The 112,513-nt window shown below is 72.9% G+C and carries 106 protein-coding genes and 1 riboswitch; of the genes, 47 read left to right on the top strand and 59 right to left on the bottom strand.

Annotation, left to right across the window (positions count from 1 at the left end; translation table 11 throughout):
• Window positions 1-122: 122 nt before the first annotated feature.
• Window positions 123-1,721 (top strand): HNH endonuclease, encoded by a 1,599-nt coding sequence (locus ACXR8F_RS18190; protein WP_458802629.1) that lies wholly within the window; start codon window positions 123-125, stop codon window positions 1,719-1,721.
• A gap of 71 nt (window positions 1,722-1,792) precedes the next feature.
• Here the strand turns inward: ACXR8F_RS18190 and ACXR8F_RS18195 are convergent, their stop codons facing one another.
• From ACXR8F_RS18195 to ACXR8F_RS18210, 4 genes are read right to left on the bottom strand one after another with little or no spacing between them, the layout of a single operon-like run.
• Window positions 1,793-2,698, bottom strand: coding sequence for a phosphoribosylaminoimidazolesuccinocarboxamide synthase (locus ACXR8F_RS18195; protein ID WP_458802631.1), 906 nt, complete (start codon window positions 2,696-2,698; stop codon window positions 1,793-1,795).
• Window positions 2,699-2,754: 56 nt separating this feature from the next.
• Window positions 2,755-3,390 (bottom strand): RNA polymerase sigma factor, encoded by a 636-nt coding sequence (locus tag ACXR8F_RS18200; protein WP_458802633.1) that lies wholly within the window; start codon window positions 3,388-3,390, stop codon window positions 2,755-2,757.
• A 36-nt stretch (window positions 3,391-3,426) separates the two neighbouring features.
• A complete protein-coding gene (gene purD / locus ACXR8F_RS18205) occupies window positions 3,427-4,704 on the bottom strand; it encodes a phosphoribosylamine--glycine ligase (protein WP_458802635.1) in 1,278 nt (425 codons plus the stop codon).
• 10 nt (window positions 4,705-4,714) lie between these two features.
• Window positions 4,715-5,344 carry a GNAT family N-acetyltransferase gene (locus ACXR8F_RS18210; protein ID WP_458802637.1) on the bottom strand — a complete coding sequence of 210 codons (630 nt, stop codon included), beginning with the start codon at window positions 5,342-5,344 and terminating at the stop codon, window positions 4,715-4,717.
• Window positions 5,345-5,402: 58 nt separating this feature from the next.
• On the opposite strand from ACXR8F_RS18210, the gene ACXR8F_RS18215 reads away from it, so the two are divergent.
• From ACXR8F_RS18215 to ACXR8F_RS18225, 3 genes are all read left to right on the top strand, one after another.
• Window positions 5,403-7,757: a HelD family protein gene (locus ACXR8F_RS18215; protein WP_458802639.1), complete on the top strand. Its 2,355-nt coding sequence runs from the start codon at window positions 5,403-5,405 to the stop codon at window positions 7,755-7,757.
• 491 nt (window positions 7,758-8,248) lie between these two features.
• The gene (locus ACXR8F_RS18220; RefSeq protein WP_458802641.1) at window positions 8,249-8,560 is read left to right on the top strand and encodes a hypothetical protein; all 312 of its coding nucleotides are present in this window, start codon (window positions 8,249-8,251) and stop codon (window positions 8,558-8,560) included.
• Window positions 8,561-8,614: 54 nt separating this feature from the next.
• On the top strand, window positions 8,615-9,817 hold the full coding sequence (locus ACXR8F_RS18225; protein WP_458802642.1) for a M4 family metallopeptidase: 1,203 nt from the start codon (window positions 8,615-8,617) through the stop codon (window positions 9,815-9,817).
• An 84-nt stretch (window positions 9,818-9,901) separates the two neighbouring features.
• On the opposite strand, the gene lysS is transcribed toward ACXR8F_RS18225, so the two are convergent.
• The 7 genes from lysS to ACXR8F_RS18260 all read right to left on the bottom strand — a co-directional run bounded on the left by lysS (window position 9,902) and on the right by ACXR8F_RS18260 (window position 17,200).
• Window positions 9,902-11,683 (bottom strand): lysine--tRNA ligase, encoded by a 1,782-nt coding sequence (lysS, locus tag ACXR8F_RS18230; protein WP_458802644.1) that lies wholly within the window; start codon window positions 11,681-11,683, stop codon window positions 9,902-9,904.
• Window positions 11,684-11,742: 59 nt separating this feature from the next.
• Window positions 11,743-13,053 carry an adenylosuccinate synthase gene (locus ACXR8F_RS18235; RefSeq protein WP_045191269.1) on the bottom strand — a complete coding sequence of 437 codons (1,311 nt, stop codon included), beginning with the start codon at window positions 13,051-13,053 and terminating at the stop codon, window positions 11,743-11,745.
• 98 nt (window positions 13,054-13,151) lie between these two features.
• Complete coding sequence (locus ACXR8F_RS18240; protein WP_458802646.1) at window positions 13,152-13,955, bottom strand: Cof-type HAD-IIB family hydrolase; 804 nt, start codon at window positions 13,953-13,955, stop codon at window positions 13,152-13,154.
• Window positions 13,956-13,971: 16 nt separating this feature from the next.
• Entirely contained in the window at window positions 13,972-14,379 is a 408-nt protein-coding gene (locus tag ACXR8F_RS18245; protein ID WP_045191267.1) for a DUF3151 domain-containing protein, read from the bottom strand.
• Window positions 14,376-15,404, bottom strand: coding sequence for a class II fructose-bisphosphate aldolase (fbaA, locus tag ACXR8F_RS18250; RefSeq protein ID WP_458802648.1), 1,029 nt, complete (start codon window positions 15,402-15,404; stop codon window positions 14,376-14,378). Before fbaA ends, ACXR8F_RS18245 begins: the two co-directional genes overlap by 4 nt.
• Window positions 15,405-15,516: 112 nt before the next feature.
• Entirely contained in the window at window positions 15,517-16,134 is a 618-nt protein-coding gene (locus ACXR8F_RS18255; protein ID WP_458802650.1) for a hypothetical protein, read from the bottom strand.
• 229 nt (window positions 16,135-16,363) lie between these two features.
• Window positions 16,364-17,200, bottom strand: a complete 837-nt coding sequence (locus ACXR8F_RS18260; protein WP_045191263.1) for a hypothetical protein — start codon at window positions 17,198-17,200, stop codon at window positions 16,364-16,366.
• 34 nt (window positions 17,201-17,234) lie between these two features.
• Here ACXR8F_RS18260 and ACXR8F_RS18265 point away from each other — a divergent pair, with 34 nt between their 5' ends.
• Window positions 17,235-18,647, top strand: a complete 1,413-nt coding sequence (locus tag ACXR8F_RS18265) for an NAD(P)/FAD-dependent oxidoreductase (protein ID WP_458802652.1) — start codon at window positions 17,235-17,237, stop codon at window positions 18,645-18,647.
• A gap of 18 nt (window positions 18,648-18,665) precedes the next feature.
• Here the strand turns inward: ACXR8F_RS18265 and ACXR8F_RS18270 are convergent, their stop codons facing one another.
• Window positions 18,666-19,793, bottom strand: a complete 1,128-nt coding sequence (locus tag ACXR8F_RS18270) for a M24 family metallopeptidase (RefSeq protein ID WP_458802654.1) — start codon at window positions 19,791-19,793, stop codon at window positions 18,666-18,668.
• Window positions 19,794-19,874: 81 nt separating this feature from the next.
• Between ACXR8F_RS18270 and ACXR8F_RS18275 the strand changes: the two genes are divergently transcribed.
• The 4 genes from ACXR8F_RS18275 (at window position 19,875) to ACXR8F_RS18290 (ending at window position 24,279) form a co-directional block, all read left to right on the top strand.
• Entirely contained in the window at window positions 19,875-21,242 is a 1,368-nt protein-coding gene (locus ACXR8F_RS18275; protein ID WP_045191258.1) for a sensor histidine kinase, read from the top strand.
• On the top strand, window positions 21,239-21,979 hold the full coding sequence (locus ACXR8F_RS18280) for a response regulator (protein WP_458802656.1): 741 nt from the start codon (window positions 21,239-21,241) through the stop codon (window positions 21,977-21,979). The genes ACXR8F_RS18275 and ACXR8F_RS18280 overlap by 4 nt, the downstream gene beginning before the upstream one ends.
• Before the next feature lie 144 nt (window positions 21,980-22,123).
• A complete protein-coding gene (locus ACXR8F_RS18285) occupies window positions 22,124-23,017 on the top strand; it encodes an ABC transporter ATP-binding protein (protein ID WP_458802659.1) in 894 nt (297 codons plus the stop codon).
• Complete coding sequence (locus tag ACXR8F_RS18290) at window positions 23,014-24,279, top strand: ABC transporter permease (protein ID WP_458802661.1); 1,266 nt, start codon at window positions 23,014-23,016, stop codon at window positions 24,277-24,279. Before ACXR8F_RS18285 ends, ACXR8F_RS18290 begins: the two co-directional genes overlap by 4 nt.
• A 290-nt stretch (window positions 24,280-24,569) precedes the next feature.
• Here the strand turns inward: ACXR8F_RS18290 and ACXR8F_RS18295 are convergent, their stop codons facing one another.
• Window positions 24,570-25,727 (bottom strand): citrate/2-methylcitrate synthase, encoded by a 1,158-nt coding sequence (locus ACXR8F_RS18295; RefSeq protein ID WP_458802663.1) that lies wholly within the window; start codon window positions 25,725-25,727, stop codon window positions 24,570-24,572.
• A 56-nt stretch (window positions 25,728-25,783) separates the two neighbouring features.
• On the opposite strand from ACXR8F_RS18295, the gene ACXR8F_RS18300 reads away from it, so the two are divergent.
• Entirely contained in the window at window positions 25,784-27,013 is a 1,230-nt protein-coding gene (locus tag ACXR8F_RS18300) for a citrate/2-methylcitrate synthase (protein ID WP_458802664.1), read from the top strand.
• 16 nt (window positions 27,014-27,029) lie between these two features.
• On the opposite strand, the gene ACXR8F_RS18305 is transcribed toward ACXR8F_RS18300, so the two are convergent.
• Window positions 27,030-27,641 (bottom strand): TrmH family RNA methyltransferase, encoded by a 612-nt coding sequence (locus tag ACXR8F_RS18305; RefSeq protein ID WP_458802666.1) that lies wholly within the window; start codon window positions 27,639-27,641, stop codon window positions 27,030-27,032.
• A 141-nt stretch (window positions 27,642-27,782) separates the two neighbouring features.
• Here ACXR8F_RS18305 and ACXR8F_RS18310 point away from each other — a divergent pair, with 141 nt between their 5' ends.
• Together ACXR8F_RS18310 and ACXR8F_RS18315 are read left to right on the top strand one after the other, a co-directional pair.
• Window positions 27,783-28,508 (top strand): DedA family protein, encoded by a 726-nt coding sequence (locus ACXR8F_RS18310; protein ID WP_458802668.1) that lies wholly within the window; start codon window positions 27,783-27,785, stop codon window positions 28,506-28,508.
• Between the two features lie 92 nt (window positions 28,509-28,600).
• A complete protein-coding gene (locus ACXR8F_RS18315; RefSeq protein WP_458802670.1) occupies window positions 28,601-29,548 on the top strand; it encodes a TIGR03086 family metal-binding protein in 948 nt (315 codons plus the stop codon).
• A gap of 9 nt (window positions 29,549-29,557) precedes the next feature.
• Here ACXR8F_RS18315 and ACXR8F_RS18320 read toward each other — a convergent pair whose 3' ends face one another.
• Both ACXR8F_RS18320 and ACXR8F_RS18325 read right to left on the bottom strand, forming a co-directional pair.
• The gene (locus tag ACXR8F_RS18320) at window positions 29,558-30,673 is read right to left on the bottom strand and encodes a hypothetical protein (RefSeq protein WP_458802672.1); all 1,116 of its coding nucleotides are present in this window, start codon (window positions 30,671-30,673) and stop codon (window positions 29,558-29,560) included.
• 172 nt (window positions 30,674-30,845) lie between these two features.
• Entirely contained in the window at window positions 30,846-31,589 is a 744-nt protein-coding gene (locus ACXR8F_RS18325; protein ID WP_458802674.1) for a LemA family protein, read from the bottom strand.
• A gap of 131 nt (window positions 31,590-31,720) precedes the next feature.
• Here ACXR8F_RS18325 and ACXR8F_RS18330 point away from each other — a divergent pair, with 131 nt between their 5' ends.
• The gene (locus ACXR8F_RS18330; protein ID WP_045191248.1) at window positions 31,721-32,014 is read left to right on the top strand and encodes a DUF1905 domain-containing protein; all 294 of its coding nucleotides are present in this window, start codon (window positions 31,721-31,723) and stop codon (window positions 32,012-32,014) included.
• Complete coding sequence (locus tag ACXR8F_RS18335; RefSeq protein ID WP_458802676.1) at window positions 32,011-32,667, top strand: hypothetical protein; 657 nt, start codon at window positions 32,011-32,013, stop codon at window positions 32,665-32,667. Before ACXR8F_RS18330 ends, ACXR8F_RS18335 begins: the two co-directional genes overlap by 4 nt.
• On the opposite strand, the gene pyrE is transcribed toward ACXR8F_RS18335, so the two are convergent.
• Genes pyrE through ACXR8F_RS18355 form a run of 4 tightly spaced genes read right to left on the bottom strand, consistent with a single transcriptional unit; the run spans window position 32,631 to window position 37,679 of the window.
• The gene (gene pyrE, locus ACXR8F_RS18340) at window positions 32,631-33,203 is read right to left on the bottom strand and encodes an orotate phosphoribosyltransferase (protein WP_045191246.1); all 573 of its coding nucleotides are present in this window, start codon (window positions 33,201-33,203) and stop codon (window positions 32,631-32,633) included. The genes ACXR8F_RS18335 and pyrE overlap by 37 nt on opposite strands.
• Before the next feature lie 10 nt (window positions 33,204-33,213).
• Window positions 33,214-34,650: an alanine--tRNA ligase-related protein gene (locus ACXR8F_RS18345; protein ID WP_458802678.1), complete on the bottom strand. Its 1,437-nt coding sequence runs from the start codon at window positions 34,648-34,650 to the stop codon at window positions 33,214-33,216.
• Entirely contained in the window at window positions 34,647-36,833 is a 2,187-nt protein-coding gene (locus ACXR8F_RS18350) for a bifunctional lysylphosphatidylglycerol flippase/synthetase MprF (RefSeq protein WP_458802679.1), read from the bottom strand. The genes ACXR8F_RS18345 and ACXR8F_RS18350 overlap by 4 nt, the downstream gene beginning before the upstream one ends.
• A 42-nt stretch (window positions 36,834-36,875) precedes the next feature.
• Window positions 36,876-37,679, bottom strand: a complete 804-nt coding sequence (locus tag ACXR8F_RS18355; protein ID WP_458802681.1) for an SDR family NAD(P)-dependent oxidoreductase — start codon at window positions 37,677-37,679, stop codon at window positions 36,876-36,878.
• A gap of 52 nt (window positions 37,680-37,731) precedes the next feature.
• On the opposite strand from ACXR8F_RS18355, the gene ACXR8F_RS18360 reads away from it, so the two are divergent.
• Window positions 37,732-38,532 carry an exodeoxyribonuclease III gene (locus ACXR8F_RS18360; protein ID WP_458802683.1) on the top strand — a complete coding sequence of 267 codons (801 nt, stop codon included), beginning with the start codon at window positions 37,732-37,734 and terminating at the stop codon, window positions 38,530-38,532.
• Window positions 38,529-39,428 carry an alpha/beta fold hydrolase gene (locus ACXR8F_RS18365; protein WP_458802684.1) on the top strand — a complete coding sequence of 300 codons (900 nt, stop codon included), beginning with the start codon at window positions 38,529-38,531 and terminating at the stop codon, window positions 39,426-39,428. Before ACXR8F_RS18360 ends, ACXR8F_RS18365 begins: the two co-directional genes overlap by 4 nt.
• A 39-nt stretch (window positions 39,429-39,467) precedes the next feature.
• Here the strand turns inward: ACXR8F_RS18365 and ACXR8F_RS18370 are convergent, their stop codons facing one another.
• Window positions 39,468-41,213: an MFS transporter gene (locus ACXR8F_RS18370; RefSeq protein WP_458802686.1), complete on the bottom strand. Its 1,746-nt coding sequence runs from the start codon at window positions 41,211-41,213 to the stop codon at window positions 39,468-39,470.
• 4 nt (window positions 41,214-41,217) lie between these two features.
• The gene (locus ACXR8F_RS18375) at window positions 41,218-41,925 is read right to left on the bottom strand and encodes an LppX_LprAFG lipoprotein (RefSeq protein WP_458802688.1); all 708 of its coding nucleotides are present in this window, start codon (window positions 41,923-41,925) and stop codon (window positions 41,218-41,220) included.
• A 121-nt stretch (window positions 41,926-42,046) separates the two neighbouring features.
• Between ACXR8F_RS18375 and ACXR8F_RS18380 the strand changes: the two genes are divergently transcribed.
• Together ACXR8F_RS18380 and ACXR8F_RS18385 are read left to right on the top strand one after the other, a co-directional pair.
• Window positions 42,047-42,754: a hypothetical protein gene (locus ACXR8F_RS18380; RefSeq protein ID WP_458802690.1), complete on the top strand. Its 708-nt coding sequence runs from the start codon at window positions 42,047-42,049 to the stop codon at window positions 42,752-42,754.
• The gene (locus tag ACXR8F_RS18385) at window positions 42,751-43,350 is read left to right on the top strand and encodes an HAD family hydrolase (protein ID WP_458802692.1); all 600 of its coding nucleotides are present in this window, start codon (window positions 42,751-42,753) and stop codon (window positions 43,348-43,350) included. The genes ACXR8F_RS18380 and ACXR8F_RS18385 overlap by 4 nt, the downstream gene beginning before the upstream one ends.
• Here the strand turns inward: ACXR8F_RS18385 and clpB are convergent.
• Window positions 43,337-45,898 carry an ATP-dependent chaperone ClpB gene (gene clpB / locus ACXR8F_RS18390; RefSeq protein ID WP_458802694.1) on the bottom strand — a complete coding sequence of 854 codons (2,562 nt, stop codon included), beginning with the start codon at window positions 45,896-45,898 and terminating at the stop codon, window positions 43,337-43,339. The genes ACXR8F_RS18385 and clpB overlap by 14 nt on opposite strands.
• A gap of 143 nt (window positions 45,899-46,041) precedes the next feature.
• On the opposite strand from clpB, the gene ACXR8F_RS18395 reads away from it, so the two are divergent.
• Window positions 46,042-46,266: a hypothetical protein gene (locus ACXR8F_RS18395; protein ID WP_458802696.1), complete on the top strand. Its 225-nt coding sequence runs from the start codon at window positions 46,042-46,044 to the stop codon at window positions 46,264-46,266.
• 6 nt (window positions 46,267-46,272) lie between these two features.
• Here ACXR8F_RS18395 and ACXR8F_RS18400 read toward each other — a convergent pair whose 3' ends face one another.
• The 8 genes from ACXR8F_RS18400 to ACXR8F_RS18435 form a co-directional block, all read right to left on the bottom strand.
• A complete protein-coding gene (locus ACXR8F_RS18400) occupies window positions 46,273-49,347 on the bottom strand; it encodes an ATP-binding protein (RefSeq protein ID WP_458802698.1) in 3,075 nt (1,024 codons plus the stop codon).
• A 168-nt stretch (window positions 49,348-49,515) separates the two neighbouring features.
• Window positions 49,516-49,977, bottom strand: coding sequence for a heat shock protein transcriptional repressor HspR (locus ACXR8F_RS18405; protein WP_045191233.1), 462 nt, complete (start codon window positions 49,975-49,977; stop codon window positions 49,516-49,518).
• A 50-nt stretch (window positions 49,978-50,027) separates the two neighbouring features.
• Window positions 50,028-51,041, bottom strand: coding sequence for a DnaJ C-terminal domain-containing protein (locus tag ACXR8F_RS18410; protein ID WP_458802700.1), 1,014 nt, complete (start codon window positions 51,039-51,041; stop codon window positions 50,028-50,030).
• An 89-nt stretch (window positions 51,042-51,130) separates the two neighbouring features.
• Window positions 51,131-51,838, bottom strand: coding sequence for a nucleotide exchange factor GrpE (locus tag ACXR8F_RS18415; protein ID WP_458802702.1), 708 nt, complete (start codon window positions 51,836-51,838; stop codon window positions 51,131-51,133).
• Window positions 51,835-53,745 carry a molecular chaperone DnaK gene (gene dnaK / locus ACXR8F_RS18420; protein WP_045191230.1) on the bottom strand — a complete coding sequence of 637 codons (1,911 nt, stop codon included), beginning with the start codon at window positions 53,743-53,745 and terminating at the stop codon, window positions 51,835-51,837. Before dnaK ends, ACXR8F_RS18415 begins: the two co-directional genes overlap by 4 nt.
• Before the next feature lie 207 nt (window positions 53,746-53,952).
• Window positions 53,953-54,801, bottom strand: coding sequence for a hypothetical protein (locus tag ACXR8F_RS18425; protein ID WP_458802706.1), 849 nt, complete (start codon window positions 54,799-54,801; stop codon window positions 53,953-53,955).
• Entirely contained in the window at window positions 54,798-56,513 is a 1,716-nt protein-coding gene (locus ACXR8F_RS18430) for an alkaline phosphatase D family protein (RefSeq protein WP_458802708.1), read from the bottom strand. Before ACXR8F_RS18430 ends, ACXR8F_RS18425 begins: the two co-directional genes overlap by 4 nt.
• A 62-nt stretch (window positions 56,514-56,575) precedes the next feature.
• Window positions 56,576-57,322: a dienelactone hydrolase family protein gene (locus tag ACXR8F_RS18435; RefSeq protein WP_045191226.1), complete on the bottom strand. Its 747-nt coding sequence runs from the start codon at window positions 57,320-57,322 to the stop codon at window positions 56,576-56,578.
• A 62-nt stretch (window positions 57,323-57,384) separates the two neighbouring features.
• Here ACXR8F_RS18435 and ACXR8F_RS18440 point away from each other — a divergent pair, with 62 nt between their 5' ends.
• Genes ACXR8F_RS18440 through ACXR8F_RS18450 form a run of 3 tightly spaced genes read left to right on the top strand, consistent with a single transcriptional unit; the run spans window position 57,385 to window position 59,494 of the window.
• A complete protein-coding gene (locus ACXR8F_RS18440) occupies window positions 57,385-58,263 on the top strand; it encodes a phosphotransferase (protein ID WP_458802711.1) in 879 nt (292 codons plus the stop codon).
• A 10-nt stretch (window positions 58,264-58,273) separates the two neighbouring features.
• Entirely contained in the window at window positions 58,274-58,582 is a 309-nt protein-coding gene (locus tag ACXR8F_RS18445) for a TFIIB-type zinc ribbon-containing protein (RefSeq protein ID WP_458802713.1), read from the top strand.
• A 24-nt stretch (window positions 58,583-58,606) separates the two neighbouring features.
• Window positions 58,607-59,494, top strand: a complete 888-nt coding sequence (locus ACXR8F_RS18450; RefSeq protein WP_045191225.1) for a DUF3626 domain-containing protein — start codon at window positions 58,607-58,609, stop codon at window positions 59,492-59,494.
• Here the strand turns inward: ACXR8F_RS18450 and ACXR8F_RS18455 are convergent.
• Window positions 59,439-60,062: a hypothetical protein gene (locus ACXR8F_RS18455; protein ID WP_458802714.1), complete on the bottom strand. Its 624-nt coding sequence runs from the start codon at window positions 60,060-60,062 to the stop codon at window positions 59,439-59,441. The genes ACXR8F_RS18450 and ACXR8F_RS18455 overlap by 56 nt on opposite strands.
• Window positions 60,059-61,762, bottom strand: a complete 1,704-nt coding sequence (locus ACXR8F_RS18460) for an alpha/beta hydrolase (protein ID WP_458802715.1) — start codon at window positions 61,760-61,762, stop codon at window positions 60,059-60,061. Before ACXR8F_RS18460 ends, ACXR8F_RS18455 begins: the two co-directional genes overlap by 4 nt.
• Before the next feature lie 87 nt (window positions 61,763-61,849).
• On the opposite strand from ACXR8F_RS18460, the gene ACXR8F_RS18465 reads away from it, so the two are divergent.
• The 4 genes from ACXR8F_RS18465 to ACXR8F_RS18480 all read left to right on the top strand — a co-directional run bounded on the left by ACXR8F_RS18465 (window position 61,850) and on the right by ACXR8F_RS18480 (window position 65,047).
• The gene (locus ACXR8F_RS18465) at window positions 61,850-62,710 is read left to right on the top strand and encodes an alpha/beta fold hydrolase (RefSeq protein WP_458802716.1); all 861 of its coding nucleotides are present in this window, start codon (window positions 61,850-61,852) and stop codon (window positions 62,708-62,710) included.
• An 11-nt stretch (window positions 62,711-62,721) separates the two neighbouring features.
• On the top strand, window positions 62,722-63,441 hold the full coding sequence (locus ACXR8F_RS18470; RefSeq protein WP_458802718.1) for a DsbA family oxidoreductase: 720 nt from the start codon (window positions 62,722-62,724) through the stop codon (window positions 63,439-63,441).
• A gap of 83 nt (window positions 63,442-63,524) precedes the next feature.
• Window positions 63,525-64,214 (top strand): CAP domain-containing protein, encoded by a 690-nt coding sequence (locus ACXR8F_RS18475; RefSeq protein WP_458802720.1) that lies wholly within the window; start codon window positions 63,525-63,527, stop codon window positions 64,212-64,214.
• Window positions 64,215-64,234: 20 nt separating this feature from the next.
• Complete coding sequence (locus ACXR8F_RS18480; protein WP_458802722.1) at window positions 64,235-65,047, top strand: 2-phosphosulfolactate phosphatase; 813 nt, start codon at window positions 64,235-64,237, stop codon at window positions 65,045-65,047.
• Window positions 65,048-65,072: 25 nt separating this feature from the next.
• Here the strand turns inward: ACXR8F_RS18480 and ACXR8F_RS18485 are convergent, their stop codons facing one another.
• On the bottom strand, window positions 65,073-66,482 hold the full coding sequence (locus tag ACXR8F_RS18485) for an FAD-dependent oxidoreductase (protein ID WP_045191220.1): 1,410 nt from the start codon (window positions 66,480-66,482) through the stop codon (window positions 65,073-65,075).
• Window positions 66,483-66,632: 150 nt separating this feature from the next.
• Here ACXR8F_RS18485 and ACXR8F_RS18490 point away from each other — a divergent pair, with 150 nt between their 5' ends.
• Entirely contained in the window at window positions 66,633-67,988 is a 1,356-nt protein-coding gene (locus ACXR8F_RS18490) for an aspartate aminotransferase family protein (protein WP_458802723.1), read from the top strand.
• On the opposite strand, the gene ACXR8F_RS18495 is transcribed toward ACXR8F_RS18490, so the two are convergent.
• On the bottom strand, window positions 67,985-68,770 hold the full coding sequence (locus ACXR8F_RS18495; protein WP_458802725.1) for an SIR2 family NAD-dependent protein deacylase: 786 nt from the start codon (window positions 68,768-68,770) through the stop codon (window positions 67,985-67,987). The two genes, ACXR8F_RS18490 and ACXR8F_RS18495, sit on opposite strands and share 4 nt — an antisense overlap.
• Before the next feature lie 95 nt (window positions 68,771-68,865).
• On the opposite strand from ACXR8F_RS18495, the gene ACXR8F_RS18500 reads away from it, so the two are divergent.
• The 5 genes from ACXR8F_RS18500 to ACXR8F_RS18520 all read left to right on the top strand — a co-directional run bounded on the left by ACXR8F_RS18500 (window position 68,866) and on the right by ACXR8F_RS18520 (window position 74,192).
• Window positions 68,866-69,846: an L-lactate dehydrogenase gene (locus tag ACXR8F_RS18500; protein ID WP_458802727.1), complete on the top strand. Its 981-nt coding sequence runs from the start codon at window positions 68,866-68,868 to the stop codon at window positions 69,844-69,846.
• A gap of 42 nt (window positions 69,847-69,888) precedes the next feature.
• Window positions 69,889-70,641, top strand: coding sequence for a TetR/AcrR family transcriptional regulator (locus tag ACXR8F_RS18505; protein WP_458802730.1), 753 nt, complete (start codon window positions 69,889-69,891; stop codon window positions 70,639-70,641).
• Between the two features lie 9 nt (window positions 70,642-70,650).
• Complete coding sequence (locus ACXR8F_RS18510; RefSeq protein ID WP_458802733.1) at window positions 70,651-71,481, top strand: thioesterase family protein; 831 nt, start codon at window positions 70,651-70,653, stop codon at window positions 71,479-71,481.
• A gap of 167 nt (window positions 71,482-71,648) precedes the next feature.
• The gene (locus ACXR8F_RS18515; RefSeq protein WP_458802735.1) at window positions 71,649-73,211 is read left to right on the top strand and encodes a peptidoglycan-binding protein; all 1,563 of its coding nucleotides are present in this window, start codon (window positions 71,649-71,651) and stop codon (window positions 73,209-73,211) included.
• A gap of 54 nt (window positions 73,212-73,265) precedes the next feature.
• Window positions 73,266-74,192 (top strand): helix-turn-helix transcriptional regulator, encoded by a 927-nt coding sequence (locus ACXR8F_RS18520; RefSeq protein ID WP_458802736.1) that lies wholly within the window; start codon window positions 73,266-73,268, stop codon window positions 74,190-74,192.
• Between the two features lie 13 nt (window positions 74,193-74,205).
• Here ACXR8F_RS18520 and ACXR8F_RS18525 read toward each other — a convergent pair whose 3' ends face one another.
• From ACXR8F_RS18525 to ACXR8F_RS18535, 3 genes are all read right to left on the bottom strand, one after another.
• A complete protein-coding gene (locus ACXR8F_RS18525) occupies window positions 74,206-74,625 on the bottom strand; it encodes an OsmC family protein (RefSeq protein ID WP_458802738.1) in 420 nt (139 codons plus the stop codon).
• Window positions 74,626-74,698: 73 nt separating this feature from the next.
• Window positions 74,699-75,709, bottom strand: coding sequence for an LLM class flavin-dependent oxidoreductase (locus ACXR8F_RS18530; RefSeq protein WP_458802740.1), 1,011 nt, complete (start codon window positions 75,707-75,709; stop codon window positions 74,699-74,701).
• Between the two features lie 74 nt (window positions 75,710-75,783).
• Window positions 75,784-76,242 carry a hypothetical protein gene (locus ACXR8F_RS18535; protein ID WP_458802742.1) on the bottom strand — a complete coding sequence of 153 codons (459 nt, stop codon included), beginning with the start codon at window positions 76,240-76,242 and terminating at the stop codon, window positions 75,784-75,786.
• Between the two features lie 15 nt (window positions 76,243-76,257).
• On the opposite strand from ACXR8F_RS18535, the gene ACXR8F_RS18540 reads away from it, so the two are divergent.
• Entirely contained in the window at window positions 76,258-76,539 is a 282-nt protein-coding gene (locus ACXR8F_RS18540) for a hypothetical protein (protein WP_458802744.1), read from the top strand.
• A gap of 3 nt (window positions 76,540-76,542) precedes the next feature.
• Here ACXR8F_RS18540 and ACXR8F_RS18545 read toward each other — a convergent pair whose 3' ends face one another.
• From ACXR8F_RS18545 to ACXR8F_RS18575, 7 genes are all read right to left on the bottom strand, one after another.
• Window positions 76,543-77,757 (bottom strand): pyridoxal phosphate-dependent aminotransferase, encoded by a 1,215-nt coding sequence (locus ACXR8F_RS18545; protein ID WP_458802746.1) that lies wholly within the window; start codon window positions 77,755-77,757, stop codon window positions 76,543-76,545.
• Between the two features lie 104 nt (window positions 77,758-77,861).
• Complete coding sequence (locus tag ACXR8F_RS18550; RefSeq protein ID WP_458802748.1) at window positions 77,862-78,398, bottom strand: hypothetical protein; 537 nt, start codon at window positions 78,396-78,398, stop codon at window positions 77,862-77,864.
• A 79-nt stretch (window positions 78,399-78,477) separates the two neighbouring features.
• Complete coding sequence (gene mptB, locus ACXR8F_RS18555) at window positions 78,478-80,043, bottom strand: polyprenol phosphomannose-dependent alpha 1,6 mannosyltransferase MptB (protein WP_458802750.1); 1,566 nt, start codon at window positions 80,041-80,043, stop codon at window positions 78,478-78,480.
• Window positions 80,036-80,632 carry a histidine phosphatase family protein gene (locus ACXR8F_RS18560; RefSeq protein WP_045191206.1) on the bottom strand — a complete coding sequence of 199 codons (597 nt, stop codon included), beginning with the start codon at window positions 80,630-80,632 and terminating at the stop codon, window positions 80,036-80,038. The genes mptB and ACXR8F_RS18560 overlap by 8 nt, the downstream gene beginning before the upstream one ends.
• Window positions 80,633-80,634: 2 nt before the next feature.
• Window positions 80,635-81,162, bottom strand: coding sequence for a hypothetical protein (locus tag ACXR8F_RS18565; protein WP_458802752.1), 528 nt, complete (start codon window positions 81,160-81,162; stop codon window positions 80,635-80,637).
• Window positions 81,163-81,218: 56 nt separating this feature from the next.
• Window positions 81,219-83,567 carry an ATP-binding cassette domain-containing protein gene (locus ACXR8F_RS18570; protein WP_458802754.1) on the bottom strand — a complete coding sequence of 783 codons (2,349 nt, stop codon included), beginning with the start codon at window positions 83,565-83,567 and terminating at the stop codon, window positions 81,219-81,221.
• On the bottom strand, window positions 83,557-84,171 hold the full coding sequence (locus ACXR8F_RS18575) for an ECF transporter S component (protein ID WP_045191204.1): 615 nt from the start codon (window positions 84,169-84,171) through the stop codon (window positions 83,557-83,559). Before ACXR8F_RS18575 ends, ACXR8F_RS18570 begins: the two co-directional genes overlap by 11 nt.
• 85 nt (window positions 84,172-84,256) lie before the next feature.
• Window positions 84,257-84,373, bottom strand: a riboswitch (TPP riboswitch).
• 62 nt (window positions 84,374-84,435) lie between these two features.
• Here ACXR8F_RS18575 and ACXR8F_RS18580 point away from each other — a divergent pair.
• Entirely contained in the window at window positions 84,436-84,903 is a 468-nt protein-coding gene (locus tag ACXR8F_RS18580) for a DUF4235 domain-containing protein (protein WP_458802756.1), read from the top strand.
• A gap of 115 nt (window positions 84,904-85,018) precedes the next feature.
• On the top strand, window positions 85,019-85,561 hold the full coding sequence (locus ACXR8F_RS18585; protein WP_458802758.1) for a dsRBD fold-containing protein: 543 nt from the start codon (window positions 85,019-85,021) through the stop codon (window positions 85,559-85,561).
• A gap of 30 nt (window positions 85,562-85,591) precedes the next feature.
• On the opposite strand, the gene ACXR8F_RS18590 is transcribed toward ACXR8F_RS18585, so the two are convergent.
• Both ACXR8F_RS18590 and ACXR8F_RS18595 read right to left on the bottom strand, forming a co-directional pair.
• Entirely contained in the window at window positions 85,592-86,245 is a 654-nt protein-coding gene (locus ACXR8F_RS18590) for a response regulator transcription factor (RefSeq protein WP_045191303.1), read from the bottom strand.
• Window positions 86,246-86,277: 32 nt separating this feature from the next.
• Window positions 86,278-87,462, bottom strand: a complete 1,185-nt coding sequence (locus ACXR8F_RS18595; protein WP_458802760.1) for a sensor histidine kinase — start codon at window positions 87,460-87,462, stop codon at window positions 86,278-86,280.
• 158 nt (window positions 87,463-87,620) lie between these two features.
• Here ACXR8F_RS18595 and ACXR8F_RS18600 point away from each other — a divergent pair, with 158 nt between their 5' ends.
• Window positions 87,621-89,048 (top strand): MBL fold metallo-hydrolase RNA specificity domain-containing protein, encoded by a 1,428-nt coding sequence (locus ACXR8F_RS18600; protein ID WP_458802764.1) that lies wholly within the window; start codon window positions 87,621-87,623, stop codon window positions 89,046-89,048.
• 76 nt (window positions 89,049-89,124) lie between these two features.
• Window positions 89,125-89,334, top strand: coding sequence for a DUF1918 domain-containing protein (locus tag ACXR8F_RS18605; RefSeq protein ID WP_045191200.1), 210 nt, complete (start codon window positions 89,125-89,127; stop codon window positions 89,332-89,334).
• Here the strand turns inward: ACXR8F_RS18605 and hutI are convergent.
• From hutI to ACXR8F_RS18620, 3 genes are read right to left on the bottom strand one after another with little or no spacing between them, the layout of a single operon-like run.
• Window positions 89,331-90,533, bottom strand: coding sequence for an imidazolonepropionase (gene hutI, locus ACXR8F_RS18610; RefSeq protein ID WP_458802766.1), 1,203 nt, complete (start codon window positions 90,531-90,533; stop codon window positions 89,331-89,333). The genes ACXR8F_RS18605 and hutI overlap by 4 nt on opposite strands.
• Complete coding sequence (locus tag ACXR8F_RS18615) at window positions 90,530-91,864, bottom strand: formimidoylglutamate deiminase (RefSeq protein ID WP_045191198.1); 1,335 nt, start codon at window positions 91,862-91,864, stop codon at window positions 90,530-90,532. The genes hutI and ACXR8F_RS18615 overlap by 4 nt, the downstream gene beginning before the upstream one ends.
• Window positions 91,861-93,114, bottom strand: coding sequence for an allantoate amidohydrolase (locus tag ACXR8F_RS18620; protein ID WP_458802768.1), 1,254 nt, complete (start codon window positions 93,112-93,114; stop codon window positions 91,861-91,863). Before ACXR8F_RS18620 ends, ACXR8F_RS18615 begins: the two co-directional genes overlap by 4 nt.
• Window positions 93,115-93,149: 35 nt before the next feature.
• On the opposite strand from ACXR8F_RS18620, the gene ACXR8F_RS18625 reads away from it, so the two are divergent.
• Together ACXR8F_RS18625 and ACXR8F_RS18630 are read left to right on the top strand one after the other, a co-directional pair.
• Window positions 93,150-93,713: an aminoacyl-tRNA deacylase gene (locus ACXR8F_RS18625; RefSeq protein ID WP_458802770.1), complete on the top strand. Its 564-nt coding sequence runs from the start codon at window positions 93,150-93,152 to the stop codon at window positions 93,711-93,713.
• 4 nt (window positions 93,714-93,717) lie between these two features.
• Entirely contained in the window at window positions 93,718-94,122 is a 405-nt protein-coding gene (locus ACXR8F_RS18630; RefSeq protein WP_082080936.1) for a DUF3253 domain-containing protein, read from the top strand.
• Between the two features lie 40 nt (window positions 94,123-94,162).
• Here the strand turns inward: ACXR8F_RS18630 and hutU are convergent, their stop codons facing one another.
• Window positions 94,163-95,818, bottom strand: a complete 1,656-nt coding sequence (gene hutU / locus ACXR8F_RS18635) for a urocanate hydratase (protein WP_458802772.1) — start codon at window positions 95,816-95,818, stop codon at window positions 94,163-94,165.
• A 32-nt stretch (window positions 95,819-95,850) separates the two neighbouring features.
• Window positions 95,851-97,401, bottom strand: a complete 1,551-nt coding sequence (hutH, locus tag ACXR8F_RS18640; RefSeq protein WP_458802774.1) for a histidine ammonia-lyase — start codon at window positions 97,399-97,401, stop codon at window positions 95,851-95,853.
• A 100-nt stretch (window positions 97,402-97,501) separates the two neighbouring features.
• On the opposite strand from hutH, the gene ACXR8F_RS18645 reads away from it, so the two are divergent.
• The 5 genes from ACXR8F_RS18645 to ACXR8F_RS18665 all read left to right on the top strand — a co-directional run bounded on the left by ACXR8F_RS18645 (window position 97,502) and on the right by ACXR8F_RS18665 (window position 101,536).
• Window positions 97,502-98,281, top strand: a complete 780-nt coding sequence (locus tag ACXR8F_RS18645) for an IclR family transcriptional regulator (RefSeq protein ID WP_045191194.1) — start codon at window positions 97,502-97,504, stop codon at window positions 98,279-98,281.
• Between the two features lie 38 nt (window positions 98,282-98,319).
• Window positions 98,320-99,030 carry a Type 1 glutamine amidotransferase-like domain-containing protein gene (locus tag ACXR8F_RS18650; protein WP_458802776.1) on the top strand — a complete coding sequence of 237 codons (711 nt, stop codon included), beginning with the start codon at window positions 98,320-98,322 and terminating at the stop codon, window positions 99,028-99,030.
• A gap of 9 nt (window positions 99,031-99,039) precedes the next feature.
• Entirely contained in the window at window positions 99,040-100,017 is a 978-nt protein-coding gene (locus ACXR8F_RS18655) for an NAD(P)H-quinone oxidoreductase (protein WP_458802778.1), read from the top strand.
• A gap of 143 nt (window positions 100,018-100,160) precedes the next feature.
• The gene (locus ACXR8F_RS18660) at window positions 100,161-100,772 is read left to right on the top strand and encodes a hypothetical protein (RefSeq protein ID WP_045191191.1); all 612 of its coding nucleotides are present in this window, start codon (window positions 100,161-100,163) and stop codon (window positions 100,770-100,772) included.
• A 125-nt stretch (window positions 100,773-100,897) separates the two neighbouring features.
• Complete coding sequence (locus tag ACXR8F_RS18665) at window positions 100,898-101,536, top strand: bacterial proteasome activator family protein (protein ID WP_045191190.1); 639 nt, start codon at window positions 100,898-100,900, stop codon at window positions 101,534-101,536.
• A 27-nt stretch (window positions 101,537-101,563) separates the two neighbouring features.
• Here the strand turns inward: ACXR8F_RS18665 and ACXR8F_RS18670 are convergent, their stop codons facing one another.
• Together ACXR8F_RS18670 and ACXR8F_RS18675 are read right to left on the bottom strand one after the other, a co-directional pair.
• Window positions 101,564-102,247, bottom strand: a complete 684-nt coding sequence (locus tag ACXR8F_RS18670; protein WP_458802781.1) for a histidine phosphatase family protein — start codon at window positions 102,245-102,247, stop codon at window positions 101,564-101,566.
• Window positions 102,244-102,447: a hypothetical protein gene (locus ACXR8F_RS18675; RefSeq protein WP_045191188.1), complete on the bottom strand. Its 204-nt coding sequence runs from the start codon at window positions 102,445-102,447 to the stop codon at window positions 102,244-102,246. Before ACXR8F_RS18675 ends, ACXR8F_RS18670 begins: the two co-directional genes overlap by 4 nt.
• Window positions 102,448-102,550: 103 nt before the next feature.
• On the opposite strand from ACXR8F_RS18675, the gene ACXR8F_RS18680 reads away from it, so the two are divergent.
• Entirely contained in the window at window positions 102,551-104,188 is a 1,638-nt protein-coding gene (locus ACXR8F_RS18680) for a metallophosphoesterase family protein (protein WP_458802783.1), read from the top strand.
• Between the two features lie 3 nt (window positions 104,189-104,191).
• On the opposite strand, the gene ACXR8F_RS18685 is transcribed toward ACXR8F_RS18680, so the two are convergent.
• From ACXR8F_RS18685 to ACXR8F_RS18695, 3 genes are all read right to left on the bottom strand, one after another.
• A complete protein-coding gene (locus ACXR8F_RS18685; RefSeq protein WP_458802785.1) occupies window positions 104,192-105,991 on the bottom strand; it encodes an AMP-binding protein in 1,800 nt (599 codons plus the stop codon).
• Window positions 105,992-106,061: 70 nt separating this feature from the next.
• Entirely contained in the window at window positions 106,062-107,522 is a 1,461-nt protein-coding gene (locus ACXR8F_RS18690) for an MFS transporter (RefSeq protein WP_045191186.1), read from the bottom strand.
• Between the two features lie 56 nt (window positions 107,523-107,578).
• Window positions 107,579-108,271, bottom strand: a complete 693-nt coding sequence (locus ACXR8F_RS18695; RefSeq protein ID WP_458802787.1) for a PH domain-containing protein — start codon at window positions 108,269-108,271, stop codon at window positions 107,579-107,581.
• A 251-nt stretch (window positions 108,272-108,522) separates the two neighbouring features.
• Here ACXR8F_RS18695 and ACXR8F_RS18700 point away from each other — a divergent pair, with 251 nt between their 5' ends.
• Complete coding sequence (locus tag ACXR8F_RS18700) at window positions 108,523-109,602, top strand: SGNH/GDSL hydrolase family protein (RefSeq protein ID WP_458802788.1); 1,080 nt, start codon at window positions 108,523-108,525, stop codon at window positions 109,600-109,602.
• Between the two features lie 76 nt (window positions 109,603-109,678).
• Window positions 109,679-111,235, top strand: a complete 1,557-nt coding sequence (locus tag ACXR8F_RS18705) for a phytoene desaturase family protein (protein WP_458802790.1) — start codon at window positions 109,679-109,681, stop codon at window positions 111,233-111,235.
• Window positions 111,236-111,249: 14 nt separating this feature from the next.
• Here the strand turns inward: ACXR8F_RS18705 and ACXR8F_RS18710 are convergent, their stop codons facing one another.
• Both ACXR8F_RS18710 and ACXR8F_RS18715 read right to left on the bottom strand, forming a co-directional pair.
• The gene (locus tag ACXR8F_RS18710) at window positions 111,250-111,837 is read right to left on the bottom strand and encodes a DNA-3-methyladenine glycosylase I (RefSeq protein ID WP_458802791.1); all 588 of its coding nucleotides are present in this window, start codon (window positions 111,835-111,837) and stop codon (window positions 111,250-111,252) included.
• A gap of 10 nt (window positions 111,838-111,847) precedes the next feature.
• A complete protein-coding gene (locus ACXR8F_RS18715; RefSeq protein ID WP_045191182.1) occupies window positions 111,848-112,426 on the bottom strand; it encodes a GNAT family N-acetyltransferase in 579 nt (192 codons plus the stop codon).
• Window positions 112,427-112,513: the final 87 nt, after the last annotated feature.

A 112,513-nucleotide genomic window follows, 5' to 3' on the forward strand; every position in this document is an offset into this window, starting at 1 on the left:
CAGGACTGGTTGTCCGGGAACCACTCCAGCAGCTGCTGGTACGTCGACGGGTAGTCCACGCCCCGAACCGGATTCGCGGTCATCCACAGATTCTACTTCACCCAAGCAGATATGCAGAACACATGTTCGAGGAGCTGGCGAAGGCGGTGAGCGGGATCAGGGCGAGCTGCCCCGATGTCCCAGGCGCCCACGTGCTCGACGACGCCTCGACCATCACCGCGATCGACGAACTCGAGCGGCTCAAGGCCGCCTGCGCGGCCGCACAGGTGAGACTCACCGAGCGTTTCGTCGCGTCCCAGTCGGAAGCCGCCCAGCGGCTTCGTGCTGAGGCTCAGGCGTGCTCCGACGCCGGCGACTTCGACGGTTGGGTGCTGGCCCGTGACCGCGCTCGCTCGATGGAGCTGGGGACCGACCACTCCGGACACGACGGCGTCGGGCGAGACAAGGCACGTCGCTCCCGTACGACCCGGCGCATGATGCTCTCGCGCACGAGCGTCTCAGCACAGGTCGGTCTGGCCCGGCACGAGTCGCCCAACCGCGGGTCCCGCCTCGCGAGCGCGGCGGTGAGCCTCGTCAGGCACCTGCCGCGCACCCTCGAGGCGCTGTCTGCCGGGGCGCTCAACGAGCGTCGCGCCGAACTCGTCGTCCGGGCCACGAGCCATCTGCGGCCGGAGCTGCGTGCTCGTGTCGACGACGAGGTCGTCGGTGTCAACTTCCTACCGGACGATCCCAGGGCGGGCATCGGTGCGTGGGGCGATCGCGAGCTGGAGCGCCGGGTGCGCGCCTGCGCCGACCGACTCGATGCCGCTGCCGCCGTGGAGCGCTGCCGCATGGCGGAGTCGGAGCGGCGGGTGACGATCCGCCCCGTCCCCGACACGATGGCACTGGTCTCGGCAGTCCTTCCCGTCGCCCAGGCCGTGGCTGTTCATGCAGCCTTGAGCCGAGCAGCCTTGTCCGCAAAAGCCTCCGGCGACCAGCGCGGCAAGGGCCAGGTCATGGCCGACACGCTCGTCGAGCTCGTGACCGGCCAGAGCAGGGCTGACACCGTGCCCGTCGAGGTGCAGGTCGTCATCACCGACCGAGCACTGCTCGACGGCGACGCCACCGCCGCGCACGTCCCCGGCTACGGCGCTGTGCCCGCCGGTTGGGCCCGCGAGCTGTTGACGCGGCGCGCGCCGGGCGGCGGGGTTGCTGCGAGAGTGTGGGTGAGACGGCTCTTCACGCATCCGTCGACCGGCACCCTCGTGGCCATGGAGAGCAACCGGCGCCTGTTCCCGGCCGGCCTGCGTCGCTTCGTCGTCGCCCGTGACGGCGCCTGCCGCACTCCGTGGTGCGACGCGCCGGTCGCCCACGCCGACCACGTCGAGCCGCACGCAGAAGGCGGCCCCACCAGCGCCGGCAACGGCCAGGGCCTCTGCGTGCGCTGCAACATCGTCAAGGAGCAGCCGGGGTGGCGGTCCGTCGTGCTCAGTTGTGGACCGTTGGCACGCGAGGGCACCGGGCCCCCGGCGGCGGCTCAGCTGGGCGACGACGAACGAGCTCACACCGTGCAGATCATGACGCCGACGGGTCACGTCCACCTGTCGGTCCCCCCGCCCGTCCTGCCCGGCGCCGAGACCGCGGCGGGGCCGTCACACCGGGTCCTGCGGAGGCGCCGCGGCGTGCGGCTCGAGGTCTACGAGCGTGACGACGTCGAGGTCGAGTACGCCGAGGCCGGCTGACCGGGACGGAGCTCCAGGTCCAGCCGCGCCCCCCGGGCCTGGCCACACCCGAGCGGGGCGAGGCGTCCGGGTCAGAAGGTCTCTCCGGTCAGGCGCTCGTACGCGTCCACGTACTTCGCGCGGGTCTGCTCGACGATGCGAACGGGCAGCTCCGGCGGCGCCTCGCCGCTCTTGCGGTCCCAGCCCGACTCGGCCGACGTCAGCCAGTCACGCACGAACTGCTTGTCGTACGACGGTTGCGGGTGCCCCGGCTCCCACAGGTCGGCCGGCCAGAAGCGCGACGAGTCGGGCGTCAGCACCTCGTCGGCCAGCACCAGGCTCCCGGAGCCGTCGGGCGAGACGCCGAACTCCACCTTGGTGTCGGCGATGAGGATGCCGCGCTCGGAGGCGATCTCGTTGCCGCGCGCGAGGATGGCCCGCGTCAGCCGCGACACCTCTGCGGCCACGTCCGCGCCCACCTCCGCCTCGACCTCGGCCGGCGTCATCGGCAGGTCGTGCTCCCCCACCGGGGCCTTGGTCGTCGGCGTGAACACCGGCTCCGGCAGCTTCGAGCCGTCGACGAGCCCCTCGGGCAGCTCGACACCCGAGACCGAGCCCTTCTCGCGGTACTCCTCCAGGCCCCCACCGGTCAGGTAGGCGCGGGCGATGGCCTCGACCTTGAGCATGTCGAGCTTGCGCACCAGCACCGCGCGTCCGGCGACGGACTCGGGCACGTCTGTGGAGATCACATGGTTGGGCACGAGGTCGGAGAGCTGGTCGAACCACCACAGCGAGAGCCGCGTCAGCACGGCGCCCTTGTCGGGGATCTCGGGCGACATCATCCAGTCGTACGCCGAGAGCCGGTTCGAGGCGACCAGCAGCAGCTGGTCGGGCACGACCTCGCCGGCATCGTCGAGCGGCGCGTAGAGGTCACGCACCTTTCCGGAGTAGATGTGCTCGTAGCCCGGCAGGTCCAGCGGTAGGTCGGTCACGCGCACAGCCTGCCACCTGCTCAGGCGATCCGGCACAGGGCGTTCAGCGGGGAGGGGCAGGTTCATGACAGTGACTCCTTGAGGGCATCGGGAGAGATGAGGTCGGTGAGGCTCCGCCGAGCCCGGTGCAGGCGCGACTTGACGGTCCCTCCGGAGACGCCGAGCGCAGTGGCTGCCTCGGCGACACTGCAGCCCGACCAGACGACCAGCTCGACCGCCTCACGCTGCACGGCCGGGAGGCGGGCGAGGGCACGACGCACCTCGCTCATCTGCCGCTCGTCGTCGACGCGTGCGGCAGTGGGCGCGGCATGGTCGGCCGAGACCGCACCTCCGGCGTCGGCCTCGATGCGCCCGTGCAGCAGACGCAGACGGCGGGCCGAGCGCGCGACGTTCGCGCACTCCTGGCCGGCCATGACGAGCAGGACGGCGCGGGCCGTGTCGGCGCGCAGCGGGTCGACCGTGCCGTCACGAGCCCGCCGCCACACCGCGGTGAACGTCGCCTGCACGACGTCCTCCGCGGTCGCCCACGACGCGGTGCGCCTGAAGGCGAAGTTGTAGACGGCATCGCAGTGACGCCGGTAGAGCTGCGTCAGCGCTGCTCCGTCAGCGCCGTCGAGACGAGCCCACAGCTCCCTGTCGCCCAGCACCGGCGTCGACCCGGTGAGGGTTGGTTCTCGAGTCATGGTCTCGAAGCTCATGCCTGGAAGAGTCCGGCTCGGCCCCGAGGGTTCGCCTCAGCCGACGGTGATCTCGCCGCGCTCGGCGCGGAGCGCGATGTCTCTGCGGTGGTGGGAGCCGTCGAGCTCGATGACCGCCACCGCGTCGTAGGCCGCCTTCCTCGCCTTCGCGAGCGACCCTCCCACCGCGACGACGTCGAGCACCCGCCCGCCGGCCGACACCAGCGCACCCTCCTCGTCGAGACGCGTGCCGGCGTGGAGCACGACGACACCCGGCACCTCCGCCGCCGCGTCGAGACCCGTGATGGGGTCCCCGGTGCGCGGCGCCTCCGGATAGCCGGCCGACGCCACGACGACGACGACGGCGTGGTCGTCCGACCAGCGCAGTCGGCCGAAGTCGCCCAGGCCGCCCATGGCGGCCGCCAGGAGCAGCTGAGCGAACGGTGTCTCGAGCCGGGCGATGGACGCCTGCCCGTCGGGGTCGCCGAAGCGGGCGTTGAACTCGATGACCTTCGGTCCGCGCGACGTGAGCGCGAGGCCGACGTAGAGGGCGCCGACGAACGGCGTGCCGCGGCGGCGCATCTCGTCGATGGTCGGACGTGCCACCCGCGCGACGACCTCGTCGGCCAGCCCGTCGGGGGCCCAGTCGAGCGGCGAGTAGGCGCCCATGCCGCCGGTGTTGAGGCCCGCGTCGTCGTCGCCCACGCGCTTGAAGTCCTGCGCCGGCGAGAGGGCCACGACCGTCTCGCCGTCGCTGACGCAGAAGACCGAGACCTCGGGCCCGTCGAGGAACTCCTCGACGACGAGGCGCCCGCCGGGCTTGGCGAGGCACGCTCGGGCGTGCTCCAGCGCGACCTCGCGCGAGTCCGTCACGACGACACCCTTGCCCGCAGCGAGGCCGTCGTCCTTGACGACGTGCGGCGCTCCCAGCGCGTCGAGGGCCGCCTCGACCTCGTCCATCGTCGTGCACACGTGCGCGAGCGCGGTCGGCACGTCGGCGGCGGCCATGACCTCCTTGGCGAAGGACTTGCTGCCCTCGAGGCGCGCGGCCTCGGCGGAGGGGCCGAAGACGGCGAACCCGGCCGCACGGCATACGTCGGCAACCCCTGCGACGAGGGGTGCCTCGGGGCCCACGACGACGAGGTCGACCTCGTGCTCTCGGGCGACCGCCGCGACGGCCTCGCCGTCGAGGATGTCGACGGGCACGCAGAGAGCGGTCGCGTCGATGCCCGGGTTGCCGGGCGCGGCGATCACCGCGTCGACCTCGGGATCGGCCGCGACGGCCTTGACGATTGCGTGTTCACGGGCGCCGGAGCCGAGGACGAGGACCTTCACGGCGCCCAGCCTAGGGGCCGTCCAGCCGGGCCAGCAGCCCTGCCCGCACGCTGGGCCACTCGTCGACGAGGATCGAGTGGACGGCCGAGTCGCGCCACGACCCGTCGGCCCGTCGCACGTCGCGCCGGGTGATCCCCTCGAAGGTCGCGCCGAGCTTGAGGATCGCGGCGCGCGACCGCGTGTTGACCACGTCGGTCTGGATCTTCACCCGCCCGAACCCGCACGTGTCGAAGGCGTGCTCGAGCAGGAGCAGCTTGCTCTCGGGGTTGACCTGGGTGCCCCACCAGCGCGAGCCGTACATCGTCCAACCGAGGTGCACGTGCTCGCGGGCCGTGTCGACGTCGCCGAGCGAGCTCGTGCCGACGACCGTTCCCTCCGGACCGAGGTCCCCGTCGGCGACGAGCCTGATCGTGTATGCCGTCCGCCCCGCCTCCCGAGCCGCGACGTAGGCGCTCACGACCGCCTCCGTGTCGGTGACGCTCTCGTGCGCCCGCGACATCGCGTATCCCTCCTCGTAGCAACGCCGGTCGGCGAAGACCGGGAAGAGCCCGGAGGCGTCGGCGGGCGTCATCACGTCGAGCCGGACGAAGCGGCCGACGAGCGGCGCGCCGGTGGGCGGTATGCAGGCGGGTGCGGGCATGCGATGACAGTAGACTTGATGGTTCCCGCGCCGCCTAGGCGCCCCTCAGAGTCCTTGGATGTCAGTGAGCACTTCGAACGCATCGTCCCAGCGGAGCAGCGCGCCCGGATCGCGCGACGTCTCGCCGGTGTCGACCAAGAGCATCCCCGACGAGCTCGCGCGCGAGATCGCCGTCGAGCAGGCGCACGTCGACCGCGTGCACGAAGAGCTCGAGAAGGCCGGCCTGCGCGCCGACGTCGTCCAGGCCGAGGGCCTGGCCCGCAGCCAGTTCGGCCGGCAGGTCGAGATCGGCGACGCCGAGGGCGCCGGCCTGTTCGAGCGCGACGCCCTGATGTTCCACGCCGCCAAGCGACGGTCGGCCCTCGACACCCAGTACGAGGGCCTCGTCTTCGGGAGGCTCGACATCGACCACGCGATGCTGCGCGCGGCGAAGGCGACCGACGTGTCGGGCAACGGGCACGCGCGAGGGGCCTCCGGCACCGGCGTGTCCGGCGTGGCCGGCTCGGAGAGCAGCAGCGACGAGGACCGCGAGATCCGCTACATCGGACGACTCGGCGTGCGCGACGACGACTACGAGCCGCTCGTCATCGACTGGCGTGCACCCGCCGCGTCCCCCTTCTACCGCGCCACGCCGACCCAGCCGATGGGCGTGCTGCGCCGACGCGTGCTGCGCAGCCGCGGCACCACGGTCATCGGCATCGAGGACGACCTCATGGTCCCCGAGGCGCCCGACGACCTCGTCGTCGTGGGCGACGGCGCCCTCATGGCCGCGCTCACCCGCAGCCGTGGCGAGCGCATGCGTGACATCGTCGCGACCATCCAGGCGCACCAGGACGAGGCCATCCGCGCCAGCGCGCGCGGCGTCACCGAGATCACCGGCGGCCCCGGCACCGGAAAGACGGTCGTGGCCCTGCACCGGGCCGCCTACCTGCTCTACTCCGACCGGCGACGGTTCGAGTCGGGCGGCATCCTCGTCGTCGGCCCTTCCGGGGCCTACACGGCCTACATCGAGCGGGTGCTCCCCTCGCTCGGTGAGGAGAGCGTCGTCCTTCGCGCCCTCGGCGACGTGCTCGACGTCGTCGGCACCGAGCGGCTCGACCCGCCCGACGTCGCGCGCATCAAGGGCTCGACCCGCATCCGGGGCCTCCTCGGCGCGGCGGCGCGCGGCCGGGTCCCCGAGTCCCCCACGGAGTTCCGCGCGATGGTGGCCGGTCGTCCCGTGCGCCTCGAGGCCCGCGACCTCGACCGGGTGCGCTCGCAGGTGCTGCGCCAGCACCAGCGCAACACCGCGACCGCGGCTGCCCACGCTGCCCTCGGCGAGGCGGCCTGGTCGTCGCTCGGCATCACCGGCGACCGCGACGCCAAGGCCGAGTTCCTCGACAAGTGGGAGGACCACCTCGACGTCGAGTCGTTCATGGAGGCCTGGTGGCCCCAGGTCGACCCGCGCGAGGTGCTGCTCTGGCTCGGCGACCCCGAGCTCGTGCGTCGGCACGCCCGCGGCAGCCTGCGCGACGACGAGGTCGAGGCACTCGCCGCGTCGTTCCGCCACGCTCTCGAGGTCGGCTCCTGGTCGGTCGCCGACGTCGCCCTCGTCGACGACCTCGCCGCCCGCCTCGGCGCCGTGCAGGAGGCCCCGAAGGAGGAGCGCGGCTTCTACGAGATCGAGGAGCTCGACGACCTCAGCCAGTACGGCGTCACCGAGGTGCAGCCCGTGCGCAGCGCCGCCCGCGACGAGGGCGCGCCCGTCGTGCGCACCGAGCCGCGCGAGCGGTTGCTCGCCGGTCGCGTCGGCCGGCCCGAGGAGTACGCGCACGTGCTCGTCGACGAGGCCCAGGACCTCTCCCCCATGCAGTGGCGGATGATCGGACGGCGCGGCCGCTACGCGTCGTGGACCGTCGTCGGCGACGCCGCCCAGGCTTCCTGGCCCGACGCCGCCGAGGCCGCCGCGGCCCGCGAGGAGGCCTTCGGCACTCAGGGGCGCCAGTCGTTCCACATGGACACCAACTACCGCAACGCCCGCGAGATCTTCGACTACGCCGCCGAGGTCGTGCGCCGCGAGGTGCCCGACGCCGACATCCCGCAGGCGGTGCGCGAGACCGGGGTGCACCCGGTCGAGGCGCCGCTCGGAGCCGACCCGCTCGCGAGCGTCCGGGCCGCCGTCGACGCGCTGCTCGACCAGGTCGAGGGGGCCATCGCGGTCGTCACCCCGGCCCGGCACGCCGCGGCCCTGGCTCCGCTCGCCGAGCCCGAGGGTCGCGTCCAGGTCGTCGACCCGATGTCGACGAAGGGCCTCGAGTACGACGCGACCGTCGTCGTCGACCCGGCCGAGATCACCCGCGAGTCGCCCGGGGGCGTACGCGTCCTCTACGTCGCTCTGACGCGCGCGGCGCACCGGATGACGGTGCTTTCGTGACGCTCTGACGCGTCTTCGACGGACTTGGCGGCGATGCGCTGGATGCCCCTTTATGCGCACGTCGACATTAGGTAAAGACTTGTTCAAGGATTCAGTGAACCGTCGACTGCACCCTCCCCGAGGGGGAAGATTGGTTTCACCGCCAAGGCGTGCGAACCTACCCTCCCCGCCGTCTCCTCCCCCCTGAGACCCTTGGCGCATCGCGAAGTCCCGCCCCCCAATGTGGACGACGCACCGGGCGAGGGACGAGATGCAACCCCCCTGCATCCCGCCCCTCGCCCGCCCCATGTCCGGAGTCCCCGACACGGCCTTGTCGCGCCCCGCCGTCCTCGCTGGGAATTGTCTGGGAAATGACCTTCCCCTCGACAAAATGTCCTTCAAGCGATGGCAAACATTGCGCCTCCTGACTGGCGCGCACCCCGGTCACCGACAACTGTTGCGGCAGGTCATCCGACCGCCCTCGGGGGTACCTCGGTAGCCAGGAGAACGCCTTGAAGAAGAGCTTCATCACGACGGTCGCCACCGCTGCGATCGCCGCCACCGCCCTCGCGACCGTCGCCACGAGCGGCGCGCAGGCAGCCGGCCAGCAGGCCGGGTCCGGCAAAGTCGGCATCGAGCGAGCCATGGCCGCCGCTCGGGCCCACGGCAACGCCTTCGGTCTCGACAACGACCAGGCACTGCAGGGCAAGAGCGTAACGACCGACCGCGACGGCACCACCCACGCCCGCTTCGACCGCACGTTCAAGGGCCTGCCCGTCGTCGGTGGCGACGTCGTCGTCCACACCGACAAGGCCGGCGCCTGAAAGGGCGTCAACGCTGCGTCCAGCGCCGTGCGCGTCGCGTCCACCACCCCCCTCGTGACGGGCCAGGCAGCGGCCGCCACGGCCGCCCGCGACGCCGGCTTCACGGTGCGCACGTCGTCGCCCACGCTCGCCGTGTACGCGTACGGCCCGGCCCGCCTGGTGTGGAAGACCCAGGTCGACGGCGTCGGCGCCCACCAGGAGCCCGCCGGCAAGGTCGTCTTCGTCGACGCCCGCTCCGGTGCCGTCGTGGACCAGTGGGCCACCGAGCAGACCGACACGGGCAGCGGTCAGAGCCTCTACCTCGGCACCGTGCCGCTCGAGTCGACCCTCTCCGGCGGGTCGTACCAGCTCATCGACGGCACCCGCGGTGGCGCCCGCACCGAGGACGCCAACAACGGCTCGACCTCGACGACGAGCGGCACGCTCTACACGGACGCCGACAACGTCTGGGGCACGGGCTCGAACTCCAACCGGCAGACGGCTGCCGTGGACGCCGCATTCGGCGTCGCCAAGACGTGGGACTTCTACAAGAACGTCTTCAGCCGCAACGGGATCAAGAACAACGGCGTCGCCGCCAAGAGCCTCGTGCACGTCGGCAGCGGCTGGGTCAACGCCTCGTGGTCGGACGCCTGCTTCTGCATGCGCTACGGCGACGGCAGCGGCAGCTACACCCCGCTCGTCTCCCTCGACGTCGCGGGCCACGAGATGACGCACGGCGTCACGTCCGCCACTGCGGGCCTCGCCTACCGCCGCGAGTCCGGTGGCCTCAACGAGTCGACGTCCGACGTGATGGGCACGATGGTGGAGTTCTACGCCGCCAACGCCGCCGACCAGGGTGACTACCTCATCGGCGAGAAGATCAACACCTCCGGCACCCCGCTGCGCTGGATGGACAAGCCGAGCAAGGACGGCGCATCGGCCGACTGCTGGAGCAAGACGGTCGGCACCCTCGACGTCCACTACAGCTCGGGCGTCGGCAACCACCTGTTCTACCTCCTCTCGGAGGGCACCGGCACCAAGGTGATCGGCGGGGCCACGCACAGCAGCACGGCGTGCAACGGCGCGACGCTCACCGGCATCGGCCACGACAAGGCCGCCGCCATCTGGTACCGCGCGCTCACCACCTACTGGGTGTCGAGCACCGACTACGCGGGCGCCCGCGCCGGCATGGTGCAGGCCGCCAAGGACCTCTACGGCGCCACGAGCCCGGAGGCCACGGCGACCGCCGCCGCCTGGTCGGGCGTCGGGGTCAACTGACCCGTCACACCGGCACAACCACGACGCGAAGTGCCCACTCGACCTCACGGTCGAGTGGGCACTTCGCGTGTCCGGCCGGCTGGCTCAGTGGCCGATGAGGGTGCGCACGCGGTCGGCGCCGACGGCGAGCAGCAGCGTCGGCAGGCGCGGCCCCGTGTCACGGCCGACGAGCAGCCGGTAGACGAGCACGAAGAACGCACGCTGTGCGGCAGAGAGCTCGGGGTCCTTGACCTTGGCCTCTGGGTCGATGCCGCGCTGGATCTTGGGCACGCCGTACGCGAGGTGCGTGAGGCCGTCGAGCGACCAGTGGTCGTCGAGCCCCTCGGCCAGCAGGCGCAGCGACTCGCGTTGCTGCTCGTCGAGGCTGCCCAACAGCTCGGCGTCGGGGGTCTCCCGCACGATCGTGCGGTCCTCGGCGGGCACGTAGCCGAGCATCCAGCGCTCGGCGCAGTCGAGGCGCGGGCGCAGGTCGTCGGTGGAACCGACCGGGTTGTCGGGGTCGAGGTCGGACAGGATGCGGACCGCCTGCTCCTCGTCACCCTGGGTCACGTCGATCACCGAGGCGATGGTGCGGAACGGCATCGGGCGGGGCGTGGTGGGCAGCGGCCCCGACGCCGTCGAGGTCGCACGCAGGTGCGCGGCGAGGTCGCCGGCCTGGGCAGAACCGTCGGCGACCTTGCGGTTCAGGGCATCCCACTCGTCGTAGAGGCGCTGCAGCTCGGGCCCGAAGGCGACGTCGAAGCTCTGGTTGGGCCGGCGGCGCGCGTAGAGCCAGCGCAGCACCGGCGCCTCCATGACCTCGAGCGCGTCGTTCGGGATGGGCACGCCACCCTTGCTCGAGCTCATCTTCGCCATGCCTGCGATGCCGACGAACGCGTACATCGGGCCGACGGGACGCTCCCAGCCGAAGATCGGCGCGAGGTCCTTGCCGACGACGAAGCTCGACCCCGGGCTCTGGTGGTCGACGCCCGACGGCTCGAACACCACGTGCTCGTGGCCCCAGCGCATCGGCCAGTCGACCTTCCACACGAGCTTGCCGTTGGTGAAGGTGTCGAGGTCGACGGTCTCACGGTGACCGCACTTCGTGCACTCGTAGCTGAGCGCGTGCGTGTCGTCGTCGTAGGCGGTGACGGTGGTGAAGTCGGTGCCGCACGAGGAGCAGAACGGCTTGAACGGGTAGTAGCCCGCCTTGCCCTCGCTGCCGTCGTCCTCGGTCGCGGCGCCCGAGCCGCGCTCGGCCTCGGTCGCGGCCGCGGCCTGCTCCTCGGTGAGCTTCGGCTCCTTGCCACCGCCCTTGCCGCCCTTGCCCTTGCCCGTGGCCTTCTGGCGCGCCGCCTCGACGGCCTCGAGCGTGCGGTACTGGTCGAGCACCTTGTCGATCGCGAGGCGTTCACGCATCGCGAGCAGCACCTGGTCGCGGTAGACGCCGGCGCGGTACTGCTCGGTCTGGCTGATCTGGCGCACCTCGATGCCCGTCGCGGCCATGGCCTCGAGCAGCGGCGCCTTGAAGTGATCGGCCCAGCTCGCGTGCGGCGAGCCCTCGGGCGCAGGGACCGCGGTCAGCGGCATACCGATGTACTGCTCCCACGAGTCGTCCACGCCTGCAAGGTTCTTCGGCACGCGGCGGAATCGGTCGAAGTCGTCCCAGCTGAGGATGTGCTCGCACGCGATGCCGCGGCGCTTGATCTCGTCGGCGACGAGGTGCGGCGTGATGAGCTCGCGGAAGTTGCCGAGGTGGATCGGCCCGGACGGGCTGATGCCCGAGGCGCAGACGATGGTCTCGCCGGGGTTGCGCTCCTGCGCCTCGGCGATGACCTCGTCGGCGAGGCGCGTGACCCAGTCGAGCGGGGCGACCGTTTCAGTCATGAATTTCCTTCAGTTCCAAGCGATTGCGTATGCCGTCCGCCCCCTTTGGGCGCGAGCGTTCAGGACGCGACGGCGGGCTTGAGCGGGAAGCGCTCGATGATCTCGTCGCGGCCGGGGCCGACGCCGATGGCCGACACTCGTGCACCGATGAGCTCCTCGACGCGCAGCACGTAGGCTTGGGCGTTGGCGGGCAGCTCGTCGAACGAGCGGCAGTGGGTGATGTCCTCCCACCAGCCGTCGAGCTCCTCGTAGATCGGGGTCGCGTGGTGGAAGTCGGTCTGGTTGACCGGCATCTCGTCGTGGCGCACGCCGTTCACGTCGTAGGCGACGCAGACCGGCACCTTGTCGAGGCCGGTGAGCACGTCGAGCTTGGTGATGACGAAGTCGGTGACGCCGTTGATGCGGGTCGCGTAGCGGCCGACGACGGTGTCCATCCAGCCGCAGCGGCGCGGACGTCCGGTGGTGGTGCCGTACTCGGCGCCCGTCTTGCGCAGGAACTCGCCCTTGTCGTCGTGCAGCTCGGTGGGGAACGGGCCCTCGCCGACGCGGGTCGTGTAGGCCTTGAGGATCGCGATGACCGAGTCGATGCGGGTCGGGGGCACGCCCGAGCCGGTGCAGGCGCCGGCCGCGACGGCGTTGCTCGACGTGACGTAGGGGTAGGTGCCGTGGTCGACGTCGAGCAGGGTCGCCTGCCCGGCCTCGAAGAGCACCGTGTCGCCCCGGTCGAGGGCCTGGCTCAGCACGAGGCTCGTGTCGGCGACCATCGGAGCGAGCCGGGCGGCATACGAGAGCAGCTCCTCGACGACGTCGTCGACCGCGGACGCGCGGGTGTTGTAGATCTTCGCGAGCACCTGGTTCTTGACCTCGAGGGCCGCCTCGACCTTCTGGCGCAGGATCTTCTCGTCGTAGAGGTCCTGGATGCGGATGCCGATGCGGTTCATCTTGTCGGCGTAGGTCGGGCCGATGCCGCGGCCGGTGGTGCCGATGCGGCGCTTGCCGAGGAAGCGCTCGGTCACCTTGTCGATGGTGCGGTTGTAGCTCGGGATGACGTGGGCGTTGGCGCTGACGAGCAGCTTGCTCGTGTCGACGCCACGCGCGTCGAGGCCGTCGAGCTCCTCGAAGAGGACCGACAGGTCGATGACGACGCCGTTGCCGATGACCGGCACGCAGTTCGGGCTGAGGATGCCGGAGGGCAGCAGGTGCAGCGCGTACTTCTCGCGCTTGCCGTCCTTCTCGATGACGACGGTGTGGCCGGCGTTGTTGCCGCCGTTGAACTTGACGACGTAGTCGACGCTGCTGCCGAGCAGGTCGGTCGCCTTGCCCTTGCCTTCGTCGCCCCACTGGGCTCCGACGAGCACGATCGCGGGCATCAGTCCGCCTTCCGGGTTGTGGTCCTGGCCAACCGCAAGGTTATCGGTTCGAGACCACTGCCCCGGACGCCGTCCGCCCCGCGCCGGGCCCGGCCGGGTCAGTGGCCGGCGAGCCAGGCCTCGAGGTACTCGGCGACGCCGTCCTCGCGGTGGTGCGAGGTGACGACCGAGGCCGCGTCGAGTGCCGGGTCGACGGCGTTGGCGACCGCGACGGCCGTGCCAGCGACCGCGAACGCCGAGACGTCGTTGTGGTTGTCGCCGAAGAAGACCGTGTCGGCGAGGTCGACCCCGAGCTCGTCGGCCAGGGCCCTCAGCCCGTCGCCCTTCGAGCAGGCCGAGCTCGCGATCTCGAGGTAGGTCGGCTTGGAGCGGTAGGAGACGAGACCCGGGCGCCCGGCCAGCGCCGCCTCGAGCTCGTCGACGAGCGCGGGGTCGCCCATGGCCATCACCTTGTGCGGCGGCCGTGTGTCGACGACCCCGGATGCGACGTAGTCGTGCGCCGAGACCTCGCTCGGGTCGACCGCCGTGATGGTGGCCTCGCGCTCGGTCCACGCGTCGGGACCCCAGGCGTGCCAGTCGTCACCGGCGAAGAAGCTCGCGTGGAGGCCCAGCCGCGAGCACACGGCATACGCCCCCCGGGCGTCCTCCGGTGCGATGGCCACGTCGGTGACGACCGACCGGTCGGCCCGCAGCACGAGGCCACCGTTGTACGCGATGAGCGGGGTGGGCTCGACTCCGCAGAGGCGCTCGAGTCCCTCCAGGGACGCCGGCATGCGCGAGCTGCACAGCACGAACGTGTGCCCCGCCGACCGCACCGCCCGGATGGCGGCGACGGTGCGGTCGGACAGGGTGCGTCGGTGGTCGAGCAGCGTGCCGTCGACGTCGGAGCAGAAGAGCGTCATGCAGCGACCAGCGAGCTCACAGACCGAGCTCGCGCGCCGCCTCGGCCGAGCTGTCGCGGAGGAACTGCGTGCACCGGGCCTCCTCGTCGCTCTCGCCGATGGCGCGCGCCGCCCGGGCCAGCGCCGCGAGCGCCCGGAGGAACCCGCGGTTCGGCTCGTGCGACCACGGCACCGGGCCCTGGCCGCGCCAGCCTGACTTGCGCAGGGCGTCGAGCGCGCGGTGGTAGCCGGTGCGGGCGTACGCGTACGCCTCGACGTCGCGGTCGCCGTCGGCCAGCGCGTCCTCCGCCAGCGTCGCCCACGCGAGCGAGCTGGCCGGGTAGGTCGCGGCGACCTGCACCGGGTCGACACCGGACTCGAGCTTCTCGGCGGCCGGGTCGACGCCGAGGCGCGTCTCGGGGATGCCGAGCAGGTTGTCGCTCACTGGTGCGTGCCGGCCGAGCGCAGCGCGGTGCAGGCCTCGACGATGCGCACCGCCATGGCCTCCTCGGCCGCCTTGCCCCAGGCGCGCGGGTCGTACTGCTTCTTGTTGCCGACCTCGCCGTCGACCTTGAGCACACCGGCGTAGCCGGAGATCATCCAGTCGGCGATCCTGCGGGTGAAGGCGTACTGGGTGTCGGTGTCGACGTTCATCTTGATGACGCCGTGGTCGACGGCCGCCGAGATCTCCTCGGGCAGCGAGCCGGAGCCGCCGTGGAAGACGAGGTCGAACGGGCGTGCGTCGTCGGACAGGCCCAGCTCCTTGGCGGCGGCCTTCTGGGCCTCGAGGAGCACCTCGGGGCGCAGCTTGACGTTGCCCGGCTTGTAGACGCCGTGGACGTTGCCGAACGTGAGCGCGGTCAGGTAGCGGCCGTTCTCGCCGGCACCGAGCGCCTTGACCGTCGCGATGGCGTCCTCGGGCGTCGAGTAGAGCTTGTCGTTGATCTCGTGGGCGACGCCGTCCTCCTCGCCGCCGACGACGCCGACCTCGATCTCGAGGACGACGTTCGCGGCCTGGGCGAGGTCGAGCAGCTCGCGGGCGATCGTGAGGTTCTCGTCGAGCGGCACGGCCGAGCCGTCCCACATGTGCGACTGGAACCACGGGGTGCCGCCGGCCTTGACGCGCTCGGTCGAGGCCGCGAGGAGCGGGCGCACGAAGCCGTCGAGCTTGTCCTTGGGGCAGTGGTCGGTGTGCAGCGCGATGTTGACGGGGTAGTTCTTCGCGACCTCGTGGGCGTACGCGGCGAAGGCGAGCGAACCGCTGACCATGTTCTTGATGGTCGGGCCGGAGAGGTACTCGGCGCCGCCCGTCGAGACCTGGATGATGCCGTCGGAGCCCGCGTCGGCGAAGCCCTTGAGCGCGGCGTTCAGCGTCTGCGAGCTCGAGACGTTGATGGCGGGGTACGCGAAGGAGCCGGCCTTCGCGCGGTCGAGCATGTCGGCATACACCTCGGGGGTGGCGATGGGCATTGCGTCTCCTGCTGGGTTGGCGTACGGGAGCTGTGCGGTTTCGATCCAGCCGAAATCCTGCCACGTATGCCGTCACGTGCCCACGGGTGCCCACCCACCGGTGAGCGCCCGCTCAGAGGAGGCGTGCGACGAGCACCGCGAGGGCCCGCTGCTGCTCGCCGGCCTTCCATCCGCTGCCGTCGAGGGTTGCCCACACGACACTGCTGCCACGGCGGAGCAGGGCGACCTCGGCCGACCCAGCGCCGCGCTCCGACGGCACCGTGCCGACGAGGGCGGCGACGCCGGCCACGGTGCTCGGCGTCGCCTTCGCACAGGCCACGAACGCGACACGGAGGTGGTCCACGAGCCCTCCCGGATCGCCCGCGGCGAGGTCGACCAGGCCGTAGGACACCTCCTTCGTGCCGGCCGAGCTCTCGGGCGGGGCCTGGTTGCCTGCCTGCTTCGGCATCGTGACGAGGTAGCCCTCGACGAGGCGGCGTGCCCCACTCGCCGGGACGAGCTCGTCGGAGGGCAGTCCGGTCCACGGCGCGAGGCCGTCGCAGAGCGGCTCGGCCGGCAGCTCGCCGGGACACTTGCTGCGGACGGCGGCATCGGCACCCGGCACGACCTCCTTCGGGTCGGAGGAGTCGCTCGACTCGGCGCCCGGGAAGAGCGCCTCGAGGGGCACCCGACCCTTGCCGGTGAGAGGACGCCTCGTGATGCACCTCAGCGCCTCCACGACATGGGTCATCCCCGGGTCGGGAGGAGCAGCGGAAGGGCCGGCGCGCGCCACGGCAGGGGCGGTTCCAGCTCGCGCAACCGGAGCGGGGCCGTCCGACGTGCACGCACCGAGCACCGAGACCGCCAGGGCCGCCGCGGCCGCCGCGGCCACGGCGACGACCCGCGCCCGAGAAGCCCGAGGTTCCCGCGCCACGGCCGTCACCCGCGTCCCCGCGTCACCTCAGCAGTCTGGCACGGTGTCAGGCCCCGGGGTCGAAGACGTAGGGCGTGGTGGTCGCCACCCGGTGCAGCCCGAGGCGGCGCAGGATGGGCTCGCTGTCGGGTGACGCGTCGACGCGAACGAAGTCCTTGCCGCGGTCGAGCCCCAGCCTCGCCCGGTGCAGCAGGGTCGCGCGGTAGAGGCCGCGGCCGCGCCACTCCGGGAGGGTCGAGCCGCCCCAGAGCCCGGTGAAACGGCTGGCGTCGTACTCGGACCGGGCCGCGCAGAGCACCGGCCCCTCTCGGGACTCCTCCACCACCACGACGTCCATCGCGTCGGGCTCGACCTGCCAGCGCGGGAGCAGCGAGTCGACGACCCACGGCTGCGGCTCGCCCCACACCGTCTCCAGCAGGGCGGCCATCCGCTCGAAGTCCGCCTCGGAGTCGGCGGCGCGCACGACGACACCGTCGGGCAGCTCGATGTCCTGCGTTGCCAGGGGCTCGGCCTCGCCGAGGATGAGCGCCTCGTCGTCCTCCTTGACGAATCCGGCGCGGACGAGGCGCTCGCCGAGGTCGGCCGGCTCGTCGTAGTCGTAGGTCTTCCACTCGACACGCAGCCGGCGATCGGCGAAGAAGTCGCGTTGGCGTGCGATGACGGTGTCCCACCGCTCTGGGTCGGGGCCGAGACCGTCAGGGCTCTCGATCATGTTCCAGCGGCCGCCGTCGAGCTCGTACTCGCGCCGGACGAGGCCGTCGACCTCGATGGGCCGCTCGGGCGTGCCGACGCGGATCGGCGCGCGGGTCTCGTCGTGGAAGATGCGCAGGAGCTCGTCGACGCCGACCTCGGGTGCATCGCTCTGGAACGAAGAGGGGTTCACAGGACCACCCAAGCATGGTCGAATCCGTCTCGTCATGCCTGTTTCCACGCTCTCCGCCCGCGCTGCTGCGGCGCTCGCCGACGCCCGGCCCGTCCCGTTCTGGACCGACCGGCCCGAGCGGCCGCAGCCCCGGCCCGCGCTGACCGGCGCCGCGCCGCGCACCGACCTGCTCGTGGTCGGAGGCGGCTTCACCGGCCTGTGGGCCGCCATCCAGGCCAAGGAGGCCGACCCCTCTCGCGACGTCGTGGTGGTCGAGGCAGGACGTCTCGGCGACGGGGCGTCGGGGCGCAACGGCGGGTTCCTGGCGCCGTCGCTGACCCATGGCCTCGCCCAGGGGGTGGCCTGCTGGCCCGACGAGCTACCGACGCTCGACCGTCTCGCCGCGGAGAACTTCACGGGCATCGAACGCACGCTCACGGCATACGGCATCGAGGCCGACTACCACGTGCCGGGCGAGCTCACGCTGGCACTCACCGACCACCAGGTCCCCGCGGTCCGCGAGTCGTACGCGCTGCACCGGGAGCACGGCGTGCCCGTCGAGCTGCTCGACGCCACGCAGGCCCGCGCCCGCGTCGACTCTCCGCGCTACCTGGCCGGCATGTACGACCCCGAGGTCGCGCTCGTCGACCCGGCCCGTCTCGTCTGGGGACTGGCCCGTGCGGCCGAGTCGCTCGGCGTGCGCCTCCACGAGCACACGCGCGCAACGGGATTCGACGCCGAGGGCGCAGGGGTGCGCGTCCGCCTCGACGGAGGGTCGATCCACGCCCACCGCGTCGTCATCGGCACGAACGCCTCGCAGGGCGTGCTCCGCCGGTTCCGAGCGTGGGTGCTGCCCGTCTACGACCACGTGCTCATGACCGAGCCGTTGGCCACCGACCAGCTCGCCGCCATCGGGTGGGACGGACGCGAGGGACTCACCGACGCCGGCAACCAGTTCCACTACTACAGAAGGACACTCGACGACCGGGTGCTCTTCGGCGGCTACGACGCGAACTACCACTTCCCGGGACGCATCGACCCGGCGCTCGAGCAGTCCGACGCGTCCCACGGCTTGCTGGCCGACCACTTCCTCGACATCTTCCCGCAGCTGGAGGGCATCCGGTTCACCCACCGCTGGGCCGGCGTCATCGACACGACCTCACGCTTCACGCCCGTCTTCGGCACCGCCCTCGGCGGACGGATGGCGTACGCCGTCGGCTACACCGGGCTCGGCGTCGCGTCGACCCGCTTCGGCGCGGCCGTCGCCCTCGACCTCGTCGACGGCAAGGACACCGAGCTCACCCGCCTCGGCATGGTGCGGCGCAAGCCGATCCCCTTCCCTCCCGAGCCGATCCGGTATGCCGCCGTGCGGGCCACGCGGTCGTCGCTCGCCGCCGAGGACCGCACCGGCCGCCGCAACCTGTGGCTGAGGGCGCTCGACCGGATGGGCGTCGGCTTCGACTCCTGAGCCCGTGCCCGTGCCCGGTCAGAGGGTGACGAGGTCGGTGGGGCGGGTGTTGAACCGCTCGACGCCCTCGGCGGTGACGGCGACGATGTCCTCGATGCGCGCGCCCCAGCGCCCGGTCAGGTAGACGCCCGGCTCGATGCTGAACGTCATGCCCGGCTCGAGCGGCAGGTCGTTGCCCTCGACGACGTAGGGCTCCTCGTGAACGTCGAGTCCGATGCCATGACCGGTGCGGTGGATGAAGTGGTCGGCCAGGCCGGCGTCGGCGAGAACGGCCCGCGCGGCGCGGTCGACGTCCTGGCAGGTCACCCCCGGCCGCACGGCGTCGACGGCCGCGCGCTGCGCCGCCTGCAACGCGGCGTAGGCGGTGGTCACGTCGGGCTCGCGGGGTGACCCGACGGCATACGTCCTCGTGCTGTCGGAGTTGTAGCCCGACGGCAGCGGGCCGCCGATGTCGACGACGACGAGGTCGCCCTCCTCGACGACCCTGTCGCTGACGGAGTGGTGCGGGCTCGCGCCGTTCGGGCCCGACCCGACGATGACGAAATCGGCGACGGTGTGGCCCTCCTCGACGATCGCGGCGGCGATGTCGGCAGCGACCTCCGACTCGGTGCGGCCGGGGCGCAGCCACTCGCCGACGCGGGCATGCACCCGGTCGATCGCGGCGCCGGCGGCCCGAAGCTCGGCGAGCTCGGCCTCGTCCTTGCGCATCCGCAGCTCGCGCAGCACCGGACCGGCGAGCTGCTGGTCGGTCGCACCGGCGTCGCGCAGCCGCAGCAGGTGCAGCGCGGGGAGGAGGTCGCTGACGGCGACCGGGCCCGTGGGCACGCCACCGAGCGCGAGGGCGTACGGGTCCTGACCGTCGACCCACGTGCGCACCTCGACGCCGAGGTCGGCGAGCGGCACGTGCCCGAGACCGGCGTACTCGAGGGCGGGCGAGACGAAGACCGGGGCGACGGCGGCGTCGGTGGGCACGACCAGGGCCGTGAGCCGCTCGAACGACGAGCCGCCGATGCCCGTGAGGTAGCGCAGGTCCGAACCGGGGGCGACGACGAGCGCGGAGAAGCCCGCACGGGCCGCCTCCGCGCGCAGCCGGTCGAGCCGGGATCGCATCGTCGTCACGTCGAGGGTGGAGGAGCTGACGGCCATGCGCCGACGTTACCGCTCGGCCACCACCCCTCCCCCGCCAGGCGGAGCCGTCGACGTCGGCGGGCTGCCTAGGCTGTGCGCATGGACGGCCGCTGGAGCAGACTCCGCTCCCGGGTGGCGGCGTGGTTCGGCGTCGACTCCGACTGGGAGCGCGTGCCCGCCGACCCCGACCGCACCCGTCGCACCGACACGGCCGTGGCTCTCGCGCTGATGCTCTCCGGCCTGCTCGGCATCGAGGTGCTGCGCAGCCTCGACAGTCTCGGCGACCCGCCCGGCCCGGGCTGGCTCCCCCACCTCGCCGTCGTCGCGGGAACCCTGCCGCTCGTGTGGCGCCGCAGCCACCCGCTCGTCGTCGCCGCCGTCTGCTCGCTGCACTTCCTCGTCGTCGGGCTCACCCTGACCGCCGTGGCCATGTCGTTCTCGATGCAGGTCGTCTACTTCCTCGCGCTCTTCACCGGCGTCGCCTGGGCGCGGGACCGCCGCGCCATGCTGGTCGTCGTCACGGGAGTCGTCGTGGCCATGACGGTGTGGCTCGTCTGGCAGTTCGCCGTCGGCTCCGGTGTCGAGGGACTGCTCACCGACAACGGCAAACCACTCCCCCGGCAGGGCCTCTTCTCGCCGCTCGCCGCCTACGTCGTCTACGCCGCCGTCCTGAACTCCGTCTACTTCGGCGGCGCCATCGTCGGCGGCCAGTTCGCCTGGCGCTCGGCGCTGCAGCGCGACCGCGTCGCCGAGCAGGCCCGCACGATCAGCGCCCAGGCCGACCAGCTGCAGCGCCGGGCCGTCGTCGAGGAGCGGCTACGCATCGCGCGCGAGCTGCACGACGTCGTCGCCCACCACGTCTCGGTCATCGGCATCCAGGCCGCCGCCGCCCGCCGCGTGCTGCGTCTCGACCCCGACGCGGCCGAGGGCGCGCTCCGCTCGGTCGAGACCTCGTCGCGTGAGGCCGTGTCGCAGATGCGCGGGCTGCTGGGCACGCTGCGCTCCTCCGACGACGAGGCAGCCGAGGGAAAGCGTGCCCCGGAGCCGCGACTGGCCGACGTGCCCGCCCTCGTCGAGCAGTCGGCGATCGCCGGCCTCGACGTCGAGTGCCGGGTCGTCGAGGACACCCCGGGCGCCGTCGCGACGGTTCCCGACCCGGTCGGCCTCTCCCTCTACCGCACCGTGCAGGAAGCGCTGTCGAACGTGCGCCGTCACTCGACAGCCTCTGCCGCAACGGTTTTCGTCCGCGTTGACCGGCGCGGCGAGCCCGGCTTCGCCCACGGCTACGCAGAGGTCGAGGTGCTCGACACGGGCAGTCCGAGGTCGGGAACCTCGGGCTCCGGGCTCGGCCTGCTGGGCGTGCGCGAGCGGCTCTCGACGCACGGCGGCGTGAGCGAGATCGGTCCCCGGGTGACCGGCGGCTACCGCGTCCGAGTGCGTATGCCGCTGCCGGAGGAGTCGTCGTGACCCGCATCCTCCTCGTCGACGACCAGAAGCTCGTGCGTTCCGGCTTTGCGCTCATCCTCTCGGTCGAGCCCGACCTCGAGGTCGTCGGCGAGGCGAGCGACGGCGAGGAGGCCGTGCGGCTCACGAGGGCGCTGCGTCCGGACATCGTGCTCATGGACGTCCAGATGCCGGTGATGGACGGCATCGAGGCGACCCGGCTGGTCGTCGCCGACGACCTGGCCAAGGTCATCATCCTCACGACGTTCGACCGCGACGACTACGTCTACGCCGGGCTCTCCGCCGGAGCGAGCGGCTTCCTGCTCAAGAACGCCGACGCCGAGCACCTCGTCGAGGCCGTGCGCGCCGTCGCCGACGGCCACGCGCTGCTGGCGCCCGAGGTGACGCGGCGCGTCATCGAGCGGATGACCGCCGGAGCCGAGCCGGCGCGCCTCCGGGCCACCGGGGGGCAGGGGCCGGGCGTCCGCGAGCAGAGTGGGAACCACCGGACCGGCCAGCGGACCGACCACCGGCTCGACACGCTCACCCCGCGTGAGCTCGAGGTGCTGGGGCTGGTCGGTCGAGGCCTGTCCAACGCCGAGATCGCCGCGCGCCTCTTCGTCGGCGAGGCCACGGTCAAGACGCACCTGTCGAACGTCTTCAGCAAGCTGCACCTGCGCGACCGCGTGCAGGCCGTCGTGCTGGCCTACGAGGCGGGGCTCATCCTGCCGGGGGAGGCGGAGCATCAGCCGCCCGGCTGATCCGCGCGATCCCGGGCCGTGGCTAGCGTTGACGCCATGACGCGGGACGAGCACGACCACGGGGAACGAGCCACCACAACACGATCCGCGACACCAGCGACACCAGCGGGACCGGCCAGACCGACCGGACCGGCCAGACCCGGCGTGGCCACGGCGGACATCGAGGTGCGCCACCTGACGCGGACCTTCGGCGACGTGCGCGCCGTCGACGACGTGAGCTTCGCGGTCGGGTCCGGGCTGCTCACCGGCTTCGTCGGGGGCAACGGCGCCGGCAAGACCACGACGATGCGCATGGTCATGGGGGTGCTCGCCCCGTCCGGTGGCGAGGTGCTCTGGAACGGGCGCCCGATCACCGCCACCGACCGGAGGTCCTTCGGCTACATGCCCGAGGAGCGTGGCCTCTACCCCAAGCAGCCCGTGCTCGACCAGCTCGTCTACCTCGGGCGGCTGCGCGGCCTCGGTGCATCGGCTGCCCGTCAGTCGGTCACCGCGCACCTCGAGCGCCTCGGGCTCGCCGAACGGGCCCGCGACCACGTCGAGAAGCTGTCCCTGGGCAACCAGCAGCGAGTCCAGATCATCGCCGCCCTCATGGGGCGCCCGACCGCGCTCGTGCTCGACGAGCCGTTCAGCGGACTGGACCCCGTCGCCGTGGACAGCATGGCCGACCTGCTGCGCGAGCACACCTCCCGCGGGGTGCCCGTGCTCTTCTCGTCGCACCAGCTCGACCTCGTCGAGCGGCTCTGCGAGCGCCTCGTGGTGCTCGCCCGCGGCCGCGTGGTCGCGTCGGGCACGCCCGAGCACCTGCGCAGCCGGTCGGTGCTGCGCCACCGGCTCGTCCTGTCGGGCGATGCCGGGTGGGTGCGTGGCGTCGCGGGGGTGCACGCCGTCGACGTCGAGGGCCACACCGCCCTGCTCGAGGTCGTCGAGCCGACGGCCGAGCGCCGCCTCCTCGAGGAGGCGCTGCGCCGCGGCGACGTGCACGAGTTCTCCCCCCAGCGGCCCAGCCTGGCCCAGATCTACCGCGAGGTGACGGCATGACCACGACCCAGCACCGGCCTCCGTTCGACCAGCCCGACCCGGAGGGCGCCGGCGTGACGCCCCCGAGCGGTGAGGAGCACGAGCTGGGCCGCACCGAGCGTCCCTGGCTGATCGTCGCCCTGCGCGAGATCGTCGTACGTCTGACGAACCGGGCCTTCCTCGTCTCCACCCTGGTCACGCTCGTCTTCATCGCCGGGTACGGCGCCTTCTCGGTGTGGCAGTCCGGCCGCACGACGACGTGGACTGTCGCGGTCACCGACGGCGCCGCGGGGCGTCTCGTCGGGCAGGCGGCGACGACGGCGCACGCCGACGACGCCAAGGTGGTCATCGAGTCCCTCACCGTGAGCGGCGAGTCCGCGGCCAGGGCGCTCGTCGAGGCCGGTGACGCGGCTGCCTGGCTGCACCAGAGCCCCTCCGGCGGCTGGACGCTCACCTCGGCCGACGAGGCCGACAACGACCTGGTCGTCCCGCTCGAGGCGGCGGTGCGCACCGACACGCTCGCGACGAACGCCGCCGCAGCCGGAACGACCATCCAGGCGCTCGAGCGGGGCTCGACCCTCACGACGAACCAGTTCGACGGTCGGCAGGGCACGGGCGGGTTCGTCAAGGGCGCCACCTTCGCCTTCGCCCTGCTCTTCTTCATGGCGGCGATGATGTTCGGTCAGCAGATCGCCGCGAGCGTCGTCGAGGAGAAGCAGTCACGTCTCGTCGAGATCCTCGTGACCGCCATCCCGCTGCGCGCCCTCCTGGCGGGCAAGATCGTCGGCAACTCGGTCATCGCGCTGGGTCAGGTGCTGCTGTTCGCCGGGGTGGGGCTGGTCGCGGTGTCGTTCACCGACATGGCGAAGCTGCTGCCGACCCTCTCGACGGCGGTCGTCTGGTTCGTGCTCTTCTTCGCCGTCGGCTTCTTCGCCCTCGCGTGCCTCTTCGCCGTGGCCGGCGCCCTCGCCTCGCGCACCGAGGACCTGCAGTCGACGACGGCGCCGATGACGACGATCCTCATGCTCGTCTACGTGCTGAGCTTCGGGCTCGGCGGCACCGCGCTCGAGGTCGCCTCGTTCGTGCCGGTGGCGTCGGTGGTCTCGATGCCGGGCCGCATCCTCGCCGGTGACACGGCGTGGTGGGAGCCGCCGGTGGCCCTCGTCGTCATGGCCGGCTTCTCGGTGGCCACCATCGTGCTGAGCGAGCGGATCTACCGTCGGTCGCTGCTGCAGACGCGCGGCCGGGTCTCGTGGAAGCAGGCTCTCACCGCACCGGACTGACAGGCGCAGCGCCCAGGCCCGAAATGCCTTGTATGCCGGCTTTGTCCGATCGCCTGCCCGCCCCTTACGCCCCGCCGACACAGTCCAGACCGATCCTTGCCGAGTCCTGACCTGGAATCGCAGCGGAGACGTCGTGGTCCGCCTAGCGTTGAGGGGCCCGGTGAGTGCTGGGTCATGAAGGACGTCGCGGCGGTCGCTCCCTCCGTTCGCGACGAGCGGGCCCCGGCCGCCGGATGCGTCGGGGCCTGCTCATGTCCGGCCGGGTGAGGCCGTTCGGACTCGGGCCCTGCTCACCGGACCGAACGAACGGGAACGGGCTGGGGCGGCGGCGGGCCGACGTAGCGCGCCGCCGGCCGGATGATCTTCGGGTCTCGGCTCTGCTCGAGCACGTTCGCCGTCCAGCCGATGACGCGGGCGACGCAGAAGGTCGGCGTGAACATCGACGGGTCGAGCCCGGCGAGCTTCATGACGACGCCGGCGTAGAACTCGACGTTGGCATGCAGCTCGCGTCCCGGCTTGAGCTCGGCGAGGGTCGCCTCGACGGCGTCCTCGACCCCGACGGCGAGGTCGACGAGGGGGTCGTCCCAGCCGCGGGCGATCGCCTTGAGCATCTCCGAGCGCGGGTCCCGGGTGCGGTAGACGGCGTGCCCGAACCCCATGATCCGGTCGCCCGCCTGCACCCTCGACCGCACCCACGCCTCGGCACGGTCGAGGGTGCCGATCGCGTCGAGCGCCTCGAGGGCGCGGCTCGGCGCGCCGCCGTGCTTGGGTCCGGAGAACGACCCGATGGCTCCGACGAGGCAGGCCGCGAGGTCGGCACCCGTGCTCGCGATGACCCGCGCTGTGAAGGTCGAGGCGTTGAAGCCGTGGTCGATCGTGGCGACGAGGTACTGCTCGACCGCCCGGACGTCCTCGGCCGCGGGGTGCTCTCCGCTCACCATCCGGAGGTAGTCCTCCGTGTGGCCGAGCGTCGGGTCGGCAGGGACGGGCTCGAGGCCGTGGTGCAGCCGGTGGGCCGCCGCGAGGAGGGTCGGGGTGATCGCGGCGGCCGCCATCGCGGCGGCCGCCCGCTCGCCCTCGTCGCTGTCGTAGAGGGTCCGCAGCCCGGCGACGCCGCCCCACGCGGAGAGGGCGGTCCGCAGCACCTGGAGCGAGTCGGTGGTCGTGGCGCAGATGGCGGGGAGCAGCTCGGCGAGACCCGGCGGCAGCACGCGCAGGCGGCCGATCTCGGCGCGGAAGGTCGCGAGCTCGTCCTCGGTCGGCAGGTGACCGTGGACGAGCAGGTGCCAGGCCTCCTCGACGCCCACCTGCGCGGCCAGCTCGACCGCGGAGTACTGGCGGTAGTGGAAGAAGCCCTCGTCGCCCCGGACGTCGCCCAGCTCGGTGTCGGTGACGACGACCTTGGCGAGGCCCTTGGGGACGGAGATGAAGTCGGTGGTGGTGGACATGACGTGCTCCTCTCGGGTTCACTCGTCACTGTCAGACATATTGATCAACATCGTCAATGTTGATCTCATCAACCCTTGACCCGATCAACCCGGAGGGCATCGTGACGCCGGTGACCGACCCCTCGCGCTCGTGGATCACGACCACCGAGGCAGCCCAGCGGCTCGGCGTGAAGCGAGCGACGCTCTACGCGTACGTCAGCCGTGGGGTGCTCCGCAGCGAGCGGCGGCCGGGCCAGCAGGAGAGCCTCTTCGACCGCTCCCAGATCGACGCGATGGCGTCGTCGACGAGGGCTCCCGGGGGACCTCAGCCGGTGCTGCGCTTCCGCAGCATCGCGACGGGGGTGAGCAGCCAGGCGGACGGAGATCTCCTCTACCGCGGCCGTCCGCTCGCCGATCTCGTGGCGCTCGGCTCGTTCGACGAGGCTGCCGACATCGTCCTCGGCTCCCCTGCCGCACAAGAGGTTCCGCCGCCCGACAAGCCGCTCGGGTTCGATCTCCGTGCGCTGCCCCTGGAACGCCGTATGCCGGTCGCCGTCCAGCTGCTCGCCGCCGCAGACCCCTTCGCCTCCGACACAGACCCCGACCGCGTAAGCCGATCGGCCCTCGCGACGGTGCGTGCCGCGGTCGCGCTGTTGGCCGGCCGTCCGGCCGCCGGGGCGTCGACACCGTCGACCGACCTCGCCCCGCTCGCGCTCGAGGCTCTCGGCGGGGCCTCGAGCAGCCGGGGCGACGTGGCCGTGCTGCGCGTCCTGCTCGTCGCCCTCCTCGACCATGGTCTGACCGCCTCGACCGTCGCCGCGCGCGTCGCCGCCTCGACCCGGGCCGGCCTGCACGACTGCCTCTCGGCGGCCTACGCGGCGATGGCCGGCCCCCTGCACGGCGCAGCACCGGTGGCCGCCCACGCCCTCCTCGCCGAGGGAGCAGACCCGGTGGCCGTGGTGGCCCGGGCCCTGCGTCTGCACGGCGGCGTGCCGGGCTTCGGTCACTTCCTCTACCCCGACGGCGACCCCCGCGCCGACGTCGTGCTCGAGGCGCTGTGGCGACGGCGCGGCACGACGCGGCTGCGACGACGGGTCGAAGCCGTGGCGCGGGTCGTCGCCGACCGCACCGGAGGGCTCCCGAACATCGACCTCGCGAGCGCCGCCGTGCTGCACGCCCTGCGCCTGCCCGCCGAGTCGGGCGAGGTCGTCTTCCAGATGGCCCGCTCGGTCGGGGTGGCCGCGCACGTCGTCGAGGAGTACGCCGAGGAGCCGCTGCGCTGGCGCGGTCGCGACCCGCAGGGGTGAGCAGCCCCGGCGAGCGCTAGACGTGCTGGTCGAAGACGTGCCGGCGCACCCAGGCGTGCATCGCCACGGCCGCCGCCGCCCCGGCGTTGATCGAGCGGGTCGACCCGAACTGCTCGATGTGCAGCACCGCCTCGCACTCGGCGCGCATCGGCTCGGAGAGCCCCGGACCCTCTTGGCCGAAGACGAGCACGCACCCGCGCGGCAGGTCGAACGTCTCGAGCGGCACCGAGCCCGGCAGGTTGTCCACCCCGAGCAGCACGAGGCCGTGCGCCCGGGCGAACGCGGCGAGCGCCGGGGCGTCCGCGTGATGGTGCTCGTGCTGGTAGCGGTCGGTGACCATCGCCCCACGCCGGTTCCACCGCCGCCGGCCGACGATGTGGAACGCCGCCGCCCCCATGGCGTTGGCCGTGCGGATCACCGACCCGATGTTGAAGTCGTGGCCCCAGTTCTCGACGGCGACGTGGAAGTCGTGGCGCCTCGTGTCCAGGTCGGCGACGATCGCGTCGTGGCGCCAGTAGCGGTAGGCGTCCACGACGTTGCGCCGGTCGCCGTTCTCGAGCAGCTCGGGGTCCCAGTGGTCGCCCTCCGGCCACGGCTCGACCCAGGGGCCGACACCGATCTCGTGCATGACGGCTCCTCCGGAGACGGGCGGCGGGACGCGGCGAGTCTACGAAAGTCCGTCGATGCGTCTTCGAGACCGGTGCCGACCCACAGGGCAGCCACGGGCACGATTCAGGGCCTCCGGGGCTGACGGCATACCCTGTGACGCATGCACGCACTCGCCGCCCTGCCGGCCGCAGTCCCGGCCCTCGGCCCCAAGTGGATGGACCCCGCCTACCTGCTCGAGCAGTACGGCAGTGCCTTCTTCTGGATCGCCATCGCCATCGTCTTCATCGAGTGCGGGCTGCTCTTCCCGATCCTCCCCGGCGACTCCCTGCTCTTCGCCGTGGGCCTCTTCATCGCCACCGGCCAGGTGCACGTCAACCTCGGCCTCGCGATGCTCGCCCTGTGCGCGGCCGCCTTCCTCGGCAACGTCGCCGGCTACGAGATCGGGCGCGCCATCGGCACCCCGCTCTACGAGCGTGACGGGCGCATCCTCAAGAAGAAGTACTTCGACCAGACCACCGCGTTCTTCGACAAGCACGGCAACAAGGCACTCGTCATCGGCCGCTTCGTGCCGATCGTGCGCACCTTCATCACCGTGGTCGCCGGCGTGAGCCGCATGGAGCGTCGCCGCTTCTTCACCTGGAGCGCCGTCGGCGCGGTCCTCTGGGCCGCCGGGCTCACCCTGCTCGGCTACTTCCTCGGCCAGGCCTTCCCGTGGCTCTCCGACAAGCTCGAGATCGCCATCCTGCTCATCGTTGCCGTCTCGGTGCTGCCGATGGTCTACGAGTTCGTCAAGCACCGCCGTCAGGCGAAGGCGATCGCGTCCGAGGTGGGCGAGGCCGCGAGCGACCTCGCCGACCACGCCACGGACGCCGACCACCGCTCCTGATTCCGGCGAAGCCCGGACGCCCTCCCGCCGTCGGGGGACACTGGGTGCGTCGAGACGCACTGGGTTCGACGGGGTGCCGGGACGGAGGCGACATGGACACCGAGACCGTGGGCTCGAAGCCCCCCACCACCGACCTCGGGGGGCTCTACCACCGCAGCGTGCAGTGGTGGTCGCGGCAGGTGTCGGCGGTCGCCGACGACCAGTGGGAGCTGCCCACCCCGTGCAGCGACTGGACCGTGCGCGACCTCGTCAACCACGTCGTGGGCGAGGATCTCTGGACCTCGCCCCTCATGCGGGGGCACACCATCGCCGACGTCGGCACCCGGCTCGACGGCGACCTGCTCGGCGACGACCCGCGGGCCACGGCTGCCTCGGCCGCCACCGAGGCCCAGGGCATCGTCGACGAGACCCTGCACGCCCACGGCACCGTCCAGCTCTCCTACGGCGAGGAGTCGATGGACGAGTACGTGCGCCAGCTGCTCGCCGACCACCTCGTGCACGGCTGGGACCTCGCCGTCGCGACCGGGCGCGACCACGCCCTCGATCCCGAGCTCGTCGCGTTGGTGGCGGCCTGGTTCGACGCCACCGAGGAGGCCTACCGGTCGGCAGGGGCGGTCGCCGCACGCACCGAGCTGACCGGCGACGCGCAGGCCGACCTGCTCGCCCGCTTCGGCCGCGACGCCCAGTGGGGGCCGAACCACGCCGGGTTCGCCCGGTTCAACGCGGCCTTCGGCCGTGGCGACGTCGACGCCATCATGGCCTGCATGACCGAGGACTGCGTCTTCGAGGCGACCGGACCCTCGCCCGACGGGCAGCGGCACGAGGGCTCGGCCGCGGTGCGTGCCGTCTGGGAGGAGCTCTTCGGCAGCACCCCCGACCCGCGCTTCACGGCGGAGGAGTCCTTCGTGACGGGCAACCGGGCGGTGCTCCGGTGGCGGTTCGACTGGGGTGGGGACAACCCCGGGCACGTACGCGGCATCGACGCCATGCGACTGCGTGACGGGAAGGTCTGCGAGAAGCTCTCGTACGTCAAGGGCTGACAGCGGGCCTCACCAGTCGAGCGAGCCCTTGAACCGGGTGCGCCCGTCGTCGGTCAGCTGCCGCAGGTGGCCCGAGGCGAGCGTGTAGAGCCAGATCTCGCTCCACTGGTCCTCGTCGCCGCGGGTGAAGGCGATCACGCGGCCGTCGCGGGAGAAGACCGCCCCGAAGTCGCTCAGCGTGGGCGGCGTCGGCCCGGGCACGAGCGCCAGCGCCCCCGTCGCGAGGGTGAGCACCCCGACCCGTGGCGGTGCGCCGTCGCTCCACGTCGAGACGGCGAGCCGGTCGCCGCTGGGCGACCAGCCGGGCGTGGAGGCGCGCGTGGACGGGCCGGTGACGAACGTGAAGGCCGTGCGCGGGACGGGAGGGGCGCCGGCACGCACCGCGCCCACGGCTGCCGCCGGGACGACGGCCACCGACGACCGCTCGGTCGGCGTGGTCTGCACGATCCCCATGGCCAGCCCGGCGGTGGAGTGCCACGACAGGGTGCCGATGTCACCTCCGACCCCGACGTCGGTGATCCGGGTGACCGTGCCGGAGGCGATGTCGACGCAGAACACGTCGGTGCGCACGTCGTCCGTGCCGGCGTCGACGCTGCCGAGGTAGAGCAGCGTCGAGGCGTCGAGCCACTCCGGGCTGCGGCCGGCGCCGAGCGTGGCCACGACCGCCCCGGAGGCGGCGTCGACCACGACGAGGTGCGAGTCGGCGTCGCCGTCGCTCGCGGAGTGGATCGCCAACCGGTCACGGGACGGCGACCAGGCGGGGTCGCGATCGCTCCTGAACACCGGCGACGTGCGGTCGTCGGTGACCCGGCGCACCGCGCCCGACCAGGCCGAGACCCTGAAGATGTCCTCCTGGGTCGTCGTCTCACCGTCGACGGGCAGCAGGTCCGGGGCGGCGTACGAGAAGTAGGCGATGTCGCGGAAGAGCCACGGGGGCAGCCGCACCGGGACCTTCACGGGGATCTTCACAGGGATCTTCACAGGGAACTTCACAGGGATCTTCCCCGGCCTCCCACCCGTGAGACCGGGCAGGTGCGGCACGAGCTGCCCGAGGACCGGGAGCCTGTCGAGCGGGACGCGTGCGGCGATCTCGTCAGGACCCGGCACGGTGAAGCGCTTCGGCATGACAACCCCCTGGAGGCCTGCTGCGCGGCGCACGCGACCGGTGCACCACCTCGATCAGGCTAGGACCGGCGAGGCGCGGCCCGCAGCGAAACGCCCCGAACCGCATCGGTCCGGGGCGTTCGCGACGATCCGGACCGATGCGGCCGAAGGAGACCCGTGGCCTCGCCCGCGCTCAGGCGTTGGGCGTGGTGGGCGGCTGCGACACGCTCGCGTCGCTCGTCGTGTCGGGCTGGGCGGCGCCCGGGGCCTGCGCCTGCGGGAGCGCGCCCGGTGCTGCGCCGGGGGCCGTCGACGGGCCACCCACCGCGCCGGGCTGGGTCGAGGGCGAGACGGCAGGAGCAGCGCCACCCGGGGCGTTGTCGCCGAACGAGATGCTCGGCACGACGGCCTCGGTGGCCGGGGTCTCGAAGTACTCGGCCCGCTTGACGCCCGCCATGTTGGCGACGATGTTCGACGGCACCGACTCGACCTTCGTGTTGAGCTCGCGCACGAGCGCGTTGTAGTAGCGGCGCGAGCTCGCGATGCGGTCCTCGGTGCTCGTCAGCTCGGACTGCAGGGCGAGGAAGTTCTGGTTGGCCTTGAGGTCGGGGTAGGCCTCGGCGACGGCCATGAGGCGGCCGAGTGCCTGGCTCAGCTGGCCCTCGGCCTGGGCCGCTGCGGCGGGGGTCGAGGCGCCGGACATCGCGGCGGACCGGGCCTGCATGACCTCCTCGAGGGTGCCGCGCTCGTGGGCGGCGTAGCCCTTGACGGTCTCGACGAGGTTGGGGATGAGGTCGTGGCGGCGCTTCAGCTCGACGTCGATCTGGCGCCAGCCTTCCTCGACCTTGTTGCGCAGGCCGATGAGGCCGTTGTACATGACGACGCCCACGACGGCGAGCAGCACGACGAGGCCGAGCAGGATCCAGACGATGATCATGGGTTCTCCCGTGAGAGGCGGTCAGTGGGTCGGCTGTGCCGATCCTAGTCCGGGCGGGTGCCTGCCTAGCGTGGCCGGGCGGGCAAGGTGTGTGCCGGCACGCTGTCGGCACGCCGCCGTAGCGTGGTCGCATGACGACGCTGCGGTTCACGGCGGACCTGTGGCGCTGGGAGGCGCAGACGGGCTGGTTCTTCGTCACGGTCGCCGACGACGCGTCGGCCCGCATCCGCGAGGTGCCCCGGCCGCCGCGGGGCTTCGGCTCGGTGCGGGTGCGCGCGACCGTCGGCGGCACGACGTGGACGACCTCGGTGTTCCCCGACTCCACCCGCGGCGCCTACGTGCTGCCCGTCAAGAAGGCGGTGCGCCGGGCCGAGGGACTCGACGAGGGCGACCCCGCCGACGTCGTGCTCGAGGTGCTCGAGTGACTGCAGCAGTGGGCGGTCGGGAGGGGCCGGCCCGCAACCGCGTCACGCCCCTCGGCGACGTCGTGGCGGCGCCCGGCCGGGGCACCTTCATGGGCAACCGCGGCCGCCTGCACGACGGCGCGGGCAGCCGCGACGTGCGTCGGCACCACGTGGGGCGGGCCTGGATCACGTGCCTGCTCGAGTTCCGCGACCGCCGCGTGGTGCAGTGGCACCCGCACCACTACACGCCGCTCTTCCTCCTCGACGAGCCGCTCGCGCTCGCCGCCGGTCACCGGCCGTGCGCCGAGTGTCGACGCGCTGACTTCACCCGGTTCCGCGACCTCGTCGCGCACGCACACGGTCGCGCCCACCTGCCCGCGCCCGACCTCGACCGGCTGCTCCACGACGAGCGCTGGGACGGGAGCCGGCGCACCCGCCGGCTGCACGCGTACGCGTGGGGTGACCTCCCTGACGGCGCCTTCGTCGTCGTCGAGGCCGGTCCCGCGCAGGTCGTGGGCGGCTCGCTGCGCGTGTGGCAGACCGACAACACGTACGCGGCCGCCGCCCTCCCGAGGCCGACCTCGGGCACGGCGACGGTCATCACTCCCCCGTCGAGCCTCGCGGCGCTGGGTGCCGGCTACGCCAGCCCGAGCTCCTCGAGCGAGAAGGCGTAGCGGTACTCCACGCCGGCCTCGGCGGTGATCTTCTCGCCGGCGCCGGTGGCGCGGTCGGCGATCGTCGCGACCGCGACGACCTCGGCGCCGTCCTCACGCGCGGCCTCGACCGCGGCGAGCGGCGAGGCGCCGGTCGTGGTCGTGTCCTCGACGACGAGCACCTGCCGGCCCTTGATCGACGGACCCTCGATGCGCTGCTGGAGGCCGTGCGCCTTGCCCGCCTTGCGCACGACGAACGCGTCGAGGCGCTCGCCTGCGGCGGCCGCCGCGTGCAGCATGGAGGTTGCCACCGGGTCGGCCCCCAGTGTGAGGCCACCGACGGCGGCATACGTGAGGTCCTTCGTCAGGTCGCGCATCACGACGCCGACGAGGGGCGCGGCCTCCCCGTCGAGCGAGATGCGGCGCAGGTCGACGTAGTAGTCGGCCTCCTTGCCCGAGCTGAGGGTGACGCGTCCGTGGACGATCGCCTTGTCCTTGATGATCTCCAGCAGGCGGGCACGGGCAGCGGCGACGTCGGTCGTGTTCGTGGCGGTCACGCCCCCGATGCTAGTGGTGGCGCCCGGTGCCCGGTCCGGGCGGCCGGGGCCGCGCCCGCTGCGAGCGGGCCCGCTGGGCCGCCATCTGGGCGTCGAACTCATCGCGCCACGTGTCGCTGACCGCGATGCCGCTGCGCCGCGCCTCCTCGGTCGAGAGCTCGACCGGGAAGCCGTACGTGTCGTGGAGCACGAAGAGCTCGGCGCCGGTCACGCCCTTGTCGCGGTAGTCGTGGAGGTGGCTGATGCCGCGACGCAACGTGCGACGGAAGGCGCGCTCCTCGCGCGAGAGGACCGCGACCACGTCGTCGACGTGCGCCGCGACCTCGGGGTAGGCCGTCTCGTAGACGGCCGCGACGGTCGGCACGAGCAGCTCGGCCAGGTCGTCCTCGAGCCCGAGGTCGAGGCCGAACCGCACGGCTCTGCGCACGAGCCGCCGCAGCACGTAGCCGTGCGCCTTGTTCGCGGGACGCACCCCGTCGACGGCGAGGAAGGTCGCCCCGCAGAGGTGGTCGGCGATCACACGCATCGCCAGGGTCTCGTCGGCGTACGCGCGCCCGGAGACCTGCTGCAGCCGCTCGACGATCGGCCAGAGCAGGCTGATGCGGAAGATGTCGCTCGTGCCCGCCGCGGCGGCCGCGATGCGCGACAGCCCACCGCCGTAGTCGACGTTGCGGCGCGGCAGCGGCGCGAAGCCCGTCTCGGTGCGGACGTACGCCATGAAGACCGAGTTGCCGAGCTCGATGAACCGGCCGCAGTCGCAGTTGGGGTGGCAGTGCTCGCCGTAGGACGGGTCGTGCTCGACGTCGGGGAAGAGGTAGAACACCTCGCTGTCGGGACCGCCCGGCTCCCCGACCGGCATGTCCTCGGGCCCGCCCTCCCGGCACCACCAGTTCTTGCTGCCGTAGAAGACGATCCGCGCCTCGCCGACGCCGACGCGAGCCGCGTGCTGCTCGGTGTCCACCTCGGCCCTGCCCGCCGAGATGCCCGCCTCGGCGAACAGGCGGGTCCAGATCGCGGCCGACTCGTCGTCCTTCGGTATGCCGTGGGCCGCGTCGCCGATGAAGCACGAGACGTACAGGCGGCTGGGGTCGAGCCCGACCCGCTCGGTGAGGAAGTGCCAGAACTGCGGGATCTGCTCGGCCTTGAAGTAGTCGCCGAGGCTCCAGTTGCCGAGCATCTCGAAGAACGTCGTGTGCCGGTTGTCGCCGACCTCCTCGATGTCCTGCACGCGCAGGCAGGTCTGGCTGTCGGCCAGCCGCGTGCCGGCGGGGTGGTCGGCGCCGAGCAGGTAGGGCAGCAGCGGCTGCATCCCGCTGCCGATGAAGAGGGTCGTCGGGTCGTCCTCCGGCACGAGCGTGGCGCGGGGCAGCACGACGTGCCCACTCTCGACCATGAGGTCGAGGAAGGCCTGCCGGATCTCGTCGGCGTCCATCGGCCGGCGGGTCACCGCGCGCCACCCCTGCCGCCGTCGCGGTTGGCATCGTCGCTCCTGGCGCCGCCGGTCCTGCCGAGACCGGCGCGAGCGAGGTCGCGCAGGGTGGCGCCGGGCAGGTAGGCGGACGTGAGGGCGAGCCCGATGCGCGGCAGGGCCGCCTCGTCGGGGAAGACCAGGTGGAGCGGCTCGTGCCGCGGCTGGAACTTGCGCTTGAAGCTGTCGAGCGAGCGGAAGCCGTAGAGCGGCTCCAGGGCCTCGCCGAGCTGGTCGAGGAGCCGCTCGAGCGCGGCGCGCTCGCTGGTGCCGTCGCCCGAGTGCGCGAGCGGGGCTCCGGACAGGGACACGACGGAGGCGCCGGCCTGCTTGAACGACAGGCAGGCGCTCGCGATGAGGAACTCGGTGACCGGTCGGAACCCGTCGGGCAGCCGGCGCATCACGTCGAGCGTCCAGCCGCGCACGGTCCCGCCGGGCGCGTGGACCGGCAGCCACGAGGTGACACCGTGCACGGTGTGGTCGCGGTCGACGGCGAGCCCGACGACCGTGGCCGGGTCGAGCGCCTCGTCCACGCCGCCGAGGGTGAAGCCCATCTCGGGCAGCCCCTTGTCGGAGACCCACAGCTCGGAGATGGCGCGCACCTGCGTCAGGATGCCGCGCGGCATATCGGCGAGACGGCCCTCACGGTAGGTGATGCCCTCCTTCGCGGCCCGGTTGAGGGCGGTGCGCACGTCCTGCCACGCCTTGCCCCGGAACTCGAGCGTGGCGAGGTCGATGACCGCCTCCTCCGCGACGGGCACCACGCGGAGGCCGCGTGCCCTCCCCCACTGCGCCACCTCGTCGGACACGGAGAAGAAGCAGACCTTGTGCCCGAGCGTCTCCTGCTCGTCGACGAACCCCTCGAGGGCGCGCGCCCGCGCCGGCACGTCCGCCGCGACGGGGTCGCCGAGGGCGATGGCCGTGCCGCGGTGCACCTGGAAGGCGACGTAGCCGTCCGGCTGCCCCGAGTCGTCGCGCAGCAGGTGCCAGTGGTTGTCGGGCCACGTCCCCATCCACGAGGTCGTCGTGCCGCCGTGCTGCTCGAGCAGCCGGACCGCGGTGTCGCGGTCGCTCGCGCCCGCCGCCAGCACCGCGCGCCGGTGACGGGCCGACCTCGCCTGGAACGCGGACCGGCCCGCGACGAGCACCGTGAGCTCGACCACGGAGAGGAGGACCGTCACGGCGAGCTCGGGCACGGACGAGACGACGCGCCCGTTCGGGTCGAGCCGGTCGGGCGCCGCCACCTCGAGGCCCAGCACGAGCAGCCCCGCGAGCACGGAGACCGTCGTGAGCGCGCCGGCGACCTGCCACGTGCGGCGGGAGCCCCGGCCGAGACCCCAGGCCAGAGCGAGCGAGATCGCCGCGTTGACGAGGACGGTGGTCGCGTCGGAGTCGTCGGTCGTGGCTCCGAGCGGACCGTCCGAAGGGGTGAAGTAGAGGACTGCGTTGATCGCCGCCGACACGACGAAGATCGTCGCCGCGACGACCCTCCACTCGTGACGGGTCAACCGCACCGGACCCACGCGGGGCCGGTGGCCCAGCAGCACCGGGCCGACCGCGAGCCCGAAGGCGATGGCGAGGAAGTGCTCGACGTCCCAGAGCAGCCCGATGTAGAGCAGGGCGATCGCGCCGTAGAGCAGCAGCACGAGCCGGAGCCGCCCGCGCCAGGGCGGGGTGAGGGTCGCCGAGGCGGCGGCCACGGCACCGAGGGCGCCGGCGCTGAAGCCGACGTCCAGGGTGCTCGCCAGCCGCTGTGCCCAGTCCCAGTCGACGGAACCGAAGGCGAGCAGGAACGCCGAGGCGCCCAGCACCCCGACGAGGTGGGCGCCGACTGCGGCGGCCACGGCCCGGCGGGTGCCGAGTCGCCACTCCGACCAGCCGAGGAGCACGAGGCCGCCCCCGGCGACGGGGAGGTACTGCGCCGGGACCAGCGCGAAGAAGGCGCCGGTGACGGGTGTCCACACGCGCCCCGACTGCAGGGCCGGCAGCCCGTACGCGACGGTCTCGAAGAGGGGGCGGTCCTGCAGCGGCTGCCAGAGCGAACGGGTGAGCAGGCCGAGCAGGAGCATGGACCCGACGACGACGAGGGTGAAGGGCACGCGTCGGGCGGCTCCACGCAGAGACCGCCGGCTCGGGACGGCGCGCGTGTTTCGCTGTGCCATGCCGCCCCTCCGATGGTCACGATGCCGCCCGGTCCCCCAAGGCTAGCGAGCGCGGCCCCCCGCCCGGGGCGGTCTGAGACCCCGCCTCAGCAGCGGGCGCGGCAGCACCCGGAGCAGCCCGACCGCCGTCTTGTACTGCCAGCCCGGGACGGACACGACGCGGCCCCTCGCGACGTCGGCGAGGCACGCCCTGACCAGGTCGGGGGCGTCGAGCCAGATGAAGCCGGGACCGGGCTTGTCGATGCCCGCACGCTGCTGGAACTCGGTGTTCGTAAAGCCCGGGCACAGTGCCGTGGCGCTGACCCCGGTGCCGGCCAGCTCGACCGACAGCCCCTCGGTGAAGACCGTCACCCAGGACTTCGCGGCGGAGTAGCTGCCGGACGCGATGTAGCCGGCGACCGACGAGACGTTGACGATCGCGCCGTGCCCACGCTCGACCATGCCCTTCGCGCCGGCGTGCGAGAGGACGAGCACGGCGCGGGTGAGCACGTCGAACACCGCCTCCTCGCGCGCGATGTCGTTGCGCAGGAACCGGCCCTTCAGGCCGTAGCCCGCGTTGTTGACGAGCAGGTCGACCGGGCGGCCCGGGTCGGCCAGGCGGTCGGCCACCCGCTGGAGCGCGTCGCGGTCGGACAGGTCTGCGGCCAGCACCTCGACGTCGACGCCCCGGTCGCGGCGCAGCTCGGCGGCCAGGGCCTCGAGCCGGGCGACGTCGCGGGCGACGAGCACCAGGTCGTGGTCGCGTGCCGCCAGCTGGAGGGCGAACTCGCGTCCGATGCCGGCGCTGGCTCCGGTCACGAGGGCCGTGGGCCGCGCGCGGGGTGATGTCGTCGGGTCGGCAGGCATGCGCCTCACCCTAGGCACATCCGGTCGGCGCGGCGGTCTAGGGTGGCCGACTGTGCGAATCGCCACCTGGAACGTCAACTCCATCCGCTCCCGCATCGACCGCGTCGCTGCCTGGCTCGAGCGCACCGACGTCGACGTGCTCGCGATCCAGGAGACCAAGGCGCGCGAGGACCAGTTCCCCTTCGACCGGTTCGAGTCGCTCGGCTACCAGGTGGCGCACCACGGCCTGAGCCAGTGGAACGGTGTCGCGATCGCCTCGCGGGTCGGCATCGACGACGTACGCGTGGGCTTCGACGGGATGCCCGGCTGGGGTGAGCCCGTGGCCCCCGAGGCACGCGCCATCGGGGCCCTCTGCAACGGCGTACGCGTGTGGTCCCTCTACATCCCGAACGGCCGTGCCCTCGACGACCCGCACCTCGACTACAAGCTCGGCTGGCTCGACGCGCTCGCGACGGCCGGCCGCGGCTGGCTCGCCGACGACCCCGACGCCCAGGTGGCGCTGCTCGGCGACTGGAACATCGCCCCGACCGACGCCGACGTGTGGAGCGTGCCGTACTACGAGGGCCGCACCCACACGTCGCCCCGCGAGCGCGCCGCGTTCCAGGCTGTCGTCGACGCCGGTTTCAGCGACGTGGTGCGGCCGCACACGAACGAGCCGGGCACCTTCACCTACTGGGACTACACCCAGCTGCGCTTCCAGAAGCGGCAGGGCATGCGCATCGACTTCGCCCTCTGCTCGCCCGCCCTCGCCCGCCGCGTGGTCGGGGCTGCGATCGACCGCGAGGAGCGCAAGGGCAAGGGCGCCTCCGACCACGCGCCGGTCGTCTTCCAGGTCGAGGGAGGTGCGGCGTGAGGCGCGCTGACCAGCATGACCTGCGGGGCATCGTGACCCCCGACGGGGCCGTGCTCTCGGTCCACACCTGGGCCGACCCCGACCTGGCGGCCGACGCTCCGACACTCGTGCTCGCGCACGGATGGGGCGTCAACCACGAGAGCTGGATGCCGGTCGTCGAGGCGCTCGCCGACGAGCCGGTGCGTGTCGTGACGTGGGACCAGCGCGGGCACGGCCGCTCGACGATCGGGCTGCGCCGCGCCGAGGTCTCGTCGGTGTCCGTCGAGCACACCGGTCGCGACCTCGACGTCGTGCTGCGCGCCGTCGTGCCGCCGGCCTCGCCCGTCGTGCTGGCCGGGCACTCGATGGGCGGTATGACCGTCATGGCCCTGGCCGAGCAGCGCCCCGACCTCTTCGGGTCGCGGGTGCGGGCCGCACTCCTCGTCGCCACGGCCTCCTCGGGCGTCGTCCTCGGTGAGCGGGTCGGCGAGGCCGCCGTCATGCGGCTAGCCGCTCGCGGCATGCCCCTGCCGCCCGGCGGGAACGGCCGCATCCGGGCCATCGTCGGCGGCCTCTTCGGCGAGAACGCCGACCCCGAGGCGGTCGAGGCCGCCCGCGCGCAGGTGGCGTCGACGAAGCTCACGACCTTCGGCGCCTTCTACGGCGCGCTGCTCGTCACCGACCAGCAGGCCGGCTTCCCCGCCCTCGAGCGGGTGCGGGTCGGCATCGTCGCCGGCCGGCTCGACCCCCTCATGCCCGTCGGTCGGGCCCGCGCCCTGCGCGTCGCCCTGCCGCACGCGACCTTCACCGAGCTGCCCACGGCCGGCCACATGCTGCCGTGGGAGGCGACCGACGTCGTCGCCGACGAGGTGCGCGAGCTGCTCGCCGACCTCGAGGCACGGCGCGCCACCGCCTGAGCCGGCTCGCTCGTGCCCGTCAGAGCCCGTCAGAGCCCGTCAGAGCCCGACGAAGCGCGGGCTGTCGGCGTCGTGCAGCACCTCACGCTGCACCCCCCGGCGCACGCCGAGGCTGACGGCGACGGCGGCCCCGACGAGCGCGGCCACGGCGCCTCCGAGGAACACCGTCTGCACCTGCACCACCCCCGCCCCGATGAGGGCGTCGGTGTCGAGCGGGTCGGGCAGCAGGCGGACGGCGTCGTAGTAGCGGCTGAGCCCGATGGTGGTGAGCAGGGCCAGACCGACGACCATGCCGACCATGCGGGCGACGACCACGAGCGAGCTCGCGACGCCGTGCGCGTGCGACGGCGAGTCGGCCAGCGCCGCGTTGTTGACCGGCGCGAGGGCCAGGCCCATGCCGAGGCCCACGACGACGAGCACGACCGTGGCGGGCACCGTGTCACCGACCGAGTCGAGCGTCCACCGCGACATGACGAGCAGCCCCCCGCCGGCGAGCAGCAGTCCGGCTGCGGAGGCGGCCCCGTCGCCGAGACGGCGCAGCGACCAGCCGCCGAGGAGCGCGCCGACCGGCACCGCGAGCAGGAAGCGGACGAGCACGAGCGCCGCACCCGTCTCGTCGTAGCTGTCGGTGAGACGCGCGAGCAGGGGGACGTCGACGACGACGGCGACCAGGGCGGCGCCGACGAGGAGGCTCACCACGAGCGAGCGCAGCCCCCGGCCGCCGACCACCCCGCGCGGCACGATGGGGTCGGCAGCGGTGCGGTGCCACCAGGCGAGCACGGCGAGGGCGAGCGCCCCGACCGGCAGGAGGGTGTAGCCGAGCGGACCGACGACCTCCTTCTCCGGGTCGGACGCCGCGAACGTCAGCACGAGGCTGCCGAGGGCGACGGCCACGAGCAGGGCGCCGAAGAGGTCGGCGCGGCGCAGCACGGCCCACCAGCGCGCGGCGGTGAGCACGGCGAGGAGGAGGAGCAGCCCCAGGCCCACGAGCCCGATCGGCGTCGCCACCCGGGACTGGCCGGCGAACGGCACGAAAGGCGCGCCGAGGGCGACGTCGGTGACGAGCGACTGGGGTGCGGCGAGCGCCAGGCCCGTCACACCGGCGCCCAGCACCGCGACGACCACGGCAGCCACGGTGCGCGCACGCTCGAGGCCACCCGTGCGCCGTGGACCCCCTGCAGCCTCGGCCGGACCGGCCGTCCGACCGGGGTGGCCCGGCCCGAGGACGCGGATGACGGCATACAGGATCAGCGCAGCGGCGACGTTGAGCCAGAAGATCGCCCGCCAGCCGGACCACGCGAGCACGACTGCGCCGAGCACGGGCCCGAGCACCGAGCCGAGCTCCTGGACCGCGCCCACGACTCCGAGCGGCGTGCCGCGACGGTCGGCCGGCCACAGGTCCGCGACGAGCGCCAGGGTCGCCGGCACGAGGCCACCGCCACCGATGCCCTGCAGCACCCGGCCCGTCACGAGGACCGGCATCTCGACCGCGAGCGCGGTGACCGCCGAGCCGACGACGAAGACGAGCAGGCAGCCGAGCAGGATGCGGCGACGGTCGAGCAGGTCGGAGAGCCGGCCGATGAGCGGCAGCACGGCGATGTAGCCGAGCAGGAAGCCGGAGATGATCGGCGTCGCCCGCTGCAGGGCGTCGATGCCGATGCCCACCCCGGCCATCATGTCGGTCAGGGCGAGGACGACGACGTAGGTGTCGGCGGCCGCGAGGGCGACCGCGGCGGACGCCGCCGACAGGAGGGCGAGCCGGTGCGTGCCGGCGGGCTGCGTCACCGCGTCAGGGCTTGGTGATCGTGACGGGCTGGCCGTACTGGTCGAGCGTCAGGGTGTAGGTCGACGCCGAGCCGGCGCCGAAGAAGGGGCCCGCGATGGCGACCTGACGCAGCTCCTGCGAGTCGGTGAGCCCGTAGGTCGCCGTGAAGGAGCCGCTGCTGTCGCCGATGAGGAACAGGTCGGTGACCGCCTTGCCCGGGACCGTGCCCTTGATCGTCGTCAGCACCTCGGAGCCCTGGCGCACCTGCTCGCCCGCGGTGGGCGACGTGGTGGCGGTGAGGAGGCTCGTCAGGCCCTTGTCGGTGGAGAAGAGCACCGCCGGGTCGGGCAGGTTGAACTGCTTCGGGTCGATCTCGTTGGTGCCCGGGATGAGCGGCAGCTTCGCGTAGACCTTGCCGTCGACCGACGTGATCTCGGCGTCTGCCTGGATGCCCTTGAGCGTCACCTTGAAGGTGCCCTTGAACGCCGGGGGGTGCTTGCCCCAGCCGTCGGCGGAGACGACACCGCTCGCGCCCTGCGGGACGTTCGCGCTCGCCAGCTTGAGGTGCACGGACGTCGCGGCGTCGACCTTGGCCTTGGCGGCCGCGAGCCGCTGGGCCGGCGACAGCTGCGTCTGCTCCGGAGCGGGGTCGCCGTCGCTCGCGCAGGACGCCACGGAGACGACGCACAGCGCCGAGAGGACGGCGGCGGCGAGCTTTCCCGGGGTGCGCATGGGGGTCAGGCTAACCGAGCGCACCGGCTCGCTCTCGGACCGACGGGCGAATGTGGGTATGGCTAGGGTCGGGGACGTTCACGGCGGGACCACCCCGCCCCTTGACGAAGGAGCACCACCCATGGCCCTGCTCGGAGTCATCCTGCTGCTGGCCGGCGCGGGAGCCGGCGTCGTCGCATACCTCGCGACCCGTGGCGCAGCCGGTCCCGTCACGGTCACGGCGTTCGGGTTCTCGCGTGACGCCTCACCGATCGAGCTCGTGCTCTACGGCGCGGTCGCGGTGCTGCTCTTCGCCCTCGGCTGGGCCCTGCTGTCCGCCTCGGCCCGCCGTCGTGCCCGCCTGCGCCGTGAGGAGCGTGCCTCGGCGCGCATCAGTGAGGTCGAGGAGAGCGCCGAGACCGCGCGCCTCGAGCACGAGCGCCGCTTCGAGGAGGCCGGCCTGCGCGACGACGACCTGCGCCGCCGCGAGAGCGAGCTCGCCGCCCGCCATGAGGGCCTCGACACGCGCGAGGCCGAGCTCGCCCGCCGTGAGGCCGAGTGGCGCGAGCGCGAGGGCCCGTCCCGCGCCGACGTCGTCACCGGGCGCGCCGAGGGCAGCGTCGCCGACGGCACCGCCACGTGGGCCGACGACGAGCGGACCGCCGCAGGCACGCACTCCGACCGCACCCAGCAGCTGCCCGCCACCGAGCGGCCGTACGACCAGGAGGCCGGCGGCACCGGCGGCACCGGCGGCACTGGGGACACCGGCGACACCGTCGACCCGGCGGCCCAGCGCGGCGACGGGTACGACCGGGACGAACGGCGCGCGCACCGCGACACGACGGCGTGACCGGACACACGGCCTACGTCTTCGACCTCGACGGGGTCGTGCGCGACTTCGCGCCGGGTGACCCCAGCGCGGCCATCGAGGCCGCGCTGAGCCTGCCGTCGGGTCACGTGGCGGCGACCGCGTTCCACGCCGACCTGCTGCTGCCGACGATCACCGGCCGGCAGACGTTCGATGACTGGTACTCGGCGATCTGCGCCGCGCTCGAGGACGCCACCGCCGAGCCCGCCCGGGTGCGGCACCACATGGAGGCCTGGCGCGCCAACCGCGGCACCGCCATCGACGAGACCGTCGAGCGGCTCGAGGCGCTGCGGTCGGCGGGCCACCGCACCTACGTCTTCACCAACGGCACCGACAACGTGCCGGCGGAGCTCGAGCTGCTCGGGCTGGGGCGCCTCTTCGACGGGCTGCTCAACACCGCCGACTTCGGTGTCGCCAAGCCCGACCCCCTCGCGTATGCCGCCGCCCACCGCGCGATCGAGGGTGACCTCGGGCGCGAGCTGGCCCGCAGCGAGGTGTGGTTCACCGACGACCGCGAGGACAACGTGGCGGCGGCACGCGAGTTCGGTTGGGACGCAGAGGTGTTCAGCCGAGCGTGAGCTGCTCGGCCGCCTCGTCGACCCCGACGGTGACGGTCGAGCCGTCGCGCACGTCGCCCGAGAGCAGGCCCCGGGCGAGCCGGTCGCCGATCTCGCGCTGGACCAGCCGGCGCAGCGGCCGGGCACCGTAGGCGGGGTCGTAGCCGCGCTCGGCGAGCCACAGCCGGGCCGCGTCGGTGACCTCGAGGGTGATCCGACGGTCGGACAGCCGGGACGCGAACGCCCGCACCTGCAGGTCGACGATGTGCGCGAGGTCGTCGCGGCTCAGGGCGTCGAAGACGACGACCTCGTCGAGCCGGTTGAGGAACTCGGGCTTGAACGACGAGCGCACGACCCCCATGACCGACTCGCGGCGGGCCTCGGGGCTGAGCAGCGGGTCGGTGAGGAACTGCGAGCCGAGGTTGGAGGTGAGCACGAGGATGACGTTGCGGAAGTCGACCGTGCGGCCCTGGCCGTCGGTGAGGCGGCCGTCGTCGAGCACCTGAAGCAGGATGTCGAAGGTCTCGGGGTGGGCCTTCTCGACCTCGTCGAGCAGGATCACCGAGTAGGGCCGGCGGCGCACGGCCTCGGTGAGCTGGCCACCCTCCTCGTAGCCGACGTAGCCGGGGGGCGCACCGATGAGGCGCGCGACCGAGTGGCGCTCGGAGTACTCGGACATGTCGATGCGCACCATGGCGCGCTCGTCGTCGAAGAGGAAGTCGGCGAGGCTCTTCGCGAGCTCGGTCTTGCCGACGCCGGTGGGGCCGAGGAAGAGGAAGCTGCCCGTCGGGCGGTCGGGGTCGGAGACGCCGGCACGGGTGCGCCGGACGGCGTCGGACACGGCGCGCACCGCGTCGGTCTGGCCGATGAGCCGCGCGCCGATGTGCTGCTCCATGTGCAGCAGCTTCTCCGACTCGCCCTCGAGCAGCCGGCCGGCCGGGATGCCGGTCCAGGCGGAGATGACGTCGGCGATGTCGTCGGCGCCGACCTCCTCCTTGACCATCGGGGTCTCATCGGACGCGGTGGCGGCGGCCTCGCGCTCCTGCGCGGTAGCGAGGTCCTTCTCGAGGGTCGGGATGTCGCCGTAGAGGATCTTCGAGGCGGCGCCGAGGTCGCCCTCGCGCTGGAGGCGGTCGGCCTGGGTGCGCAGGTCGTCGATGCGGGCCTTGAGCTCACCGACGGCGTTGAGGCCGGACTTCTCGGCCTCCCAGCGCGCGTTGAGGGCGGCCAGCTCCTCGCTGCGGTCGGCGAGGTCCTTGCGGAGGCGCTCGAGGCGCTCGCGCGAAGCGGCGTCCGTCTCCTGCTCGAGCGCGAACTCCTCCATCTTGAGGCGGTCGACGGCACGGCGCAGCTCGTCGATCTCGACGGGGCTCGAGTCGATCTCCATGCGCAGGCGCGAGGCCGCCTCGTCGATGAGGTCGATGGCCTTGTCGGGCAGCTGGCGCCCGGAGATGTAGCGGTCGGAGAGGCTCGCCGCCGCGACGAGGGCCGAGTCGGCGATCGTCACCTTGTGGTGGGCCTCGTAGCGCTCCTTGAGGCCGCGGAGGATGGCGATGGTGTCCTCGACGGACGGCTCACCCACGAAGACCTGCTGGAAGCGTCGCTCGAGCGCGGCGTCCTTCTCGATGTGCTTGCGGTACTCGTCGAGCGTCGTCGCGCCGACGAGGCGCAGCTCTCCTCGGGCGAGCATGGGCTTGAGCATGTTGCCGGCATCCATCGCGCCCTCGCCGCCGGCGCCCGCGCCCACGACGGTGTGGATCTCGTCGATGAACGTGACGATCTGCCCGTCGCTGCCCTGGATCTCCTCGAGGACGGCCTTGAGGCGCTCCTCGAACTCGCCGCGGAACTTGGCACCGGCGAGCATCGAGCCGAGGTCGAGGGAGTAGAGGGTCTTGTCGCGCAGGCTCTCGGGCACGTCGCCCTCGACGATGCGCTGCGCGAGGCCCTCGACGACGGCCGTCTTCCCGACGCCGGGCTCGCCGATGAGGACGGGGTTGTTCTTCGTGCGGCGGCTCAGCACCTGCACGACCCGGCGGATCTCGGCGTCGCGGCCGATGACGGGGTCGAGCTTGCCGTCGCGGGCCCGGGCCGTGAGGTCGGTGCCGTACTTGGCGAGCGCCTCGAAGGTGCCCTCGGGGTTGTCGGAGGTGACGGGGCGGCCGCCGCGCAGCTCGGGGATGGCCTTCTCGATCGCGTCGGCGTCGAGGCCGAACTGGCCCGTGCGCGCGATGGCGAGCAGCAGGTGGTCGGTGGAGACGTACGAGTCGCCCATCGCCGTCATGTACTGCTGCGCCTGCTGGAGCACGCGCGCGGCGGTGGGTGAGAGCTGCGGCTGCTGGGTGCCGCCGGTGACCTGCGGCATCGTCGCCATGGCCCGCTCGGCCGCGGTGGTCGCGTCGGTGACGCTCGAGCGACCGGCGGTGAGCAGGGCGGGGGTGGTGGTGCCGCTCTGGGCTGCCAACGCGAGCAGCAGGTGGGCCGGCTCGATGTTCGGGTGGTGCTTGCCGGCCGCGGTGGTCGCGGCCTGGGCGAAGGCCTCCTGAGCCTTGTTGGTCAGCTGAAGGTCCATGCGTTCTCCTGGTGCGGGGAAGGGAGTCACTGGAGACAACCGGTGGCAAGTTGAGTGTATTCCACTCAACTACGTGCGTGGCGCGCCGCTCCCGTATGCCGTCTCGCGCGCCCGGACACGCTCCTGACCCTACGCTCGGAACCATGGACGCCGCCCGCCTCGCGACCGAGCTGACCAACGCCCGCTTCGGCACGACCCAGTTCCGGCAGGGCTACGACATGGCCGACTGCGCCGACGCCCCCCGCGCGGGCACGGCCCCCACGTCGGCGCCTGAGCTCTCCGCGATGCCCGACGGAGCCGCGGCGAGCCGGCCGGGAGTCCTCGCTCGCCTGCTCGCCGCGGTCCGGGGAAACCAACCGCTGCGTTGACCCGGCTCAGGCCGAGTCGGGGTCCTGACCACTCTCGACGACCCTGGCTGCGATCTCGCGCAGCTTGATGTTGCGGTGGAGCGAGGCCTGCCGGAGCATCTCGAACGCCTGCTTGGCGGTGACGCGGTGGCGCTCGATGAGCACCCCCACCGCGTGCCCGATCAGCCGATGGCTCTCGATCGCCTGCTCGAGCTGGTGCTCCTTCTCGGCGCGGGCCCGGCTCGCCACGACCCGGTCGACCGCCTGGCCGAGGATCTGGGCGAGCAGGTCGCCGACGATCAGCTCGTCGCTGCCGACGATGCGCGGCTCGTCGAACTGCACCCACGCACGGCACTCCGAGTCCTGCGACGTCGGGAGGAGCAGCAGCCCCTCACGCTTGTCACCGACGAGGACGTCGTGGCCGTGCGGCGACGACTCGAGGCCCTCGCGGACGGCGTCGTCGAGCTCTGACGGCTGCACGCGGCCACGGGGCGACAGCACCACGACGTCGCCCTTGTCGTCGGCCACCCGGAGGGTCACCTCGCCGTCGAAGAGCACGGTGAAACCGGTGACGGCCGTGGCCAGGGCCTGGTCGAGCCCCTCCGCGGCGGCGAGCTCGACGGCGACCCGGCCGGCGAGCTCGCGGCGCATCCGGGACTCGCGCTCGCGGGTCTCGTCGCGGGCCACGCCGAGCACGAAGCCGGCGTGGTCGGCCGTCTCGGGGACGCTCGCGGCCCGGGTGTGCACCCACGCCTCTCCCCCGCTCTTCCTCCGGATGCGGTAGTGCTCGTCGAGGAAGGGCTGGCCCGTGCGCAGCAGCTCGACGCGGCGAGCGTGCGCCTCGTTCTCGGCGGGCGCCTCGTCGGCCGGGATCCACCACGGGTAGGGCGGGGTGAACGGCCCGTCGGCCAGCGACCAGCCGTAGTCGCGGGTGAAGGCCCCGTTGAGCTCGACCACGGTGCCCTCGGCGTCGGCGACGACGAGCGGCTCCTGGATGGCGCCGAGGATGGCGCGCAGCCAGGCGGCGTCGCGCGAGCGCGAGCGCGACCGGACGAGGTTGGCGGAGAGCCGGGCGCGCAGCTCGGTCGGGTCGAACGGCTTGACGACGTAGTCGTCGGCACCCATCGTCAGCCCGATCGTGCTCGCCTCGACGCCGGCGCGCGCCGACAGGAGCACGACGGGCAGGTCTCGCAGGGTGGGGTCCTCGCGGATCTCGCGCACGAGGGTCAGGCCGTCCATCCGCGGCATCATGACGTCGGCGAGCACGATGTCGGGGCGGGCGGCCCGCATCCGGGCCAGAGCCTCCACGCCGTCACGCGACGTGACGACGTCGTAGTCGTCACGCAGGTGCCGGGTGACGTGCCAGCGCATGTCCGGGTTGTCCTCGACGACGAGCAGGGTCGGACGTCCCGTGACGGCACGCGCGGGGGTGTCCGCGTCGCCCTCGTCGGGGCCGGCCCAGGCCGCCGCCTCGCTGATGAACGACTCCGCCGGCCGCGGCGTGATCGACGGCCGGCTGGCCGACTGCGTCGGCGGCTGTCCCCACGGCAACCGGACGGTGAACGTGCTCCCCCGTCCCTCGCCCGTGTCGAGGGAGATGCTGCCGCCGAGCAGCCCGACGAGCTGCCGGACGATCGACAGCCCGATGCCGGCCCCCTCGCGCGAGCGGCGCTCGTCGCTGCCGGCGAGCTGCCGGAACCGGTCGAAGACGTGGTCGCGGTCCTTCTCGGGGATACCGATGCCGGTGTCGCTGACCGACACCACGTAGCCGGCCTCGTCACCGCTCAGGGAGAGCCCGATCCGGCCCTGGGGCGTGAACTTCAACGCGTTGGACAGCAGGTTGAGCACGATGCGCTCGTACATGTCGACGTCGACGTACGCCTGCCGTGGGAGGTCGCCGCGCTCGACGACGAAGTCGAGCCCCATCCGTTCGATGGCCGGGCGGAAGTTGGCGGCGACGCCGTCGGTCACCGCCGCGACGTCGACGGCGACGGGGTGCGGCTCGACCGCACCGGCCTCGACGCGGGTGAGGTCGAGGATGCGGTCGACGAGCCCGGTGAGGCGCTCTGAGTTGCGCGCGATCATCTCGAACCGACGGCGCGTGTCGGCGTCGAGGGCGTCGGCGGCCAGGGCGTCCTGCACCGGCCCGGCGATGAGCGCGAGCGGCGTGCGCAGCTCGTGGCTGACGTTGGCGAAGAAGTCGGACTTCGCGACGTCGAGCTCGGCGAGGGCCTCCTCGCGCGCGCGGTCGTCGGCGCGTCGACGCACGCCGCTCAGGGCCGTCGCGGCGTGCGAGGCGCACAGCTCGGCGTACGCCTGCAGCTGGGCGTCCCAGGGCCTGCGTGGGTTGGCCCCGAACCGCAGGAGAGCCGTGGGTTCGGAGAGTCCGGGCTCGAGCACGGGGACGACGTGCACGCCGGGCTCGGCGTCACCCGTGAGCGCGGCGGAGCCGCTGCCGTCGACCCAGACGAGGTCGACGTCCAGGTGGTCTGCGGTCTGCCTGCGGAGCACCTCGAGGGTGCGCTCGCGCACCTGCTCGCGACCCTCGGGCGCCGTCGCGACGATGAGCGCCTGGAACAGCTCGAGCGCGGCACCGGCGCGGCGCACCGCCAGCACCTTGTCGGTCGTCTCGACGGCCACGTTGAGGATGCCGGCGACGTGGCCGTCGGCGTCGTGGATGGCGCCGTAGGACCACGTGAAGTAGGCCTCCTCGAGGAAGCCGAACCGGTCGACGACGAGCAGCTCGTCCTCGACCCAGGTCGCGGGCCCACCCCCGAGCACCCCGTCGAACATGGGGCCGATGACGTCCCAGACCTCGGGCCAGACCTGCCGCACCGGGCGGCCGAGGGCCTCCGGGTGCTTGCTGCGGCCGAGCAGGGTGCGGTAGCCGTCGTTGTAGACCATGGTCAGCTCGGGCCCCCAGCACACGAGCATGGGGAAGCCCGACGACAGGCAGATGTCGACGATGGAGCGCAGGTTGTCGGGCCAGGCCTCGACCGGCCCCAGCGGCGTCGCGGACCAGTCGTGGCGGGCGAAGAGCTCCTGCATCTCGACCGAGCGGCGTACGGGCGCGCCGAGATCGGACCCCGGGACTCGGTTCACGGAGTCACCGTCGGGGTATGAGGGGGTCACACGACCTCCGGAAAGTGGAACACGCAACGGCCTCCGGCGGCATACAGCGGGACAGACACCCCGTCTGCTCGAGGCTGGCACAGTGTTGCACACGGCACCGACGAGGGGGCCGGCTCGGGCGCCGGCGTCCGCTGGTCGCTAGCGCTCCGGGCGCCAGACCACCAGCGCCTGCGAGGCGGGCGTGCGCGGCGGGCGCTGCCCGGGCCGGACGGCCACGACCTCCCCGCGCGGACCGACGGCGAAGACCCGTGCGCCCGAGGCCCCGGCCGCGAGGGCCGCGCGGGCCGTGCTCAGCTCTTCGGTCAGCTCCTGGACACGCGACTGCAGCGCGTTCACGTGGTTCTCGAGGTCGAGGATGCGCTGGATCCCGGCGAGCGAGACGCCTTCCTGCGAGAGGCGCTGGACCTCGCGGAGCAGCGCGACGTCGCGCGAGCTGTAGCGACGGCCGCCGCCGCGCGTGCGGGACGGCGAGACGAGGCCGAGCCGGTCGTACTGCCGCAGGGTCTGCGCGTGCATGCCGGCCAGCTCGGCCGCGACGGAGATGACGAAGACGGGCGCGTCGTCGTCGTGGCCGCCGGGTCGGGCGCTCCTGCGAGCCATTCCAGCCACCTCCTCCTCCTCGTCGTTCGTGTGGTTCGTCGCGTATGCCGTCAGGCGCGGGCGCGCTCGAAGAGCTCGGCCCGCGGGTCGTGGCCACTCTCGGCCGCGGCCATCTTCTCGACGGCCTCGCGGGCCTCGTCGGTGAGCCGCTGCGGCACGACGACCTGCACCTTGGCGAGCAGATCACCCGTGTGGTCGCCGCGCTTCACGCCGCGCCCCTTGAGGCGCAGCACCCGGCCGCTCGGCGTACCGGCCGCTACCTTGACCTTGACCTGGCCACCGTCGAGGGTCGGCACCGCGACGGTCGCGCCCAGCGCGGCCTCGGCGAAGGTGACGGGGAGGTCGATGGTCAGGTTGTCACCGTCACGCCCGAAGACGGGGTGCTTGTCGACGGACACCGTGAGGATCAGGTCGCCGGCCGGAGCGCCAGGATCACCCTGACGCCCCTTGCCGCGCAGGCGGATCCGCTGGCCGTCCTTGACGCCCGCCGGGATGCGGGCGTTGATGCGGCCGAGGTCGGGCGAGCTGAGCGAGACGGTCGAGCCCTCGACGGCGTCGCGGAAGCCGATGCGGGTGCTGGCCTGCACGTCGGCGCCGGGGCGGGGCCCCGCGGGGGCTCCGTAGCCGCCGTAGCCGGCGCCGGGTCCGGCCGCACCGCCACCGAACATCTGGCCGAGGATGTCCTCGAGGTTCGGCTGGCCACCGGCACCGCCGGTGCTGAAACGCACGCGCTGCCCACCGCCACCGGCACCGCCGAACGCGGAGAAGATGTCCTCGAAGCCGGCGCCGCCGCCACCGGGGCCACCCGCGGTGAAGCGGGCGCCGCCGTGCGACATGGCGCGGATGGCGTCGTACTCGCGGCGCTGCTCGGGGTCGGAGAGGACGGCATACGCCTCGCCGATCTCCTTGAAGCGCTCCTCCGCCTTGGCGTCGCCGACGTTGTGGTCGGGGTGCATGGTGCGGGCGAGCTTGCGGTACGTCTTCTTGATCGTCGCCGCATCGGCATCCTGGGGCACGCCGAGGATGCCGTAGAAGTCCTTCTCGAACCAGTCCTGGCTAGCCAAGGCGCACCTCCTTCGTCACGGTGGGACTCACGCTGCTCCCATCATCGGGTATGCCGCCGGGCTGCGCGTGCAGCCCGGCGGCGGACGTCTCAGGCGGGGTCGGCAACCGACACCCGCGCGGCACGGACGAGCCGGTCACCGATGCGGTATCCCGGCTGCAGCACCTGGACGACGGTCGTGCCGGTGGCACCCTCGGGCAGCTCGGCCTCGACGTGCATGAGGGCTTCGTGCACGTTGGGATCGAACTCCTGACCGGCCTCGCCGAGGCGCTCGACGCCGTAGCGGCCCAGCGTCGCCTCGAGCTTTTCGGCGATCGCGGCGAACGGCCCCGCGGCGAGGTCGCCGGCCTGCCGGGCCATGTGGATGTCGTCGAGCACCGGCAGCAGCGACTCGACGACGCTGCCGACCGCGGAGTGGCGGATCACCTCACGGTCGCGGTCGACGCGCTTCTTGTAGTTGACGTACTCGGCCTGCAGTCGCTGCAGGTCCGCGAGCAACGTCGCGGCCATGGTGTCCTCCTCGGCGAGGGCGACGCCCTCCGACTCCTCGGACTCCTGCGCCGCGGCCGACCCCTTGGGGGCGTGGTCGTACTCGTCCTCGCCGCCGGGCTCGGACGAGGCGCCGGAGCCGCCCTCGTAGTACGTGTGGTGGCGCTTGCCGTCAGCCGGCGCCTCGTCGGCGGCCGGCCCCGGGGCGCCGGCAGCGTCACCGCTGCCGGCACCCTGTGCACCCGTGGCGGTCACGTCGGGCTGCTCGCCCGTCGGGCCGTTGCCGGTGGGGTCGGTCGACTCGGTCACTTGGCTTCCTTGGCCTCGTCGTCGTCGACGACCTCGGCGTCGACCACGTCGTCGTCGGCACCGGCCGACGCGCCCGCCGACGCACCAGCGTGCGAACCGTCCTGGGCGTCAGCGGAGCCCGCGGCGCCGGCGCCCGCCTGCTCGGACGCGTAGACCGCCTGGCCCATGGCCTGCGACTTGGTGTTGAGGTCCTCGACCTTCGCCTTGATGTCGTCGGCGCTGGCCTCGGAGCCCTCGGCGATGGCGGCCTTGAGGTCGGCGAGCGACTCCTCGACCGGGGTCTTCACGTCGGCGGGGATCTTGTCGCCGGACTCCTTGAGGAAGTTCTCGGTCGAGAAGACGAGCTGCTCGGCCTGGTTCTTGACCTCGGCCTCCTCGCGGCGCTTCTTGTCCTCGTCGGCGTGCGCCTCGGCGTCCTTGACCATGCGGTCGATCTCGTCCTTCGACAGGGCCGAGCCGCCGGTGATCGTCATCTTCTGCTCCTTGCCGGTGCCCTGGTCCTTGGCACTGACGTTGACGATGCCGTTGGCGTCGATGTCGAAGGTGACCTCGATCTTCGGCACGCCGCGCGGGGCCGGCGCGATGCCGGTCAGCTCGAAGGTGCCGAGCGACTTGTTGTGCTGGGCGATCTCGCGCTCACCCTGAAAGACCTGGATGAGGACCGACGGCTGGTTGTCGTCGGCGGTGCTGAAGATCTCCGAGCGCTTCGTCGGGATCGCGGTGTTGCGCTCGATGAGCTTGGTGAAGAGGCCACCCTTGGTCTCGATGCCGAGCGAGAGCGGCGTGACGTCGATGAGCAGGACGTCCTTGCGCTCACCCTTGAGGACACCGGCCTGCAGGCTCGCGCCCATCGCGACGACCTCGTCGGGGTTGACGCCCTTGTTGGGCTCCTTGCCGCCGGTCAGCTCCTTGACGAGGTTCGAGACGGCCGGCATGCGGGTCGAGCCGCCGACGAGCACGACGTGGTCGATGTCGGAGACCTTGATGCCGGCGTCCTCGATGACCTTGTGGAACGGGGCCTTCGTGCGGTCGAGGAGCGACTTGGTCATCTGCTCGAACTGCGCGCGCGACAGGGTCTCGTCGAGGTGGATCGGACCCTCGGGCGTCATCGAGATGTACTGCGCCGAGATGTTGGTGCTCGTCGCGGTGGAGAGCTCCTTCTTGGCGCGCTCGGCCTCGTCGCGCAGGCGCTGCATGGCGATCTTGTCCTTGGACAGGTCCTGGCCGGTCTTGTTCTTCACCTGCGTGATGAGGTGCTGGACGACGACGTCGTCCCAGTCGTCGCCACCGAGGTGGTTGTCGCCGTTCGTGGCGCGCACCTGGATCGTGGCGAAGCCGTCCTCGGCGTCCTTGCCGACCTCGAGGAGGGACACGTCGAACGTGCCGCCACCGAGGTCGAAGACGAGGATGAGCTCGTCCTCCTTGCCCTTGTCGAGGCCGTAGGCGAGCGCCGCGGCGGTGGGCTCGTTGACGATGCGCAGCACGTTGAGGCCCGCGATCTCACCGGCCTCCTTGGTGGCCTGGCGCTCGGCGTCGTCGAAGTACGCGGGGACGGTGATGACGGCGTCGGTCACGGTCTCGCCGAGGTAGGACTCGGCGTCGCGCTTCAGCTTCTGCAGGATGCGGGCGCTGATCTCCTGCGCCGTGTACGTCTTGCCGTCGATCTCGGGCGACTTCCAGTCGGTGCCCATGTGGCGCTTGACGGAGCGGATCGTCCGGTCGACGTTGGTGACGGCCTGGCGCTTGGCGACCTCGCCGACGAGCACCTCGCCGTTCTTGGAGAACGCGACGACGGACGGCGTCGTGCGCCCGCCCTCGGCGTTCGCGATGATGCTCGGCTCGCCGCCCTCGAGGACGGAGACGGCCGAGTTGGTGGTACCGAGGTCGATGCCGACGGCACGTGCCATGGGTGACTCCTTGATGGTCTGGATGGGTCCGGTGTCTGCCGGTCCCGGGGTAGCTGTCCGGAAACTGGCCCTCGCTCAATGTGCTCCGCCCGACCCGTGGTTGTCAAAGCCGGACTCGCAAATCTTGCGTTCACTCGACTCAACTCTTGGTTCGCGGGCTTTGTTCCTCGACCTGCGGACTTTCTGCCGAGGGACTCCGGAGCGGCGTCAGACGACCCTGCGGAGCTCGAAGGCCTGGCGCAGCTGCGTCACGTCGGCGGCCGGGGCGTGCTCTCGCGCCAGGACGTACGTCTCGTCGACCAGAGCGACCAGCGCGCGGACGGCATCGTGCGGGCCGGCGACGAGCAGCTGCCGGATGCGGGCGGCGAGACGGTCCGGCCGATGCGGCAGCAGCGACTCCTCCCAGTCGAGCCACTTGTGGAACGGGTGCGGCATCCACACCCGGTTCAGGCCGAACAGCGCGTCGAGCACGCCCTGCACGCCGTCGAGCAGGTCGCGGTGCAGCAGCAGCACGTCGTCGCGGGCCGCGAGCATCTCCAGCCGTTCGCGGCTGCGCAGGTCGAGGCCCTGCTCCACCATCGCCACCGCGAGCGCCTCGGGATAGTCGGCGCACCGCGCCCGCCACACCTCGATGACGCCCTGCCCGTGCAGCGGTATGCCGTCACGCAGGGCGGTCACGCGCACCTGCAGCTCCGCCTCGGTGTCGCCCGCGAGCGCCCGGTCGAGATAGGTGTCGATCGTGGAGGTGACGAAGCCGCTGACGTCGATCCTGACGCCGTCGACGAGCAGGCCGTCGGCCCACTCGTGCTCGTCCTCCTCGGCGTAGACCCGCTCGAAACCGGCTCCCTCGACGGCCGCCTCGCGGTCGGCCGAGGACGGCGGAGCCGTCCAGTAGACGTCGAGCTCGATGTCGGACGCCGCGTCGGCGAGGCCACGGGCCACCGACCCGCCGACGAGCGCTGCGGCGACACGGTCGTTGCCGGCATACGCCCGGACCGCCAGTCGTGCGATGTCGACCCGGCGAGCCACATCGTCGACCTGCTGGCCCGCCGTCATGACGAGACGGCCGCCGGGATGCGCACGCTGGAGACGGTCGTGAGCACGGGGTGCGCGTCGTCGCCGTCGCGCACCTCGCCGCCGCGCCAGACGATCGAGAGGTCGCGCCCCTGGACGGTCAGCTCGGCGAGGCAGTTGTCGAACCACGGGCCGTCGGTGACGCGCCACGGGTAGGCGGGGTCGGGCACGTGCTTCGAGTGGCCGGCGACGAACCGCATCGGCCGCACCAGGCCGCGCGCGAAGAGCGACATCATGACGCGCACGCCTCGCGGCATCGGGTTGCGGATCGGTGAGCAGACCGCCTGCACGATGCGCGAGCGGGCGCCGTGGCGCGACCTCGCGTCGACGACCTCGGCCACATAGGAGTTGTGGACGTCGCCCGACAAGAAGACGACGGTGGCCGGCGGCTTCCCCCGCTCCCCGCGCGCCACCTGCATCACCGACTCGAAGACCTCGACGAAGCCGTCGTTGAAGGCCGCCCAGTGCTCGAGATCGATCGACTGGCGGGCCTTCTCGGCGCCCTGGGCGATGAGGCGGCCGTGCGTGCCCATGGCGAGCACCTCGTCGATCGCCTCGAAGTCGTGCAGGCCCGGCGGCAGCATGAAGGGCAGCGACGTGCCGATGAGCAGGTGCTCGACGTCGCCGGTGAGCTGCTCGTCGAGCCACCGCATCTCGTCGGGGTCGAGCATCGACCGGTGGTGCGGCTCGAGCACGCGCGCGGCGCGGGAGTCGACGACGACGAGGCGGCTGTCGCCGAGGTCACGGCGGAAGCTCCACCGGTAGACCTCCGGGTGCCGGTCGGAGCGACGGGCGAGGTCGAAGACGGCGTCGGTGAGGTCGAGCTCGGAGCTGCCGTCGACCCAGCTCGCTTCTGCCGCAAGCACCTTCGCGTAGATCTCGTCGTCGGCGAGCTGAGCCGGCGACAGGTTGCCGATGTGCTGGTAGACCCAGTACGACGAGAGACCGCCCATGAGCCGCTCGTGCCACCAGGCCGTCCGGTTGATCTCCTGGTGCCACGTCCACGACGTGTTCCAGTCGTCACGGATGTCGTGGTCGTCGAAGATCATGCAGCTCGGCACCGTGGACAGCAGCCAGCGGTTGGCGTCGTCGTTCCAGGCGAGCCAGTAGAGGTGGGCGTACTCCTCGTAGTCCTTGATCTCCTCGCCCGGGGGCGCCTCGATGTCGCGGCGGCGGGCGATGAACTCGCGCATCGCCTCGGACGTCTCGTCGGCGTAGACCTGGTCGCCGAGGAAGGCCACGAGGTCGGGCCACTCCTCCTCGCCCCGGGACAGGGCGAGGGCGAGCGTGCGCAGCGCGTCGACGCCGTTGGTGCGGTGCCCCTCCCGGTCGTGCGGCACCGTGGTGCGGCACGACCCGAAGAGCAGGCGGGTCGGCCGCGACCGGTCGATCGTGCTGATGCGGGACCGCGGGAAGGGGCTGTCGGCCTCGGGCCAGGCGAGCACGCCGTCGACCGTCACGGTGTAGTCCCAGCTGCCGCCCGGCTCCAGGCCGTCGACGACGACGAGCGCGTAGTGGTGCCCCTTGACCGAGAAGGTCGGGGCGCTCCACGAGCGGCCGTCGGCCTCCACGGCCACGCGCGCGGGCCCCGGAGTCTCGACCCACACCGTCGCCTCGGTCTCGCCGACGTAGCGCAGCATGGGTCCGAGGACGAGCAGGCTGGTCGGGTCGGGTCGCGAGGGCTCGTCGGTCATGCCCCAGACTTACTCCACCGCGGCGTCACTCGGGGACGAAAGCGCTGTGAGAACTCTGTGGCTCAGCGCGCGCCGCCCAGGTGCGCCTCGAGGAAGGCGAGCGTGCGCTGCCACGCGTCGGCGGCCACCTCCGCGTTGTACCTCGACGGCGAGTCGTCGTTGAAGAAGGCGTGACCGACCCCGTGGTAGACGCGTGCCGTGAAGTCCACGCCGGCGTCCGCCATGCGACCCTCGAGCTCGGGAACGCCGTCGGTGATCCCGTGGTCCTCCTCGCCGTAGAAGGCGAGGACGGGGCAGGCGATCGTCGCGGGGTCGGCGTGGTCGGGGAACGTGCCGTAGAAGGGGACCGCCGCCCGCAGCCGGGCGTCCGCGGCCGCGAGGGCGAACGCGTACGTGCCCCCGAAGCAGAAGCCCACCACGGCGACCCGACCCTCGACCCCCGGCTCCTCCACCAGCGAGTCGACGACCGCCGTCAGGGCCGGGACGGCCCACGCCGCGAACTCCGGCTGGCGCGCCGGTGTCGTCGCCGCCCGCAGGTCGGGCTGGGCCGCGAGCCGCTGCTCCTCGGTGCCTCGCGACACGAGGTCGAAGAGGCGGGAGCCGACGTCGGGCGTGAGTCCGACGTGACGCAGCAGGTCGGGCGCCACCGCGACGTAGCCCTGCGCCGCGAAACGGTCGGTGACGTCCCTGACGTGGTCGGTCAGGCCCCAGATCTCCTGGATGACGACGACGGCCCCGCGGGCCTGGCCCGGCGGGTCGGCGCGGTAGGCGGTGAGGTCGTGCTCGGGGAAGTCGGTCATCGTGCCCATGGGACAGTCCTACTCCCTGCTCCGCGAAGGCGGGCCCGGCCGGCGGCAGCGAGAATCGGGACGTGACCGACGATGCGCACCCCGAAGCCGCCCTCGACGCGGCCCTCGACAGGTGGCTCGCGGCGTGGCTCGGTGCGGTCGAGCGACGCACGACGCCCTCCGGCGCCGAGATCGCCTTTGCCGCCGAGGCGGTCGCCAAGGTGCACCATCGCCGGACCCGCGCCGCCGAGCTCGCCCAGCGCCTCCGTGCGGTCGCCGAGCCCGGGCCGGCCCCGTGCTGGGTGCAGCCCGTCGAGGCGATTCCCCGCACCACTCCCGACGACCGGCTCGTCACGCTGTGGCCGCGGGTCGAGGTGCTCACCGAGGACGCGCCGGAGCACCCGTGGGCCGACGCGGGGCGGCTGCTCGCCCGCCTGCACCGGACGCCCGTCGAGTCCCCGGTGCTCAGCGCTCTCCCACCACAGGGCGGCCCGGCCCGTGTGAGCCGCGCCCTCGACCGGGCGCGTCGGCTGGACCACCCTGCTCGCTCGATGCTCGCCGGCCTCGGCAGGCGGCTCGTGGGCGAGCTGACCGGCTCGTCGTCGGCCCCGCAGCACGTCGTGCACGGCGACTGGCACCTCGGCCAGCTCGCGGTGGGCACGGACCTACTGCGCCTGCTCGACGTCGACGACCTCGGTCTGGGCGACCCGGCGTGGGATCTCGCCCGACCTGCCGGCTTCTGGGCCGCCGGGGCGCTCGACGACGCGTCGTGGGAGACGTTCCTCGACGCGTACCGCGACGCCGGTGGACCCGCGGTCGCGAGGGCCGGCGACCCGTGGCGCGTCCTCGACCTGCCGGCTCGCTGCGCCGTGTTCGTCGCGGCCGTGCGCACGGCGACCGTCCAGCCGGCTCACAGCGAAGACCCAGCCCACTCCCTGTTGGAAGCGTGCGCCCGGATGTGAGGATGGCCCCATGAGCCAGCAACCGCCGCCCTTCCCCCACCAGGACCAGACCGGCGCCGCCTACCAGCCGCAGGGCTTCGTCTGCCCCAAGTGCCGGGGCACCATGCGCACCTACGACCGCAACGGCGTGCACGTCGAGCAGTGCGACCAGTGCCGGGGCCTCTTCCTCGACTTCGGCGAGTTCGAGCACCTCAGCCAGCTCGAGAGCCGGTTCGCGGCGCAGCCGCCGCCCCAGCAGTACGGCGGCCCGGCCTGGGGCAACCGGGGCGGCAAGCACTACCGCAAGAAGGGCATGGCGGGACTCTTCTTCTCCAGCTGACGCGGAGGGTGTGAGGATGGCGCCGTGCCCGACCAGCCCGCTGCCGTCGCCGAGCCTGTCACGAGGGCGATCGCCCACGTCACGAGGCTCGCGACCGGGCCGGCGCTGAGCCCCGACCTGCGGGTCACCCTCAACTTCCACCCGGACCGGCTCGTCGAGGACTCGTCCGTGCTCGCGGCGATGGCGCGCGACGGCGTCTACCGCTCCCAGTTCGAGACCGGCACGAGCAACGGCGGGCTCACGGCCCACCCGGGCGGTGACCGCTGGACGTGGGAGAGCCGCATCTTCGGCGGCGCCTACGACGACGCGGACGGCTCGCTGCGACCGAAGTACGGGGCGCTCGACCGGCACCGCTCCCCCGTCGGCGCGGCGCCGCGATTCGGCTCCGCGCACGTGCGCCTCGCGCCGCACACCCTCGCGGTCACGACCTTCTGCTTCCCCGACAGCGTGTTCCGTCCCGAGCACTTCGGGGTGGCGGCTGCGTACGCGTTGAGCGAGCTCGCCGACGACCGCCCGGCACTCTTCCCGGGCGAGAGCGAGCCCGACCCGCTCGACGACTACGTGGAGGCCCATGTGCACGGGGTCGTCGACCTCGCGTCCGACGTCGAGGCTCTCGTGCTCGACCCGTCGTTCCGGGGCACCGAGGTCGAGGACGACGCGCAGGCGTGGGACCGTCTCGGCGTCCCCGTCGAGTGGCACGACGGGTGGGTGCTGCCCGTCGAGGAGCTGCGCGCGCACCCCGACTACCGCGGGCCCGAGTTCGTCGAGCTGGGCGAGGCCGTCGCGGTCGACGGGGTGCTGACGCCCCGCATCGTCGGCGACGCGGTGCGCACCGGCCGGCACGACCCGCAGCACCTCAAGCGGGTCTGGCACCTCGTCGCGAGGTTCGGACGGTCGTCACGACCGTCGTGACCGAGGGTGTGCGCGGCGTCGACGAGAACCCGAAACGGCACGGCGGGTCGACCGGCGCCAGCGCCCCGAGCGGCGAGCCCTCGAGACTGCCCGCCATCCCCACCACCCGGTGCAGGTCGGTCGCGCCGTAGAACTCCCGCCGTCCCTCGAGGGCCGTGCCGCGCGTGCGCACGCCGCGCAGGGCGACGCGTGCCACCGGGTCGACCACCGTGGCCCACGCGGGACTCGCGGCGACGCGGAAGGGCACAGCACGCAGCAGCCGGCCCAACGGCATACGCCCGCCGACCGTCAGGTCGAGCGTCAGCGACGGGGAGCGCACCTGCCACTGCCCTGCGACCCGCGTCACCTCGAAAGGCTCCAGGCGCACCTCGTCGAACGCGTACGTCGACTCGATGAACGCGGCGACGTCGGCCGTCGGCGCGAGCAGCAGACGGTGGCCGTCGGCCCGCTCGACCATCGCGTCGCCGAAGGAACCGAGGGGCGTGCGGTCCCACGACCCGACGACGACGCGCACGCCGGAGGTCGAGCCGATGCCGGCGATGCGGCCGTGGAAACGGTGGACGCTCACTCGACCCGGTTCACCGTCTCGTCGACGCCCTCGACGATCTTCGAGTAGTCGTCGGTCGGCGAGCCGCCGAGCACCGACCCCCACGCCGGCACGAGCTCGGCGCCGTAGCGGTGGCCGTAGCCGTCGGGTGGGTCGTGCCCGACGGCCATGTCGGTGGTCAGCTGCCAGAACGTGACGAAGGGGATCCACGTGACGTCGGGGTTGACGTCGCGCCCCCGCGGCTCGCGCAGCCAGTCGGGCTCGGCGCCGAGCAGGGCCGGGTTCCACCAGACGACGGGGTCGGACGGGTGCTGCGCGTAGACGAAGCGGGGGAAGTCCCACGTGCCGTAGTCGCGGCCGTAGTAGTCGTGGGTCAGCTGGTCGCCGCTCGCGGCGAACCGGATGTGGCGGCCGTCGTCGACGACCGGCACGATCTCGGGCGAGCCCTCGTTGCGTCGCGCCGTGAGCGACTCGGCGATGGCGGTGAAGCTCGGGGTGCCCACCCAGACGCCGCCCTGCGCCCGGGCCATCATGTCGTCGGCATCGGCGAACGCGGCCTGGCCGCCGTAGGCACCCAGCGACTCACCGCCGACGACGAGCTGCGGGCGCTCGTCCTCGGGCAGCGCCCGCCACACGGCATACACCTTGTCGAAGAGCGCCTTGCCCGCCTCGCGGGGGGTGCCGCGGTCGGTCATGATCGACATCGCGCTCGGCAGGTAGGAGTACTGCATCGCGGCGATGGCGCTGTCGCCGTCGGCGAGGTACTCGACCGACTGCGCCGACCAGTCGTCGACCCAGCCCGTGCCCGTCGTCGTGAACACGGCCAGCACCCGGCGCTGGAAGGCGTTGGTCCGCTTCAGCTCGGCCACGACCGCGTCGGCCACGTCGGCCACGGTGCGGTCGCTCGTGCGGCCCGCGTAGACGCGGATCGGGTCGATGGCGCCGCGCCCGGTCGCCCGCGAGATCTCCGACGCCGTCGGCGCGCTCGTGACGAACATCTGGCCCTGGTAGCCGAGCGTGTCGTAGCGCTCGAACGAGCCGACGCTGCCCGACAGCAGCGGCGAGGTCGGCGCCGACCGGCCGCTCGGCGAGCTCGAGTTCACCTGGGCGGCGACGCCGGCGAACGCCTGCATGCCCCGGTGGAACAGCACGCTGTCGGTCACCCAGGCCGTGGTGAGCGCGACGACGACGACGGCGATGACGCTGGCCAGCGCCCGGGGCAGCACCTGGCCCGCCGCCTCGGCCAGGTGGTGCGTCGCGCTGCGCAGGCCCCGCGCGATGGCGAGGAACACCACGGAGATGACGGTGGCGAGCGCGAGGGCGAGAGCCCAGTCGACGGGGTCGAGCGGGGCCAGCCGCACGACGGCCGCGGTGCGGGCCTGTGCGCGCACGTTGGCGACGGTGAGGCCGAGCACGGCCACCCCGCCGAAGACCGGGGCCGCGACGAGCAGCCAGTGCCGGGCCTCGCCACTGACCATGACGCGCAGGTCGATGAGCCGCGCGACCGTGCGCACCACCCATGCCACGCAGACCCCGAGGGCGTAGCCGGCGACCGCGCAGAGACCGCTGATGAGGCCCTGGTAGTACCACGTGCGCGGCAGCAGGCTCGGCGACATGGACGTGAGGAAGTACGCCGCACCGAAGAACAGACCGGTGCGCGACAGGTGCCACCACGGGCGCCCGGCGCGCGCCGGTGCGCGCGGACCGGACCCCAGGGACATGCCTCAACAGTAGGTGGGGGCGGGTGCCGCGCGCCTCCGGTTTGCCCCCTACGGGAACACCCCGGCCGTGCCGGGCAGGATGGGGACATGCGCCACCCCGACGAACGGACCACGACGTTCACCCGCGACGGCCTCACCTTCGACGTCACCGACACGGGTCCGCTCGGGGGCGAGGTCGTGGTGCTGCTGCACGGCTTCCCGACCGACCGGTCGAGCTGGGACCGCGTCGCCCGACGCCTGCACGAGGTGGGCCTGCGCACCCTCGCCCCCGACCAGCGGGGCTACTCGCCCGGGGCCAGCCCGAGCGGGCTCGACGCGTACCGCCTCGACGAGCTCGTGGCCGACGTGCTGGCCCTCGTCGACGCGTCGGGGCGCGAGCGGGTGCACCTCGTCGGGCACGACTGGGGCGGCGCACTCGCGTGGCTGGTCGCGGCGAACCACCCGCATCGCATCGCCTCCCTCACCGTCCTGTCGACGCCCCACCCGGCCGCGATGGGCCGCGCCTGGCGCCGCGGCCTCGAGCAGAAGCGCATGTCCTGGTACATGGCCGCGTTCCAGGTGCCGTGGGCGCCGGAGCGGGCCCTCGCCGCGAGCTTCCACTCCGTGCTGACGCGCACCGGGCTGCCCGCCGAGGACCGCACGAGGTATGCCGCCCGGCTGGCCCGTCCCGACGCGCTCGCCGGGCCGATCAACTGGTACCGCGCCGCCCGCCGCTCGCACGTGCGGGCGCACCGCGTGGAGGTGCCGACGACCTACGTCTGGGGCAGCCGCGACCCGTTCCTGGGGCGCACCGCCGCCGAGCTGACCCGCGAGCACGTGACGGGCGACTACGAGTTCGTCGAGCTCGACGCCGGGCACTGGCTGCCCGAGACCCACGACGACCGGGTGGCATCGGCCATCGTGCGCCGCATCACGCGCGATGCAGGGAACACCGACGCGCGCCGGTAGGTTTCACGTCCGTGAAGATCGACATCTGGTCCGACATCGTGTGCCCGTTCTGCTACCTCGGCAAGCGGCGCCTCGAGGCCGCCGTCGCGCAGTTCGAGCACGCCGACGAGCTGGAGATCCAGTGGCACAGCTTCGAGCTGGACCGCGGGGCCGAGGCGGTGTCGGACGTGCCGCTCGTCGACCTCGTCGCCGCCAAGTACGGCACGAGCCGCGAGCAGGCCGTCGCGCAGCACGAGTCGATGGCGGCTGCCGCCACCGAGCTGGGGCTCGAGTTCAACTGGCAAGGGGCCCGCTACGGCAACACCTTCGACGCCCACCGGGTCGTGCACCTGGCGGCCGACCGGGGCCTTGCCGACGCCGCCCACGAGCGGCTCATGCGGGCCTACTTCACCGAGGGCCTCGCCGTCGGCGACCGCGAGACCCTCGTCGGTCTCGCCACCGACATCGGGCTCGAGGCCGAGGTCGTGCGCGAGATGCTCGACTCCGACGACTACGGCAACCACGTGCGCAGCGACGAGGCCACCGCGAAGATGCTCGGCATCGAGTCGGTGCCGTTCTTCGTGCTCGACCGCAAGTACGGCGTCTCGGGCGCGCAGCCGGTGGAGGTCTTCACCCAGGCGCTCGAGACCGCCTGGTCGACCCGGCACGAGGTGCCCGAGCCGGTGGCCGCCGGCGGCGGCTGCGGCGGCGGCTGCGGCGCCGGGGGCTGCGGCGGCGTCTGCGGCGCCTGACCCCGACACCCCGTCCTGCCCCAAGCCTCCCGTGACGCCCCCGGACGCGTAAGGTACCGGTCGCCGGTCGACGAAAGGCGCTCATGGGCAGGCACAACGACCCCGCGGACCGTGGTTCGCGGCGCGCGGTCGTGCTGACGCTCGTCGCCTCGGCACTGCTCGTGCTGGGCGGCGTGGCGGTGCTGCGCTCGGCGGGCGACCTGCGGCTGGGTCACGCCGGGCCGACCGGCCGCACCGGACAGGCCACGCCGTCGGCCACCAGCACCATCGGCGAGACGGAGGAGCCCGACCCGGCGTCCGCCACCCCCACGCCGACGGCCGGGTCCACACCCGCGACGCCCACCCCCGACGCGTCCACGTGGCCGGCCACGTCCTCGCCTCCCACCCCGCGCGACGACGTGGCCCGTGCCGTCGTGACCATCGTCAACGCCGAGCGCGCCCGGGCCGGGTGCGCGCCGGTCACGTCCCACGCAGCGCTCACCCGGGCCGCCCAGGACCACAGCGAGGACATGGCCGCCCGGGGCTACTTCTCGCACACGAGCCCCGACGGGCGCACCTTCGGGCAGCGCATCCGGGCGGCGGGCTGGGCAGGCGGCGCGGTCGCCGAGAACATCGCGGCGGGCCAGGCGAGCGCCGCCGCCGTCATGAAGGACTGGATGGGCAGCGCGGGCCACCGCGCGAACATCCTCGACTGCACCTACCGCACCATCGGCGTCGGCTACGCGACGGGCGGCCGCTACGGCACGTACTGGACCCAGGCGTTCGGGGCGTGAGCCTCCCCTAGGTTGGGGGCATGCAGCCGTGGCACTCGCAGGACCGGCACGTCGTCCGCCTCGACTGGGGTCCCACGGCCGCCGAGGGGCTGACCACGTATGCCGTCGCCGCCGGTTCGCCCGTGTGCGCCGTCGTCGTCGACGTGCTGAGCTTCACGACCTGCGTGTCGGTCGCGGTGGACGCCGACACCGCCGTGCACCCGTACCCGTGGAAGGACGACTCGGCCGAGGCGTTCGCCGCAGAGCGCGGCGCGACCCTCGCGGTGCCGCGCAGCCGGTCACGGGACGGGGGCGGGGTGAGCCTGTCGCCGTCGTCGATCCGGGCGGCCGGCCCCCTGCAGGACCTCGTGCTCCCCTCTCCCAACGGCTCGACGATCGCCGCCCGCCTGGCCGGGGCGGGCGCGCAGGTCGTGGCCGCGTCGCTGCGAAACCGCTCTGCGGTCGCGGCGTGGCTCGTCGACTGGCTCGACTCGACGGTCGGGTCGGGCGCGAGGCCCGCCGTGGTCGTGGTGCCCGCCGGGGAGCGGTGGCCCGACGACTCGCTGCGGCCCGCCGTCGAGGACCTCTGGGGCGCGGGCTCGGTCGTCACCGCCCTCGCCGCGCGCCTCGAGCACCGCGCAGGGCCGCTCCTGCTCAGCCCGGAGGCCGAGGCCGCGGGCACCTCGTGGCTCGCGGTCGAGGACCGCCTGGACGAGTCCCTCGCGGCCTGCGCCAGCGGGCGCGAGCTCGTCGAGCAGGGCTGGCCCGACGACGTCGCCGTCGCCGCAGAGCTCGACTCCTCCGAGGGGGTGCCGCTCCTCGCCGAGGGCGCGTTCACGGCATACGGCCGCTGACGCTCCTCGACAGCCCGGCGGCGGCCTACTGCCCGATCGCCGTCCAGAAGGCCGAGGCCGCGCGGGACGGCCGGCCGGTGCGACGCTCGGACCAGTCCGCCGACGTCATGAGCGCGGTCACGGCGTTGACGCCGATCCAACGCAGCGGCTCGGGCTCCCAGTCGCGCGACGTTCGCCCGGCCCACGGAAGCGTCGCGAGGCCCTCGGGGTCGTCGCCGCGGATCATCGCCGCGAGGGTGCGGCCCGCGAGCGCCGACGTGGCGACGCCGTCGCCGACGTAGCCGCCCGCGAAGGCGAGACCGGTGTGCCGGTCGTGGCGCACCGATGGGAACCAGTCGCGGGGGACGCCCAGGTTGCCGCCCCACGAGTGGGTGAAGGTGACGCCGTCGAGCACCGGGAAGAGCTCGACGAGGATCCGCCGCAGGCTCGCGTGCACGCGCTCGTCGCGGTCGTAGAGCGGCGACACCTTGGAGGCGTAGTGGTACGGGGCGCCCCGCCCGCCGAAGGCGATGCGGCCGTCGCGGGTGCGCTGCCCGTAGATCGTCAGGTGCCGGTTGTCGGCGAAGGTGGTGCGGTTCTCGAGGCCGATCTGCTCCCACACGTGGTCGGGCAGCGGCTCGGTCGCCGTCATGAGGGAGTAGATCGGGGCGATGGCGCGGCGACGTCCGGCGACGGTCGGGGTGTAGCCCTCGGTGGCGAGCACGACGTGCTCCGCGCGCACCGTGCCGTGGGGGGTGACGACCCGGTGGCTGCGCACGTCGACCGCGTTGGTGCGCTCGTGGACGACCACGCCACGACGCTCGACGGCGTCGGCGAGCCCACGCACGAGCCGGGCGGGGTGGATCGCGGCGCAGTGCGGCGTGAACGCGCCGCCCAGCGCGTCGGTCACCGCCGCGACCTCGGTGACCTCGTGCGCGTCGAGGAGCCGGTGGTCGTCCTCGCCGAAGCCCCAGGCCCGGTGGTCGGCGGCCTCCTCGCGGAGGCGTTCGAGCTGGGCCGGGTTGCGGGCCACGGACAGGTAGCCGCCCTGGTCGAAGTGGCAGTCGATGCCCTCGGCGGCGGTCACCCGCCCGATCTCGGCGACGGTCTCGTGGAGCCGGTGCTGCATCCGCACCGCCGCGTCTCGGCCGCGCTCGGCCGCCATCCGCTTGAGCGAGGCGGGGAAGAGGGCCGAGCACCAGCCGCCGTTGCGGCCCGAGGCCCCGAAACCGGCGACCTCCTTCTCGAGCACGGCGACGCGGATCGTCGGGTCGGCCGAGACGAGGTGGTATGCCGTCCAGAGCCCGGTGTAGCCGGCGCCCACGATCGCGACGTCGACCTCGGTGTCAGAGGCGAGCGACGGGCGGGGCTCGATGTCGTCGATCGTGTCGTGCCAGAGGCTGAGTCCCCGGTAGCCGCTCGTGGTCCTGGAGGGCGGCGGCACGGCGGGAGGCATGGCGGGATCATGCCATCTCGGGACACCTCCGCAAGGTCTTCGATCCTGTGGATTTTGACTTGAATCCCCTTCCAAGACCTACGGATTCCGCAGTGGCCGCCGAGGCTGCCGGCCCTTCCGTCGGAGCGCCGTCGCGGGCAGGATGCGCACATGAGCACCGTGGACCGCACCCGCCTGGCCGAGCTGCACGCGCGGGAGCGCCAGGCGTTCATCGAGGCCCGCCCGCGGTCCCGCGCCCTCGCCGAGCAGGCCCTCGCCCACATGCCGGGCGGCGTGCCGATGAGCTGGATGGTCAAGTGGCCGGGCGACTTCCCGGTCTTCGTCGCCGAGGCGGCCGGTGCCCACTTCACGTGCGTCGACGGCATCGACCACGTCGACCTCTGCCTCGGCGACACCGGCGCGATGATGGGGCACTCGCCGGGGCCGACCGTGGACGCGGTGACGCGCCAGCTCGGGCGTGGCATCACCACCATGCTCCCCACCGAGGACGCCATCGCGGTCTCCACCGGCCTGGCGCAGCGCTTCGGGCTGCCGTTCTGGCAGTTCACGCTGACGGCCACCGACGCCAACCGGCACGCGATCCGCTACGCCCGCCACCTCACGGGCCGCAGCAAGGTCGTCGTGCACAACTGGTGCTACCACGGGTCGGTCGACGAGGCCTTCGCGACGCTCGGCCCGGACGGCGCGACCACCAACCGGCCCGGCAACATCGGGGCGCCCGTGCCCACCTCGGAGACGACCCGCGTCGTCGAGTTCAACGACCTCGACGCGCTCGAGCAGGCCCTCGCCCACGGTGACGTCGCCGCCGTCCTCGTCGAGCCTGCCCTCACCAACATCGGCATCGTGCTGCCCGACCCCGGCTACAACGAGGGCGTGCGCGAGCTCGCGACGCGCTACGGCGCCCTGCTCGTCAACGACGAGACCCACACCATCTGCGCCGGGCCCGGCGGCTACACCGGCGTGCACGGCCTCGAGCCCGACCTGCTCGTCATCGGCAAGTCGATCGGGGGCGGCATCCCCTGCGGCACCTTCGGTTTCAGTCAGGAGATCGCCGTCCGCATCGCGACCTCCGTCGAGCTCGAGGAGATCGACGTGGGCGGCATCGGAGGCACGCTCGCCGGCAACGGCCTCTCGATGGCGGCGATGAAGGCGACGCTCGAGCAGGTCATGACGCCGGAGGCCTTCGCCCACATGGTGCCGCTCGCCGACGCCTGGGCCGACGGCGTGCAGGCCGGCATCGACGCCGTCGGCGCGGACTGGCACGTGACCCGGCTCGGGGCACGCGCCGAGTACAACTTCTCGAAGACACCCTCGCGCAACGGCACCGAGGCGCACGACGCCGACGACTTCGACCTCCAGCAGTACCTCCACCTCTACGCGCTCAACCGCGGCATCCTGCTCACGCCCTTCCACAACATGGCGCTGATGAGCCCCGCCACCACGGCTGCCGACGTCGACGCCCACACCGAGATGTTCCACGCGTGCCTCGAGGAGCTCTTCGCCTAGGGGCCTCCCGGCTGGTCCCAGGGCCGCTCGCCGCGGCCCCGCAGCGCGGCCACCAGGGCCGGGAGGGCGCCTGCGGCCGTCTCGCGCCACACCACGTGGGCGACGTCGGACACGTCGGTCTCGAACGGGTTGAGCTCGACGACGAAGGCGCCCGCGCCGCGGGCGAGGACGGGCAGCCCGGCGGCCGGGTGCACGATCCCCGAGGTGCCCACGACGAGCACGAGGTCGGCCTCCTCCACGAGGGCGACGGACTGCTCCCACGCCTCGAGCGGCAGCAGCTCGCCGAACCAGACGACGCCCGGCCGCACCAGGCCGCCGCAGTGCGCGCACGTGGGCGGGTCGACGCGCTCGACCGGCTGCTCGGGCACGTCCACCACCCCCGCGTATGCCGTCTCGCACCGTCCGCACCGGAAGCTCGTCAGCGACCCGTGCAGGTGCACGACGTCGCGGCTGCCGGCGCGCTCGTGCAGGTCGTCGACGTTCTGGGTCACGACGCGCACCTGCGTCAGCCCGGCCCAGGCAGCGACCGCGCGATGGCCGGCGTTGGGCTCCACGCGCGCGACGGCGCCGAAGCGCGAGAGGTACCAGGCCCACACGAAGGCCGGGTCGCGCTCCCAGGCCTCGGGCGTCGCGAGGTCCTCGGCGGCATACCGCTCCCACAGGCCCGTCTGGGCGTCGCGGAAGGTCGGCACCCCGCTCTCGGCCGACATGCCCGCGCCGGTGACGACGACGACGCGTCGCGCGGCGACGGCCGCCTCGAGGAGCGCCTCCGGAACCAGCATGCGGACAGGCTCGCACGTCTGCGGCGGGGCAGGCCCCGCGAACGCGTCACGTCGGTAGCGTTGCCGCCAACGTCCCTCCGAACGCAGGAGCCCCGATGAGCGGCACGACACCCGAGACGGCACGGCAGCGACGGCGTACGAAGGTCGGCATCGTCGGGGCGGGAGCGGTGGGGGCCACCCTCGCCTACGCGACCCTGATGCGCGGCGCGGCCCAGACGGTCGCCCTCTTCGACGTCAACGCTGCCAAGGTGCACGCCGAGGCGCTCGACCTCAGCCACGGCATCCAGTTCGTGCCGATGGCCCACGTCGACGGCTCCGACGACATCGAGGTCCTCGCCGACTCCGACGTCATCGTGTTCACCGCCGGCGCCAAGCAGAAGCCGGGACAGTCACGGCTCGACCTCGCCGAGTCGACGATCGGCATCGTCCGCTCCATCCTGCCGCGGCTCGTCGAGGTCGCCCCGGACGCCGTGCACGTCATGGTGACCAACCCGGTCGACGTCGTCACGTATGCCGCCCTGCGGGTCTCGGGTCTCTCTCCCGAGCGGCTCTTCGGGTCGGGCACGGTGCTCGACTCGTCCCGACTGCGCTTCCTGCTCGCCGAGCACACCCAGGTCGCGGCCCAGAGCATCCACGCGTACGTCGTCGGCGAGCACGGCGACTCGGAGCTGCCGCTCTGGTCGTCGGCGTCCATCGGGTCGGTGCCGCTGCTCAAGTGGCGCGCCGCCGACGGCACCGCAGCGCTCGACGCCGGGACCCGCAGCCGCATCGCCACCGACGTCGTCGAGTCCGCCTACCGCGTCATCGAGGGCAAGGGCGCCACGAACTACGCGATCGGCCTCGCCGCCGCCCGCATCATCGAGGCCGTGCTCAACGACGAGCGCCGCATCCTGCCCGTGTCGTCGTTGCTCGAGGACTACTACGACATCAGCGACGTGTGCCTGTCGGTGCCGGCGATCGTGCACGCCGGTGGGGTCGGCGAGCGCATCGAGGTGCCGATGACCGACGAGGAGCTGACCGGCCTGCGGGCCTCGGCCGACGCGGTGCGGGCGACGGCGCGGCGTTTCGGCTTCTGACGGCTCCGGCGGGCGAACGACCACCCGGAGCATGATGGGGCTGTGAGCCCCACCGCCGCCCCCGACCCCGACGGGACATCCGCCGGGGCAACCAAGGCGACGATCGAGGCGGCGGGCCCCCGGGACGACACCCAGACCCGCACCACCTACCACCACGGCGACCTGCGTCGCGCCCTGCTCGAGGCCGGCACCGACCTGGCCCGCGAGGGCGGACCCGACAAGGTGGTGCTGCGCGAGGCGACCCGGCGCGTCGGCGTCTCGGCCAACGCCGCCTACCGCCACTTCGCCGACCGCGACGCGCTGCTCGGCGAGGTCGTCTCGCGCGCCCAGGCCCGGGCCGCCGACGTCATCAGCGCGGCCATGGACGCCGTGCCGTCCGACCTCGAGCAGGGCCCGCGGGCGCGGGCACGCTTCCGGGCGGTCGGCGTGGGCTACCTGCGGTTCGCGATGGACGAGCCCGGCCTCTTCCGCACCGCGTTCGCAGTGCCGGTCGACCTCTCCCGGGCGGCCTCGACCGACGCTGCCGGGGCCGACGGTCTCACGCCGTTCCAGCTGCTCTCGACGGCCCTCGACGCCATGGTCGAGGCGAGCGTCATGTCGCCGGACCACCGCCCGGGCGCCGAGCTGCTGGCCTGGTCGGCCGTCCACGGCATGGCGATGCTCGCCCTCGAGGGCCCCCTGCGCGACCTCCCGCGCGGGGCCGTCGACGAGCTCGCGCCCCGTCTCGTGCGCATGGTCGACCTCGGGCTCGGGCTGTCCGACGGGGGCGGCGACGTCGACGACGGCGGTGCCTAGGCTGGCCGGGTGACCAGCCACACCACCGGCGACCGCTCCGCCCTGCACGAGCTCGACCGCGACACCGCGGCCTTCTACCGGCGGCTCGGCCCCGGTCTCTACGCCCCGACCGTCCACGTCCAGGGCGCCTGGCGCGACGACGAGCAGCACATGGCCCCGGTCAGCGGCATCCTCGCCCACGAGATCGACCTGCACGAGCCCCGCGAGGGCATGCAGCTCGCCCGCATCTCGTTCGACATCCTCGGGAAGATCCCCTCCCGACCCAGCCGCGTCGAGGTGCGCACCTCCCGGCCCGGCCGCACCATCGAGCTCGTCGAGGCGACGATGCTCGTCGACGACCGCGCCGTCGTGCGCGCCCACGCCTGGCGGCTCGCGGCCCACGACTCCGAGCCCGTCGCAGGTGTCGAGCTCGAGACGATCCCGGGTCCCGACGAGCTCGACCCCTGGTCGGGCAGCGACACGTGGGACGGCGGCTACATCGAGGGCCTCGAGTTCCGGGTGGCCCCCGACCGCCGACCGGGTCGCACGATCGCCTGGATCCGGGCCCTGAACCCGCTCGTCGACGGCGAGACCTGCTCTCCCACAGCCGATCTCGTGCGACTCGCCGACACCGCCAACGGCATCGCGGTGCGTGTCTCGCCGCGCGAGTGGATGTTCCCGAACGTCGACCTCGCCGTCCACCTCTTCCGCGAGCCCGTACGCGGCTGGGTCGGCTTCGACACCCGCGTGACGATGGGGCCGACCGGCCTCGGACTCACCTCGACCACGCTGCACGACGAGCAGGGACCGGTGGGCCGCGCCGAGCAGATCCTCACCGTGCGCCGACTTCCCGCAACCTGACGCCACGGCGCCTCCGAGGTCGGCCCGGGCACGCGACAACCTTCTGCCGTCCGGGCGCGTCTGGAAGGTGAAGGCACAGCGCGCCAAACGGGCATGTGCCTGCCACAATGAAGGGCGCGATCGCGCCGACACACACGCCGCAGCGCGGTCAGAGACCAGGGGACACCATGAGGACGATCCGCATGGACAGCAAGCGCACCACGAACGCCGTCGCAGCCGCCCTCGCGGTCGTCGCCCTCACGGTGGCTGCACCCACCGCGCGCGCCGACGACGCCACGGGCACGCCGACACCGACCGAGACCACGAGCACGAGCACCGCGCCCACGACGAGCACCGCGCCCACGACTAGTGCGGCGCCGGCCACCACCACGCCGACGACCACCACGCCGACGACCACCACGCCGACGACCACCACGCCCCCGACCAGCCCCGTGGTCCTCAGGTCCGGTGAGACCGGCTGGGCAGTGCGGGACCTGCAGTCTCGCCTGTTGGTGCTCGGCCGCTCGTCGGGGGCCATCGACGGCGTGTACGACGCAGGTGTTGCGTCGGCGGTTGCCGGCTTCCTCGCACGCAACTCCCTCGCCGGTGACGGCTCGGTACTGACCCAGGCCGCCCGCGATCTGCTCATCAGCCAGACGGCTTCCGCATTGATCGCCCGCCCGGGCACCGACACTTCCGTCTCGCGCGATGCCCAGGTCCGGCTGCGCACCGTGAGGTCCACGTACTGGACGTACGCCCTCTCCACCTACTACGGGACCACGCTCGGGGCCCGTCTCCTCGCGTTTCAGCGCGACCAGAACCTGCCCCAGTCTGGAGCCCTCGACACGCGAACGTGGTCACGGCTCGTCGCCCTCACCGCCACGCCCACCCTGATGAAACTGGGCCAGACCGGCTTCACCGTCAACAACGCCCAGTCCCGCCTCAAGATCGTCAAGGCCGCCTACTGGCCCTATGCGTACTCGAGGTACTTCAACGCCGCCCTCCGCGCCAAGCTGCTGACCTTCCAGCGTGACCAGGCGCTGCCGCAGTCGGGGGTCATCGACACGCGCACCTGGGGCCGACTCGTCAAGCTCACGGCCACTCCCGTCGTGCTCCGGCCGACCACCCCGGCGGCGAACATCCGCGAGCTGCAGCGCCGGCTCGGGGCGAAGGGGCTGTGGCCGTACTCCTTCTCGGGAACCTACGGCACGACCCTGTCGACGAAGGTGCTCACCTTCCAGCGCGTCCAGAACCTGCCGCAGTCAGGCGTCGTCGACAGCCGCACCTGGGCCCGTCTGCGTGCCGTGACGTACGTGCCGGGGACCTTCGACAAGCACCGGTACTACGCCGGGCTGCGACCGGTGATGCCGACGGCCGCCTCGCTCGACAGCCGGTGCCGCACCGGTCGGGTCATGTGCGTCGACAAGGCCACCCGCACGCTGACGTGGGTCGTCGACGGCAAGCCCCTCATGGTCATGTGGGCCCGCTTCGGCCGTCCCGGCCTCGAGACGCGCGAGGGCACCTTCCGGGTGTCGCGCAAGTACGAGTACGTCATCTCGAACCTCTACTTCACGCCGATGCCCTACTCGATGTTCTTCTCCGGCGGCCAGGCCGTGCACTACTCGTCGAACTTCGCCCGGCTCGGCTACGCCACCGCCAGCCACGGCTGCGTCAACATCGCCGACATGGTCCAGATCAAGTCGCTCTTCTTCAAGGTGCGCGTCGGCGACAAGGTCGTCGTGCACCACTGACGGTGAGCAAGCTCGGTCAGGCCGAACGAGCCCCACGTCGGGGAGGATCGTGACGTGAGCGCCGCCACCGACACCTTCGCCGCCTGGCTGGACGTGCTCGTCGACACCCTCGACGAGCCCGGCCTGACGGGCGAGGAGGTCGCGGCGCGGCTGCACCTGTCGCGCTTCCACCTCGACCGCGTCGTCAGCGCGGCGGCGGGCGAGGCGCCCGGGGCGCTGCGCCGCCGTGTGCTCCTCGAGCGCGCCGCCTTCCGGCTCGCGGCGAGCCGGAGGCCGGTTCTCGACGTCGCGGTCGAGGCCGGCTACGGCTCGCACGAGGCGTTCACGCGGGCCTTCGGTCGCGCGTACGGCCGGGCGCCGAGCGCGTGGCGCGAGCAGCCCGGGCCGATCCACGTCGAGGCGGCCAACGGCATCCACTTCCACCCGCCGGCCGGCATACGCCTCCCGGCCCAGCGAAGGGTCACCGCCATGGACCTCGTCCAGCAGATGGTCGAGCACCACGTCTGGCTCGTCGGCGAGATCATCGACGGCGCCGCCCAGCTGACCGACGCGCAGCTCGACGAGCCGATCGTGCTGTCGGTGGAGGACGACCCCGACCCATCGACGCTGCGGCGCGTCATCAGCCGGCTCGTCGGACAGCTGGCGATGTGGAACGCGACGATGGCGAGCCGCGAGTACGACTTCTCGGTCGAGGTCGACGAGTCGCTCACCTCGGCACGGCGCCGCCTCGCCGAGGCCGCGCCGGTGTTCGTCGCCCACGTGCGCGACGCCGTCGAGAAGGGCCAGCTCGACGACGTGTTCGTCGACGCAGCGAGCGACCCGCCGTACGTCTGCAGCTACGGCACGATGGTCGCGCACGTGCTGACGTTCGCCGCGCACCGGCGCACGCTCGCCGTGCTCGCGCTCGACAAGCACGGCGTCGGCCGGCTCGGCTGGGGCGACCCCATCGAGTGGATCGACGCCGAGGTGCGGGCGACCTGAGCGCCGCGACCTGTCACTCGACGGTAGCGGTCACCTTCGTGCCGAGCTCGACGGTGCGGCTGACGGTGCACCACTCGTCGTGCGAGCGCTTGACGAGCTTGGGCAGCATCTCGCGGGCCGCGTCGCCGCCGTCGCCCTCGGGGAAACGCACCCGGAAGCTGACGTTGATGTCCTGCAGATGGTTGCCGTGCTCGTCCTTGACCTTGTCGGCCGTCACGACCACCTCGAAGCTGTCGGGCTCGGCACGCCGGGACGTCACGGTGTCGACGTCGACCGCCGTGCACGCCGCGATGCCGGCGAGGAGCAGCTCGACCGGCGACAGCTCGTCGGTGCCCGAGCTCGTCGTGATCGAGCCGCCGCGCCGGTTGCGGGCGGTGTAGCGGCCCTGGCTGTCGCGGGTCAGGGTGATCTGGCGCAGGTCGTCGGAGCTCATGGGGTGCAGCCTTCCAGAGAGGGGCGGGCAGGGGCGGGCAGGGTCGGACGGTGTCGGACGGTGTCAGACGGTGTCAGAGCCACGCGTCGGCGAGCAGCTCGTAGGAGCGCAGCCGGGCCTCGTGATCGTGGGCGCCGCACGTGACGATCAGCTCGTCCACGCCCGTCGCCTCGACGAAGCCGGTGAGCCCCTCGCGCACCTGGTCGGCCGTGCCGATGACCGAGACACGCGTCATGTCCGAGACGGCCTGGCGCTCGGCGGGCGACCACGACGCCATGAGCCCCGCGATGTCGCCGCTGGGTTCGGGCAGCGCCGTGCGCCGGCCGGTGACGATGCCGTGGAAACGCTGGAGCACGCTCGTGAAGAGCCGCTCGGCCTCCTCGGACGTGTCGGCGACCATGACGTTGACTCCGGCCATGGTGCGCGGGGCGTCGAGCCCGCCCGGTTCCGTCGAGGGCGTGAACCGCGAACGGTAGACCTCGAGGGCGCTCATCAGCGCGGCCGGGGCGAAGTGCGAAGCGAACGAGTAGGGCAGGCCGAGGGCGGCGGCCACCTGCGCGCCGCCGTGGCTCGACCCGAGGATCCAGACCGGCACGCGCGTGCCCTCACCGGGAATCGCGCGCACCTTGGCGTCCGGGTCCGGGTCGCCGAGGTAGCCGATGAGCTCCTCGACCTCGCCGGCGAAGTTCATCGCCGCGGCCTCGTTGCGGCGCAGGGCACGCGTCGTGAACGGGTCGGTGCCGGGGGCACGACCGAGCCCGAGGTCGATGCGTCCCGGGTGGATCGTCGCGAGGGTGCCGAACTGCTCGGCGACGACGTACGGCGCGTGGTTGGGCAGCATGATGCCGCCGGCGCCGACCCGGATCGTCTCGGTGTGGTCGGCGACGTGCCCGATGAGCACGGCGGTCGAGCTCGACGCCACACCGCGCATGTTGTGGTGCTCGGCCATCCAGTAGCGCTGGTAGCCCCACTTCTCGGCGTGCCTGGCGATGTCGACGGTCGAGGCGATCGCGTCGGTCGCGGTGCCGCCGTCGACGACGGGCACGAGGTCGAGGATGTTCAGCTGGGCTCTGGCAGGACTCACGTGGGTGCCAACCGAGGCGGTGGGCGACGTGTTCCCGACCGGTGGGTCGACCCCGGCGGTCGCCCGCCTGACCGTCACGGCAGCTTCAGCTGGGCGACCTGGTCGTCGTAGTCAGGGCAGAACGCCTGGACGCCCGCTGCCATGAGCTGCTTCGTGCGGAGCGCGTCACCGGTGTTGGCGAGCGGCTTCGAGGCGTCGTCGACGGCGATCTCGCGCAGCTGGACGCCCCCGTTGCGCAACGCCCAGCACGTCGTGGTGCCGGTCTCGATGTCGTCGGCGACGCTGGCGCCGGTCACCGAGACGCCGAGCTTCTCGGCAGCGAGGACGAACTGCGCCTCCTCGGCCGAGATCGAGGGCCGCGCGCTGGCGACGTCGGAGGGGACGTCGTCGATCGTGGGGTCGGACCCGCCGCAGGCCGCCAGGGCGCCGGTGACGAGCAGGGCCCCCGCGACACCGGCGACGCGAGCCCGGAGCGCGCGACGCGAGGCGACGGCATACGGGGGCGGCGCGAAGGCTCTGGTCAGGGCATCCATCGTTAGGCTGAACGCGTGAGCGACACCGATCGTCCCCACGACACCGGCTCGGCGCAGCTCGCCTCGCAGGCACCGCTGGCCCGAGGCGCGGTGCTCGTCTCGCTGTCGGGGGCGGTGTTCGGGTTCGTGTTCCTCCCGCAGCTGCTCGGACTGGCGCTGGCCGGGCTCAGCCTCGCGCGCCGCGAGCCGCACGGTCGCCGGCCGGCGGTCCTGGCAGCCGCCCTCGCCGTCGCGTTCACCGTCGCGTGGGCCGTCGTGCTGGGCCTGTTGTTCAAGTGGTGGGCCACGTCCCGCTGAGCCCTACTGCGAGTACGTCGAGAGGAACTTCTCGAGGCGGCCGACGGCGTCCTCGAGGTCCTCGACGCGCGGCAGGAAGACGAGCCGGAAGTGGTCGGGAGTCGGCCAGTTGAAGCCGGTCCCCTGCACGACGAGCATCTTCTGGTCGCGCAGCAGGTCGAGGGCGAAGCGCTCGTCGTCCTGGATGTCGTGGACCTTGGGGTCGAGCCGCGGGAAGAGGTAGAGGGCGCCCTGCGGCTTGGTCACCGAGACGCCGCGGATCTGGTTGAGCATCTCCCACGCGACGTTGCGCTGCTCGAGGAGGCGCCCGCCGGGCAGGATGAGCTCGTTGATCGACTGGTAGCCGCCGAGGGCGACCTGGATGGCGTGCTGCGCAGGCACGTTGGCGCACAGGCGCATGTTGGCGAGGATGTCGAGGCCCTCGAGGTAATTGCGCGCGTGCTCCTTCGGGCCGGTGATGGCGAGCCAGCCGGAGCGGAAGCCGGCGACCCGGTAGGCCTTCGACAGTCCGTTGAAGGTGAGGCACAGCAGGTCGGGGGCGAGCGCCGCCATCGACGTGTGGGTGGCGCCGTCGTAGAGGATCTTGTCGTAGATCTCGTCGGCCATGATGATCATCTCGTGCTCTCGCGCCACCTGGGCGATGCCCTCGAGCACCTCGCGCGGGTAGACGGCACCGGTGGGGTTGTTCGGGTTGATCACGACGATGGCGCGGGTGCGGTCGGTGACCTTGCTGCGGATGTCGTCGAGGTCGGGCGCCCAGTCGGCCTGCTCGTCGCAGACGTAGTGCACGGGGGTGCCGCCGGCAAGGCTCGCGGCCGCCGTCCAGAGCGGGTAGTCGGGTGCGGGGATGAGCACCTCGTCGCCGTTGTCGAGCAGCCCCTGCATGGCCATGACGATGAGCTCGCTGACGCCGTTGCCGAGGTAGATGTCCTCGACGCCCACCGGCGGGAACTCGCGCACCTCGTAGTGCTGCTTGACCGCCCGCCGCGCCGACAGGATGCCCTTGCTGTCGCTGTAGCCCTGCGCGGTCGGCAGCTCCTGGATGACGTCGACGAGGATGTCCTCGGGCGCCTCGAAGCCGAACGGGGCGGGGTTGCCGATGTTGAGCTTGAGGATGCGGTGCCCCTCCTCCTCGAGCCGCTTGGCCTCGGCGAGCACGGGACCCCGGATCTCGTAGCAGACGTTCTGCAGCTTCTTGCTCTGGGTCACCTTGCGCATGGGTCCAAGCGTCGCACTCCCGTATGCCGTCGACCGCGCAATTCCCAGCATGTGGCCCGCCGCTTCGGTGACGTCCGCCTCAGGTGTCACGGGAGCCGCCGGCGTCAGCGCAGCAGGCAGCCGAAGGCGGAGGCCGGGCTCGTGGCCGTGAGCGAGTCGACGAGCGAGGCACCGTCCTTCGCCGCCACGTCGATGTTGATCTCGTGTCCGGCGAGGGTCCGGGTGAGCCGGGCGTAGGCGGCCGGGGTCGCGGGAGCCTGGGTCCACCCCAGCTGCGTGAGGGCACCGACGAGCTCCGCGGCCTGCGGGCCCGTCGACGGCGGGTACGTGCGAGTGACCCGACCCTCCGTGGCGTCCCGGCAGGGCGGGATCTCGCTGTGCCCCAGAGGGGGCAGGCTGCGGTCGAGCACCTCGATCTCGTGCGCCACCGCCTGCCACGCCGCGACGTCGTCGCCGTGCAGCCGTGCCGACCACGCCCAGGCGACGACAGCGAGCAGGGCGAGCAGCACGACGACGAAGGCGATGGCGAACGGACTGGTCCGCCGGCCCGCCTGGGACGGCGACGGGCGGTCGGCCGGGCTCGTCCGCGTGGGTCGCGCGCGGTCGGACCGGGCCTCGTCGACGAAGCCGGAGTCACTCACCGGGACAGTGTGGGACACGACCCGGCGTGGCGGGAGCGGCGACGGCAACCTGTCGCCGATCCGTGACTCGGACCGTCACTCACGGCTCGGGCAGCAGCGGCCGGTCGAGGTCGAGCAGGTGGCGCCAATCGGCGCGGCGAGCGGTGCGCCACCCTCGACGTACGAGCAGGACGGCCACGACGAGCGCGAACGGCACCCCCACGACGGTCGTCGTGAGTCCGAGGCTGTAGCCCTCGGGCAGGGTCGCGAAGCAGACGGCCGTCGCGACCGCGGCGAGCGGCACCTCGAGACGGTCGGCCCACCCGTGGTCGAGCGACACGGCGAAGACGGGCAGCATCCAGAGGTAGTACCAGCCGAGGAAGACGGGGGCGAGCACCACGACGGCGAGCATCGCCCAGGCGATGCCGCGCACCGGGCGGGCGAGGTCGTCGGGGTCGGCACCGGCAGCGGGTTTGAGCGCGGCGAGCCAGACGACGACGAGGAGCAGCGCGAGCACGACGAGCGCGGCGGCCCTCGAGGCGTCGATGCCGGAGTCGCGCCACTCGTCGTGGCCGAGCAGGTGCCCGACGGCGCCGACCGTCATGCCGAACGAGGTGGGCAGGGAGGTCCACTGCTCGTTCTTGCCCGGCGTCGACGCCGGGTTGAGCCACGCGAACCCGAGCCCTGTGAGGATGCCGCCCAGCGCCATGGGCACGCCTGCGCAGAGCAGCGTCAGGGCCCCCGCGCGCACGACCCCGCCCCAGCCGTATGCCGTCTCGCGCGTCTCCGTGGACCGTGCCGCCGCGTGGTGGGCCCAGAGGATCGCCACGAAAGGCAGCGCGATGACGGCCGTCACCTTGACCATCGCCCCGAGCGCGACGACGACGCAGGCGAGGACGAACCGGCCCCGCAGGGCGAGGGCGAGGCCGCCGAGCACGGCGGCCACCATGAGCGCGTCGTTGTGCGCGCCCCCGACGAAGTGGGCACCCACGAGCGGGGTGGCGACGCCGAGCCAGACCGCCCGCTCGGGCGACCAGCCGAGGCGCCGGGCGATGTCGGGCACGGCCCAGGCGATCACGACCACGCCGGCGACGGCGAGGAGGCGGAGCAGCAGCAGCGCGACCCATAGCTCGCCGGACACGGACGCGACGGCGCGGGCGAGCAACAGCCAGACGGGGCCGTAGGGCGTCGGGCTGTCGAGCCACGTGGGCGCGGTCGAGGCGCGCCACGGCGAGTCCAGCTCGCGGACGACGTGGTCGTAGGGGCTCAGCCCCTGGTCCCAGAGCAGGCCCTGGGCGGCGTAGGAGTAGAGGTCGCGGCTGTAGAGCGGCATGGCGACGACGAGCGGCGCGAACCACAGGGCGACGGTGGTCCACCACCAGCGCACCGAGACCGGGGCCGACCGGAGTCGCCACCAGGCGACGACCAGCGCGAGCAGCGCGAGCACCGAGACCGACGCGAGCAGCGGCGAGCCGCCCTTGGGCGTCGACCAGGCGACACCCGGCCACAGGATGCCGGTGTTGGGCCGCGGCAGGGCCCCGGCACCCCAGGAGGCGGCCGCCAGCACGACGCCACCCGCGCACCCGACCCACCGCCAGACGGCGGGGTTCGTGTCGCCGGCCGCGCGGGCGGTGCGACCGGAGGTGACGGGAGCCGGCTCAGCCATGGGTGACGGGCTCGTCGCCCCACGCGAGCAGGCGCCAACCCGTGGCGGGGTCGCCCTCCATGGTGACGACGTGCGCGTTGTCGAGGCGGCGCTCGTCGAAGAAGTCGGCGGGCAGCCCGAGCGACGCGCTGCACCACACCCGCATGGCCGCTCCGTGGCTGACGGCGACGGCGGACTCGTGCCCGTCGGACGCGATCTGCGCGATGGCCGCGTCGTAGCGCTGCATGAAGCCGGCCCCGCTGTCACCGCCCGGGATGGTGTGGTCGGGGTCGTCGCGCCAACGGACGACGGCGTCGATGTAGGGCTGCCAGTCGGTCGTCATCTCCCAGTCGCCCGCCTGGATCTCGCGCAGGCCCGGGAGCACGACCATCTCGAGGCCGAGCAGCTCGGCCAGAGGCGCAGCCGTCTGCTGGGTGCGCACGAGGTCGGAGGTGTAGATCGCGCCGAGGTCCTCGCCTCCGAGCCGGTCGGCGAGCGCCTTCGCCTGCTCGCGCCCCTCGTCGGTGAGGTCGAGGCCCGGCACCGCGGTGTCGAGCCGGCGTGCGACGTTCGCGTGGGTCTGGCCGTGGCGGACGAGGAAGAGCCGCACCGTCAGAGGCCCTTGACCGTGACGCCGCTGAGGCACTCGACGCCGGCCTTGGGGCCGGTCCAGAAGTCGCGGATGGCGACCGGGGCGCTGGCGCCCGCGGCGAGCTTGACGTCGATCTCCTTGCTGGCGGCCTGCGAACCGTCGGAGAGCTTGAGGACGAAGGCGGCCACCGTGAAGGTGTGCTCCTCGGTGTCGGAGTTGGCCAACGTGCCGGTGAAGCTCCATGAGTCGCCGGTGGGCTCGCACGAGACTCCGCTGAGGCTCGACGACGCGTCGAAGAGACCGCCGTCGGTCGGCTCGACGGACGGGTCGACCGCGTCGTCGGTGGGCGTCTCGGCCGTGATGGTCGGTTGCGCCGGCACGCTCACGGTCGGGGCGACCGAGTCGTCGGGGTTGCCGGGGGTCGGCTGCCCGCAGGCGGCGAGCGCCGTCAGGGCCAGCCCCAGCGCGAGGGCCCGGCCGGCGCGCGCGGCGGAACGGGGGGCGCGGCTGTCGGCGAGCACCCGAGGGTGGCGGGCTGGCATGGGCACGTGGGGCCCCTTTCCTGTCGCGAGGTGTGCGCCGCCCATTGTGCCCCGGAGGACGGTCAGGACAGCGTCAGCCGTGCCGCGACGCCGGCGGCCACGACGAGCAGCCCCGCCGCGAGGGCCAGCGTGTCGGGCAGGCGCCAGGGCGCGGGCCCGGCCCACGTGCGTCGGGTGGCGCCGGCGAAGCCGCGGGCGTCCATCGCAAGGGCCAGCGCCGACGCCTGCCCCAGCGCACCGACGAGCAGGCCCCCGGTGACGGCGACGGCCTCGCGGCCGCGGGCCACCGGCCCGCGGTCGGCGCGCGTGCCCCGCACGCGGCGGGTGGTCATGAGCTCGGCCCACAGCGTGTCGAACGCCTGGACCCGCTGCAGCGCTGCCGTGGCCGCGACCACGGGTCGGGCGGGCAGCCGCAGCCGCTGGGCGAGGTGGTCGCCGAGCTGCTCCGGGTCGATGAAGCCGACGACGACCGCCGAGGGCACGAGGAGGCACAGGACGCGCAGGGCAGCGCCGGCAGCCACCTCGAGGTCGCGCCCGCCGAGGAGCCAGGCCGACCACGCCACGCCGAGGACGGCGAGCGCGGCGGGCGCGAGGCGGCCCAGCACTCCCCGCAGCCGGCCCTTCGGCGCGCGCCCCCGGCCGGGTGCGAGCAGACCGAGCAGACCGAGCAGCACCTCGACGCCGAGCACGAAGAGGCCCTGGCGCCAGCTGTCGAGCAGGGCCGGCAGCGGCAGCACGCACAGGGCGGCCGCGAGCAGCGCGAGCGGCCCGACCCGCGACAGCAGGGGTCGCCGTTCCGGTGCGGGATCGGGCTCCGGCTGGGCAGGCGCCTCGAGCGTGACGACCCGGTCGGCGTCGTCGACGACGCCGGGGTCGTGCGTCGTGACCACGACGGCCGCGCCCTCGTCGCGCGCGGCGGCGAGCACGCCGGCGACCGCGGCCCAGGTGAGCCGGTCCTGGCCCACGGTCGGCTCGTCGGCCAGGACCAGTGCCGGGCCGTGGGCCACGGCAGAGGCCATGGCGAGGCGGCGCTGCTCCCCGCCGGAGAGCTGTCTCGGGTCCACGTCGGCGAGGTGCGCGAGCCCCAGGGCCGCGAGCAGCGCGTCGGCGCGCCGCCCGGCGCGCTCGCGGTCCTGCCCGAGCGCCAGCGGTGTCGTGAGCACGTCGTCGCGCACGGTGCGCCCGACGATGCTCGTCGCGGCGCGCTGCGGCACCCAGGCGACCACCCGCGCCAGGTCGGTGGAGGCCCACTCGTGCGGTGGCGCCAGGCGGTCGCGCGCGCTGCCACGGTCGCCCGCCTCCGCTGGGGTCAGTGGCAGGGCCGGCTCCACGGCACCGGCGCTGGGGGCCACGAGCCCGCCGAGGGCCGTCATGAGCGAGGACTTGCCCGCACCGCTCGAACCGACGAGGGCGACGGAGCGGCCCGCGCGGGCGTCGAGGTCGGCACCGTGGACCGCGAGCGTCGCGCGTGACGGCTCCCCCAGCCGTCTCGTCGTGTGCTCGACGCGGACGTCCATCGCAGAGACGACGACGCGGCCGTCGGCCACCCTCCCGGCTGCCGCATCGGGCGCAGGGTCGAGGGCGATGGGCAGCGGTTCGGGGTCAGGCACGCCTGGAACCCAGATCCCCTGTGCGGCAAGTGACTCGCCGCGCTCAGCCAGGACGCGGCGTGGGTCCCCGTCGGCCACGACCGCGCCCGACCCGTCGAGCACGACGACCCGGTCGACGAGGTCGAGCCACCCGTCCAGGCGGTGCTCGACGACGACGAGGGTGAGCCCGCGCCGGGCCACCACCTCGGCGACGACCGCGCGCACGCCTGCGGCCGTGGCGGCGTCGAGCATGGCCGTCGGCTCGTCGAGCAGCAGCACGGACGGCTCCATGACGAGCGCGCCGGCGAGGGCGAGCCGCTGCGACTCGCCGCCGCTGAGCGTCGCGGGCGAGCAGTCGGCCGGCATAGTGAGGCCGACCTCGTCGAGGACCGCACGCACGCGTGGCGACATCTCGGCCAACGGCACCTGCACGTTCTCCAGACCGAAGGCCACGTCGCGCCCGATCGTCGAGGCGACGACTCCGGCACCGGGGTCCTGCAGCACGAGACCCACCGAACCCGGAACCGCTTGCGGCGCAGCGCCGCCCACGGTCACCTCGCCAGAGAGCTCACCCGAGTCGGCGGTGAGCAGCAGGCCGGCGACGGCCCGCAGCAGCGTCGACTTGCCCGAGCCGCTCGGCCCGGCGAGCAGCACTCGCTCGCCGGGGCCGATCTCGAGGTCGAGGCGCTCGAGGACCGGACGCGAGCGCCCGAAAGGTCGCCACGTCAGGTCCTCGACGCGCACCTCGGAGCCGGAGCGCACGGCATACGCCCCGGCCTCGAGGTGTTCGGCTCGCGGTCGCACCGGAAGGTCAGACGGCACGCTGCTCGCGGACCTCCTGGCCCGGTGGGAACGGGTTCAGCGCACCGACCGAGGCGAGCCCGCGGGTCAGTGCGACGGAGAGGAGCGAACCGAGCACCGCGACGGAGGCGCCGAGGAGGAGCAGGTAGGCGACCTTGTAGTCCCAGCCCCAGTCGGTCCAGTAGGAGTACCACTCGTAGACGGCCTCGAACGCCCCGCCGAGGAAGCCGCCGAGCAGCAGCGGTGCCCAGCGGTAGACGGCATACCCGAAGGCGGCGAAGCCGAGCTCGACCCCGAGGCCCTGCACCAGGCCCGAGACGAGCGTCGTCAGGCCCCACTGGGTCCCGATGAGCGCCGAGACGACGGCGGCGAGCAGCTCGGTGAAGACCGCAGCGCCGGGGCGGCGGATGATGAGCATGCCGACGATGCCGGCGACGAGCCACGGCCAGCTGAAGAGGGCGGCGAGGGGCGGGAAGCCCGCCGACACCGCGGCCGACGGTGCTGCGTAGACCAGGCCCCACGCCCAGTACGCGACGCCGAAGGCGACACCGAGAAAGGCGCAGGTGAGCAGGTCGATGGTGCGCCAGCGGGTCAGCGGCCCGCTGGCGGTGATGGTGCTGGTCATGATGGGACTCCCGGGTTCCAGTAGGGGTGGATACCTGGGGGAGGGCACCGCGACGGGCACGCCGCAAGGCGTGGGCCGTCAGGTGACCTGAGAAATACCGACTTCCTTCGCCGGTGCTAACCGGAGCAGGTTCGAGGGTCTGCGGCTCGGCCGTCTGGGCTGCCGCACTCTCAGCGCGTCTCGCGCTCCCCTGTCGTGATGGGTGGTGGTGCTCTTCAGTTGTGGTGGTGACTCTACTCCGGCCGCCATGGGTACAGTCACGCCATGGCTTCCAAGGACTCGAAGAAGGCCGCCAAGCAGCTCTCCCGCACGAAGGAGAAGGCCAAGGCCGCCGCGGCTCCGCGCACGCCCGTGGGCGGCCCGGTGTGGAAGGTCCTCAGCGTCGGCACGACGCTCATCGCGACGAAGCTCGCGACCGACGCCGCCCAGAAGGGCTGGAAGCTCGCCACCGGCCGCAACGTGCCCGTCAAGGGTGACTACGAGCGCGAGCGCACCCGCGACGTCATCCTCTTCACGGCCATCTCGTCGATGGCGGTCTCGGCCGCCCGGGTCGCCGCCGAGCGCGGAGCCGCGACCTACTACCGCCGCTCCACGGGTCACCTGCCCAAGGCCCTCGAGGACGACCAGGTGAAGCCCGCCGACAAGAAGGCCGCGAAGAAGCTCGCCAAGACGAAGGCCAAGGCCGAGAAGGCGACCCAGAAGGCCATCGACAAGGCCACGGGCAAGCGGTAGCCCGCGCCGGGCGTCGGCGCAAGGGTCCACCGACCAGTACCTGCAGGACCACGGTCCCTACGCTCCGCCGGACCGACGGTGCTCTCCTTGATGTCACGACGACGAGGAGGACACCGTGAGAGCGCATGTCGGAGACCGCATCATCCTGGCCGCGGAGCACGTCGACGAGCCCACGCGGGACGGCGAGGTGCTCGAGGTCCGCGGGCCGGAGGGCGGGCCGCCCTACCTCGTGCGCTGGGGCGACGGGCGCACCGGCCTGATCTATCCGGGCCCGGGCGCCGTCCTGCGCATCGGGGCCGTCGACGACGCGGACGCCGCCACCGGCAGCGCCTCCTCCGCCGAAACGCACGCCGCCGGCTCGCACGCCGACCGCCCGCATCCGCACTCCGTGCACCTGCGCGAGTGGCAGGTGCGGGTCTCGCTGCTGGAGTCGGGCGACGACACGAGCGCGACCGTGGTGCTGGTGGCGGACTCGCCCGACCGGCTCCGGGCCAGCGGCACGAGCCACCGGTCGGCCGACGACACGGCGTCGCGCGAGATCGGTGACGAGGTCGCCGTCGCCCGGGCGCTGCGTCACCTCGCGGACCAGCTGGTGGCGCAGGCCGAGAAGGACATCGAGCGACGCACCGGCGAGGAGGCGCACGTGCGGGCGACGTGACCGGGCCCGGTGCCGCGGCGGCCGACCCCGTCAGGCGTCGCCGACGCGCACCAGCCCCGTCTCGTACGCGAGCACGACCATCTGCACGCGGTCGCGCAGTCCCAGCTTGGCGAGGATGCGCCCGATGTGCGTCTTGACGGTGGCCTCGGCGACGAAGAAGGCCGCAGCGATCTCGGAGTTGTTCAGGCCCCTGCCGACGGCCTCGAGCACCTCGCGCTCGCGCTCGGTGAGCACGTCGAGCCGCTCGACGCCCGTCGGGCCGGCCGGCGCCTCGAGCACCGGGAGGAAGCGGTCGAGGAGCCGCCGGGTCGGTCCGGGCGCCACGACCGCGTCGCCGGTGTGCACGGCCCTGATCGCGGCGAGCAGCTCGGCCGGACCGGCGTCCTTGAGCAGGAAGCCCGCTGCCCCGGCACGCAGGGCCGCGTAGACGTACTCGTCGAGGTCGAACGTCGTCAGCACGAGCACCTTCGGCGTCTCGCCGCGGGCCACGATGCGGCGCGTCGCCTCGATGCCGTCGAGCCGCGGCATCCGGATGTCCATGAGCACGACGTCGACGTCGCGCCCCGGCAGCGCGTCGAGCGCGGCCTGCCCGTCGGCGCACTCGGCGACGACGTCGATGTCGGGCTCGGCGTCGAGCACCATCCGGAAGCCGGCCCGCACCAGGGCCTGGTCGTCAACGAGCATCACCCTCGTCACCGCGTTCGTCACCGCGTTCGTCACCGCTGCTCCTTCGTCGGCATGGTCGCCAGCACCTCGAACCCGCCGTGCGGCCCAGGCCCGGCCGTCAGCGTGCCCCCGTGCACGGCCACGCGTTCGCGCATGCCGGGCAGTCCGTGGCCGCGGCCGTCGTCGACGCTGCCGGCACCGCGCCCGTCGTCGGTGACGCAGATGCGGAGCCGTTCGGGCGTCTGGTCCACGTCGACGACCGCGCTGGCGCCGGGTCCGGCGTGCTTGATGACGTTGGTCAGGGCCTCCTGCACGACGCGGTAGGCCGCCAGGTCGAGTCCCACGGACCTGGTGCGTTCGGCGCCCCGCACGGTCAGCGTCACCGGCACGCCGGCGCCGCGCACGCGCGCCACGAGGTCGTCGAGCTGGTCGATGCCCCCGGTCGGGGCGAGCTCGGCGCCGGACTCGGGGTCGCGCAGCACGCCGACGAGGCGCCGGGTCTCGGTGAGGGCGTCGCGGGCCGTCGAGCCGATGGTCTCGAGCGCGCCCACCGACCGCGCGAGCGCGCCCTCGGGACTGCGCTCGGCGGCATACGCCGCCCCGTCGGCCTGCACGACGATGACCGACAGGGCGTGCGCGACGACGTCGTGCATCTCGCGGGCGATGGCGGCGCGCTCGTCCTTGGCGGCGAGGCGCAGCTCCTGCTCCCGCTCGCGCTCGATGCGCTCGGCACGGTCCTGCAGGTCGGAGAGGCGCTGGAGCCGGGCTCGCTTGAGGTCGCCGAGCGCCCAGGCGGCGAGCGACGCGGCAGCGCACGCGAGGGCCGTGAAGACGAACTCGCCCCAGCCGGGGGCCCGTCCGCTGACGGCGGTGAACCGCAGACCGGCGATGACCGAACCCAGCGCGGCCACCCCCAGGCCGGCGACGCGGACACCGCGGCGCCGGTCGTAGGCGGCGAGCGAGTAGAGCGCGACGAGGAAGGCGAGGTCGCCCGGCAGCAGGTTGCTCGTCGGGATGACGCGCACCGCCAGCGCGATGCTGACGACGGCGAAGGCGAGCGCCGGGCGGCTGCGCCGCCAGACCAGCGCGAGGTTCGCGACCCCGACGACGGCCCACCCGATGCCCTGTCCCTCGCCGAGCACGACGAGGCCGAGCAGGGCGAGCACGCCCGCGAGCGGCACGTCGAGCAGCAACGGCCGGCGCTGCAGCCAGTCGTAGACGTTGCCCTCGGTCACGTCCAGAGCCTACGAGGGCGGCGCGGGCCCGTCGTCAGACCCTGGTCGCACCCGTCGGCGGCGGACCGCACCTGTCTGCATCATCACGCCGCGAGGCCCGGTCGCCGGGACGCGCCCGGGAGGACGATGGAGGTGTCGGGAAGAGGTCAGGAGGGGCCATGGCACGTTCCCAGCAGCCCACGCGGCACCACTCCCCGGGGAAGGGCAGGCGGCCGGCCGCACCGGCGCTGACCTTCCTCGGTGCGGCGGGGACCGTGACCGGCAGCAAGTTCCTCGTCGAGGGCGGAGGCGGCCGGCTCATGGTCGACTGCGGCCTCTACCAGGGCGAGCGCCGGTGGCGTGCCCTCAACTGGGAGGCTCCGCCGGTCGACCCGGCGACCATCGACGCCGTCGCCCTGACGCACGCCCACCTCGACCACTGCGGCTACCTGCCGGCCCTCGTGCGCGGCGGCTTCGCGGGCCAGGCGCACACGACGTCGGGCACCGCGGCCCTCGCCGGTGTGATCCTGCGCGACAGCGCCCACCTGCAGGAGGAGGAGGCGGAGGGTGCCCGGCGCGGCGGCTGGTCGAAGCACGACCCTCCCCTGCCGCTCTACACCGTCGCCGACGCCGAGCGGGCGGTGGCTGCGCTGCGGCCGGTGGGCGAGACCGGCTCGGTGGAGGCCGCTGGGGCGACGGTGACCTTCGTGCGCGCCGGGCACATCCTCGGGTCGTCGAGCGTCCTCGTCGAGAAGGACGGCGCGAGCGTGCTCTTCAGCGGCGACCTCGGCCGCAACGACCACCCGGTGCTCTTCCCCCGGGCCCGGCCACCGGCCGCGCACACCGTCGTCGTCGAGTCGACCTACGGTGACCGCGCCCACCCCGAGGTCGACCCGGAGCACCACGTCATGGCGGACGCGATCCGGCGCACGATCCGCCGGGGCGGCAGCGTCGTCATCCCGGCCTTCGCCGTCGACCGCACCGAGATCGTGCTGCTCGCCCTCGCCGACCTCGTCGAGAGCGGCGCGGTGCCCGACGTGCCGGTGTGGGTCGACAGCCCGATGGCCCTCGCGGCGCTGGAGATCTACCGCGACCCCCAGCACGCGGGCGAGGTGCGCCCCGAGGCCCTAGACCGGCTACGGCGGCTGTCGGGCCTGCGCACGGCCCACACGGCCGAGGAGTCGATGCGCCTCAACAACCCCGGCAGCCCGTGCGTCATCGTCTCGGCGTCGGGGATGGCGAGCGGCGGCCGCGTCGTGCACCACCTCCGGTACCTGCTGCCGCAGGCCCGCAACACCGTGCTCCTGACGGGCTACCAGGCGATCGGGACCCGCGGCCGCGACCTGCAGGAGGGGGCCCGCGAGGTCAAGATCGCCGGACGGTACGTGCCGGTGCGCGCCGAGGTCGTCACGCTCGACGACTTCTCGGTGCACGCCGACGCCGACGAGCTGCTCGCCTGGCTGGGCGAGATGCCGCGGCCGCCGGAGGCGGTCCACGTCGTCCACGGTGAGCCCGGGGCGGCGCGGGCGCTGGCGGACGGCATACGCGACCGGTTCGACTGCCCCGTCTCGGTGCCCCGCTACGGCGAGCGGGTGCTGCTCGACTGAAGGTCTTTCGGCCAGAGCCGCGACGTGGTGTGCTTGGGGTGGAGTCCTTGGAGTGCAGCCCTTCAGGAGGTGTGCCATGGAGGCACGGGTCGGTGACCGCATCACGATGGCCGCGGAGCACGTCGGTCAAGGCACGCGCGAGGGCACGATCCGCGAGGTGAAGGGCGAGGGGGGCGGGCCGCCGTACGTCGTCGAGTGGTCCGACGGCCACACCGGGATCATCCACCCCGGTCCGGGCTCGGTGCTCAAGTGCGAGCACCCCGCAGAGGACGCGGCCGGCTCCTAGAGGTCGAGCGCCCTGACGATCGGCACCCCGGCGCGGTAGGCGAGGTGCAGGTGGCTAGGTGCGTCGAGGACGGCGAGCTCTGCCGGCTGCCCCGGTGCGACCCGCCGGTCGAGGCCGAGCGAGCGGGCCGAGACGGCGGTGGCCGCGTGCAGCGCCTCGGCCGGTGTCATCCCCATCTCGCGCACGGCGAGGGCGATGGCGAACGGGATCGACGACGAGTAGCACGTGCCCGGGTTGCAGTCCGAGGCCAGCGCGACGTCGACGCCGGCGTCGATGAGGCGCCGGGCGTCGGGGTAGGGAGAGCGGGTCGAGAACTCCACGCCAGGCAGCAGCGTGGCCACCGTGGTGCCGCGCGCGGCGGCGAGCGCCTCGACGTCGGTGTCGTCGAGGTAGGTGCAGTGGTCGACGCTGCGGGCCCCCAGCTCGCACGCGAGCCGCACGCCGGGGCCGTGCCCGAGCTGGTTGCCGTGGACGCGGAGTGCCAGGCCCGCCGCGCGGCCCGCCTCGAGGACGGTGCGCGACTCGTCGCCGTCGAAGGCGTGCGCCGAGCGCGGCTCGCAGAAGACGTCGATGCTGGTCGCGAGGCTCGTGGGCCCGTTAGCGGTGACCGCGTCGAGCATCGGGCCGGTCACGAGGTCGACGTATGCCGCGCGGTCCGTCGCGTACTCGCGTGGCACGACGTGCGCGCCGAGGAAGGTCGTGTGCGGGGTCACCTCGCGGGCGATGCGCAGCGAGCGCAGCTCGTCGTCGAGGGTGAGGCCGTAGCCGCTCTTGATCTCGACGGTGGTGGTGCCCTGGGCGCGCATCTCGGCGACACGGCCCGCCACGAGGGCACGCAGCTCGCCGTCGCTCGCGGCGCGCGTCGCCGCGACGGACACCGCGATGCCGCCGCCGTCGTAGGGGGTCCCGGTCATCCGGGCGGCGAACTCGGCGGAGCGGTCGCCGGCGAAGACGAGGTGGGTGTGGGAGTCGACGAAGCCGGGGATGACGGCGCGGCCCCCGAGGTCGCGCCGCTCGTCGGCGTCGGGTGCCTCAGACGCCGGGCCGACCCAGGCGATCTCGCCGTCGGCGACGACGACGGCGGCGTCGCGCACGATGCCGAGCAGCGCGTCACCACGATCTGCGGGGGCGGCGTGGGCGTCACCCCGGGCCGGGTCGTTCGTCGTCAGCTCCGCGATGCCCGTGAGGAGCAGGCTCACACCGGCACCCCTCCGGTGACACGGTCGATGGCGCCGACGAGCATCCGGCCGACGTCGCCCATGCGGTGGCGCCCGTCGCTGACGACCACGTCGCCGCCGACGACCACGGTCGAGACGTCGGAGGCGACGCACGCGTAGATGATCTGGTCGTGGGCGGCGCCGGCCGTGTTGACCGTGTCGGTGCGCACCGTGACGAAGTCGGCGAGCGCGCCCTTGCTCAGGTGGCCGCCGTCCGACCAGCCGAGCGACCGGTAGCCGTTGAACGAGGCCGCGAGCAGCAGGTCGTTGGCCGAGAAGCGGTCGCGCTCGTTGGTGATGAGGCGCTCGTGCATCTCGAGGCCCCGCAGCTCCTCGAAGGGGTCGATGATGACGTGCTGGTCGGAGCCGAGGGACAGGGGGCTGCCGGCGTCGTGCAGGGCCCGTGCGGGTCCGATGCCGTCGGCGAGGTCACGCTCGGTGGTCGGGCAGAAGCACGCACCGGTGCCGGTGCCGCCGAGCAGGCCGATGTCGCGGTCCTCGAGGTGCGTCGCGTGGACCGCGGTCGAGTGGGCGCCGAGCGCGCCCGCCTCGTCGAGCAGCTGCGTGGGGCTCGCGCCGTAGAACATCTGGCAGGCGAGGTTCTCGCCGTGCTGCTCCGACAGGTGCACGTGCAGGGGCAGGTCGCCGGCGGCCTCGACGACGCGCGGCAGGTCCTCGCGTCGCACGGCCCGCACCGAGTGGATCGCCGCGCCGAGCCGCACGCGGTCGGTCTCGGGGCGGCGCTCCGACATGCGGGCGGCCCACGCGTCGACGGTGCCGTCGCTGAACCGGCGCTGCCCGGGGTGCAGCTCGACGTGGCCGCCGCCGTTGAGGCCGCCCTCGAGGTAGCAGGTGTCGAGCAGCGTGAGCCGGATGCCGGCCTCGTCGGCCGCCTGCCGCACGGCGAGACCCATGGCGTTCGGGTCGCCGTAGGGGTGGCCGCCGGGCCGGTGGTGCACGTAGTGGAACTCCCCCACGACGGTGATGCCGGCCTGCACCATCTCGGCGAACACGGCCCGCGCGAGCGCGAAGTACGTGTCGGGGTTGAGCTGCTCCGCGGCGGCATACATCTGCTCGCGCCAGCTCCAGAAGTTGCCGCCGCCGCCGTTGACGCGGCCGCGCAGCGCGCGGTGGAAGGCGTGGCTGTGGGCGTTGGCCATGCCGGGCAGGGTCACGCCGGGCAGCCGCACGTCGTCGGGCTGCGGGTCGGCGTCGACGAGGACGTCCTTGATGAGGCCGTCCTGCGTCACGAGTCGCACGCGCCGGGCGAAGCCACCTGTGAGCCACGCGCTCTCGCACCAGAACGCGGTCATCGGGCACTGCCCATGGGGTCGATGTCCTTCCGGGAGCACAGCTCGGTCACGACGGCGGTGAGCGCCGTGACCCCATGGTGGCAGTCCGCGGCCTCCGCCGACTCGGCGGGTGAGTGTGAGATTCCTGTGGGGTTGCGCACGAAGAGCATCGCGCTCGGCACGCCGTGCGTGGCGAGCACGCCGGCGTCGTGCCCGGCGCCGGTGCCGAGCAGCGGGGCCTGCGGCAGTATGCCGCGGAGCCGGCTGAGGAGGTCGGTGTCGAACGTCGTGGTGGGGGTCCACGACTCGAGGGTGGTCGTGGCGCCGTGGGTGCCCGCCTCTGCCGTCACGGCGTCGACCATGGCGCGCACGGCGTCCTCGTCCCGACCGCGGGCGTCGAGCCACGCGGTGACGTGGCTCGGGATGGCGTTGACGCCGCCGGGCTCGACGACGACCTTGCCGACGGTGGCCACGCACCCCTGCGCGACGGCACACGACCGGGCTGCCTGCACGACGCCGGCCAGGCCGATCATCGCGTCGTGGCGGTCCTCGATGCGGGTGGTGCCCGCGTGGTTGGCCTCGCCGGGCAGGTCGATCCGCCAGCGACCGTGAGGCCAGATGTCGGTGCCGATGGCGACGGCGCGGGCCGGGTCGTCGAGATCGTCGGTGCCGTCGGGGGCGAGGGCGAGCGCCTTGCCCTGCTCGACGTGCAGCTCGACGAAGGTGCCGATACGGCGGACCGTCTCGTCGTCGCGGCCGAGCGCAGCGGGGTCGCGGCCGGCATGCTGCCAGGCCCGCGCCATGGTCATGCCGTCGGCGTCGGTCAGCGACCGGGCGCGGTCTGCGTCGAGAGCGCCGGTGATGATGCGCGACCCGGCGCAGGCGATGCCGAAGCGCGCACCCTCCTCGTCGACGAAGTTGACGACGCCCAGCGGCACGTCCGGCTCGATGCCGGCCTCGCGGAGCGCGTCGACGGTGGCGAGGGCGCTGACGACGCCGAGCGGCCCGTCGAACGCGCCGCCGTCGGGCACCGAGTCGAGGTGCGAGCCGATGACGACACCGGCGGTCGTGTCGGGGTCGCCCCACCAGGCCCACTGGTTGCCGGCGCGGTCCTCGACGACGTCGAGCCCGCGGGCGGCGCACTCCCCCACGAACCACTCGCGCAGGTCGTGGTCGGTGCGCGTCCAGGCGTAGCGGCGGTAGCCGCCCGTGCCCCGGTCCCGTCCGAGCGGTGCCAGGTCGGCCCACATCCGGTCGAAGCTCGTCGTCATGGTCGACCACCATCCCTCGTCACTAGGCTCCTCTCATGGATGCCGACCGCGAGTCCTCCGCCGAGTCCTCTGCCGACTCCTCTGCCGAGTCCTCTGCCGACTCCACTGCCGACCCGACCGCCGAGCAGGTCTCGACACCGGCCGTCGAGGCGGTGCGGGCTGCCGGCATCGAGCACACGGTGACCCGGCACGGGCGCGTCTCGAGCCTCGAGGAGGCAGCCGCAGCCCGAGGCATCGAGCCACGCGACCTCATCAAGACCCTCGTCGTGCGTCGCGCCGAGGACGACCACGTCTTCGTGCTCGTGCCCGGTGACCGCACGTTCTCGTGGGCCAAGGTGCGGGCACTGCTCGGTACGAACCGCATCTCGATGCCCGACGCCGAGGCCGCGAAGGCCGTGACCGGCTACGAGCGCGGCACCATCACGCCCTTCGGATCGGCGACGGCGCTGCCCGTCATCGCCGACAGCCACCTCGTCGGCCGCACCGTCTCGCTCGGCGGCGGCGGGCACGGCGTCGGCCTCACCGTGCACGGCGACGACGTCATCCGCCACTTCGACGCGACCGTCGCCGACATCTCCGACGAAGAGGTCAGGCGCTAGCCGGGTGCCCACTCGACCGCTGCCCACCAAGCCGTGTGCCCGTTGCGGGCGCACCATCACGTGGCGCAAGGCGTGGGAGCGCGACTGGGACTCGGTGCGCTGGTGCTCTGACGGCTGCCGCAGGCACGGTGTGACGCAGGTCGATCGCGACCTCGAGGACGAGCTCGAGCGGCTGCTCGACGCCCGGACGCGCGACGCGTCGGTCTGCCCGAGCGAGGCGGCCCGTGCCGTCGCCGGCGGAGGGAGCGTCCCCGACGACGGCACGGAGTCCTGGCGCGCGCTGATGGAGCCGGCGCGCATGGCGGCCCGACGGCTCGTGGCCACCGGACGCGCGGAGATCACGCAGGGCGGGCGGGTCGTCGACCCGGACCACGCCAAGGGCCCGATCCGGGTCCGCCGCCCCCGCTGACCACCGACGGTTCGACGAGAGGCGGACGGCATACGGCGGCTCAGCCCTCCTGCATCGGGATGCGGACGCCGCGCTCGCGCGCGACCTGGTCGGCGAGGTCGTAGCCCGCGTCGACGTGGCGGATGACGCCCATGCCGGGGTCGTTCGTGAGCACGCGCGCGAGCTTCTGGGCCGCGAGGTCGGTGCCGTCGGCGAGGGAGACCTGGCCGGCGTGGAGGCTGCGGCCGATGCCGACGCCGCCACCGTGGTGGATCGAGACCCAGCTCGCGCCCGAGCTCGTGTTGACGAGCGCGTTGAGCAGCGGCCAGTCGGCGATGGCGTCGGAGCCGTCGGCCATCGACTCGGTCTCGCGGTACGGGCTGGCGACCGAACCGCTGTCGAGGTGGTCGCGGCCGATGACGATCGGGGCGCTGACCTCGCCGGTGCGGACGAGCTCGTTGAAGGCCAGGCCGGCCTTGTCGCGCTCGCCGTAGCCGAGCCAGCAGATGCGGGCAGGCAGGCCCTGGAAGGCGATCCGTTCCTGCGCGCCACGGATCCACTTGTGGAGGCGGTCGTTGTCGGGGAAGAGGTCGAGCACGGCCCTGTCGGTCGCGGCGATGTCCTTCGGGTCGCCCGAGAGGGCCGCCCAGCGGAACGGGCCCTTGCCCTCGCAGAAGAGCGGGCGGATGTAGGCCGGCACGAAGCCGGGGAACTCGAAGGCGCGGTCGTAGCCACCCTGGCGGGCCTCGTCGCGGATCGAGTTGCCGTAGTCGAAGACCTCGGCGCCGGCGTCCTGGAACTCGACCATCGCCTTGACGTGCTTGGCCATCGACGCGCGGGCCCGGTCGGTGAAGTCCTCCGGCTTCTTCTCGGCGTACTCGGCCCAGTCCTCGAGCGCGACGCCCTCGGGAAGGTAGGACAGCGGGTCGTGGGCCGAGGTCTGGTCGGTCACGATGTCGATCTCGACGCCGCGGCGCAGCAGCTCGGGGAAGACCTCGGCGGCGTTGCCGACGACGCCGACCGACCAGCCGCGGCGCTCGCGCTTGGCCGCGAGGGCCCTCTCGATCGCGTCGTCGAGGTCGACGGCGACCTCGTCGAGGTAGCGGTGCTCGACCCGGCGGTGGAGGCGGGCCGGGTCGACGTCGACGATCAGGCAGGCGCCGTCGTTGAGGGTGACGGCGAGCGGCTGCGCGCCGCCCATGCCACCGCAGCCGCCCGTGAGGGTCAGGGTGCCGGCGAGCGTTCCGCCGAAACGCTTCTCGGCGACGGCGGCGAAGGTCTCGTAGGTGCCTTGGACGATGCCCTGGGTGCCGATGTAGATCCACGAGCCGGCCGTCATCTGGCCGTACATCGTGAGACCGAGGTGCTCGAGGCGGCGGAACTCCGGCCACGTGGCCCAGTCGCCGACGAGGTTGGAGTTGGCGATGAGCACGCGCGGGGCCCACTCGTGGGTCTGCATGACGCCGACCGGACGCCCGCTCTGGACGAGCATCGTCTCGTCCTGCTTGAGGGTCGTCAGGGTGCGCACCATGGCGTCGAAGGACTTCCAGTCGCGCGCCGCTCGGCCGGTGCCGCCGTAGACGACGAGGTCGTCGGGGCGCTCGGCGACCTCAGGGTCGAGGTTGTTCATGAGCATCCGCAGCGGGGCCTCGGTGGCCCACGACTGCGCGGTCAGCTGCGTGCCGCGGGCCGCGCGGACGGGACGTGCACCTTCCATGGCGATCTCCTTGTGCGTGAGGGAAGTTCGGGTCAGTTGAGGGGGCCGGTGACGGACTCGGCGGCGGCGAGGACGTCGCCGGCGACGACCGCCGCGTGCGCACCCTCGATGTCGGGGGCGAGGAACCGGTCGGGTCCGGGGGTGGCGTCGGTGTGCGTGTCGAGGGCCGCGATGACGGCCGCCGCCGCGGCACCGGGCTCGAGGGGCGCCCGCAGCCGTATGCCGCGTGCTGCCGTGAGCAGCTCGATGGCGAGCACCCTGCCGAGGGCGTCGACCGACCGGCGCAGCTTGCGCGCGCCCGACCAGCCCATCGACACGTGGTCCTCCTGCATGGCCGAGCTCGGGATCGAGTCGACGGACGCCGGGACCGCGAGCCGCTTCAGCTCGGAGACCATCGCGGCCTGCGTGTACTGGGCGATCATGAGCCCCGAGTCGACGCCGGGGTCGTCGGCGAGGAACGGCGGCAGGCCGTGGCTGCGGGCCTGGTCGAGGAACCGGTCGGTGCGGCGCTCGGCCATGGAGGCGACGTCGGCGACGACGATCGCGAGGAAGTCGAGCACGTAGGCCACCGGGGCACCGTGGAAGTTGCCGTTGGACTCGACGCGACCGTCGGGCGTCACCACGGGGTTGTCGACGGCAGAGGCGAGCTCGGCCGCGGCGACCCGGGCGGCGTGCTCGACCGTGTCACGGGCCCCGCCGTGCACCTGGGGTGCGCAGCGGAGGGAGTAGGCGTCCTGCACGCGCGTGCACTCCTCGGTGCGGTGCGACTCGCGCATCGGCGAGTTCGCCATGACCGCGCGGAGGTTCGCGGCCGACGCGCCCTGCCCGAGCTGCGGGCGCAGGGCGTGCAGGTCAGGGGCGAAGACGTCGTCGGTGCCGAGCAGCCCCTCGACGCTCATCGCGGCCGAGATGTCGGCGACCTTGAGCAGGTGGCGGAGGTCGTGGATCGCGAGCACGAGCATGCCGAGCATGCCGTCGGTGCCGTTGATGAGGGCGAGGCCCTCCTTCTCGGCGAGCACGATCGGCTCGATCCCGTTGTCGCGCAATGCTGTTGCCGCGTCGGTGGCGGTGCCGTCCTCGAGCCGCACCGGGCCCTCGCCCATGACGGCCAGCGCGCAGTGGGAGAGCGGGGCGAGGTCGCCGGAGCAGCCGAGCGACCCGAACTCGTGCACGACGGGGGTGATGCCGGCACTCAGCACGGCGGCATACGCCCTCGCGGTCTCGAGGCGCACCCCGGTGCGTCCCGTGGCGAGGGTCGAGAGGCGCAGCAGCATGAGGGCGCGGACGACCTCGCGCTCGACCTCCGGACCGGTGCCGGCGGCGTGCGAGCGCACGAGGGAGCGCTGCAGCTGGGCGCGCAGCGGCGTCGGGATGTGCCGGGTCGCGAGAGCGCCGAAGCCGGTGGAGACGCCGTAGTGGGCCACCGTGTCGTTGGCGAGCGCCTCGACGACCTCACGGCTGCGGGCGATCTCGGCCTCGGCCTCGGCGGACAGCTCGACGCGCGCGCCGTGGCGGGCGACCGCGACGACGTCGTCGGCGCTGAGCGGGCCGGTGCCGACGATGACGGTGGGGCGTTCGTTCATGGCTCCCATCGAACCGCCGACGCACTGGCGCGGGCGGCCGTCGAGGCGCACAATTGTCTCGGATGCGAGACGACGGCGATCGCGAACAGGAGGTGGCACCGTGTCCAACGCCCCGGCCGCCGCCAACGCGCTCGACGTCCTCGAGCACCTCTCGCGCCACGCCGAGCCCCTGCCAGCCGCCTCCATCGCGCGTGACCTCGGGCTCCCCCGCAGCTCGGTCTACCACCTGCTCAAGGTGCTGCACGGCCGCGGCTACGTCACCCACTACGTGGAGGAGCGGCGCTTCGGTCTCGGCCAGGCGGCCTACGAGCTGGGGTCGGCCTACCAGCGGCAGGCGCCGCTCGCCCGCGTCGCCCGGGCGGCGATGCGACGCCTCGTCGACCAGTGCGGGCGCAACGCCCACTTCGCCACGCTCGACGGGCGCGACGTCATCTACCTCCTCGAGGAGCGCGCCCCCGGCCAGCCGATGCTCGTCACCGACGTGGGCGTCCGTCTTCCCGCACACCTCACGGCGAGCGGGCTCGCGATGCTGTCAGCCCTCCCGGCCACCCAGGTGCGCGCGCTCTACCCCGACCGGGCGTCGTTCGTGCAGCGCAGCGGCGGTGGCGGGCCGCGCTCGCTCGCCGAGCTGCGCAGCATCCTCGCCCGCACGCGTGCCGACGGGCACGCGCGTGAGGAGGGCACCGTCACACCCGACCTCTCGTCGGTCGCCGTGCCGGTGCTCGACCGCGGCGGCCGGCCGCTGGCCGCGGTCGCGCTCACGCTGCGCACCGCTGATGCCTCGTCGGAGCACGTCGGCGACCTCGTCGCCCGGGCACGCGTCGCCGCGGAGGACGTCGGTCGCCGGCTGAGCCCGAGCGCGGTGATGACCCGGCGCTGATCCCGGCTTTTCGCCGGCTCCTTCCCTAGGGTGCAGGGATGGACCTCTTCCTCGTCGGCGGCGGGTGGGACGACGATCGTGCCCGCGACGTCTACGGCGGCTTCGTCGACGCAGCAGCGCGCAGAGCCGGCCGGACGCCCCGCGTCCTCCTCGTCGTCATGGGCACCGACCCCGAGTCGCTCGAGTACCACGAGCGCTACCGGCGCGCTCTCGGGCTCGTCGGCGGGCACGAGCTGGAGATCGCGCGGGTCGAGGAGGGGTCGCAGTTCGACACGTCCGCCCTGGAGGACATCGACGGGCTCTTCGTCGGCGGTGGACCGACGCCCGAGTACCACGCGTCCCTCTCGCCCGCGTACGCCGAGATCCGCACGCGCGTCCACGCGGGCCTGCCGTATGCCGGCTTCTCCGCAGGTGCCGCCGTGGCCGGCACGCACGCCGTCATCGGCGGGTGGCGGGTGGACGGCCGACCGGTCTGCCCCGAGGACAGCAACGAGGAGCTCGACCCGCTGACCGTGGTCGGGGGCATCGGCCTCGTCGACGGGGCGGTGGACGTGCACGCGGCGCAGTGGGGCAACCTGTCACGACTCGTCGCCGTGGTGCAGGAGGGCCTCGCACCGCGTGGCGTCGCCATCGACGAGGACACGGTCCTCGGGCCCGGTGGTGTCGTGCGAGGTGCCGGGCACGTGTGGGACGTCGAGCGCACCTCCGACGGGGCGGTCGCGGTGCGGCGCCGCTCGGCCGGTCAATAGGCTCGGGGCATGCGCGCCATCACGATCCCCGAGCCCGGAGCCGCCGACAGCCTCGTCCTCGACGAGGTGCCCGACCCCGAGGCGGGGCCCGGTCAGGTGCTCATCGACGTCGTGGCGGCGGGGGTCAACCGCGCCGACGTCATGCAGCGCCTCGGGCACTACCCGCCGCCGCCCGGCGCGCCGGAGTACCCCGGCCTCGAGGTGAGCGGCCGCATCGCCGCCGTCGGCGAGGGCGTCGGGCAGTGGCACGTGGGTGACGAGGTCTGCGCGCTCCTCGAGGGTGGCGGCTACGCCGAGAAGGTAGCGGTGCCCGCCGAGCAGGTGCTCCCGGTGCCCCGCGGCGTCGACCTCGTCGACGCGGCGGGCCTGCCCGAGGTGGCCGCAACCGTGTGGTCCAACGTCTTCCTCGTCGCGAACATCCAGCCCGGCCAGGTGCTGCTCGTCCACGGCGGCAGCTCGGGGATCGGCACGATGGCGATCCAGCTGGCCAAGGCCGTCGGTGCCCACGTCGCCGTGACGGCCGGCAGCCAGCAGAAGCTCGACGCGTGCCGCGACCTCGGAGCGGAGTTCCTCGTCAACTACAAGGAGGAGGACTTCGTCGAGCGCCTGCGCGAGCTGACGAAGGGCCACGGCGCCGACGTCATCCTCGACAACATGGGCGCGAAGTACCTCGGCCGCAACGTCGAGGCGCTCGCGACGAACGGCCGGCTCGTCACCATCGGCCTCATGGGCGGCCGCCGGGGCGAGCTCGACATGGGCATGCTCCTCGCCAAGCGTGCCGCGGTCATCGCGACCTCGCTGCGAGCCCGCCCTGCCACCGAGAAGGCTGCCATCGTGGCCGCCGTGCGCGAGCACGTGTGGCCGCTCGTCGAGTCGGGCGACGTGCGCCCGATCATCCACTCGCGCCACCCGCTCGAGCACGCCGCCGAGGCGCACCGCGAGATGGAGGCCTCGGGCCACATCGGCAAGATTCTCCTGACCACCTGAGCATCACTGTGCCGCGGGACGATCCGGCTGTGTCCGACTCGTCCCGTGTCGCCCGCGCGGCCACCGGCGTACCGTCGTCACGTGGACCACTTCGCCACGAAGCGGCCCTCCCACCACCACACGAGTACCGGGAGGCACCTGCAGTGTTCATCCAAGTGATTCAGGGCAAGACCCACGACGCGGACCGGCTCCACGCCCGCATGGACGCCTGGCGCGACGAGCTCGAGCCGGGCGCCACCGGCTGGCTCGGCGGCACCTACGGCATCGACGACGACAACGAGTTCATCGGCGTGGTGCGCTTCGACTCGCGGGAGTCGGCGATGCGCAACAGCGAGCGCCCCGAGCAGGGCGCCTGGTGGGCCGAGACGGAGCAGTGCTTCGACGGCGAGGTGACGTTCCACGACTGCGACGACGTGACGATGATGCTCGACGGCGGGTCCGACGACGCGCAGTTCGTCCAGGTCATCCAGGGCCGCATCAGCGACCAGGAGAAGTTCCGCATGATGCGCGACATGCCGATGGACACGCTCCACACCGAGCGGCCCGACATCCTCGGCGGCACCATCGCGGTCGACAAGGACGGCTGGTTCACCCAGACGATGGCGTTCCGCACCGAGGCAGAGGCCCGCGAGGGCGAGAAGAAGGCCATGCCGCCCGAGATGATGGAGCAGATGGCCGACATGGACAAGGCCATGAGCGACGTGCAGTACCACGACCTGCACCACCCGTGGTTCGCGACGGCAGGCGCCCGCTGACGGATCGGGAGCCACGCGGCTGCGACCGAGCGGCGCGCTGAGCGCAGCGACGGGGTCCGTGCGTCCTGACGGGGACGCACGGGCCCCGACCTCGTGCCGCCGCTGGGTGAGGCAGGATGGGACGCATGAGCGACGACGCGAGCCGCCAGGGTCAGGTCACCGACGACGGCGCGACGAACGACGATCCCCGCATCGTCGTCGTGACGCCCGACGGCATGGGCGTCGCGACACCCCTCACCGACGGCAACGACGGGAGCGACGAGGGACACGGCCGGAGCCGCGAGCGTCGCGAGTCCGACGAGCAGCGCGAGCGCACCAACCCGGCCGACCTCGTCGAGGAGCCGGCCAAGGTGATGCGCATCGGCTCGATGATCAAGCAGCTGCTCGAGGAGGTGCGCAACGCACCGCTCGACGAGGCCGGCCGCCGCCGGCTCGCCGACATCCACCACCGCTCACTCGAGGAGCTCAAGGACGGCCTCGCGCCAGAGCTCGTCGAGGAGCTCGACCGCATCGCCCTGCCCTTCCGCGACGACTCCCCCACCGACGCCGAGCTGCGCATCGCCCAGGCCCAGCTCGTCGGGTGGCTCGAGGGCCTCTTCCACGGCATCCAGACGGCGCTCGTCGCGCAGCAGATGGCGGCGCAGCAGCAGCTGCAGCAGATGCGCGCCCTGCCGCCCGGTCCCGGCGCGTCCTACGGCACGCCCCCCGGCACCCACCCGGAGCCGCACCCCGGCGAGGTGGGCCCGACGGGCCAGTACCTCTGAGGCCCGGGTGCCGTCCGGGGCGTCGCGTCAGAGCCAGCTGGAGCGTTCGCGCTCGGTCGGGACCACGGCGGTGTTCCACTGCGAGAACGGCCGCTCGAGCTTGTAGCGGCAGTCGGGCTGGCGCAGCAGCACGACCGGCTCGGCGTTCGCCGGGTTGTCGAGCGACTCGAAGTACTCGACGCTCCAGTGGAACCAGCGCATGCAGAAGAGCCGCATCGTCAGGCCGTGCGTCACGATGACGACGTTGCGGGGGGCGGCGGGCGTCTCGAAGTTGCGGTGCATCGACTCGAGGAACGTCGACACACGGTCGTAGACGTCGGAGCCCGACTCCCCGTGGGTGAAGCGGTAGTAGAAGTGCCCGTAGCGGTCGCGCAGCGCCTTCTGCTCCGCGATGTCGGCCGGGTCCTGGAAGTTCGCCCAGTCCTGCTCGCGCAGGCGCGGCTCCACCCGCACGTCCCGCTCGGCGACCGGTAGTGCGAGCGCCTCGAGGGTCTGCCGGGTGCGCACGTAGGGCGAGACGTAGACCTCGACGGACTCGCCGTCGCGCACCTCGCGCAGCCTCTCGCCGGTCGCGCGCGCTTGCTCGAAACCCTTGTCGGTCAGGCTGATCCGGTGGTCCGGCACCCGTTCGTAGACCGTGTCGTCGAGGTTTCCCTCCGACTCCCCGTGCCGCACGAGGATGATCCGGTTCGGCCGGTGCTCGAGGCTCACCGGTTCAGACTACGGTCGCGCCGACCCCTTGCTGCCCAGGGCGCGACGAGCAGCAGCAGCCACGCGAAGCCGACGACGAAGCTCGCCACGAGGATGACGACCCCGGCCGACCCGCCGAGGAGGCGCTGCCCGAAGGCGAGCAGGACGGCATACGCCATCAGGAGCGCGCCGACGACGGCCTTGCGGTGGACGGGTCCCACGTCTGCTCCTCGCGTCGTCGCCGGGATGGCCCCATGGCAGCAGGCCGACGTGAACGGCGGGTGCTCCCGAGGTGACAGGTCAGGGTCCGGTTAGGGTGAGGCGGTGCGACAGGTGCGGAACCTGCTGGCCGGCGACAGCCCTTGGCTGCGCCGCGGGTCGCACGTGCTCAAGTGGCTCGCCGTGCTCGCGGCGTGCTACCTCGGCGGGGTCGCCGCGACGAACCTCGCGCCAACGGTGGCCGAGACGTCGCAGTACCGCGCCGTGCTGCGGCTCGACCCCGTGCCGCGGCACTCGCCGGTCCTCCACGCCCCGACGATCGTCGGCGACGTCGACGTGCAGTTCGCCTCTCCCGTCGTCGCGCCCGGTCTCGACGTGCAGGTGGCGGTGCGCGAGGAGATCACGAACCTCTTCACCCGACCGAACGTCGACATCAAGGCGTTGCAGCCCTCGAACGACGAGATCTCGGCGGCGATCGGGCAGGCCGCGCGGGGCGTCGGGCTCCGCTTCGTCCTCGGCGCCGGCGCCATCGCGGTGCTGCTCGCCCTCGCGTCGCACTACATCCGGCAACGCAACACCCGCCGCCACCACGTCGCGTTCGTCGCCTCGGCGATGGTCGTCGCGACGGCCGGCACCTTCGCGGGGATCGCCGTGACCTACCAGCCGGCACGCTTCGCGGAGTACCGCACCAGCGGTGTGCTCGGCGTCGTCCAGCGCAACGCGGGCCTGCTCGCCGACGTCGAGGCCCGCGCCACCCAGGTGACGCCGTACTTCCGCAACCTGCTCGCCGTCACGCAGGCCCTCCAGCAGAAGTACGTCGCCGGCACCGTCGAGGGGCCGCCCTCGGCCCGCTTCCTGCTCGTCTCCGACATCCACGGCGCCAACCAGTACGCCCTGATGCGCACGATCATCGAGCAGGAGGACATCGACGCCGTCATCGACAGCGGCGACCTCGTCAACTTCGGGCGCGTGCAGGAGGGCGACGCCGCCGGCATCTACCGCTCCATCCAGTCGCTGGGCGTCCCCTACGTCTTCACGAGCGGCAACCACGACCAGTCGTCGCCGACCGACCGGGCCGTCCTCGCCCGCATGGCGCGCATCCCCAACGTCGTCCTCCTCGAGGACGCCGCGGGCGGCCTGCGGGAGCTGTCGTTCCACGGCCTGCGCATCACCGGCTTCAACGACCCGCGCTACTTCGGCGACGACAACGCCGACCCCACGGCCAAGGCGAAGCCGGCCGCGGAGCGCTACAACGCAGCCGTGGCCGACGAGCCCGAGCCCGACCTCGTCGTCACCCACGAGCCGTATGCCGCCGAGCAGGTCGAGCGCGGACGCCTCCTCGTCAACGGACACATCCACACCCCCGCCCTCGAGGGCAACCGCATCCAGGTCGGCACGTTCACCGGCGGCGGGGTCGTGTCGCACTACTCCGAGGGCGCGGGGCAGGAGCTCAACGGCCAGCCGTACTCCTTCGACATCGCGCAGTTCGGCACGTCGTGCGAGCTGACCTCGCTCACCCGCTACTCGTTCCGCAACCTGCTCGAGGGACGGCCGGCGTACGACAGCGTGCAGGTCGTGAGCGGCGCGCGCATCGACCCCTACCGGCCCCCGGCCACCGTGCAGCAGCCGGGCCAGACGCAGCCCGACCCCGAGAAGCGCATCTGCAGCCGCCTCGAGGACACGACGTTGCGACCCATCCCGGTGGCGGCGTCGGCCCCGTCGACGTCGACGATCACCCCGTAGCGCTCACCCCTTGAGGTCGGGGAACTGGTCGTCGCGCCACTCGAGGTCGGGCTGGCTGCCGCCGAGCGCCTCGAGGTCGCGCTCGCGGCCACGCAGCTCGACGCGGCGGATCTTGCCCGAGATCGTCTTGGGCAGCTCGAAGAACTCGACCCGGCGCACCCGCTGCCACGGCGCGAGCTTCTCGCGGGCGTGGGCGAGGATCGAGCGCGCCACCTCCTCGCCGGGCTCGTGGCCGGGGGCCAGGGCGATGTACGCCTTGGGCACCGCGAGGCGCACCGGGTCGGGTGACGGCACGACCGCCGCCTCGGCCACCGCGGGGTGCTCGATGAGCACCGACTCGACCTCGAACGGGCTGATCTTGTAGTCGCTCGCCTTGAAGACGTCGTCGGTGCGCCCGACGAAGGAGATGTAGCCCTCGGCGTCGACCGAGGCGACGTCGCCCGTGTGGTAGAAACCGCCGGCCATGGCGTCGGCGTTGCGCTGCTCGTCGCCCTGGTAGCCGGTCATGAGGGGGACGGGCCGGCGGGAGAGGTCGAGGCAGATCTCGCCCTCGCGGTTGCCCTCCGGATCGGCCTCGGTGACAGGCTCGTTCGTCACCGGGTCGACCACCACGACGGGGTAGCCGGGGAGCGGCCGGCCCATCGATCCGGGCTTGACGACCGAGCCCGGGGTGTTGCCCACCGACAGCGTCATCTCCGTCTGGCCGTAGCCGTCGCGGATCGTCAGGCCCCACGCCTTCTCGACCTGCGCGATGACCTCCGGGTTGAGCGGCTCGCCCGCACCGACGACCTCGCGCAGCGCACCCGGCCCGCCGGTGAGGTCGCTCTTGATGAGCATCCGCCAGACGGTCGGGGGCGCACACATCGACGTCACCTGGTGCTCGCGCAGGACGCGGAGCAGCGCGGCCGCGTCGAAGCGGGCGTAGTTGTACACGAAGATCGTCGCGTCGGCGATCCACGGCGCGAAGAACGAGGACCACGCGTGCTTGGCCCAGCCGGGGCTGCTGATGTTGAGGTGCACGTCGCCGGGCTGCAGGCCGATCCAGTACGTCGTCGTGAGGTGCCCGACGGGGTAGGAACGCTGCGTGTGCTCGACGAGCTTGGGTCGGCTGGTCGTGCCCGAGGTGAAGTAGAGCAGCAGCCGGTCGTCGGGTCCGGTGCCCGGGTGAGCCGCCGGCGCGGCGTCGGTCGAGTGGGCATCGGCGTACGCGTGCCAGCCCTCGAGCTCGCCGCCGGTCGCGTCGCTGCCGACGGCGACCCGCAGGAAGTCGCCGGGCAGCTCGTCGAGCTTGTGCACCTCCGACGCGTTGGTCACGACAGCCCGTGCCGCGACCCGCTCGATGCGGTCGGCGAGGTCGCCGGGGCCGACGGCGGTGGTCGTCGGCACGATGACGGCGCCCAGCTTCATGACGGCGAGCATCGTCTCCCACAGCTCGACCTGGTTGCCGAGCATGAGCACGACGGAGTCGCCCCGGCCGACGCCCAGGGAGCCGAGCCACGCCGCGGCGCGGTCCGAGCGCCGGGCCATCTCGTCGAAGCTGACCGTCGCCGACGACTCGTCCTCCTGGACGATGGTCAGCGCCGGCGCGTCGTTGCCGCGCGCAATGGCGTCGAACCAGTCGACGGCCCAGTTCCAGCGGTCCCCGACGTCGGGGAAGGTGAACTCCTGCACGGCTCTCGCGTGGTCGCCCCGCAGCTCGACCAGCTGGTCGCGGGCTGCCCGGTAGGCGGCCGTCGGGTCCGTGGTTCCGGTCGTGGGTCCGGTCGCGGTTCCGGTCGTGGCGTCGTCGCTCGGGTGGCTCATGGCTCCGACCTTGCCACGCGCAGGCCCGGGCTAGAAGAAGCGACCCCGACCGATCCGTGGTCAGGGCCGGTCAGGCGCGCCGGACCGCCACGTCGACGGCGCAGCGGGCCCGGCCGGTGACGACCATGGCCAGGACACCGAGCGCCACAGCGAGGCCGCTGATGACGCCGAAGGCCTCGCGTGACGGTGCGCCGAACCATCCGAGGACCCCGCCGGCGACGGCGAGGAAGACCGCGCTGGCCATCGACGCGGCCATCTGTCCGCCGGCGTTGTGGCGGCCCTGGTCGGCATCGTCGGACGCTCCCATGGTGAGCACCGACAGGGTGCTCGACGTCAGGCCGATGCCCAGGCCGGCCACGGCCCAGCCCGTGAGGCCGACGGCGGTGGGTGCATCGGCCCAGACGATGAGGCTCGTCGTGGCCAGGCCGGCGGTGAGCAGCCCGAAGCCGAGCCGCAGCAGGAGCATGGGCCGGCCGTCGAAGCGGCTCTGCAGCGCCGAGCCCGCCGACCACGTGACGCCCGTGATGCTGAGGCTGATCCCCGCCGTCAGGGGCCCGTGGTGGCGCAGCACCGTGAGCACGAGCGGCAGGAACGCGCCGACGCCCATGAAGGCGGCGCTGAGCAGGCCGCGCAGCGCGACGACCCCGCCGATGCCGCAGGCGGCGCGCAGCGAGCCCTCCGGCAGCAGTCGCCTCGCCGCCAGCGCGAGCGCCACGAGCGAGGCGGCGAGGACGAAGACGTGGGCGCCCGAGCCGAGCGCGCTCGTGGCGCCCTGGTCGGCACCGCTGCCCGACGCGGGTCGCTCGGCCACGACGCTGAGGGTGACGAGGGCCGTGGCGGCCACGAACGCCCATGGCAGCACGCGGCGCAGCGGTCGTCGCTCTGCCGAGGTGGGGTCGGGTGCCGCCTGAACTCGTGCCGCCGGTGCAGCCGCCTCGGAGGCTGCGATCGCCGGCCGCAGGGCGAGCCAGACCGGCGCGAGCACGACCGGGCCGGCGGCGAAGACCCATCGCCAGCCGACGGCCTCGGTGACGGCTCCGGTGAGGGCGGGACCGAGCACCGAGGGCAGCACCCAGGCGGCGGCGAAGAGCGCCATGACCCGCGGGCGCAGACGTGGGTCCAGGGCGCGGGCGACGAGCACCATGACCCCGACGTCGAGCAACCCCTCGGCCAGCCCCCCGAGCAGTCGCCCGGCGACGAGCAGCGGGAGGGTCGCGGCGGTCGCGGTCGCGAGCATCCCGACGAGGAAGGCGAGCATCCCGGCGCGCAGCACGGGCGCAGGACCGCGGCGGTCGGCCCACCACCCGGCAGCAGCGAGCGCCACGAGGTAGGACGCCAGTGGGGCGGCGGTCACGACGCCGTAGCCGGCGATGGAGTCGAGCTCGCCGAGCACGCTCGGGAGGGCCGTCGATACGGCCCGGTTCTCGAAGGCGCCGAGCGTCACGAGCGCGACGACGCCGAGGGCGAGCGGCGCGTGGTCACGGGAAAGCAGCCGGGGAACGGGTTCGGTGGCGGTCGCGTGTCGGGTCACACCCGAGAGCGTGCAACCTCAAGCCAGCTTGAGGTCAACACCCATCGCGTATGCCGTCAGGCCGGGTCGTCCCCGTCCGATCCGTCACGCGGCCGGCGCGGCCGCTCCTCGGCCAGCCGGGGCCGGTCGCGAGGGTCCCGGCGGCCCTGGCGGATGACCGTCGTGTCGTCGGGCCCGGCGCCCTCGCCGTAGGAATCGCCGTAGCCCTCGCCGTCGACGTCGCCCGGGCCGCCGGAACCGTTGCCGTGACGGCGGCGGCGCAGGTCGTCCTCGTCGATGAGGCGGTTGATGAGCTGCTGGACCTCGTTGCTGCGCGGGATGTTCGCGAGGTTCTCGTCGGGGCTGTCGCCCGCCGACTCGATGTGCAGCGACCCCGAGCGGATGAGCCGGTCGAGGACGGTCTGCTGGAAGCTCACGTCGGTGATCTTCGACAGCGTGATGTCCTTGCCGTTCTTGGTGAGGATGCCGCGGCGCACCATGACGCGGTGCGAGGTGATGACGTAGTGCGTCGTGCGCCAGCGCAGGTAGGGCACGACGACGGCCGGGACCGCGACGACCACCAGCACGATGACCGCGGCCCACTGGATGCGGTTGCCGGTGGTGTCGTCGGGGGTCACGACGGCGATGGCGATGCAGACAGCGGCGAGCAGCAGGCCGAAGATCGTCGGCACCACCACCGTGAGCCAGTGCGGGTGCAGGTCTCGCTCGACCTTCTCGCCCTTGGCCAGCACGTTCTCGGGGAAGCCCATCGTCGATCCTCCTGTCGCTGAGGCCCCCTCGGGCCTCCGGAACCACGGTGCACTGCCAGCCTAGGCCGTCGGCCCGGCCGACGCGGGCCCTCGACGGCGGCGCGTCGACTTCGGCTCGCGGGCTCGCCCGTCGGGCCCTACTGTCCGGTAAGGGACGTGTGACCTGCGGCACAACAGCCGGCGTCGGCGCCCCTTCGCATGGCTCTGCAGTGCTCGGCGTCATCAGCCTTCCACCCACAAAGGAGTGTGTCGTGAAGAGCAAGTCCGTCAGGTCCTCCAGTTCCACCTCCCCCACCATCCGCAGGCGTGCCCTCGGGGCCGGCCTCACCGCCCTCGTCGGAGTCGGCGCCACGTTGGCGCTCGGCGCACCGGCTGTCGCCGCCGGCGCGTCCTACGTCGCTCTCGGCGACTCGTACTCGTCGGGCACCGGCACCCGCACCTACATCAGCGACGGCACGTCGTGCCAGCGCTCCGTCTACGCCTACCCGTCGCTCGACGCGGCCTCGCTCGGCTTCGCCCTCACCTTCCGCGCCTGCTCCGGCGCCACCGTCGCCGACGTGACGAACACCCAGCTGTCGGCGCTCACGAGCTCGACGGCATACGTGACGATCTCGGTGGGCGGCAACGACGCCGGCTTCGCCGACGTGCTCACGGAGTGCGCACAGCCGGCCTGGATGAGTGACTGCAACGGGGCCATCGACGGCGCGCAGAGCATCATCAACAACACGTTGCCGGGGCGCCTGTCGACGCTCTACTCCTCGATCCGCACCAAGGCGCCTAACGCGAAGGTGATCGTCGTCGGCTACCCCCGCATCTTCAACGGCCAGGACTGCAACGCGTTCACGTGGTTCTCGCCGACCGAGGAGTCACGGCTCAACGCGACGGCCGACCTGCTCAACTCGCGCACGTCGAGCGCCGCGACCGCCCGTGGCTTCACCTTCGTCAACCCGACGGCGAAGTTCGTCGGGCACGCCGTGTGCGACAGCCCGGAGTGGCTCAACGGCCTGTCCAGCCCGGTCAGCGAGAGCTACCACCCGAACGTCGCGGGTCACCGGGACGGCTACGCCGTCGTGACCAAACCGGCGTTCGGGGCCACCCTCGCGGCGAAGACCGGATCGGCCACCTACTCGGCCGACGCCATCGCTGCGGGCAACCGCAGGTATGCCGCCGCCGACCGCACGATCACGCCGGAGCGGTTCGTCGCCCCCGACCTCACCACCGCCGAGGCGAAGGCCGCGGCCAGGCGCGCCGGCGTCGACCTGCGAAGCCGCGCGAGCATCGACGCCGCCGACCGCGCGTGGTCGCAGCGGCAGTCCGCGGGGGTGCGGTGACGTCGTGTGTGACGTCACGTTGAAGACGTGATGAGGTCGTCGGGCGCCGCCCGGCCGAGCCACCTAGTCTGACCGGGTGCGCTACGACGACATCATCATCGGGGCCGGACACAACGGCCTCACGGCCGCCGCCTACCTGGCCCGCGCGGGAAGGACCGTCCTCCTCCTCGAGCGTTCGGACCGGGTGGGCGGCGCAGCCGTGTCGGCGCAGGCCTTCGCCGGTGTCGATGCCCGGCTGTCGCGCTACTCCTACCTCGTCTCGCTGCTGCCGCGGCAGGTGCTCGCCGACCTCGACCTCGACCTGCGGCTCATCCGGCGCCGCTACTCCTCCTACACGCCGGTGCCGGGCAACCCCGACCGTGGGATTCTCGTCGACAACGCCGACGCGGCCGCGACCCGCGCGGCGTTCCGCTCCCTCACGGGGGGCGACGACGCGTATGCCGGGTGGACCGACTTCTACGCGCGCATGGGTCGGGTGGCCGAGCGCCTCTTCCCCACCGTGCTCGAGCCGTTGCGGTCGCGCGACGACGTGCGGGCGCTCGCCGGCGACGACGCCCTCTTCGACGCCCTGACGACGAGACCCGTCGGCGAGCTCATCGAGTCGGTGACCTCCGACGACACGCTGCGCGGCATCATCGCCACCGATGCCCTCATCGGCACGTTCGCCTCGCTCGACGAGGGTGACCTGCGCCAGAACATCTGCTTCCTCTACCACCTCATCGGGGGTGGCACCGGCGACTGGGACGTGCCCGTCGGCGGCATGGGTGCTCTCACCGACTCCCTTGCGGCAGCGGCGGCCTCGGCCGGAGCCACCATCGTGACGGGCGCTGACGTGACGTCGGTGGACCCGTCCACGGGCGAGGTGGCGTGGGCCGGAGGATCGGCCGGCAGCGGCAGCGCAGTCGGCGGTTCGATCGTCGCCGGGTGCGCACCCACCGTGCTCAACCGGCTGCTCGCCGCCTCCGGTGCCGAGCCGGTCGACACCGAGGCCGACGTCGAGGGCGCCCAGCTCAAGGTCAACATGCTGCTGACCCGGCTCCCCCGGCTGCGGGACGCCTCGGTCGACCCGGCCGCCGCGTTCGCCGGCACCTTCCACATCAACGAGGGCTACGGACAGCTCGAGCAGACGTATGCCGCAGCGCGCGACGGGCGCATCCCCGACCTGCCGCCGTGCGAGATCTACTGCCACACGCTGTCGGACCGCTCGATCCTCGGCCCTGACCTCGCCTCGACCGAGGCGCAGACCCTGACGCTGTTCGGGCTGCACCTGCCGGCACGACTCTTCCGCGACGACAACGAGACGGCGACCAAGGACGCGCTGCTCGCGACGATCCGCTCGCTCGACTCGGTGCTCGGCGAGCCGATCGAGTCGGTGCTGGCGCGCGACGTGCACGGCAACCCGTGCATCGAGGTGAAGTCGCCCGTCGACCTCGAGCAGTCGGTGGGGTTGCCGGGCGGCAACATCTTCCACCGCTCGCTGCAGTGGCCCTGGGCGGAGCGCGACGCCGAGGTGGGTGCGTGGGGCGTCGAGACGGCATACGCCAACGTGCTGCTCGGCGGCGCGGGCGCGCGGCGCGGGGGCGGCGTGAGCTCGATCCCCGGCCACAACGCCGCCAGGGCGATCCTCGGCTGAACCCCCGCGTCGGGTCAGGCCGGCCAGACGCCCGAGCTGCCGCGGCGGTGGCTGGTGAGCAGGTGCGTGTCGACGATGCCGACGGCCTCCATCAGGGCATACATCGTCGTCGGGCCGACGAAGGAGAAACCCTTCTTGCGCAAGGCTTTCGACAGCGCCTTGCTCTCCTCGGAGACGGTCGGCACGTCGGAGTGGTCGTTGGGTCGTGGCGTGTCGGTCGGCTGGAACGCCCAGACGAAGTCGACGAGGCCCCCCTCGTCGCGCAACGCGATCGTGGCGCGGGCATTGGCGATGGTCGCCTGGATCTTGCCCCGATGGCGGATGATGCCGGCGTCGGTGAGCAGTCGCTCGACGTCGCGGTCGGTGAACGTCGCGACGACGTCGGGGTCGAAGTCGGCGAAGGCCGCGCGGAAGTTCGGCCGCTTGCGCAGGATGGTGGCCCACGAGAGGCCGGACTGGAATCCCTCGAGGCAGATGCGCTCGTAGAGGCCGCGCTCGTCGCGGATCGGCATGCCCCACTCGGTGTCGTAGTAGTCCATGAGCAAGGGGTCGACCGAGGCCCACGTGGGGCGGGCGAGCCCGTCTGCACCAACGACCGTCATGGCGCCGACCCTAGGACAGCGCCAGGCGCATGATGACGCGGGGGAAGCCACCCGAGATGGAGTCGGTGTCGGCGGCCTTCGTGAAGCCGGCGCGCTCGAAGAGGCCGCGGGTGCCGACGTACGCCATCGTGAGGTCGACCTTGGCCCCGTGGTTGTCGACGGGGTAGCCCTCGACCGCCGGCGCACCGTGCTGCCGGGCGTAGTCGACGGCGCCCTCGAGCAGGGCGTGCGAGATGCCTTGGCGCCGATGGCCCGGGCGGACCCGGATGCACCAGACCGACCACACCGGGAGGTCGTCGACGTGCGGGATCTTCGTCGAGCGCGCGAACGGCAGCTCGGCGCGAGGAGCCACTGCGGCCCAGCCGACGACCTCGTCGCCGTCGTAGGCGAGGACGCCGGGCGCGACCTCGCGGCTGCAGAGGTCCCGGACGTAGTCGCCCCGGGCGGCCCCGACCAGCTGCCTGCTGGTCCTCGAGTCGAGGCGGTGGCTCAGGCACCAGCAGACGGTGCTGGCAGGGTTCTTCGGGCCGAGCATCGTGGCCACGTCGTCGAAGCGTTGCAGCGTGGCCGGCCGGACGTCGATGGTCATGGTGGGCAGGTTAGCCAGTGGCGCCGACAGTGATGAGGACGCCGACAGTGACGAGCGCAGCGACAGGGACGGAGTCGGAGCGGGAAT

This window comes from Terrabacter sp. AAH1 (genome assembly GCF_054456855.1).

Excerpts from the sequence above, each read along its gene's own strand:
- ACXR8F_RS18200 (WP_458802633.1), bottom strand. The coding sequence starts at position 3,390 with ATGAGCTTCGAGACCATGACTCGAGAACCAACCCTCACCGGGTCGACG.
- ACXR8F_RS18575 (WP_045191204.1), bottom strand. The coding sequence starts at position 84,171 with ATGACCAGCACCATCACCGCCAGCGGGCCGCTGACCCGCTGGCGCACC.
- ACXR8F_RS18275 (WP_045191258.1), top strand. The coding sequence starts at position 19,875 with ATGGACGGCCGCTGGAGCAGACTCCGCTCCCGGGTGGCGGCGTGGTTC.
- ACXR8F_RS18295 (WP_458802663.1), bottom strand. The coding sequence starts at position 25,727 with ATGTCCACCACCACCGACTTCATCTCCGTCCCCAAGGGCCTCGCCAAG.
- ACXR8F_RS18300 (WP_458802664.1), top strand. The coding sequence starts at position 25,784 with ATGTTGATCTCATCAACCCTTGACCCGATCAACCCGGAGGGCATCGTG.
- ACXR8F_RS18240 (WP_458802646.1), bottom strand. The coding sequence starts at position 13,955 with ATGACGCTCTTCTGCTCCGACGTCGACGGCACGCTGCTCGACCACCGA.
- ACXR8F_RS18315 (WP_458802670.1), top strand. The coding sequence starts at position 28,601 with ATGGACACCGAGACCGTGGGCTCGAAGCCCCCCACCACCGACCTCGGG.
- ACXR8F_RS18625 (WP_458802770.1), top strand. The coding sequence starts at position 93,150 with ATGGATGCCGACCGCGAGTCCTCCGCCGAGTCCTCTGCCGACTCCTCT.
- dnaK (WP_045191230.1), bottom strand. The coding sequence starts at position 53,745 with ATGGCACGTGCCGTCGGCATCGACCTCGGTACCACCAACTCGGCCGTC.
- ACXR8F_RS18290 (WP_458802661.1), top strand. The coding sequence starts at position 23,014 with ATGACCACGACCCAGCACCGGCCTCCGTTCGACCAGCCCGACCCGGAG.
- ACXR8F_RS18490 (WP_458802723.1), top strand. The coding sequence starts at position 66,633 with ATGAGCACCGTGGACCGCACCCGCCTGGCCGAGCTGCACGCGCGGGAG.
- ACXR8F_RS18305 (WP_458802666.1), bottom strand. The coding sequence starts at position 27,641 with ATGCACGAGATCGGTGTCGGCCCCTGGGTCGAGCCGTGGCCGGAGGGC.
- ACXR8F_RS18590 (WP_045191303.1), bottom strand. The coding sequence starts at position 86,245 with ATGCTCGTTGACGACCAGGCCCTGGTGCGGGCCGGCTTCCGGATGGTG.
- ACXR8F_RS18405 (WP_045191233.1), bottom strand. The coding sequence starts at position 49,977 with ATGGCTCGCAGGAGCGCCCGACCCGGCGGCCACGACGACGACGCGCCC.
- mptB (WP_458802750.1), bottom strand. The coding sequence starts at position 80,043 with ATGGCTGAGCCGGCTCCCGTCACCTCCGGTCGCACCGCCCGCGCGGCC.
- ACXR8F_RS18665 (WP_045191190.1), top strand. The coding sequence starts at position 100,898 with ATGAGCGACGACGCGAGCCGCCAGGGTCAGGTCACCGACGACGGCGCG.
- ACXR8F_RS18475 (WP_458802720.1), top strand. The coding sequence starts at position 63,525 with ATGGGCAGGCACAACGACCCCGCGGACCGTGGTTCGCGGCGCGCGGTC.
- ACXR8F_RS18545 (WP_458802746.1), bottom strand. The coding sequence starts at position 77,757 with ATGCGCAAGGTGACCCAGAGCAAGAAGCTGCAGAACGTCTGCTACGAG.
- lysS (WP_458802644.1), bottom strand. The coding sequence starts at position 11,683 with ATGACTGAAACGGTCGCCCCGCTCGACTGGGTCACGCGCCTCGCCGAC.
- ACXR8F_RS18330 (WP_045191248.1), top strand. The coding sequence starts at position 31,721 with ATGACGACGCTGCGGTTCACGGCGGACCTGTGGCGCTGGGAGGCGCAG.
- ACXR8F_RS18485 (WP_045191220.1), bottom strand. The coding sequence starts at position 66,482 with ATGCCTCCCGCCGTGCCGCCGCCCTCCAGGACCACGAGCGGCTACCGG.
- ACXR8F_RS18500 (WP_458802727.1), top strand. The coding sequence starts at position 68,866 with ATGAGCGGCACGACACCCGAGACGGCACGGCAGCGACGGCGTACGAAG.
- ACXR8F_RS18515 (WP_458802735.1), top strand. The coding sequence starts at position 71,649 with ATGAGGACGATCCGCATGGACAGCAAGCGCACCACGAACGCCGTCGCA.
- ACXR8F_RS18695 (WP_458802787.1), bottom strand. The coding sequence starts at position 108,271 with ATGGGCTTCCCCGAGAACGTGCTGGCCAAGGGCGAGAAGGTCGAGCGA.
- ACXR8F_RS18650 (WP_458802776.1), top strand. The coding sequence starts at position 98,320 with ATGGACCTCTTCCTCGTCGGCGGCGGGTGGGACGACGATCGTGCCCGC.
- ACXR8F_RS18580 (WP_458802756.1), top strand. The coding sequence starts at position 84,436 with ATGGCTTCCAAGGACTCGAAGAAGGCCGCCAAGCAGCTCTCCCGCACG.
- ACXR8F_RS18655 (WP_458802778.1), top strand. The coding sequence starts at position 99,040 with ATGCGCGCCATCACGATCCCCGAGCCCGGAGCCGCCGACAGCCTCGTC.
- ACXR8F_RS18210 (WP_458802637.1), bottom strand. The coding sequence starts at position 5,344 with ATGCCCGCACCCGCCTGCATACCGCCCACCGGCGCGCCGCTCGTCGGC.
- ACXR8F_RS18425 (WP_458802706.1), bottom strand. The coding sequence starts at position 54,801 with ATGACGGCGGGCCAGCAGGTCGACGATGTGGCTCGCCGGGTCGACATC.
- ACXR8F_RS18445 (WP_458802713.1), top strand. The coding sequence starts at position 58,274 with ATGAGCCAGCAACCGCCGCCCTTCCCCCACCAGGACCAGACCGGCGCC.
- ACXR8F_RS18465 (WP_458802716.1), top strand. The coding sequence starts at position 61,850 with ATGCGCCACCCCGACGAACGGACCACGACGTTCACCCGCGACGGCCTC.
- ACXR8F_RS18710 (WP_458802791.1), bottom strand. The coding sequence starts at position 111,837 with ATGACGGTCGTTGGTGCAGACGGGCTCGCCCGCCCCACGTGGGCCTCG.
- ACXR8F_RS18535 (WP_458802742.1), bottom strand. The coding sequence starts at position 76,242 with ATGGATGCCCTGACCAGAGCCTTCGCGCCGCCCCCGTATGCCGTCGCC.
- ACXR8F_RS18615 (WP_045191198.1), bottom strand. The coding sequence starts at position 91,864 with ATGACCGCGTTCTGGTGCGAGAGCGCGTGGCTCACAGGTGGCTTCGCC.
- ACXR8F_RS18430 (WP_458802708.1), bottom strand. The coding sequence starts at position 56,513 with ATGACCGACGAGCCCTCGCGACCCGACCCGACCAGCCTGCTCGTCCTC.
- ACXR8F_RS18685 (WP_458802785.1), bottom strand. The coding sequence starts at position 105,991 with ATGAGCCACCCGAGCGACGACGCCACGACCGGAACCGCGACCGGACCC.
- ACXR8F_RS18255 (WP_458802650.1), bottom strand. The coding sequence starts at position 16,134 with ATGACCCATGTCGTGGAGGCGCTGAGGTGCATCACGAGGCGTCCTCTC.
- ACXR8F_RS18605 (WP_045191200.1), top strand. The coding sequence starts at position 89,125 with ATGGAGGCACGGGTCGGTGACCGCATCACGATGGCCGCGGAGCACGTC.
- ACXR8F_RS18715 (WP_045191182.1), bottom strand. The coding sequence starts at position 112,426 with ATGACCATCGACGTCCGGCCGGCCACGCTGCAACGCTTCGACGACGTG.
- ACXR8F_RS18380 (WP_458802690.1), top strand. The coding sequence starts at position 42,047 with ATGGCCCTGCTCGGAGTCATCCTGCTGCTGGCCGGCGCGGGAGCCGGC.
- ACXR8F_RS18495 (WP_458802725.1), bottom strand. The coding sequence starts at position 68,770 with ATGCTGGTTCCGGAGGCGCTCCTCGAGGCGGCCGTCGCCGCGCGACGC.
- ACXR8F_RS18525 (WP_458802738.1), bottom strand. The coding sequence starts at position 74,625 with ATGAGCTCCGACGACCTGCGCCAGATCACCCTGACCCGCGACAGCCAG.
- ACXR8F_RS18325 (WP_458802674.1), bottom strand. The coding sequence starts at position 31,589 with ATGATCATCGTCTGGATCCTGCTCGGCCTCGTCGTGCTGCTCGCCGTC.
- hutU (WP_458802772.1), bottom strand. The coding sequence starts at position 95,818 with ATGGAAGGTGCACGTCCCGTCCGCGCGGCCCGCGGCACGCAGCTGACC.
- fbaA (WP_458802648.1), bottom strand. The coding sequence starts at position 15,404 with ATGCCCATCGCCACCCCCGAGGTGTATGCCGACATGCTCGACCGCGCG.
- ACXR8F_RS18310 (WP_458802668.1), top strand. The coding sequence starts at position 27,783 with ATGCACGCACTCGCCGCCCTGCCGGCCGCAGTCCCGGCCCTCGGCCCC.
- hutH (WP_458802774.1), bottom strand. The coding sequence starts at position 97,401 with ATGAACGAACGCCCCACCGTCATCGTCGGCACCGGCCCGCTCAGCGCC.
- ACXR8F_RS18270 (WP_458802654.1), bottom strand. The coding sequence starts at position 19,793 with ATGGCCGTCAGCTCCTCCACCCTCGACGTGACGACGATGCGATCCCGG.
- ACXR8F_RS18350 (WP_458802679.1), bottom strand. The coding sequence starts at position 36,833 with ATGGCACAGCGAAACACGCGCGCCGTCCCGAGCCGGCGGTCTCTGCGT.
- ACXR8F_RS18320 (WP_458802672.1), bottom strand. The coding sequence starts at position 30,673 with ATGCCGAAGCGCTTCACCGTGCCGGGTCCTGACGAGATCGCCGCACGC.
- ACXR8F_RS18355 (WP_458802681.1), bottom strand. The coding sequence starts at position 37,679 with ATGCCTGCCGACCCGACGACATCACCCCGCGCGCGGCCCACGGCCCTC.
- ACXR8F_RS18215 (WP_458802639.1), top strand. The coding sequence starts at position 5,403 with ATGTCAGTGAGCACTTCGAACGCATCGTCCCAGCGGAGCAGCGCGCCC.
- ACXR8F_RS18395 (WP_458802696.1), top strand. The coding sequence starts at position 46,042 with ATGGACGCCGCCCGCCTCGCGACCGAGCTGACCAACGCCCGCTTCGGC.
- clpB (WP_458802694.1), bottom strand. The coding sequence starts at position 45,898 with ATGGACCTTCAGCTGACCAACAAGGCTCAGGAGGCCTTCGCCCAGGCC.
- ACXR8F_RS18620 (WP_458802768.1), bottom strand. The coding sequence starts at position 93,114 with ATGACGACGAGCTTCGACCGGATGTGGGCCGACCTGGCACCGCTCGGA.
- ACXR8F_RS18600 (WP_458802764.1), top strand. The coding sequence starts at position 87,621 with ATGGCACGTTCCCAGCAGCCCACGCGGCACCACTCCCCGGGGAAGGGC.
- ACXR8F_RS18375 (WP_458802688.1), bottom strand. The coding sequence starts at position 41,925 with ATGCGCACCCCGGGAAAGCTCGCCGCCGCCGTCCTCTCGGCGCTGTGC.
- ACXR8F_RS18235 (WP_045191269.1), bottom strand. The coding sequence starts at position 13,053 with ATGCCCGCGATCGTGCTCGTCGGAGCCCAGTGGGGCGACGAAGGCAAG.
- ACXR8F_RS18265 (WP_458802652.1), top strand. The coding sequence starts at position 17,235 with ATGCCTGTTTCCACGCTCTCCGCCCGCGCTGCTGCGGCGCTCGCCGAC.
- ACXR8F_RS18435 (WP_045191226.1), bottom strand. The coding sequence starts at position 57,322 with ATGGGCACGATGACCGACTTCCCCGAGCACGACCTCACCGCCTACCGC.
- ACXR8F_RS18460 (WP_458802715.1), bottom strand. The coding sequence starts at position 61,762 with ATGTCCCTGGGGTCCGGTCCGCGCGCACCGGCGCGCGCCGGGCGCCCG.
- ACXR8F_RS18480 (WP_458802722.1), top strand. The coding sequence starts at position 64,235 with ATGCAGCCGTGGCACTCGCAGGACCGGCACGTCGTCCGCCTCGACTGG.
- ACXR8F_RS18190 (WP_458802629.1), top strand. The coding sequence starts at position 123 with ATGTTCGAGGAGCTGGCGAAGGCGGTGAGCGGGATCAGGGCGAGCTGC.